The following is a 105738-nucleotide window of genomic DNA, read 5'->3' as shown; positions in this document are numbered from 1 at the left end:
CGATGGAAGAAGGTCTTCGTTTCGCAATCCGTGAAGGTGGTCGTACAGTAGGTGCTGGTGTTGTATCTAAGATCCTAGACTAATCTAGACTTAGCAACACAAGCCAAAAAAGCGCACTTAGGTGCGCTTTTTTTATGCCTTTTGAAAAGTGCGTGAGTGTGGGCAAGAAAAATATTAGTTGGAAAGAAAGTAGGGAAGGTGCTGCTTTTACAACGTAAAGATATCTTACACGTTACAATTATTAACAGTAATTGTTGGCTCTTGTCCTTGATTTGGGTGACGGTAAGTAAGCTTGCATACTCCATTTTCTGCTATTTCAGCATTGCTAAAGTCACTTGTTTGTTTTTCTAGGGTAAAGGTAACTTCAGGGGCCGAACCGGTTAGCTTCCAGTCTTCTTCGGTGAACTCTGCTACTAGTTTTAAGTTCGTTTGCGTGGCATAAGGATAGCCATAGCGCACACGAATACCCGAGGTCAACGTAGTATCAGCGCTACCTTCAACACCTTCAAGAAGTGATTTAGCATAAACTATATCTGAAGATGCGGTGAGAGCCGACTTCAAGCCTTGTAGAGCGCCTATTTGCGCATCTTTTTGAATACCTAATAGCTTTGGTGCAGCTGTCACAGTAATTATGCCAATAATGACAATTACTATGATTAACTCAATGAGAGTGAAGCCTTTCGTTTTACTCTGCATACCTTATCGCGCTATTTGCCCTAAATCATTACTCGTCTAATTTAAGTGTATATTATTGAAAACGCGTTTAAAAATAGACTTAAGCCTAAGGCCTTATTGATAGATGCATAGGTATAAAAAAGCGAGGGCTCTACGTAGGGCCTGTTATACTTTGTCACAATCCTTGAGCTTGGCTCATAAGGTTTGTATGGCGTTATCGCGATAAAAGGCTTCCATTTGGGGCACAATTCGCATATCAAAGATCAACAGGCCTTAGCTAAAATTTGCAGCATTCGAACTAAAGGAAACTACAATTGCTCTACTGTGTAACCTTTAGCTTTCAATAAAGCGAAAACACTGTCTTCACCTACTAAATGTCCTGCACCTACTAACACAAATTCTTGGTCTTCGTCACCAAACATGGCCTCAATTTGCGGTAGCCAGTTTTGATTGCGTTTGGTAAATACATCGTCGTAAGAAGCGGGAGATTCGCGTTTGAACGTGCCTACTACTAATTCATCGATTTCCTGCGTGTCGCCTTCTCTCCATGCTTTGATCGTGCTTGTAAGCATGTCTTTTAACTCTGGTAGTGTTTCTAGCGTTTCAGAGATAAGACGGTCTTCTTCACCTGCGCCCATGCTTGCTAGCATATTTATTTGAAAATCCAGCGATTCCAAGTATTCACTGGTTTTTTCATCACGCTTTGCTAACTGCATAAAGTAGGCATCTACACCTTGTCCTGCCATCTGAGAACGCTGCGCTTCCATTGCAACTAGCATTGAAGCAACCATGCCAGGCTTAAAGCGAGCTAGCTGATCTGCCGTAGCGCCGAATTTACTTAAGTAATCGTTAAGCGCCTGATAGGTTTCTTCAGATACGTCATCTTTTAGAGATTTCCCTTCCGCGTATGCCAGTCCAGCCATCATTTTTTTCTGGCCTTCGATATCAGTTGGTTCAGGCATTTTCACTTCAAAAACTAATGTGTCGGCTTTCTCATATATTTCAGTAAATGCGCTAGGCAAAGGGAATTCCGAGATGGGTAAAATATGGATTGTGCCGCCAACATAAACCACATCTTCGCCGTTAGACACTTTCCAAACTGACGTTGTTTCTTGGCTAGCGTTTTCGGCAAAGGCACTTGTTAACGAACATACAGCCAGGCCTAATGTAAAAAGTAGCTTGCGTGCAGAAAAGTTTTTCATCTTAATCCCTATAGTTATTTACTTAATGGTAATTTAAGCGCGCGATGCAATATCCCTTCGCTTGTGATTTCATCAAAACAGCAACCATTCATGCAGTAGCGTCTAAATTATAATCTAGGTTAGCAAAATGCAATGCAGATCTGACCTGTACTCAGGATGGGAATTTACAAGAGTGCAAGATAACCACCATTTAGGTCTATTGAGGAAGCTAATAATGGTAATTGCAACCACCATCTTAAACCAAGCTTTACATCTACTGCGGCCTTCACGTAACTTCTTAATAACAAACTATATTTACCAATGCCAGGAGCGCCACCGCTATGAAGTATATATACTTGCTAATGTACGTCCTTTTATTTTTGTTTGCTCCCACTATATTTGCTACTGAAAGTCTTATGCCCGATAAAAAACCACCATTACCTAAAGCAGCCAGTGAAGCGTTGGCAAATAGTATCTCAACGTTTCCTCAATTCACTAAAGAACAGGTTAAAGAGAGTACCCCGCGCACAAGTGAAGAGTGGAGAAACTACGTTCACAGTAGAAACGCTGAGCAAAAGAAAAAAATTAAAAAGATGAAAAAAGAGCTCAATGTAGATGTTGAACTAATCAAGTTGAACGGTGTTGTTACGCGAAAATTGACGCCAAAAGTTATTACGCCAGAATTCAGCGATAAAGTGTATATTGATATTCATGGCGGCGCTTTTGTTTTATTCGGTGGTTTGCCAAGCATTGAAGAAGGATTACTCGTAGCGGAAAGGTTAGGCATCGTCGTGTATAGCGTCGACTATAGAATGCCGCCAACGTTTCCTTTTCCTGCTGCACTGAATGACGTAGTGACAGTTTATAATGATTTACTACAGCAGTTTGGCGAAGGAAATATATTCGTTGGAGGGACATCTGCAGGAGGTGGCTTAGTACTTTCACTTGTTCAATCAATCTTAGCAAATGAAACGGCGTTGCCAATTGCAGTATATGCAGGAACGCCGTGGGCTGACCTTTCTAAAACCAGTGACAGCCTTTATGTAAACGAGGAAATAGACAATGTGCTTGTAACGTACGACGGCTTTTTGCAAAGTGCTGCAGAACTATATGCAGGCAAAAAAGCGCTGACTGACCCCGCTGTTTCACCACTTTATGGCACGTTCAAAGCATTCCCGCCTACATTACTAGTGACAGGGACGCGAGACATGTTTTTAAGCGATACGGTGAGAGTGAGTCGGGCCATACGCGACAGTGGAGGTATGGCGCAGATAGACATTTTTGAGGGGCTATCTCATGCTGAATATTTGATTTTCTATAAAACGCCAGAGTCAGAAACCACGTACAGAACGATGAAGACTTTCTTCTTATCTCACATCTATTAATTGGCTTGGTACGCCTATTAATACTTGGGCGTACCAACCATGTTTCAGCGCAATTAATTACGAACCAAATACGACGGTTAATACGGCTACGATTGCACCGATACCCGCTATTTTAAGGCCGTTTTTGTACATCGGTAATTTAGGGATGAACATAAGAAATGCCGAGATAACGAAAAACAATAAGCCCAAACCAAAGCTGATGTTAAGCCAAAAAAGAGGACTGTTATTTGTCGCTTTGTGTAGTTTCACCATTTTCGCTAGCACGATAGGGTAGTCTTTTTTGCTAACTGTGGCTTCGCCAGTAGCCTTGTCATACTTGCCCACATTGAGCACAATTTCGTCTGCATTTTCGCTAGTTACTTTACTGCCTCTCATTTTTAATAAAGGCAACAATTCCTCACCTGAAAGGTTGGCTTCGAGTTGCTTAGTTTGGACTTGGTCGTACTTCAATATATCGGTAGGTCGAAATATTAAAAGAATACCGCTGATAGCGTATACACCCATTATGCCCGCGAGAAAAAAACCTAGCCATCGATGATATTTACGAAAAGCCATGTGAAATTTAGGTGATGCCATATTTTTATCCGCACAAAAAAGAGCGTATTTATAAACGAGAATGCATCTTATTTAAAGCGGTTCTTCTCTTATTTGTCCAAAATTTACGCCAAGTTACCGTTTTGTCCTAAGCTTGTGCGTGTAAGTGTCGTAAAAAGTTAGCTAAGTGGTATGAAGAGTCGTAATAATCTACGCCATAGTTAGACTTTAGTCTTACAATGACGCTAAACCATAGTGACAAATGGTTTAATGTTACAAGACGGGCTTTAGGTCTTTTGCGTAAGTGCACGACAAAATATAAAAGACCTCAGAAAAACAATATTAGGATAATAAAATGCAGTCTATTGCCATAGTAATACTGGGCATCATCGGAATGTTGCTCGGTTGGTTCGTATATTCGAAATTTATTGCGAGCCGCATATTCAAATTGGATGATAGTTTTGTAACCCCTGCTCATACGATGCAAGACGGGGTCGATTTTGTTCCCACCAATAAAGTTGTCTTATGGGGGCATCACTTTACCTCTGTAGCAGGCGCTGCACCCATAGTGGGCCCAGCCATTGCTGTTTATTGGGGATGGGTTCCTGCGGTACTTTGGGTTGTCTTTGGTACGATCTTGTTTGCCGGCGTCCACGATATGGGCGCGCTATGGGCCAGTGCCCGACATAAGGGTAAATCGATGGGGGCACTTTCTGAAAGTGTGATCGGTAAACGCTCCCGTTCGCTCTTTATGATTGTAATTTTCCTCGTTCTATTGATGGTTAATGCGGTGTTCGGCGTAGTTATCGCAAACTCTTTTGTTTCTCAGCCTAACGCGGTTTTTCCTGCATGGATGGCTATTGCCGTTGCATTAGTTATTGGTCAGCTACTAAAGCGCAATTTCAGTCTTATTCCTTTGTGTATTGTTGGCATTATTGTGCTTTACGCGTCCGTATATGCAGGTAGCTACATTCCACTGAGCCTGCCTGAAACCATGTTTGGCTTGGCCGACAAAGCAAACTGGATAATCATTCTGTTTGTTTACGCTGCTATTGCCTCGCTACTGCCAGTGTGGATGTTGTTACAGCCTCGAGACTTTATTAACGGCATGCAGTTGCTTGTTGGTTTATTCCTACTTTATGGCGCGGTTTTCTTTGCCATGCCAGACATCACAGCGCCAGCGTTTAATACTCAAACTGCAGTCGATTCGCCGAGCCTTATTCCGCTGCTCTTTGTAACCATTGCATGTGGAGCGGTTTCTGGTTTCCATGGCATTGTTTCTTCGGGTACTAGTTCTAAACAGCTAGATAAAGAGACCGACGCGCGCTTCGTGGGTTACTTAGGTGCGGTAGGTGAAGGCTCACTTGCACTTATTACTATTGTCGCGGTAAGTGGCGTTGCCTTTGCAGCTTCACCCGAAGAGTGGCACGAAGTTTATAGCCACTTAGGCGCTGGCAGCGTTGGCGCGTTTATCACTGGAGGCGCGAATCTTATTCAGCAAGGCTGGGGTCTGCCAGTAGACTTCTCATCCACAATCCTCGCGGTAATGGTCGTATTGTTCGCAGGGACCACCATGGACTCTGGCGTGCGTCTTCAACGCTACATCATTCAGGAATGGGGCGACATTTATTCAATTGGTGCGCTCAAAAATGGTGTAATAGCGACGCTTGTTGCGGTGGGCTGTTGTCTATTATTAGCATTTGGTGCGGGTGGCGCGTCCGGTAGTGGCGGAATGATCATATGGCCGCTGTTTGGTTCTACTAACCAAATTCTTGCAAGCCTAACCCTGCTAGTTATATCAGTTATGTTAATAAAGTTAGGGCGACCAGCGAAGTACACGCTTATACCAATGGTATTTGTACTCATCATGGCTTTCTTCGCGGGGCTTATAAAGCTTAAAGAATACTATGTTGAAGGAAACTACTTGCTGGTGTTCTTAGATGCAGTCGTGCTGGTTGTTTCGGTACTTGTAATGCTAGAGGCTTTCTCTGTGGTGTCTAAGCTCAAGAAAGAAACGCAGCATAACAAAGGGCAGGCCAACAGCTAAATGGCTGTCGATACTTTTTTTCATGGTTGACCTCTGAGTTTAAAAAGCACACTCACGAGACCGTCAACGTTTGGCCAGTACATTTGTACTGGCCTTTTTTACACTTCCACAATCGTTCTAATCTGTTTTGTCGATTTTCTGTCACACTTTATCTTTGATATTATCTATGTTGTTTCAAACATGGTAATTTTAGCTTTAGGCGGTGCAGCCTTTGGCCAAATTACAAGAGAGGCTTCGTGTCAGATATCATTTTACTAGGGCAAAATTTTCTAGCGTTATTCATGGAGTCAGCGCCATGGCTGTTATTGGGCTTATTGGTCGCTGGGGTTATGCATGAGTTAGTGCCTGTTTCTTTCCTAGAGAAGCATATGGGCAGTGCGTCATTTGGCTCTATCAGTAAAGCTGCGATTATCGGCGCGCCTCTTCCTCTTTGCTCTTGTGGCGTTATCCCGGCCGCACTTGGGTTGCGCCGAAGTGGTGCCTCTAAGTCCTCCACTATCTCTTTTTTAGTTTCTACGCCGGAAACTGGTGTAGATAGTGTGTCGGTGTCTTATGCGCTATTAGGGCCACTATATGCCATTGTAAGACCTGTTGCTGCTGTTGTAAGTGCAATTTATGCAGGTCTTATGGTTCGTTTTTTCGCAGAACGTTACGAATTCTCTGAGCAAAATCACCCAGTATCCAAAGTAGCCCCTTCATCGTGTTGTAGTACTAAGTCAGAGCCAGAAATTGCGAATAAGCCAGAGGCCGATACGCAATGCTGTGGCAGTGAGTCTTCCCATCAACATGAACACAAAGCATCACGTAGCGGGTCAAAGACGGCTAAGGTATTGTCTTATGCAAGCGGAAAGCTTCTTGAAGATATTGTGGTATGGCTACTTATTGGTTTAGCGCTTGCCGCCGCTATTAAAACCTGGGTGCCTACTGACTTTCTTACACAGTGGGGTGATGGTGTGGTTGCCATGCTTGTCATGGCCCTTATAGGTATCCCGATGTATATATGCGCCACCGCCTCTACACCGCTTGCGGTTGGTTTTCTGGCTGCGGGACTATCACCGGGTGCCGTACTGGTCTTTTTAATGGCGGGCCCTGCCACCAACGTATCGACCATGGGTATGATTAAACAGGAAATGGGATCGCGAACTTTATTGCTCTACCTGTTTAGCGTTATATCGGCAAGTATCGGATTTGGCTATGCATTAAACTATTTTGTATCCTCGTTTAATTTATCTTCAATGATCAAGACAGCAAGCCACGTCCATGAGCACGGTGCTGGTATACAGGTAATCTACGGATTATGTACAATTTTGTTAGCCGGATTAATGTTGAGACTGGGTGTGAAAAAACTGCAGCAATCTCGCCATAATCATGAGCAGCACTCAACATGTTGTGAATAACAGTAACGCGATTGTTGATTCTCCTCAAACAAGCGCTCAAATGATATTTACAGAGCGCTTGTATATCCCGCGCTATTATCCATAATAGTCGCTCAACTTATTTAAATTAAAACGCGTTTAAACCTACAAGGACGCTTGGAATAATTACATGCTTTTACTTATTGTGTACGTCTTCATTGCACTGGGCTTTTCTTTTTTGTGCTCCATTGCAGAGGCTGTAATTCTAAGTGTTTCGTCCGCGTATATCTCTGTGCTGGAAAAAGAAGGTAAAGCGAGTGGTGCGCTCCTGCGTAAACAAACCGATAATATTAATACGCCCCTTTCTGCCATACTCACGCTTAATACAATAGCTCATACCATGGGCGCAGCCGGTGCAGGTGCACAAGCTGCTGCCGTATTTGGCGATGCCTACTTAGGCGTAATTTCGGCAGTGCTTACGCTGCTTATTCTTATTTTCTCAGAAATTATTCCAAAGACACTCGGCGCTACTTATTGGCGAACACTAGCGCCTATAACAGCATACTTTCTTAAATACCTTTCGATTGTGCTTATGCCGTTTGTAAAAATGTCAGAGTTAATGACGAAAGGTTTTAAAGAAGATAGCCCACTTCGTGGGTTAAGCCGCAGTGAACTGCATGCTATGGCTGAATTATCGGGGCAAGAGGGCCAGTTAGCTAATCATGAAGCGGCTTTTTTGCAAAGCTTGTTGAGTCTGCACGAACTTAGAGTGAAAGATGCAATTACTCATCGCACGGCACTGTTTAAAGTATCAGAGTCGATGACGGTGGAGGCTTTTTTCCATAAACACGCCAACATTGAGTTCTCTCGTATTCCCGTATTTGAAGATAGCGATTCAGAAAATATTACGGGGTTTGTTATGCGTTCTGATTTATTAATTGCTCAAGCAAGAGGTAACACTGATAAATCGCTTTCTGAATACGCCAAAGATATGGTAACAGTGCTAAATACCATGCCTTTATCGGTGACGTTTGAGCACTTTATAAACAAGCGTGTGCATATGTTGTTGGTAGTTGATGAGTATGGTGGTTTAGAAGGTGTTTTAACGCTAGAAGACTTGCTTGAACGCTTGTTAGGCGTAGATATTGTCGATGAAAAAGACACAACAGTAAGTATGCGAAGGCTAGCTAAAATGATGACAAAGCGCAAAGAGCAGATGATGATCAAAAACGTGCCCGATGCTTCACTTGAAAAATCAGCGAACAAGAAATAACCTTAAAACTGTTGTGCGTTAACCGCTTACTCAATTATTAAGGATGATAGACATGTTCAAGGCCGTATTGACAAAACTTTCGATTTCTACCGGCGCTATTGAGCAACTTTCTTTGCGAGACCACGCGGCAAAGCAAAAGTCGATTGCTTTAGCGGCGTTGCTTCTTTCGGTAGGTATCACAAGCGCCACTGCACAAGAACTTAGTATTCCCTGCGATGAAGTTGAAGAGAAAGCACTAGCAGCAGCGAAACTTAATGAAGTTGAGCGCATAAGTGCATTTAAACCCGCGTCCCCGTTAGAGCGCGTTGATCCTAGATATCCTTCTTCTGCAGCGAGGAAAGGCCGTGAAGGCTGGGTTAGGCTGAGCTATGTTATTGATGAAGAAGGCAGAGTGAAAGATCCTGTGGTCGAAGATTTCTTCGGAAGTCCTGCTTTTAAGCGAAGTGCACTATCAGCCGTTAAGAAGTGGCAGTATGAGCCAGCGATAAAAGATGGCGAGCCTACTCAACAGTGTCACCAAGCTGTTCAAATGGATTTCGCATTGGTCGGAAAAACGGGCGCCACTCGTAAATTTATTAAAGCCTATAAAAACGTAGATGAAATATTCAACGCGGGAGACGTAGAAGCGGCAGAGGAAGCTCTAAACGAGCTACTAGGCTGGGACACGTTAAACCGATACGAGAATGCGTGGTTGCTGAGTCTGGACGCACAGATTGCAGGTGCTAAAGGCGACATCGAAAGAGAAGCGAGAAGCCTAACGCGGTTGCTTGCTAGCAATGGACAAAAGCGCTTCGACAATGCCGTGTTCGATGACGACTACGTAGCTTATGTGCTTCAAAGAAAAATCCTTCTAGATACGCAGCGCGGATATTTTGCAGATGCCATGAAGTCTTACAGCGCACTTCAAGAAATGGATGAGCAACAATCACGTATCGACGAGTCTGCTGCAATTATAAATCAGATCGAAACTTTCATTGCGTCTGGGAAAAACCTGCAGGTACCTGTGAGCATGGGAGACAACGGACGATGGTTCCACACCCTGGTAAGAAACAAGTTTGCTTTTAATAACATACAAGGTGAGCTTGATACTGTAGAAGTTCGCTGCGACTCCCACCGAGAAAAGTTCACCGTTGCCGAGGCTCATGTTTGGCATATTCCACAAAGTTGGGGGCAATGCCAGGTGATGGTTAAAGGAGACAGTGAGACGAAATTTGACTTAATCGAGGTTGCCGAAAGTTAGATTTCGCCAGACTGAGCTTTAAAAAGCTATAGTTCAGAGTGTTGCGGTTAACGCCACTTGAAAGAGGTGTTCTGTGAAATTCTCACTAGGCTGAAAGAAGCGCAAATTTTCTTGATCGCCTGAGTTTAATTGCCATTCTGTCGTTACTGAAAAGCGAGAGGTAATGTCGTACTTTACGCTAATTGTATAGGCGTTACCTCGACTACCGTTTGGGTCGTACATTGTGTTGTCATTATCAATGACGCGATACCAGTCCATACGAACTGCCGCGGTTAAGTCTTTAAGTCCCACCGTATTTAAATCTAACGCTGCGGCAACATAAGCACTTGCGAAGTCATTATCAACGATTTTTTCTCCCATTAGGGTGTCGCCATAGAGAACCTGGGAGAACAGTGTTAATTCGGAGCGGGGCATATAGCGAAGCGTTATCGAATGAAAGCGTGTATGCCATGCATAAATGCGGTCAGGGTCAACAACATTGGCATCTGCATTGTTATTGTAATAGTAATAGCGCATTTCGGCGCTGCGCTTGTACGCCACGTGTGCCCCGAAATAATAGCCAAAGCGATTGTCTATTTCTCTAAAGGGTTCGGTCCATGCAGGAGCATCCAGCCTTTCTTCATCGATTACACCTGGAATGGGCAAAAAATTCACCCTATCGTTGTAAAGCGATTGTCTGTCGTGAAGTGCGAAGCCTCGCCAAGAGAGCAGTGTTCCAGTGCTATCGTTACCTTTAAAAACGCTGCCCAATACTTTCCACGACCAGTTGCTTCGTACTTGTCTGCCATTTTGCCGAAGACTTATCTCAAGCCCACCTGTTCTTAGTTCTTCACCTATCCAACTGTTTATGGCTGAGTTAGTCAGGAAGTGAGGTGACAGCCACCCAAAGTCAGTATTTTCAGCAGAAATGGCCGGATAGAATGCTCCAACTTTTACTTCAGGCTTTATCGAAGACGCACTAAGCGGCCGATATTTCAAATATAGCTGAGAAAAGTTGAGTCGTTCTTCACCGTCACTGTAAGCGTTTAAAACACCAGATAAAGTCCAATCATTAGTCAAACGCTGATCTGTTGATATAACGGCTTGAGAGAGGCGCACACCGTTACCGTCATACCGTTGGTGGTTCCTGCCAAAGTTTTGGAAGCTTTGCGTATTCTCTTGTAATGTCCATGTTCCACGAAATAGAAAATCTGTGTCTGCGTAACTAGCTATAGAAAACGCCAATGAAAATAGCGTTAATAGTTGAGTGGTAAACCGCATTAATAATCGCCAAAGCCAGAATCAAAGCCATCATCACTAACAATGGTTGTACCAAGTGCCCATGTTACTTCAGTGTCGGCATTCACAGCGATGGATTGTGATGGGAACGCTTTTTCACCTTCTACTTGCGGATGCCAAAAGCGTACAGTGTATTCACCATGGGGAAGTGAAATAAAAGACTGGCCCTTGCTATCAGTTTTTCCAAAATAAGGAGAATCCGAAACAACGATATACCCCAGCATCCAGTCGTGGATATTGCAGCCAATATCAACGACACCGGCAGTGTCGAAGCGCAAAGGCTCTGCAGTAAACTCTTTATAAAGCTTAAGTTCGAATTGCTTTGTGGGAGAAAAAGAATAGACGTGGTGAAACAAGTTATCTGCATTAGGGAAGGTTACTTCTGTGCCAGCTTTTACTACAAGCACGTGAGGTTCAAACTGTTTATCTATTTGATTCATTATGGCTGGTTCTTGTTGCGGCATCTGATGCGCCTCTACCTCGAACTGAGGCTCAAAAAGAAACACGCCGTTATCGACGGGGACGCCATCGCTATCGTTCAGCGTTATAGAAAACGTTGCGGTTTGCTCATCTTGTCCCAATGCCATACTTGAACAAGCCATAAGAAGAAGGGCGCTAAAAATTGTTTTGTATTTCATTCAAGTACCACGGCACAAAGCATTTAAAGAAGACGTCAGTTGACTTAACCATAGAATAAACCCAGTAATATACAACTGCGTTACATCTTTAGTATAAGACCTTGTCGACTTCGACTTTATTTCAACCCCAGACAAATGTCGCGCTTGTACTTGTGTCAGATTGTGCTTGTGGTGAATAGTAGTTAAAGCTGAGAGAACTTTCTTACTAGGTTGTGGTAAACATGATGAAGTCCATCAAGCTGCTCTCGCTCAGCGGTGCCTGCGTTAACCAGTGACTGAATGCTTTGGTCTAGCTGGAAAAGCGTTTCACGCATTTGCTGGTCGCTCACCATACTTTGCAGCCAAGTGATAGCGGCAATACGCTCGCCTTTGGTGACAGGCGTCACTTTGTGAAGACTTGATGACGGATAAAGTATGGCGCTTCCCGCATCGCATTTAACTTTTTGCTCGCCAAATCCTGTTTGTATAACAAGCTCTCCGCCTTCGTACTGGTCTTTGTCAGTAAGAAAGATAGTCATCGACATATCGCTGCGTAAAACATCGGGCGTATTAGGGATACGCATGATGGCGGCGTCTACATGATAGCCGTAGGTTTGTGACTTACTGTAGCGATTAAAGCAAGGTGGAAAAATGCGTTGGGGCAGGGCAGCAGAGATAACTTTGGGATGATTGCCCAACTTACTCAACAATAGGTTAGCAAGCTGTTGAACACGCTTGTCTTGTGCGTCCGCTTGGCCATTATTTTTGACGCCTGCAGCCATGCCCATCGCTGTGTTCTTGCCATCAACAAAAGGAACGTTAGAAAGCTGCTGACGAAACTGAGCAACTTCATTCTTTGTCAATAAGTCATCAATAATAATCATGTTTTCAACGCTTGTAAGAGTGTTTTTAATATAAAAAGACCTAGGCAGTTGTCTGCCTAGGTCATGCTAGCATTAAAATTCGTAGCTAACGGTACCTGTAATGTTGCGACCATCACCGATATACATGAAGGCGCCAGAACGGTAGGCTGCCGTCCAGTATTCTTCGTCAAATAAGTTTCCAATGTTAACACGGAAAGTCAGTGACTCTGAGTGGTAGTAGTTAGCGAATAGGTTAACCACTTGATAGTCAGGAACTACGATGGAGTACTCACCGGTTTCAGCGTTATAGCCCGCTGCAGTATCTGGTTGACCACCATACATTTCTGATTGATAGCTGTAGTCTCCACCAAAGGCGAACTTCTCATTAGGCTGGTAGCGCATTTGAACGTAGAAGCTTTCGTCTGCGAAGTTACTTAGCGCTAGGCCGATATTATCTTCGCTGTAAGATTCAAGAATCTCAGAATCCATCAATGCAGCAGACGCCTGAATGCTAAGCTTATCCGTAATATCACCGCTTAAACCGAACTCAATACCTTCTACACGGTTTTCACCAGTATTTAACGTACCTAGCGTTGAATAAGCATCACCTACACTCTCGTGTACATCACTTTTAGTAATGCGAAATAGTGCCGCGTTTGCCACAAGCTTCTCGTCAAACAGTGACCACTTAGTACCAATTTCGATGTTTTCTACCTGCTCTGGATCAGCTTGAGAAGCTTGCTCTGGCGTACCGCAGATGCCACCGTAACCACAGTTTGCGCCAAGGTCAGACTCACCGCCGTTTATATTGGTCGCCGTGCTGTAAGAAGCATAAATGTTGCCGTTTTCAGTTACATCGTAAACCAACCCTAAATGGCCGTTGTACAACTCGTCTGAGAACTCGTAAAGGTCACTAGAAGTTTGGTTGCTATAGTCGTAGCTATCTACGCGAAGACCGGCGAAAACATTAAAGTTATCGGTAAGCTCAAAAGTGTCCATTACGTACAGTGAGTAAGTTTCAATGTCGAATAGCGCATCAGCATCACCGCGGGTATAAGCTTTACCCATTAGCGAGTTGATGTTATCAACCATGTTGCCTTCGCCATCTAATAAGCAATAGCTTTCAGATACGCCACGACGCCCGCTGGTTAAGCAATTCGATGGGTTAGTGTAATCCATATTGAACACACCGTTGTCTACTGACTCGTCTGTATATTCAAAACCGAATACAAAGCGGTGATCAACGCCTGCAAAGGCAGTATCCCAGAAAAGGTTAAACTGTGTAGTTACGTAATCAACTTCCTGCCAACCTTGGTGGTTGCTTAACGATAGTGTGTATGCACCTGGGGCAGTAGGGTCTGTCGCATCACGGTTTGTACCACGCATACCCGTTGTAATGTATTCGTTTTCCGTTTTACCTACACGGGTTGCGTTGTAAAAACGCACGTTATCACTGATGTCGTACTCAGTACGCAAGGTGAATGTGGTCACTTCCGAGTTTTGGAAGTCTTCGTCTTGTGCGTATACAGGGATATCTTCTAGCGGATAACCAGCTTCGCTGTCGTAGTAGCTACCTAAATCAGGAATATCTTCAGCGTTCAGGTAATAAATATCGCCAGTAAAAGACAAGCGGTCAGTAGGCTGATTGACATATGAAAGCTGCACACCTTCGCGGTCGCGCTCGATACCCTCACGGCCTGGCTTATCTTCTGACGAGTAAAGTCCGTTTAAGCGCACCGCGCTGGTTTCAGTTAAGGTTTTGTTTAAATCGACGGTTAAACGGGTGTGCTCATCGGTACCAACAGCAGCATCAACACGGCCAAAGTTATAAGCGGTAGAGGCTTTTTTGGTGATAGAGTTAACAGCACCACCTGAAGAGCCACGGCCAGCAAAGGTTGAGCTTGGACCTTTTGTAATTTCAACACGCTCGGTTGCGAAACTTTCGCGAGTTGTCATGCCAGGGTCGCGCAGGCCATCAACAAACACATCACTACGCGCTTCGTGACCACGAATAATATAGCGGTCACCAAAAGCATTACCATTCTCACCCGTACCTAAAGTTACGCCTGCCTGTGCTTGCAGTATGTCTTTTAAGTCTGTTCTACCGCTTTCTTGAATTTGGTCTTGAGTAAGAACACTAATGGTTTGTGGTGTATCAACCAGGTCGGCTAAGCGACGAGGATCGCCAGATTTATTATAACGGTAGATAGATTGCTGTACGCCGTGAATTTTAATCAGTTCTATGGCTTCGTCAGATGCCGCTTTGCATTCAGCTGACGTTACGTCGCTGCACGTTTCTACTTCTTCCTGTGCCATTACTGCGCCACTACCAAATGCCAAAGCTGCGGCAATGGTTTGTGCGCCCATAGTTAGTTTAGTGTTTTTCATCCTGTTTCCCTTGAGTGTGTAAGGATGACGAAGTGTATGAGATTAGTAAATTTTTGTAAATGTTAATAATAAACATTCTCATTTAATATTTTTAAGGGAGATTTTAGTAAAGCTTAATTAAATTTTTCTTTATATTTCTGAGGCTTGCTGTTTTGGATAGGTTGTGTTGCGGAAAAATTCATTATGAAAAATCATCACAAACCGTATATTTAGGTGTTGCTCTTACTAATTTTTCTTGTTGGAACTTAAAGTGGCAGACTCACGGTAACGATAACGCCCGTACCATCTTCCCTGTCGTTTAATAAAAGCTGTCCTTTATGAAAAGTAGCTATGATATTTGCGATATAAAGCCCAAGTCCTAAATGAGGAGAGTGCCCGGCGTTTTGTACATCGTTTTCTTTTCTTACTGACACCATGGACTGGGTAAGCTGGTTCTTCATTCCTTTAGGAAGCAAAGGCCCTGGATTGCTTACAGATAGCAACGCGGATTTGTCGTGCTTTTCTAGTTTCACAATAATCTCATCATTGTCTTTGCTAAAGTCGACCGCGTTTGAAACAATCTTGTCGAACAGTTGAGCGATAAGTTCAGGGGAGCCGTTGATTAGTAAGCTGTTGTCAGTAGAGATAAAGGTCCACTTCCTTTGTGCATAAGCGTGCTGATAACCCTCAACACATCCATCAATCACTTTAATAATATTAAAGGTTTCTAAGTCTTCCTGTTCAATGGCCTGCTCTAATCGTGTCGCTTCACTCATACTGTTTAATATTGTGCTTAGGCGGTTCACCCCTGATTGCGCCCTCTCAACAAAAACGGATTGTTGGTCGGCGTCATTCACCTGAGTCAGCATATCCAGCGACGATTTTACCACGGCAATGGGCGTTCTAAGTTCGTGAGACAAGCGAGATGCCATGTTTTCTAAATAGGAGTTGTACTGCTGTAACCGTGAAAGCACATCCGCAAATGAACGGGATAAATCACCAATTTCATCACGCTGACTTGATACCGGCAGGGTTCCAATGATTTTGCCATTATCATCTATCACCGCTTCGGTGTTATCGCGAAGGGAGCGAATGCGGTTTGAAATTCGCGTAGCGAACAGCAGTAACCCTAATGTACCTATGGTCATCACTGCTAAAATCACGTGAAAGAGCTGTTCTAACGCCCGGTTCCGCAACGTACGAATACCGTTAGTGGTTTGCTCTACAATAACCGCACCCATAACGTTTCCTTCAATAAAAATTGGGTAGGCAGCGGAGAGTACTATGGCTTTGTTATCGGGTGACAAACGCCATAGTGAATCGGGTTGGCCATTCAGCGCCGTGCCTAAATCCTGCCCTACCAAAGCATAAGCATCGTCTAGCTCGTCAATAAAGTCGGCAGGTGGTTGGGTTAGAATTTGATAATATAGCGGAAGTAACCACTCACTTTCTATCCAATTCCAAACAGCATTGGAAGACGTTTCTTTTTCATCTACTTCAATGCCTGTGGCCGATTGAATGTCACCAGCGCGGGCGAGTACCCGCTTGTGCTTATCTACAACCCAAACCCTTGAATCTGCATATTTTAAACCTGCCAGAATACGCTCGATTTCAGGAGAAGGGGTGATAACAGTGCCTAGTTCAGCAAGTTCTTTTGTGTTCGCCGTACCTAAGGCGTACTGCTTCAATCGACTTGCCCTGTCGTCTACATCGACAATGGAAAATGCGAGGCCACCTGTGGTCATAGATAGCGGAAAGCGCAGTTCAATGTTGTAGCCCGTAGCTGTCTCTTGCCAGCGACCTTGAATAGAAAGGGCATTCTCTACTGCCCTTGTTGTCGGTGTGTTATCTGCGAGCTTGTACGCGTTTACCCAGCCACTTTCGTACGGTGCAACAACATATCTTGCTAATTCACCCTGTGGGGTTTCCATGCCCACAAGTAAGTGGTCGCCTGTCTCCACACTTAAACTATTGGGTTGCCGCCAAAGCAGCACGTCATCGCTCACTTCAAACATGGCATATAGAAATTGACCATAGCGCCCCACCATATGCTTAAACGACAAGCTGGTGGGTTCTCCCGCATAGTCATTGTAATACTCAATAACTTCGCCACTGCCATACTCACTCATTAACTCGCTGACTTGCTGCCAGTCGTTAAGTTCGCCATCAAGTCGAATGGGGGACGGGATAGGCGGCGCGTATAGATCTGTTCCTGGGCGTACGTCTTGAAGATATGCCGATTGGCGATCAAATAAAGCGGGACGCTCGTGAAGTGCAGTGGCAACAGCTCGCGCTGTGCCAATCATGGTTTGTTCTTGACCGTTTCGCAGATACTGCTCAAGCTCCCACACATAGTTATAACCCAAGTAGGGAATGGTGAATAAGAACAGCGACAGCACCATAAGCTGCAAACGAATAGAAAAGCGAAATCCCATGTTTTTAGTCGGTTGCCCTTATCATTTAATCAGACGAAACGCTGTCTTTGTCGAAAGCCAGCTACAGCTGCCAGCGATACCCCATGCCGTACACGGTGTCGATATGATCGAAGTTTGGGTCAAGCTGAACAAACTTCTTACGCATACGTTTAATATGTGAAGTAATAGTGGTGTCGTCCACTACCATTCTAGACTCATCCATGAGCTGTTGGCGACTTTTCACATGACCAGGGCGCTTAATGAGCGCATGCAGCATCCAAAACTCTGTGACCGTTAATAAAACGGGCTGGTTCTGCCAGCTTACCGTCATTCTCGACACGTCTACTTTTAAGTCGCCTACTTTTAGCTCATCTTTTTGCTCTGAGGGAGCAGCAAGTAAGTCTGTACGCCTGAACAAGGCCGCAATGCGTGCTAGCAGGTGAGCCATGCTGATATCTTTAGTCAGGTAGTCGTCCGCGCCCATTCTAAGGCCGCTGATAGTGTCTACATCGTTATCTCGTGCAGTAAAAAAGATGATAGGTAGGGTTTGTGACAGGCCTCGCAGTTGCTGGCACAGCATAAAGCCCCCCTCAATTTCATCTTTCAAACCAATATCGATAATGGCTAAGTCGGGTAAGGTGTGGTTAAACGCTTCAGCAGCAGAAGGCCTGTCCTCATAGGCATTCACGCTATAGCCTTGCGCTTTAAGCGCCATAATGTAATTTTCGCGAATGGCCGCGTCATCTTCCACTAATGCAATTGTCTTTGGCATACATTAACCCGCAAATATTATTCTGATAGAACGCACACTATACCTATGATTGGCAGCTATTGCCTAAGTTCGGCATAAAATCCTCAAGCCTGCCTCATTTACGCCATATTTGAGGAGCGCATCGTGAACTTTAACCTTGAGACAGACCCCCACAACGTCCCGAAGCGCGGATTAATATAAAGCTCGGCGAGCAGCTTAACGTGCTAAATCTAAGGGCACGCTAAATCACCACCACATTTCCACAATTACGCGCTTTTTCTGCCATGAATAACGGGTTTAATAGCATTTGTCCGTCGAGTTTAGCGCACGGCTTTTTTTAAGTGCTAAACAAGTGAGGCGGATTGCTCTGTAGAGCCATTTCTGCATTCCCACGCTTTGCTAGGTAACTTGCCAGCGCCTTCTAAGCGGGCAATTATCTATGCAGACCGGTATTAAGCTACCCTTTGCGCTGCGTGCTACCCCAACGGTACGCGGCGCTTTTTTGTTGGGGTTGAAAAACGGTGTTTCCGCTCTCATTTAGAAGACGAAAGTTTAAACTGTTTAAAGTAACCACTAAACGCGAGTGTATTCATTTAATAGCATGAACTAGGTTACACTTCGTTGGTTGTACGTTGTTAGCGACAGCTAACTGCATCTCACTAAAGTTAATTAGGGCGTGCTGACCTTTGGTTTGCATCAAAGGTCAATACGTCTTAGCGATCACACTCTCACTACGGGCAAATCATGAAAGCGTTGGACATTAAAGGGTTAACCAAAACCTACAAAGGTGGCGTACAGGCACTAAAAGGCGTCGACCTTACAGTACAAGAAGGAGACTTCTTTGCATTACTTGGCCCAAATGGGGCGGGTAAATCTACCACCATTGGTATTATCAGTTCACTCGTTAATCAAACTACGGGCAGTGTTTCGGTGTTTGGTTACGACCTTACAACGCAAAAAGAGCAAGCTAAAGCCTGCATTGGTCTGGTGCCACAAGAGTTCAACTTCAACCAGTTTGAAACTGTACTTCAAATTGTATTGAATCAGGCAGGTTACTACGGCGTACCTCGCAGTATCGCGAAAGAGCGCGCTAAAAAATACCTTGCTCAGCTTGACCTGTGGGAAAAACGCGATGCCCGCGCGCGTGAGCTATCGGGTGGTATGAAGCGAAGACTGATGATTGCTCGAGCACTCATGCATGAGCCGAAATTGCTTATTTTAGATGAGCCAACCGCGGGCGTAGATATTGAGATTCGCCGCTCAATGTGGGGTTTTTTGGAAGAAATTAATCGTCAGGGAATTACCATCATCCTCACTACCCACTATCTTGAAGAAGCAGAGATGCTGTGTCGCAATATAGCCATTATTAACAAGGGCACCATTGTCGAGAACACCAGCATGAAAGCTTTATTGTCTAAATTAAGTCTAGAAACCTTTGTATTGGATATCAAAATTCCAGATGGTGTGTCGAATACGGATAACCTGCTAACGGGCTTTGAACACCGTGTGATTGACGACCACACCCTTGAAGTTGATGTTGAGAAAACGGAAGGGTTGAACCCGGTTTTCACACAGCTAAGTGAAAAGGGTATTCAAGTAATGAGCATGCGCAATAAATCAAATCGCCTTGAAGAGCTATTTGTGCGTTTAGTTGAATCAGCGAAGCAAGCTGGCTAAACCCATAGCAGGTGAAGAACATGAAAACTGAAAGTACACAAATGAACACAGAAGAAAATGTGGGTTGGTTTAAGCAAAACTATGTGGCGCTAACCACTATTTGGATAAAAGAATGCACGCGCTTTTTGCGCATATGGGTACAAACCCTTGTGCCGCCGGCTATTACAATGAGTTTGTACTTCGTCATATTCGGTAGCCTCATCGGCAACCGAATTGGCGAAATGGGCGGCTTTACTTACATGGAGTTTATTGTGCCCGGCCTTATTATGATGTCGGTGATCACAAACTCCTACGCCAACGTGTCTTCTTCATTTTTTAGTGCTAAGTTTCAGCGCAACATTGAAGAGCTGTTGGTATCACCAGTACCCACTTCGGTCATCATTCTTGGGTATGTGGGCGGCGGCGTGGCCCGCGCCATACTTATAGGTATTATCGTTACCTTGGTGTCGCTGTTTTTCGTTGATGTACAAATACATAACTTGGGTATTATTGCGCTAACGTTGTTACTAACTTCTACCCTGTTTGCAACTGCAGGCTTGATCAATGCGGTATTTGCGAAAACCTTTGATGATATTAGCGTGGTGCCAACGTTTGTATTAACACCGTTAACTTACTTAGGTGGCGTGTTTTATTCCTTATCGCTACTGCCTGAATTTTGGCAATGGGTAAGTAAAGCAAACCCTGTTGTGTATATGGTTAACGGGTTTCGTTATGGCTTCTTGGGGGTCTCTGACGTAAACGTAACCTTATCGCTTACTTTATTAGTAGGCTTTAACGCGCTGCTATTCAGTGTTGCCTACTATTTGCTTAAAACCGGTAAAGGTATTCGTAGCTAATGGCCAGCGGTAATTCTAGAGAAATCACAACATCACAGGTAGGTATTCACGATAAGTTAGACGACTTAGTGAAAAAGTACCAAGCGAGTGAAAATAAGCGACCTATTAGCGACCATACACAAGCCGCGTTTGATGATGTCAGCGCGTGGCTTGATGGCTTTAGCGGCGAGATCATTTTAGATTCATGCTGCGGCGTTGGCGAAAGTACGGCGAATATTGCAAGAGCAAACCCTAATGCGCGCGTTATCGGTGTCGATAAGTCGGCGCTGCGGGTGGATAAACATGATCATTACAGTGCACAGCAAGACAACTATCGGGTTATTCGTGCCGATGTGAACGACTTTTGGCGCTTAGTAAAGCAGTCTAATTGGAACGTGACTCAGCACTTTTTGCTGTATCCCAATCCGTACCCTAAAAAGACCCAAGTTCAAAAGCGCTGGCATGGTAGTGCAGCCATGGTAGACCTGATGGCCATCACCCCCAATATTGAGGTGCGTAGTAACTGGCTTATTTATCTAATGGAATTTGCACAAGCGGCTAAACATTACGGCATGGTGTCAGATTTATCTGAAGTCACCGGCGATGATCACATGACGCCGTTTGAGCGAAAGTACCGAGGGAGTGGTCAATCGTGCTGGCAGCTTAACTGCCGTAGTGAAGAAAGCTGAGCTTTCTATAACACCAAGGACTGCAGGAAATTGATAATAGCGGGGCGAGATAAAGATCTCGCTCCGTATCTTTTGAACTCATTGTAGTTAGCCCATTAATGGCGTGCCGTGGCAGGTCGCACATTCGCCATGGGCGGGCTAAACACATACCCCTGTGCGTAACGAATGGGCAGGCGTTTTACGCGTTCTAAATGCGCCTCATCTTCAACATGTTCTGCAATTGTGCTTACACCGTGGCGTTCACACAGCGAAAGCAAATAATCTACATATTCTCTCACTGCTTCTTGCTCGTCGTAGTGTTTAATTAACCCGCCGGCCAGCTTTATTCCGCGAACTGGTAGGTTCATCAACGCACGTATGTTTCCAGGGCAAGAGCCAACGTTGTCAATGAATACGCCAAGGCCAGCGTGCATACTTTTTTCAATAAACGCAGTAAGGTTTTTGGGGTTAGACAAAGCAGTAGATGCGCTGACTTCAATGCTTACTCGCTCGGGGGTAGGGTAACTTGCTAAGTGGGTGATGAGCGTATTAGTCAACTCCTGGTTATACAAATCTTTAGCAGTAACATTGATATTCCAAGGGATATTTACATCGTGAAAGTAACTGGCACATTGCACAAACATACTCGCCGCAAGCGTGTTTACATGCTGCTCTCGCTCAATAAGATAAAGAAACTCGCTGGGAAGAAAAGTTTTATCCCCTCGAGTAATAAGACGCGCCAAGCACTCGTACCGCCATACACCGTGACTGTTTAAATCTACAATGGGTTGAAAGTACGGAACAATATCTTCTATGGAGAAATCCTCGGATATTTCGCGTATGGGCATAAACCGACCTCCTTGCAATTGTGTATCTAATAGTGACCGAAACGCTTTCTGCACCTACACTTGATAGGTATAGAAGGGGACACATCGACACTATTCATAAATTAAATATAGTTGAGAGTGCAAAATTTTGCGGTACTAATTCAAAAGAAGTATGGTTTGGTGTTAATGCTTGTGACACAGAGTAAATAGGCTTTTTGCATAACCCCATTATTCTTAAAAATTGACTAACTAGTCTGAATGTTTTGCACAAGTCACTGAATTGGCTGTTTCTGCCTCTTGGCGAGCATTACAATCTGATGTAAAGTGCGACACCCTGAAAGTATTGTGATAAGTTTTCAGGTTTGGCAACGAATGGACCGCGTCAACGCGCAATAGCCCTGCCGATATATCGTTAACTAATATTAGGTATATCGGTCAAACAGCCCCACTCAATATCGTAAGATAGATGTGTTGCATGCTAATTGGCTAAAAGGAAAAGTAAGTGTCAGGCCGGTGTCCTACTAAACCGCCTGTTGATTTCGCCCAATAAACGTAAGCGAAATGTGTGATTGTTTTAAGTATGAGGTGTGTTGAGTGGGTGAAGCGCAAGTTAGTTTAGAGCACCTGTTTAGGGTCTTTACCAAACCTGAACACAAAGACTCAAAGCTGGCTCAAATAGAGCAGCATTTATCTGACAATATCTTAGATTTTTTGTCGCAGCATGTTGTGACAAAGAAGACGTCGTTAGAAGAAATTGAAAAAGACTTTTCAGACTCCAAAGTGCCTGAGTCACCTGAGTTTGTTTCTACTCATGCTGAAAGCTTGCTCGATAAGCTCGTTGCGCACTCTGTAAATACTTACTCGCCAACGTTTATCGGTCACATGACCTCTGCGCTGCCTTATTTTCACCTGCCGCTTTCTAAGTTGATGGTAGGCCTTAATCAAAACCTGGTTAAGATTGAAACATCTAAAGCTTTCACGCCACTAGAACGTCAAGTACTGGGAATGATGCACAACCTTGTGTACGACCAGCCTCAGGGGTTTTATGACAATCATCTACACAGTGCGGCCCATTCATTAGGGGCATTTTGCTCTGGTGGTACCATTGCCAATATTACCGCGTTATGGGTGGCTCGCAATAAACTACTTGGTCCACAAAAAGGGTTTTCTGGCGTGGCTAAAGCCGGTCTTGCTGCTGCCTATCGCCACTACGGCATTAATAATTTAGGGGTGATGTGTAGCAAGCGCGGCCATTACTCGCTTTCAAAGGCTGTGGATGTATTGGGATTAGGTCGCGAGCAACTGTTAACTGTGCCTGCACCGAAACAAACCCTCGACCCAGCGAAAGCCCTTCGCATTGGTAAACGCTATCAAGAGGAAGGCAATAAGCTTCTTGCTATCGTTGGCGTGGGCGGCACCACCGAAACAGGGCACGTAGACCCGCTAGACGAGCTTGCTGACGTAGCCGAAGAGTTGGGGTGCTGGTTCCATGTGGATGCAGCTTGGGGCGGCGCAACGCTATTCTCAGCGCGTTATCGCGACAGACTAAAAGGTATTGAGCGAGCTGACTCTGTCACCATTGATGCACACAAACAAATGTATGTGCCCATGGGCGCGGGTATGGCGCTTTTCAAAGACCCACAAAATGCCAATGCGGTAAGGCATCACGCCCAGTATATACTGCGTGCGGGCTCTAAAGATTTAGGTGCTACCACGCTGGAAGGCTCTCGTAACGGTATGGCCATGATGGTGTATTCGGCGCTGCATATATTCGGTCGAAAAGGGTATGAACTGCTTATTGATCGCAGCATTGATAAAGCCAAAGACTTTGCGCAGATGATTGATAAAGCCCAAGACTTTGAATTGACGACCACACCCATTCTATCACTGTTGACCTATCGCGTTTGTCCCGCTGAGGTGCAGGAAAAGCTGAAGCATGTGAATGCTAAAACCCGCAATGCCATTAATGAGAAAATTGATGCCCTTGTTGTTGCGGTACAAAAGCAGCAGCGTGAGGCAGGTAAGTCTTTTGTGTCTCGTACTCGCCTAGAAGCTCCTGATTACCCTTCCCAGTGTATTACTGTATTTCGCGTAGTGTTAGCGAATCCGCTGACTAGCCATAACGACCTGGCAGCAATTTTGGCTGAGCAACACTTAATTGCGAAAGAGACGCAGGCATGGAAAGAGCTAATGGATTTTGTTCGCGAAACAGAAACCGTTGCGTCTTAACAGCGGACTCTAAAAGCTGACGTTAACAGCAACACACAAAAAAACGCCCGATACAGGCTCTGTTTAGGAGCATTGCATCGGGCGTTTTCTTTTGTAGTTCGAAATTATCCACAAGGATTGGTATTACGCTTAATCTCGCGTAATTTGCATATTATCAATTAAGCGCGTCTTGCCCATAAACATAGCAACAAGCAGAACTAATTCTTTGTCGCTGTCGCTAGCCGGTTCAAAGGTGGCGGCGTTAACTACCTGACAGTAGTCCTTCTTAAAGCCTTTCGCTTCAAGGTTACTGACCATAATGTTTTCAAGCTCAACAAAGTTGGTGTTACCACTTTCTATACCCGCTTTTAAGCGCTGCATTTCTGCAAAAATAGCACTCGCCGTCGCTTTTTCTGCGTCTGTCAGGTAGCCATTTCTAGAGCTCATTGCCAGGCCTGACGTTTCGCGCTCAGTAGGCACCCCGTGAACTTTCACTGCCATTGATAAATCGCGAGCCAAAGCGCGAATAACTTGTAGCTGTTGGAAGTCTTTTTCACCAAAAAACGCATCGTCTGGCTGTACCATGTTGAAAAGCTTGGTGACTACGGTAGCGACACCGCGAAAATGGCCTGGACGACTTGCCCCACAATGAGAGTCGGAAATACCGGGTACTTCAACGAATGTCTGCGCATCCAGACCTGCTGGATACATTTCTGCAACGCTAGGAAGAAACACGGCATCTGCACCCACAGAAATAAGCTTAGCTTTGTCTTCTTCAATGGTACGTGGATAAGCGTCTAAATCTTCATTCGCACCAAACTGCATGGGGTTAACAAAAATGCTAACTACCACTTTGTCGTTGTGCGCTTTCGCTTTTTTTACTAGTTTAAGATGACCATCGTGCAGGTTGCCCATAGTCGGTACAAAACCCACGGTTTCACCATTACGTCGCCACGTATTTACGGTGTCGCGCAATGCCGAAATACTATCAATCACCTTCATAATTTACCTCGTTACTCGAAGCTATGCTCTGCCGATGGAAACGCACCGCTTTGCACATCTTCAATATATTTTGATACGGCTTTGCGCATATCGCCAGTTTCCACTAGGTAGTTCTTTGAAAACTTCGGCATGTAGTTCGCGCTGATGCCGAACATGTCGTGCATCACCAAAATTTGACCGTCGGTATCTTTGCCTGCTCCAATACCGATTACCGGTATGGTTAGCGCTTCGCTAACCGCTTTGCCTAGCGATGAAGGCACGCACTCAAGCACCAATAACTGAATACCCGCTTCTTCCAGCGCTTTCGCTTCACTTAACAGTTTTTCAGCTTGGCTCGCTTCGCGGCCTTGCACTTTAAACCCACCGAATACGTGCACTGACTGAGGCGTTAAGCCTAAATGGCCACACACAGGTACGCCGCGCAGGTTCAAGCCTTTTATGGTGTCGCATAACCAGCTTCCGCCTTCCATCTTAACCATGCTTGCACCTGCAGCCATGAGTTTTGCTGCATTGGCGTAGGTTTGCTCCGGTGTGGCATAAGACATAAACGGCATATCGGCCAACACGAAGGCGCGTTCAGTGCCGCGACGCACACTTTTCGTGTGGTAGGCTATGTCATCGATGGTTACCGGTAGGGTGTCGTCTTCACCTTGAAGAACCATGCCTAAAGAGTCGCCAATAAGAAGGGCGTCAACGCCTTGTTCGTCGAACATTTTGGCGAAGCTGGCGTCGTAAGCGGTTAAAGAGGTGATCTTTTCCCCGGCCTGCTTTTTCTTAAGCAAGCCCGATACAGTTACTTTCTTCATGACATGTCTCAGATTGATATTGTTGATATCGTGTGGCGAACTATACGGATTTTGCCGCTAATTGGAAGAGCGCAGACGACGAAGTCCGTCTAAGGAGCAGTTAGCGACCCACGCTGATATGGGTTTGCCGTCGTGCATAACCATATTGGGCGCAATTTCAAACAACGGCACCATAACGAACTCACGCTCTGCCATGCCGTAATGGGGAATGATTAAGTCTGCGGTGTCGATGGTTTCGCTGCCGTACAACAAAATATCCAAATCCAACGTGCGCGGTCCCCAGCGCTCACCTTTGCGCTCGCGACCTTCTTCCAGCTCAATGCGTTGCAGCTGCTTCAATAAGCCGTGTGGCTTTAACGAGGTCTCTATTAAGCATACCGCGTTAATATAGTCAGGTTGGTCTTGCGGCCCCATCGGTTTACTAGAATAAAGTGAAGAGGTTTTAAGTACGCGGGTGTCTTCTATTTGGCGAATAGCATCAAACGCGCGCTGTGCTTTTCCTTGGCTATCGCCAAGGTTGCTACCTACACCAATGTACACATGCTCTTTATGCATCAGGACCTCGTTTCGCTGGTTTACGCTTGCGCTTACGCGGGGCACCTTTTGCGCCGCCTTCGCTTTTGCGAAGGGCGTTAAGCATACCTTTCTGCTTACCGTTGTCAGCGTGCTGGAAGTGAGTCCACCACTGAGCTAGCTCTAATAGATCGCCACCTTCAATTTGGCCACGGGCAAGCAAAAAGTCATAGCCAGCTCTAAATTTAGGGTGCGTAAGTAATTGAAAGGCGCGACGACCAAAGCGTTTTGGTAGACGCTGCTGTAAAATCCAGATGTCTCGTACCACGGTAGAAAAGCGTTTCGGGATCATAATACGCTGCGTCTGACGTGCGATTACCTCGCCTGATGCAATATTAAATGCATCGTGAGCGTTTAAGCCAGACTCGCTTTGTAAGCGTTGTGACTGCTCTTCAACCGGGTACCACAGTAGCGCGGCGTAGAGGAACGCTGGTGTCACACGCTGATCGTTATTAATACGCTCATCGGTATTAGAAAGTACGCGACGTACAAACTGCATTTCTCGGCTGTTTTCATCTTTTAAAAACGGCGTTAGCTGAGGGAATAATGGCTCTATTAAGCCGTATTCGTGCAGCATTAAGAAAGTTTCTTCACCCTTACCCGACAAAAACAGTTTAAGGGTTTCTTCAAACAAGCGCGCAGGTGGAATGTTCTGTAAAAGGTTGGCCAAAGATTTAATTGGCGCAGCGGTTTTCGCTTCTATGCGCATGCCAAGCTTAACGGCAAAGCGCACTGCACGCAGCATGCGTACTGGATCTTCACGGTAGCGTGTTTCCGGGTCGCCAATAAGCTCAACTTCTCGTTTTTCTATAGCGGCTAAGCCATTCGCGAAGTCTTTTACCGTAAAGTCGGCCACACTGTAATACATGGCGTTAAAGGTAAAATCACGGCGCTCAGCATCTTCTTCAATGGTGCCAAATACGTTGTCGCGAACTAATTGTCCGTGAGCATCACGCTTTGCAACCGCTTTGCCTTTAGGAAGGTTTTCGTCTTCGTCTGACTCTTGGTGATGCCCGCGGAACGTGGCTACTTCAATGATTTCGCGGCCAAATACAATATGGGCTAAGCGAAAGCGCCTGCCTATAAGGCGGCAATTTCTGAACAAGCCTTTAATCTGTTCAGGTGTGGCGTTCGTCACCACATCGAAATCTTTTGGTTCGTGACCCATCAAAATGTCGCGTACACAGCCCCCTACCAAATAGGATTCGAAGCCAGCTCCATTAAGGCGATACATTACTTTCAATGCATTTGCGCTTACGTCTTCGCGAGATATACCGTGTTCTCCACGGGTCATAGTCCTTGGCTTCAAAGCGTTAGGAGACGAACTCTCTTTTGAAAAAGCGCGCTTAACAGATTTAAAAACACGATGAATGATGATGGTATCTCCGCAGACTATAAAGGTTCGCTATAATAAGTGGATTCATGCTGTGGAACAATAATTTCGGGTGTTTTCACTACTTTTTTCCTATCCCACATTGAAATAGCCGTCTTAAGCGCTGAATCAATATCATCAAATTCTGACGCACTTGGAAAGGAAAAACCCAAAAAGTGCATCACACGCACAATATTGCAAAGCGCTATTTCGTTTTTAACCGGCGCTGCACGGTTTTGTTTACTTAGTTTTCTGCCAGGTGCCACAGCCGCTACCGGCACGTGACCGTATTCAGGGGGAGTGTAACCCAGCGTGCGGTATACTGCGCTCTGTAATGGCGTCACGTCAATTAAATCGCAGCCTCTAATAACATGGTTAACCTGTTGAAATACGTCATCTAAAATGACCACAAGGTTATATGAAAACAAGCCATCTCGTCGTTTCAGCACCACGTCTTCGGCTATTAAATCAGCGTTTGAACTAAAGGGCATAACTTTGCCCATAAGCACGTCATTAAAGGCTTCAAGTTGCGTATCTACTTTTAAGCGAACGGCACAGTCCTGTGTAGCTGAGTGCGCTGGCTCAGTCCGACAGTGGCCGTTATAAACACCGCCCATGGCCTTAATTTGTTTACGTGTGCAGGTACAAAAATAGGCTTTTTCTTGTGTAAGCAAGTCATCGAGAACCGCTTGATAGCGGGCATGTTGTTGGCTTTGATAGATGACGTCGCCGTCCCATTGCAGGCCGTGGGCTTCTAACGTGGTGAGTATGTCTTTATCGACACCTTTAATACAGCGAGGCTCGTCTATATCTTCCATGCGAAGCAGCCATTTTCCGCTATGGCTCTTAGCATCCAGGTAGCTGGCAACAGCGGTAACTAACGAACCGAAATGGAGTTGGCCTGATGGAGAGGGAGCAAAACGCCCTACATAGTGATTATGCATAATAAAGGCTTAACAAAAAGCCCCATCTTTTCGGGATGAGGCTTTCTATATCAACTAATCGAGGTGTGTAACTTAACCTTGAAGTTGCTTTTCTTTAATTTCAGCCATGGTCTTACAGTCGATACACAAATCTGCTGTAGGACGCGCTTCTAAGCGACGAATACCAATTTCGATACCGCATGAATCGCAGAAGCCGAAATCATCTTCTTCAATTCGCTTAAGCGTTTTTTCAATTTTCTTTATTAGCTTACGCTCACGATCACGTGTACGTAACTCAAGGCTGAACTCTTCTTCTTGAGCTGCACGGTCTACAGGATCAGGGAAGTTTGCTGCTTCATCCTTCATGTGCGTTACCGTACGATCAACTTCTTCACGAAGCTGGTTGCGCCATGCTTTAAGCAATAGACGGAAGTGCTCCATTTGGGGCTCGCCCATGTACTCTTCGTCAGCTTTAGGCTCATACGGCTGTAAACCTGCCAGCGCTAATAGTCCTAGGGATTTTGTTTCTTTTCCTGTTGGCATCTGCCACATCTCCTACACTACGACATCCATCTTGTCCTGATTGGACCGATATCTATATCAGACTCGACAACTTCAGGCAATCAATCGTGTCTATGTAATTATTATGCTGGTGTATTGCATTCATAAATTAGCCAGGTGTTTGTCATTTAACTTGCTGGCTACCAGCAAACGCATTAGTGCGTTCTCCCACTAAAACAAGGCGCAAATATGAAGACGAATTGAAAAAAATCAACCTATTTTTTACGAAATCAAAGGGAGTGTTTGATTTAATAGGATTTTTTGTTCGTCTATTATACAGCTTGCCGCTAAAACCCTTACACCAGCGTTAGCGGCAATCTTTACGCTTTCTGCATAAGTTGGATCAATATGTTCAGCCACTTGAACGCTTTCTATTGCGGTATGCTGAACGCAAAATAACAAGCTTGTTTTTATGCCGCTTTGCGCTAACCGAGCAAGCTCCAAGCAGTGCTTCGCGCCGCGTTGAGTGACTGCATCGGGAAAGAACCCTTTATTCTTGTCAGCTAAGGTGACGGATTTAACTTCCATATACTCAGTAACACTCTGATGTTCTTCATTTTTACGTGTTAACGCAAAGTCGAATCGGCTATTGGCGGTTGGAGGTGTTACTTCTGCTTTCCAATTGGTTATATCTGAAAATTCACTCAGCACCTTGTTATCTAGCGCTTCCGCCACCAGTTTATTAGCATTGTGCGTATTAATGCCGATGAAGTGACCGTCGAAGGTTTGGGCTAGCTCCCATGTATACTTAAGCTTTCGATTAGGGTTGGTAGACTCACTTAAAAAAACGGTGTAACCCGGTTCAGCACAGCCAGTCATAGCACCGGTATTAGGGCAGTGTGCGGTTACAATGGTACCGTCGTCTAACTCAACATCGGCAAGAAATCGCTTGTACCTTTTTATTAGGGTGCCGCGTAATAAGGAAGGTGAAAACTTCATGTGTCGCCTTTTTTCTGAATGTAGGTGAAAACACACTGGTGTATTTCACATGAATTATATATGTGCTTATGAACGAGCACTTATAGCGTATGCGCTTAGCGAACAAAGCGTATGCAGTGAGCGTACTACAAGCGCATTAAATAAAGCGCCAAAGAGTAACAAACATTTGTGCAAGCGCAAAAAGCGCTTAGCAATAATATAACGATGTAATAAGGGATAAAACGCGATGGCAGAATTTACCGTTAGCCTTTCTAGAAACAGTGCTGAAGCAGTGTGGGGCGAGAGTGCTAAGCTTTCTTTCACTGAATCAGGTGCAATTATTCACCTGCCTGACGACAAGCTTAATGAGCGTTTAATCCAGCAAGCGGCAAGAAAGCTAGATGGCTTAAGCCTGCCAGCAGTCACGCTAAGCGGTGATTGGCACAAAGAACAGCAGTGGGCCTTTGCACTTAGCTTCACGCGCGCACGCAAACCAGCATCAATAAAATGGGCCGAAACGGCTGACAAAGAAGCGCTAGAGCAAGAATATTCGGCGTTATTATTTACCCGTCAGTTGGTAAACGAAACGCCGGAAGACTTAAGCCCAGAAACCTTGGCAACCCGCGCGGCACAGTGGCTTAAGTCACTAGGTGGTGACAAGGTCACTTACTCAATGACGGTAGGTGAAGACCTTAAAGAGCAGGGCTGGATTGGCATTTACAATGTAGGCCGAGGAAGTGAACGTCCGCCTGCAATGCTGGTACTTGATTACAACCCAACAGGTAATGCAGATGCGCCCGTTGATGCTGTGCTAGTTGGAAAAGGCATCACGTTCGACAGCGGTGGCTACAGCATTAAATCAAGCGAAGGCATGTTAGATATGAAATGTGACATGGGCGGCGCAGCGACGGTAACTGGCGCATTAGGGTTATCTATTTCTCAAGGCAGTGAAAAGCGTATTCAGCTTATTTTGTGCTGTGCAGAAAACCTCATTAGCGGTCACGCATATAAGCTGGGTGATGTACTTACTTACAAAAACGGGGTAACCGTTGAAGTGGTTAACACCGATGCCGAAGGACGTTTAGTACTAGCTGATGGGCTGATGGCGGCAACTGAGACGGGCGCACCGCTAATTATTGATGCGGCAACGTTAACCGGTGCTGCAGTAGTTGCACTGGGTTCTGACTACCACGGCGTATTCTCGTTAGATGATAATGCCCGCGAACAAATGCTTAAAGCAGCAAAAGCAGAGAACGAACGTTTCTGGCCACTACCTCTTGAAGATTTTCACGCAGAGCGCTGCCCGTCGGCATTCGCTGACACAGCAAATAGTCGCCCGATGAAAGGTGGCGGCGGTGGCGGTGCGTCAAACGCTGCGGGCTTCTTGTCTCGCTTTGTTAAGCCAGAAGGCTGGGTACATTTAGATTTAGCTGCGGCCTACCATGGCGGGGCAACATCAGAAATGCCGGTAGGGGCTACAGCGAAAGGCATTCGCTCAATTGCGAGAATGCTAAAAGACTTTAGTGCATAAAAAAGCAGCCCTTGGTGGTGTAAATGGCCGTCGAACGCTGCTTGTTTTTTACTTCAACTTTTACGACATTCCCCAATCGCGTTTTATACAACGTGATTGCGCAGCTTAATAGCGAGTAGCGTTACTGGAACTCACGTAGTTCTGCGCTAAGGATAAAAAGGCGTGATTTTGCAAAAAAATCACGCCTTTCTTATGTGAATTAGATGCCGCCTAAGCGCTCGGCCAAGGTTTTATAGCGTTCAACATCGCCGCTATCGAAAAGTGGATTACCGTCGGTGTCTTTATCTTTCGAAACCAAAAGGCTTTCGCGCTCAAGACGCTCTACGCGTACCTCTTGAACCCCTAAAAATGCAGCCACTTCTTTAACTGTCATCAAACTCATTGCAATTTTTCCTATTCTGATTGTTATAGTTATTGTTTTGTATTAACAAGGCCTCTGCTTTGGAGAAAGCTGAACTTCTTTTATCATTACACCAGAAGCGCTGTTCCTATGACATTACCTAAAAGGCGAACAAAATTCCAAGCAACTGGTTAAGTTAGATAGTTGCGCCTGGTGTAACCTCTACAAGAAACATCGTATATGTTACTGTTTCCTGCAACTACCTAATGCTGCTCTCTACTGTTTTAGTTAAGCTTATTTTTTCTTTTTTTCGAGTATTTTTAGCGATTCTTTTGTTTTGCCACCTAGATATGGCGCCACTATAGCTGCGGTAACACGCCACAATCATGAATATCTAAAGTCTCGCTGAGTGGGTAACCATTTATACAGACTGGTATAACCGAGATAAAGAATAGCCACAGAATGTTAAAAGGTGTTTTTAACTCTCATCGCTTGGTTTACCATTGCGCGCCAAAACCATCTTTCAGCATGCATCTTGAGTTATACTCTTGGGTTTATGCTTAAACTGAGTTCACGCTCTTCATCGGAGACAGATAATAAATGGATACTTGGTCCGCTGCCGTCATGCTTTTTCTGATCATGGATCCTCTCGGTAATCTGCCGGTTTTCATGTCGGTGCTTAAATCGATTGAGCCGAAACGACGCCAATTTATTCTCATCCGTGAGCTGTTATTCGCTCTTGGTATTTTATTTTTATTTCTATTTAGCGGCCAATCAGTGCTCAACTTTTTAAATGTGGAGCAGGAAACCGTAAGCATTGCCGGAGGAATAATTTTATTTCTTATCGCGCTTAAGATGATATTTCCATCGTCTGGTAATCCAAGTGGACTCGCGGTGGGGGAAGAGCCTTTCTTAGTGCCCCTTGCTATTCCTATGATAGCTGGCCCTTCAACGCTAGCAGCATTAATTCTGCTAGCTAATCAAGCACCAGACAGAATGGTGGACTGGTCGATTGCGCTTGCTGCGTCGTGGTCTATTAGCGCAGTGATCTTATTATTCTCAAATGTATTCCATAAAATTTTAGGGGAACGTGGCCTAGTTGCGATGGAGCGATTAATGGGTATGATCCTTGTTATGATCGCCATCCAAATGCTTCTTGATGGCGTTACCAAATATTTCATGCATGCCACTGGAGCCCTTTAAATGGCAAAGCAAAAACTTAATACCTTTGGGCGTGTTCGCGCCTTGGAAGGCTGGAAAGCCGTTGCATTCGGTGCGGCGTTATTAGAACGAATGTTGCCCAACTACACGCTTTTTTGCGAATTGACAGAAAGCGGCGACGCAAGTGCACTGCGCAACTGTTTAAACTTAGTGTGGGAAACGCTGAAGTCTCCTAAAAGTAAATTTAATATTGCTGTACAGCTAGAGAAAGTGGAAGTTGCTACGCCCGACACCAGCGAACACGACAATTACGGCGTTTATCCGGCCATTGATGCGGCGATTGGGTTAGCCGGGCTTCTTAACTTGATGGCTGGAGATGATCCACAAGGTGCGGTGGTGATCAGTAAATTGTCTCAAGGCAGTGTTGAAGCCTATTTACTAGAAAGTGAAGAGGCGGACGACGAGACCGTAAAAGAGCACCCATTGATGGCGTTTGAAGTTGAGGTACAAAACGAACTGCTTGATTATGTTGAGCAAGCTAAGTACCCAGCGAAAGCGGCAGATGAGATGAAAGCCCTTGCCTTGGAAGCTGGTATCTCAAATATTGGTCTTGAACTTCAATAAATTTACGATGTGAGATTAGCCTAGCTAGAACCATTGCTAGGCTTCGTGCATGTACGTGTAGTTCATGCGCTTTTTCTTCTGGCGCTTTTTGTTTTGCATACCGTTTGTTTAGTCAAAACTCACAGCGAATTCAAGCTCAACTGCGCTACTTCAATTAGCTTACCTCAATTAACATATAGCGCAGCGCACTCGTTTGCTTGTCTTTAATAATCTGCCAATGGTCGGGAAGAGCGGGTGTTGCCAGCGTACTCTCGTGCTCTATGTATACCACGCTACCGTTTTGAACAAGTTTGTTGTCTTCTAACGCAGCTAGCGTAGGCGCGACTAATGATTTTGCAAATGGCGGGTCGACGAAGACAATGTCGTAAGGTGTTGTGCTAATACCGCTTAGAATACCGAGTGCATCACCTTGATGGACAGCAGCCGATGCCTGGTCGTTTGCTTTTAGCAACGTAAGATTGCTTTTAAGTTGACTTGCCGCTTGTTTATCGAGTTCTATAAAATCGCAATGTGCGGCATAGCGAGACAATGCTTCTAAGCCCAAACCACCAGAACCCGCAAATACATCTAAGCAGCGTGCATCGTTGATAAAAGGCATCAACCAGTTAAATAAGGTTTCTTTATTTCTATCTGTGGTTGGGCGCAATCCTTCTGCATTAAGTACGGGTAACTTTCTACCACGCCATTGACCACCAATAATGCGTATTTGCCCAGGGCTATTTGCGCCCTTTATTTTCCCATTTTTTGGTGAAAGACGTTTTTTTGCAGAAGATGGTGCCCGAGTAGGGCGAGAAACTCGCTTCATAGTGGCTGACAATGGTATCATGCGTTCATACATTAGGCGGCAAGTGTAGCCGAATTTGCTAAGAATTTATAAGGATTTGTCCTAACGATGTCGAAACTTTTTGGCTGGTTCAATAAGAACAAGAAAGCAGAGAAACAAAAAGCCCAAGCGGAAGAAGAAGCCCGCTTAAAGGCAGAGGCTGAAGCTAAGGCGAAAGCACAAGCCGAAGAAGAGGCTCGCGCTAAGGCAGAGGCTGAAGCACAGGCGAAAGCGCAAGCGGAAGAAGAAGCCCGATTAAAGGCAGAGGCTGAAGCTAAGGCGAAAGCACAAGAGGAAGCAGAAGCTCGTGCTAAGGCAGAGGCTGAAGCACAGGCGAAAACCCAAGCGGAAGAAGAAGCCCGCGCTAAGGTAGAAGCTGAAGCCCAAGCAAAAGCGCAAGCGGAAGAAGAAGCTCGTGCTAAGGCAGAGGCTGAAGCTAAGGCGAAAGCGCAAGCGGAAGAAGAGGCACGCGCTAAGGCAGAGGCTGAAGCTAAGGCGAAAGCCCAAGCAAAAGCCCAAGTGGAAGAAGAAGCCCGCGCTAAGGCAAAGGCTGAAGAAAAGCCGAAAGAGAAAAAGTCGCTATTTGCGCGTTTGAAAGAAAGCCTATCTCGTACAAAAGAGAACCTAGGCAGTGGTATTGTTAGCCTATTTAAAGGTAAAACCATTGATGACGAGCTGTATGAAGACCTTGAAACACAGCTTTTAGTCGCTGATGTGGGCATGGATACCACGCAAAAAATTATCGATCACCTAACTGATAGTGCTTCTCGTAAAGACCTTAAAGATGCAGAGGCCTTGCTGGACATCATGAAGCAGCAAATGTCGGGTATGTTGTCTCAAGTGAATCAGCCTCTTTCAGAAGTGATGCAGGCGCATGATTCAAGTGAAGGCCCGTTCGTTATCTTAATGGTTGGCGTAAATGGTGTAGGTAAAACCACGACTATTGGTAAGCTTGCAAAGCAGTTCCAGCAGGAAGGCAAGAAAGTGATGCTTGCTGCGGGTGATACATTTAGAGCTGCAGCAGTTGAACAGCTTCAAGTGTGGGGCGAGCGCAACGATATTCCAGTTATCGCTCAGCACACGGGTGCTGACAGTGCGTCGGTTCTTTATGATGCGCTAGAAGCCGCTAAATCGCGCGGCACCGATATCCTTATTGCCGACACGGCAGGGCGCTTGCAGAACAAGAACAACTTGATGGAAGAGCTTAAGAAAGTGGTTCGCGTAATGAAGAAGATTAATCCAAACGCGCCTCACGAAGTTATGCTTACACTAGACGCTGGGACTGGGCAAAACGCTATCAGTCAAGCCAAGCTGTTTAATGAAGCCGTGGGCCTAACAGGCATTACGCTCACCAAACTAGACGGCACAGCAAAAGGCGGTGTTATATTCTCTATTGCCGATAAGTTTAAAATTCCTATAAGGTATATAGGTGTTGGCGAAAGCATCGATGACTTACGCCAGTTCGACGGACAAGAATTTATTGATGCGTTGTTTAGCGAAATGGACACACCTGAAAGCTAAAACCAGTAAAGCGGTAGGGAAAAATAATGATAAAGTTTGAGCAGGTAAGCAAAACCTATCCGGGCGGGCAACGCGCGCTTAGCAAGGTGAATTTTCACATTGCACCGGGCGAAATGGCCTTTTTAACAGGGCATTCTGGTGCTGGGAAAAGTACCCTGCTTAAACTTATCAGTATTATGGAGCGCCCAACCGTGGGGCGGGTTCTGATTAACGGTCACGACCTTAATACTATTACACGTCGAGATATTGCCTACATTCGTCGCGATATCGGTATGATATTTCAAAGTCATCAGCTGTTAATGGATAAATCGGTTTTTGACAATGTGGCTTTACCTCTTGTCATCGAAGGGTACACCCATAAAGAAATTCGCAAACGGGTAGAAGCCGCCCTTGAAATGGTCGGCCTTAGAGACAAAGCTCGTTGCCTGCCTATTACGCTCTCTGGTGGGGAACAACAACGAGTGGGTATTGCGCGAGCGGTCGTGAATAAACCACCGTTACTTCTAGCGGACGAGCCAACGGGTAACCTCGACCCCAAACTTTCTATGGAAATTATTCGTCTATTTGAAGACTTCAATCAAGCGGGCGTGTCGGTGCTCATCGCGACCCACGATTTAGGGCTAATTGCTCGTATGCGTTATCGCACACTTACCCTTAAAAATGGTCAAATGATCACAGATGGCCTTACCGACGATCTTGACGGCGCAAGTTCGGGTAACCGTGAAGGAGCGTGGTCATGAGTATTTTGTTCAAAGGTCGTGCACAGGGTGCGTCATCAGCGAAAGTTGGCGTTGTTCAAACCATTCTCATGTTTTTCGTCAGCCATGTCCGACAAGCCTTATCTAGTCTAGGTGAATTGTGGCGACAACCACTAGCGTCGCTAATGACCATTGGTGTACTGGGGCTAAGTATTACCTTGCCCAGTACTTTGTATATTATGGTTAAGAATACCGAGAAAATTACTGCTGGTTGGGATCAGGCATCGGAGATTTCCCTTTTTTTAAAGCCGAATATTAATGCAGCAAGCTCACAGCAGCTGGTTGCCAGATTGAATACCTGGTCTGAAATAGACAGTGTAGTTTACATTCCTGCCGACGATGCGCTTAAAGAGTTTCAGCATTTGTCTGGACTTGGAGATGCCATTGCGTATTTAGAGAAAAATCCGCTACCAGATGTTGTACTTGTTACGCCGAATGAAAGGCATGCGTCACCCACAGCGGCCAAGGCACTGTTAGACAAGCTACGTCAGCAACGAGAGGTAGACATAGGCAAGCTTGATATTGAGTGGTTAGAGCGTTTGTATGCGGTTATTGATATCGCGAGGGATCTAGTCACCTTAATTGGCCTACTATTGTTTATTGCTGTGGTACTCATCATCGGAAACACTATCCGTTTAAACATTCTCAATAAGTACGATGAAATTGTGGTAATGAAGCTTGTAGGGGCTACCGATGCATTTATTCATCGTCCTTTCCTATATACAGGTTTCTGGTATGGCTTGTTGGGCGGTTTAATGGCGTGGCTTGCCGTAATCATTATTCTTTGGTGGATGGACAGCAGCATAACGACGTTTGCCGCTATGTATCAAAAAGAGTTCAACATTACAGGTCTAACAGGTTCAGCGTTGCTAACAATGCTAGGGCTTTCTGTTTTGCTTGGGCTACTCGGTTCACTTATCTCTGTACAGCGACATGTGAGAGAAATAGAACCTAAATAAGTGTCGCAGACCTTGGGTTTACTATACGCGTGTTGGCGCTTAGGCGGTAGCACGCGGGTAATGTGATGAAATAGCACTGCGTACGCCGTTCCCCCAGGTAATAGCCTGATTATAAAGCATATGCAGTTGCTTTTGATCAATATTCAGCATCTTGGCTTGTTTTATCACATTCATCCACAGCGCACTTTCGAACGCCCGAACCAAGGTCATATAGTTGTTCATTTCTAGGTTTTTGCCTAGTAATGCGTCATTAACTTCATCGGACAGCGGCAGTTGTTTCACGATGTCAGTCATAGATTGGTCAAGTAACCCTTCAAGTAACGAGAACAGCCCTACTAAAAATGATATTGGCGGGTTGTTTTTGATGCCTCTTCGCTCGGCAAGTAAATCAAAGAACTTAGCGCGTACAAGCGACATATGAATGATTTCAAGAGGTTTCTCGTCGCCTAAGTTGGTTAAACTCAACAACGCGATAAATTTCTTAATCTCTACTTCACCCATGTAATTGAGTGCGTGCTTAAGTGAGGTGATCTTGTAGCGTTTATTGATTGTGGGGTTGTTTATGAATTTTAATAACAAGAAGCTCAGCGTAGCATCGCGTTCGATAATTTGGCTAATGCGCTCAATGTTAAAATCACTGCTAGAGCTTTCACCCATCAAATCTACGATATTCATTTTAGAAGCAGGGAGCTGCTTCAGTATTCGCGCTTCAGGCTGTGAAAAGAAATAACCTTGGAAGAAGTCAAAGCCTAAGTCTACACAAGTAGTGAAGTTGTCTTGTGTATCAACTTGCTCGGCAACTAGCTGGACATTTGCATCGTGATAGCGAGGAATATGTTTTTCGATAGTTTCAAAGCGTGTTTTGGTGACGTCTACTTTTACGATATCGATAAGCGGGAATATATCGTGCGCGGCACCTACCATCATAGGGTCGTCGATGGCTAGCTTAAAGCCAAGTTGTTTAATGTGTTGGCACGCTTCAAATAGGCCACTTGTGTTATCGGTTGGGTCAGCCAGCTCAACAACAACTGACTCAGGGTTAAGCGACGTCGGAAAACGGGAAATAATGGTGTCTGATGAAAAAGTAATAAATGACGTTTTCTCACCACTGATGTCATCTAGCCCTAACGGGTGGAAGTGCTCAGAAATATATTTGGCTTTTTCTTCACTGTGCTCAGGGTAGGCGCCAGACTTACCGTCCCTAAATAATAGTTCATAGGCAAATACACTTTTGCTTTTGTCTAAAATAGGCTGGCGAGCTATGAACGCGAACATAATCTATTCCTGAGGCAACATGGTTTGACGACGTTTTTATTGGTATTAGATGGGTTTAGGTAATAATCAACCCAAACCCTAGTCTATGATATGTAGGCGTTATCTAACAACAATTCAATGATAAATTTACCAATGTGCTGTGTTGATGCATTGGCTATTCATCTTTTAATGCCGAGCTATGGATGTGTTTTGCCCACTTAATTGCTTCATTATAATAACTGTGCAATAAATTTTGTTTTATCTCATATTTATTAGCAAACTGTTGAATACCCCCCCATTTTGCTCGTTCAAAGTACTGAACAAGCGTCAGGCAATTACGCAGCATGCCGGGTGTACCACAAAGCGCATTCTTTACATCATCGCTGATAGGCACTTTACTCACAAGATCGTCAATGCGCTGCTCCATCATCGCATCTAGCAAAGACAACAGCCCGGTGAGGAAGCCTTTTAGCGGATTATCCGAGCCCTTAAGCTGAGTAAATACTAGTTCACAAAACTTTGCACGAACCAGAGCCATGTGCATGAGTTCACTTGGCTGACCATCGCTTAGGTTGGCAAGAGCAAGTAAAGAAATAAATTTCTTCACCTCTACTTCACCCATGAAAGTTAATGCGTGTTTAAGTGACGTTATCTTATGGCGTTTATTAATCATAGGGTTGTTAATAAAGCGCAATAGCAGATAGGTGAGGGAAGGGTCTCTCTCAATAATTTTATTAACGTCATCGAAATTCAGTTTTGCTTGGCTACTTAAAGTAAGTAGCTCCATCATAGTTAAGCTACTCGGTCCTAACTTCCTGTGCTTAACAATTTCCGGTTTAGCAAGAAAATAACCTTGAAAATAATCGAACCCCATTTCTTTGAATTTATTAAATTCTTCATAGGTCTCAATTTTTTCAGCTACCAGTTTGATTTTATGCGATTTGAATCGCTCGACCAAAGCGGGGATCTTATCGTGAGAAATTTCGGTGATATCAATTTTTACAACGCTGGTAAACGGGATAAATGCTTCCCATTTTCCTTTCATGTCGTAATCATCTAGGGCAATAGGATACCCAAGGCCGCGTATATGCTTGCATGCTGCAACCAAAGCTTCGTCAACTTCTACGGTTTCAACAATTTCGATAACCACTTTGTCAGCATCTAATGATGTAGGAAAGCGGAACATCAGCGTATCGCGATGGAAATTGATAAAGGCTTTTTTATCCCCGGTAATTTCCTCAATACCCAAGCTTAAATGGGTAGAGGTCAGTATTTTTGACGTTGCCTCATCAGGAGGAATGTTAGGGAAACAGTTCTCCTCTCCAACGCGAAAAAGTAATTCGTAAGCGTAAACTTCTCGGTTTACATCAAATATGGGCTGTCTAGCGACGTAAGCAAACATGTAATTCCTCTTTGCTTTACTTGCCTTACTCCTTTCCTTAAGTATTTCCCTTCCAGCTTTTTATTGTATTTGTCTGGAAAATGCTATGCAGCGGTCGTAGTGCAAAATCGATTGATACAATCTAATATTTTCAATTTCCAGCCAGAAAAGCAAGGTATAAACTGGCACTTCCTTTTATAAGCAGTAATGGCCGATGGAATTTGACGTAGCGTTCATACGCAAAAGTCGCTATTTTCTCCATTAGTGAATTGTAGCGATTATTCAATATTCGTTAGAATTCATACCAGTGAGATTAGCTTTCCCACTCAGGCATGTAATTAAAGTATAATAATTTCGTGATTAGATGACCGACCGCAAGCCTATAAAAACTATTAGGCGCAGTGATGTATCGCGGGGTGGTAAGCAATGCGAAAAGCACAAGAATTCGTTTTAGCTAGCCTAATGCATCATCTAACAAACTTAAACGACGCTTAATTCGTGAAGTTGAACTTTTTTTCTTATTCTAGGTCTTGATATTGTAGAAATAGTCACTATACCTACATATTGGTTAGACTTCATATCTTAATTAGGTCTCGCGCAGCTTCAGTTACTTTGCTAATATGAAGCGGCAATAAATGAGGTGAACAATGAGCAACAATTTGCAATCTATGGCCCTGTCAGTGCCACACAGCGGTAGCATTGAAGGCTACATTCAAGCTGTAAGCAGCATTGATATGCTTAGCGCTGAGGAAGAGCGCGAGTTGGCAGTGCGCCTTCGCGAAGACGAAGACTTACAAGCCGCTCGTAAGCTAGTAATGTCACACCTTCGTTTTGTAGTGCACATTGCAAAATCTTACTCAGGTTATGGCTTACCACAAGCCGACTTAATTCAAGAAGGTAATATCGGTCTGATGAAAGCCGTTAAGCGTTTCGACCCAACCGTGGGCGTGCGTTTGGTTTCTTTCGCGGTACATTGGATCAAAGCTGAAATTCATGAGTTTGTACTTAAAAACTGGAGAATAGTGAAAGTTGCGACTACCAAAGCGCAGCGCAAACTGTTCTTTAACCTACGTAAGGCGAAAAAGCGCCTTGGTTGGTTCACGCACGACGAAGTACAAACTGTAGCGAACGAACTGGGCGTGAGTACAAAAGAAGTGCTTCAAATGGAAGCGCGCATGAGCTCTCAAGACCAGGCGTTTGATTTAACTGCAGACGAAGATGAAACAGGCAATTTTGCGCCAGTTCAGTATCTGGAAGACAAATCTTCAGACGTTGAAACTGACGTAATTAATAATGACTGGGATACCGCTGCTAGCAAGCGCTTATACTCAGCGATTAAAACGCTAGACGAGCGTAGCCAAGATATCATCGAAACCCGTTGGTTAGCAGATAACAAGATCACGCTGCAAGACTTAGCTGATAAGTATCAAGTATCTGCTGAACGTGTTCGTCAAATTGAAAAGAACGCGATGAAAAAGCTCCAAGCAGCTATGGTCGCGTAGTACATAGCTTATAAATAGCTTAAATCTGAAAAAAGCGCCTTAAAGGCGCTTTTTTTATGAGTAGTTTTTTGTACTTAGTGACGACTTGTACAAAATGGTGGTGAACATTCCTCAATTCACCGATAAACGGTTATGTATTTGTCAAAATAACTCGATTATCTATGCGGGCTGGTAGAATACCCGTTCGGGTGAGGCGTTAACTCGAAGTGCTACTCTTCTTCGTTTTTAGAAGGGGGAAGCACGTAGAATACACCTTCAAATTCCGCTACTGGTGTGTCGCCATCTAAAATTGCTACGCTTAATTCAAAACGTGCTTTGTTGTCATTTTCCAGCGGTTTAAATTTACCAGACAAGGTCTCAATATTGCAGATTGCTCTGGGTTTCATAGTAATGGGCTTATGGTAATGAATATCGCCGTCGCCCAATACAATGTCACCGTCTAATCCACGCTCTTTAAGCTGCAAGTAAATCATGCCCCAGCCGGTAAGCGTAGCTAAAGAGAAAATACTCCCCGCAAACATAGTGCCGTGAATATTTATGTTCTTGTTTAATGACGCGCGAGTTTCAAGTGTGCGGCCTGTATACTGGTAAAGCTTAATTCCCATGTGCTCTGTAATGGGTATAGTCTCAGACCAAGTCTCTTGCAACGATTTACACCATTTAGGGTGCAGCACTAAGGTATTGCTCTCAGTAAACTTCTTAACCATTTGCTGACGCTTGAGCATACCAAGTTCGTTAGGGGCTTCACGCTCAATTTCAAAGCCACATGCGCTGAAAAAGTCTATAGATATTTCGCGGCTGTTGGTCACTGCTCGCTCAGCGCCCAAGTCTTTGGCTACGTTTTCAAGTGCAGCCATAATCATTTGGCCTAAGCCCTTACGTTGGTGGCCTGAGTGAACTGCAATATGGCGAATTTGTGCCTCTTCAGCGGTGTTCAAATGTACGCGGCCGCAAGCTACAATTTCGCCATTTCTATTAGTGATAATACGGTGCTCTGCGACTTGCTCATATTCGTCTTTTTCAGAGCCTGGAGGGAAATTCCATGGCTGGCGTAAGTGTTCCCACCGAAAATGAAAATAGGCTTCAAACTCGGCATCGCTTTTTGGTGTGACTACCTTGTACACAATAAACCGGCCTTCTTAATTGAATGAACGAGTATTTAAACGTAAGAATACATGAGGTACAAGCTTAATTATGTAAGCATATATGGGCTGATGAATAAGTGAGCCTTAATCGCTTGTTCCGCGGTCACTTCACGCTTATTTAAACCAAATGGGTTTAGGTACCTATAAACTCAAATGGTGTGTGATGAACCAAGCTATAAAGTGCGGGTACCCTCAATGTAGTACCTTTAAACGTGAAAGTGAAACGTTACAGGGCCATCGTTTATAAGGCCAACTTGCATGTCGGCACCAAACTCGCCTGTGGCTACTTTCATGCCTTTATTTTCAAGTGCTTGAACAAACTTTTCATAAATAGCTCGACCGTGTTCTGGCGTTGCGCCGCGTGAAAATCCGGGGCGATTACCTTTCTGGGTGTCTGCAACTAAAGTGAACTGGGAAACGACCAGTATCTCCCCGTCTATTTGCTCAATATTTAAATTCATCTTTCCGTCGTCGTCACTAAACATGCGATATCGACAGAGCTTATTTGCTAGTTTCTCTATCTCGGCGTCACCGTCTTCTTTCTCAACACCTAATAGCACCAGCATGCCTTTACCAATTTCGCCAATAATATTACCGTCAACGGTGACATTAGCTTCTGATACACGTTGAATTAGTCCTATCACTTCGACTCCTGAATAAAGCGTGACATGTCGCGAGTAGCACGGCACAGCGCATAGCCTATACTGGGCTCGGAGGTACTGTGCCCCGCGTCGGGGATAATTTGTAACTGACTTTGAGGCCAAGCTTTGTGAAGCGCCTCTGCCGCTTCAGTTTTACAGATCATGTCGTACCGACCATGAACGATTGTTCCAGGAATATGGCTTATTTTGTTAATGTTTTCAAGAATATAGTTTTCATCTAAAAAGCATTGATTAGAGAGGAAATGACATTCTAATGTGGCTAAACAGGTAACTAACTGCATAGGGTAATTGGTTGTCGAGTCACCCACTCCAGGTGGTAAAGTGATGCGCGAAAGGCGCTCTTCCCATTGGTACCACCGTTTAAGCGCAGAATGCCGCAGTACATCATTGCTAGAACGTACCATCGCACTATAGAAATCACACACTGAGCTTGAGGTCACAGGCTCTGGCACATCTTTCGTAAATTTCCGGTAGTACTCCGGAAACAACTGGGCTGCGCACCCATTTGGCGATAAAAACCAATCCCTGTCTTCTTGCCTAGCCAGAAATACGCCGCGCAGAATGAGGCCTGTCACTCGCGGTGTGTACTTTAACGCGTAAAGCAGTGCGAGTGTCGAGCCCCAAGAACCGCCAAACAATAGAAATTTAGGAATTGAAAGGTGTGTACGTAATGCTTCTATATCTTCAACATTTGACCAAGTATCATTGTTTAGGGTGTCTGCTATTGGTTTAGAGCGGCCGCAACCCCGTTGTTCATAGCCGATAATGCGATACTTATTGCTATCGAAAAAGCATTTGTAATTAGGGGGTAAGCCTGCCCCAGGGCCTCCGTGGATAAAGAGCACGGGGATACCGTTTGGATTACCACTTTGCTCGAAGTAAAGCGAATGCCCACTTCCCACTTCGATAAATCCATTTTCATAGTAGGTCACATCGGGGTAAAGTCGTTTCATTTTGTTTCTGCGCGTTGTGTGAGTGCCTGTTTTAGTTTAGTTTATTGTTATACAAACGTTTGCGTGCTGACTGCTTTAAACGCTGTTTTTGCTTTCTAAATAAGCGATAACTACTAACTCTATACTATAGAACAAGTGTCATTACGTGCTAGCTAATCATATTATAGTCATAAATGCGAGGATGTTGATATGGCAGGTCAAGGATCAGGCGGTAACGTAATCGCCGCAATTTGTAACTTCTTTATTCCTGGGTTAGGACACCTAGTCCAAGGAAGAATTTTAGGCGCATTGTTCTTTTTTATCACGGTAGGCGTGTGTTATGCCTTAGCTGCAACTGTGGTGCTTGCCATTGTCTTTTGGCCGTTAGGGGCTCTTCTGCATTTAATTTGTATTATAAGTGCAGCACGTTTTAGAGGTGGAGTAACCGCATGAAGTTAATTGCATCAGCATTTGTTGCTATGCTTGCCCTGAGTGGGTGCCAGTCTGCATATTATGCAGCATGGGAAAAAGTGGGCGTTGAGAAGCGCGATATCTTAGTTGACCGTGTTGAAAACGCTAAAGAGTCACAAGAAGACGCACAAGAGCAGTTTAACTCTGCATTAGAGGCATTTAGTGCAGCAGTTGCGTTCGATGGCGGAGAGCTAGAAGACGTTTACAACCGCTTAAATGGTCAGTACGAAGACAGCGTTGCTGCTTCAGAAGAAGTAAGTTCACGTATTGATAAGGTAGAAAGTGTAGCTGAAGCCTTGTTTGATGAGTGGGCCGAAGAGTTGGAAAAATACGAAAATGCGTCGCTTAAGCGCGATAGCGCGGCCAAGCTTCGCGAAACCAAGCGTCGTTACGCTTCACTAATGACGGCTATGCGTAAAGCGGAAAGCAAAATGCCGCCGGTATTGAGCGCGCTTCAAGATAACGTGTTGTATCTTAAGCACAACCTAAATGCTAGCGCTATTGGTGCACTGCAGGGCGAGCTTTCTACGATTGAAAACAACGTTGCCCAGCTTATAAGACAAATGAATTCAGCGATTGCTGAGTCTGACGCTTTTATTTCTTCAATGAAAAACTAGCTTTTTGACAGTAATAAACACAAAGGGAGCCAGCGGCTCCCTTTTTTATTTTAAACATGTGGGCTAATTATTCTTGAGGTACTTTGCGCGGTTCGTTTTCTGCTTTACGGTTTTCGAAAGCTTCGCCTAGACTGCACGTAAACTCTGCACCAAACAGCACAATTATCCACGACAAGTACACCCATAAAAACAGAATAGGCACCACTGCAAGCGCGCCATAAATAAGTTCGTACGAAGGGAAGTTTGTTACATAAAGCGCAAAACCTGACTTAGTAATTTCAAAAGCGATAGTGGCTACAATGGCACCTACGAAAGCATGACGAGCAAACACTCGTCTATTCGGCACCACCATGTATAAAATGGTAAATGCAAGCATGGCTGCACCGCTGGGTACAAGGCTGAGTAAGAAAGTACCAAGACCTGGCGTGTATTCTTCAGTGAATGCCGCTAATCCAGTCAAATAAGAACTGACCACTACACTAGAGCCAATCAACATAGGGCCAAGCGTGATTACCATCCAGTAAATAGCAAAGGTATACACAATGGGTCTGTCACTTTGCGTACGCCAAATTCTATTTAAGGTTTTATCTACGTTTGATATTAGCATTAGCGCTACGACCAGCAGTGACAAAATACCAATAGCGCTCATTTGCGAGGCATTGCCCACGAAATCAGTCATGTATTTGTGTACCACATCACTGGCGGTAGGAACAAAGTTGCTAAAAACAAAATGCTCTAGCTTACTTCTTACAGACGCGAAGGCAGGAAAAGCCGACATTATGGTGAAAGTAACCATAATAAAGGGAACTAAAGATAACAAAGTTACATAGGCTAAGTGCCCAGCAGAGATAGTAATATTGTCTTCTCGACAGCGCTTTATGAAGATGCTAAATAGATCTCTCACTTGAGGCGTAACGTTGTTATATAAGGTTTTAACCTTGTCTAAATCCACTCAATTTCTCCTGACGATACCGTGTAAATGATAAATAGCGCGGTCTTATCTATGCGGACTGGTATAAGGTATCGATAGTTCATTACTTGTTATATTAAATGGTAACTGCGGGCGGCCTTGGTGGCAAAGTTTAATGCAGGTTTAAAACAACAAAGGCGCATTGATTGCGCCTTTGGTGGAGTGAATCATGCAAAAATGACAACACTCTTGTGATAATTGTTATTTCTTAATCGCCTGAACGCACACCTAGCATGTGACAGATAGCATAGCTCAACTCACTGCGGTTTAAGGTATAGAAGTGGAAGTGTTTTACTCCTTCTTTAGCCAGCACTTTAACTTGGTCCATGGCAATGTTAGCGCCTATTAGATTACGGGTTGCCTGGTCATCGGCATCAAGGCCGTCGAACATTTTGTGCAACCATCCAGGAACATGAACATTTGTGAAACCCGCAAATTTAACCAGTGTTTGGTAGTTGGTTACTGGCAATATACCCGGAACAATATCTAAGTCGACACCTGCTGCGGCAGCGCGGTCTCTAAATCGAAGGTAAACACTCGTATCAAAGAAGAATTGAGTTATTGCTTCTGTGGCACCAGCTTCTGCTTTGCGTTTTAGGTTTAGTAAATCAAACTGCGCATTTGGAGCTTCAGGGTGCTTTTCTGGGTATGCAGCGACAGAAATATCAAAATCGGCAACGTCTTTTAGTAAGGCAACAAGGTCAGAGGCATACATTTCTGTTTTTTCTACTCCTGACGGTAAATCGCCGCGAAGTGCAACAATACGGCGAATGCCCGAATCCCAGTAGTCTTTAGCAATTTGTTTAAGTTCATCTCGACTAGCATCAACACAGGTCAAGTGAGGAACAGCTGCTACACCGGTTTGCTGCTGAATACGCTTAACTACGTCGTGGGTTCTGTCACGCTCACCACTATTGGCACCGTAGGTCACCGACATATAGCTTGGCTTTAGTGGCGCTAAGCGCTCAACCGACTTCCATAAAGTCTGCTCCATGGCTTCCGTTTTAGGCGGAAAAAATTCAAAAGATACATCAATATCACGCAGTTCCGACAGGGACTGGTTCAATGCATCGATACCTTGTGCGTAAGAAACCATGGCTTATTCTCTCAAAAATGTATTCTTATAGACGTTTAGACGTCTAAATTAAAGAATATATGTCTAGACGTCAAGAGGTTTACACTGCTCAATTGACCTTTTCGTGAACTTGTTTAGAATTTCTCTTCATAACATAAAAAAGAGTAGACCGAGTTAGTATAATGGCAGAATGGAACGGTAAATATATTCACCCCTACGCAGAGCATGGTAAAAAGAGCGAACAAGTAAAGAAAGTCACTGTCTCTATACCTATTAATGTGCTTAAAGCACTTACTGATGAGCGTACTCGCCGCCAAATCAATAATTTACGTCACGCCACTAATTCGGAGCTGTTGTGTGAAGCGTTTTTACATGCGTTTACCGGCCAGCCATTGCCTAACGATGATGACCTGCGCAAAGACAACCCTAATCGGGTGCCGGCTGAAGCAAGACGTATTATGGAAGAAATGGGTATCGATCCAAGTTTCGAAAATGATGTGTCTGAAGACGACTGATATCTAGCATTAAAGAGAAACGGCCCTGTATTGTATGTTAGCGGATGTAAGTCATTACCTACAACACAGCGCCGTTTTATGTACTTATATTCTTTAAGCGCACTTTTTAGCGAATAAAGGTTGAGCGTTAACCCAACCGACATAGTCTTGAACTCACTAATAAGGTCTTGAACCCACTAATAAGGTCTTGAACTCAACTAATAAAGTCTTATGCTCCAGAACTTTATTCTTCTGGGCTTTCAGGCACGCGGGCAACACCAGACTCAATTGCCGCCTTAGACACAGCGGTAGCAATGCGCTCACACAGACGGGGGTCCATAGGTTTAGGAATAATATACTCCTTACCAAATGTCAGGCTGTCACTTTTGCTTGCTGCCAATACTTCCTCTGGTACAGGCTCTTTTGTGATAGCGCGCAGAGCTTCTACCGCAGCTACTTTCATTTCATCATTAATAGCCGTTGCACGAACATCTAATGCCCCACGGAAAATAAATGGGAAACACAGTACGTTGTTAACTTGGTTTGGATAGTCAGAGCGTCCAGTAGCCATGATAAGATCTTTACGTACTTCGTGAGCAAGTTCAGGTTTTATCTCAGGGTCAGGGTTAGAACATGCAAATACAATTGGGTTTTCAGCCATTAAGGCCAGTGTTTCTGGTGGTAAAACATCTGGGCCAGACACACCAACAAAAATATCCGCACCTTCCATTACGTCTTCAAGGGTGCGCTTATCCGTATTGTTAGCAAATAGCTTTTTATGCTCAGTTAAGTCTTCGCGACGAGTATGGATAACGCCTTTTCTGTCTAGCATATAAATACGCTCGCGCTGGGCACCACATTTAATAAGCAATTCCATACAGGCCACCGCTGCTGCGCCGGCACCCATACACACGATTTTAGCGTTTTCTATATTTTTTCCCTGAATCTCTAGAGCGTTAAGCATACCCGCTGCAGTTACAATAGCGGTGCCGTGCTGATCATCATGAAATACTGGAATCTTACAGCGCTTAATAAGCTCTTGTTCAATTTCAAAACATTCAGGTGCTTTAATATCTTCTAAGTTAATACCGCCAAATGTGTCGGCAATATTTGCCACGGTATTAATAAATTCCTCGGTGGTACGATGCTTCACTTCAATATCAATTGCATCTAGACCAGCGAAGCGTTTAAACAACAGCGCCTTACCTTCCATTACAGGCTTCGACGCCAGCGGGCCTAAGTTCCCCAGCCCTAAAATAGCGGTTCCGTTACTGATAACAGCAACTAAGTTACCTTTACCCGTATATTTGTATGCGTTATCTGCATCTTCGGCAATTTCTCTGACTGGCTCGGCAACGCCAGGGCTATAGGCAAGAGCAAGGTCGTCCACGCTATCGGCAGGTTTAGATAGCTCTACGCGGATTTTCCCAGGTGTGGGTTTGGCGTGATAATCGAGTGCGCGTTGTCTAAAATCTGACATGTAAAAAAGTATCCTTAGGTGTAGGGTTCATCGGTGTTTTCGTTCACGCTCTGTAGCTATTTTATTATCGTTATAGTTATAGGTAGATAAACGTAAGTGCGTTACAACCCGGTAATGACAAAAGTGATTATAAATAGTTGTTAGCACTAGGGTATGTTGAAAAGAGCAGGCTAGGTGTTACCCTTTGCTGATTTTGCTCGCATACCTAAATGGGTACAAAACCTTAGGTTTACACTTAAAATCTGTACCTAAAAGCGCCACAAGCCTTGTTAGTTAAGCATTATTCACAGCATTAATGCTCACTATCAAAGTGCCGATCGCAACTCTAACACAGCCAATCACTGTGTACATATCTGATCAGAATTCTCAAATACCAATGTAGGTTAGGCATACTAATTAGACCAGTAAAATAGGGCTATAATTGACATTCATATTATTTATTTTTGATGAAAGCTTCATTCTGCTTGTCTATTGTGGGATGGGGGGAATCATAATATCTAAAAGATCTATATTCTCAATAATGACAAGAACATTAATCCAAATCGAGAAAGTGGAACGCAGGTGATTGGCTTGTAAATTCTCTACACTACATTTCTGATAAAATGTTATGGAAGCCTATTTTAAATTTGGGCTAGAGGCGAGGAAATGACAGAAAGAAAACTAATAGCAGTGCTGACCGATGTATGCGAAAACGTAAAATCTAACAACAATGGATTTGTTTGGCTAACTCACATAGGACATTGGAGAGCGCCGCAGGTAATTGCTGTGTTTAATAATGAACAGGAAAAACAGCGGGCATTAACTAACGGATGGGATATAGACTTCATAAACCAGGTGAATATTGCTTTGGCGTCAATTAAGTCAACGCCCGTTGGTATTTATTTTGATAGCGAAGAACAATGTAATAAAGTTAGTGGCGGCAATTGGGACAAGCATTTATCTAATGTTAAAAACCTTCACTGAGTTTAGGTTACGTTGAATGTTGCAAAGCTAGCTAAAAAAGCTTTTTTAATAGGTGAGTTACTGGCCTGATTTACAATATCGGCGGTAAAGCGCTGTTTAGCATATCTTGTTTGTGTGAAGTGCGAATTTTAAGCAATAAAAAAGCGCCATAAAGGCGCTTTTTTCGAACTCGATATCAGGCTTACTTTTTGCCCAATGCACCGAAACGCTTCTTGAAGCGATCAACACGACCACCAGTGTCAACGTTACGTTGCTTACCAGTGTAGAATGGGTGACATGAAGAACATACGTCTAGGTTGATGTCTTTACCAAGCGTAGAGCGGATGTTCATTACGTTACCACATGAGCAAGTTGCTGTGATTTCTTCGTATTTTGGGTGGATATCTTGTTTCATTGGGTTACCTCACATAACAAGGCCGTATCGCTATACAACCCGAAGTCGCACACCATACGTTACTTAATTCAAATGATAAGTCGTTCAAAGAACAGCCTATCGCAAAAGAGCGGCGCATAATAAAGGATGGAAGGGGCTTGATCAAGCTGTTTTTGGCCAAATGCTAAACAAGAGAGCTAGGCAAGGTAGCCGATAAAAAGGCCAAACAAAAAACATTCCTTTTATGCTTACCGATAAAGTATGTTTAAATATTTGTCTTTCAAGGCTAGGCCAAATGCTTTAGTGGAAAAATCATGCTCTAGTAGCAAAATCATGCGCTAATAGCAAAATGTGTAGCTAGCTGTTAGAAGCGCAAAATGCTCTAACGTATAAGTCTGCAAGAAGCCTCAGTATAATTAGTTTCAACATAAGCAGCTTATAAGCGCATAGCGCGCTGTAAATGTCACTCAATAAGGTAGAACGTTCGCAATGGCCTTTATTCAAGTTGCCGTGCCAGTGCCACTGCGCCAGCTTTTCACATATACCCACACCAATGCAATCAGAGCAGGTGTAAGGGTGGTTGTGCCTTTCGGTCCGCGCAAACTTGTGGGCGTAGTCGTTGAAACTCTACAAAAACCTGAAAGTGAGATTGAAAACTCTGACAAGCTAAAAGCTATTGAGTCGGTACTGGACGATAGCCCTGTTATAGATGGGGTGTTGTTGAAAATGGCCCAATGGCTGTGGCAGTACTATCATCATGCGCCGGGTGAAGTGCTGCACGCTATGCTGCCTGTTTTATTGCGCAAAGGCGAGTCGGCGGCCCCCACGCCACAAGACATGCTAATGCTTACCGAAGAAGGTAAACAAACGACTGCAGACACGTTATCGCGGGCGCGTAAACAACAAGCCTGTTTTTCTGCAATGGCTGGTGGAGCCTTATTAGCCTCGCAAGCTCGCAAGCAGTATGGCGCACCTGCGGTCAAAGCGCTTGTCGAAAAGTCACTGGCAAGCATTGAAGAAGTCGCACCTGAATTTAAGTCAGGCAGTTGGCTTGCCTCGTTATCGGTGTCTGAAAAGCCAGTTCCAGATACTGAGCAGTCGGTTGCCATTGCCGCGTTAAACCGTCAGCAAAGTAACTTCGCGGTAAGCTTGCTTGAAGGGGTTACCGGTAGCGGTAAAACGGAAGTGTATCTTCAAGCCATTGAACCCTTGCTGCGTGATGGAAAGCAAGTGCTTATCCTTGTGCCAGAAATAGGGCTTACGCCGCAAACAGTATCTCGCTTTGAGAAGCGCTTTAGTATTGTAGTGGGCGTTTTACACTCTCAGCTTTCTGATAAAGAACGGCTACAGGTGTGGCAGCGAGCAAAAGCCGGTGAGCTCGGTATTATCATTGGTACCCGCTCGGCTATTTTCACCCCGCTGCACAACCCCGGTATGTTGATTGTGGATGAAGAACACGACGAGTCTTTTAAACAACAAGATGGGCTTCGCTATCACGCCCGTGACCTAGCAGCCATGCGGGCTAAGCAGCACAATATTCCTCTTTTATTAGGCAGCGCCACGCCCGCGCTAGAGACACTTAATAATGCGTTAAGCGGTCGCTATGCCCATTTGCAGCTTACCAAGCGAGCGGGAGGGGCGAAAAGCACGCATCAGCATGTGTTAGACGCACGCGACCAACCCATTCACTACGGTATTTCGCAAGGCTTGCTGACGATAATGCGCCAGCACATCAATGCGGGAAATCAGGTATTGGTGTTTGTAAATCGCAGAGGCTATGCGCCAGCGCTGCTGTGCCATCACTGTGGTGAGACCGTAATGTGTAAGCGCTGTGACCGTCCTTATACAGTGCATAAAGCGCAGAACCGACTACAGTGTCATCACTGCGGCGGCATGCGCTCAATGCCATCAAACTGCGAAGCGTGTCATCACAATGAATTAGTGACTGCGGGTACGGGCACCGAGCAAGTCGAGCAAGGGCTTGCAAGTTTATTTCCCGGTGTTAAACAGGTACGAATAGACAGCGATACCGTTCGGGGCAAAGATAAACTGCACCAAACGCTTGATGCCATAAACCGCCAAGAGTACCAGCTGCTAGTTGGTACTCAGATACTATCAAAAGGTCACCATTTCCCGCATGTAACCTTAGTGGCGGTGCTAGATTGTGATGGGGCACTTTTTAGTGCCGATTTTAGAGCGCCAGAAAAGCTTGCCCAGCTTGTGACACAGCTTGCTGGAAGAGCAGGGCGCGCAAGTAAACCCGGTGAAATGTGGCTTCAAACTCACAACCCCCATCACCCTCTGCTACAGGATTTAGTGCACAATGGCTATGGGCATTTTGCCCGGCACGCATTAATGGAGCGCAAAGCGGCGGGGTTGCCCCCTTTTATTAGTCAATTTGTGATTCGTGCTGAAGCGACTGACAGCAGTTTGGCCTATCGCTTTTTACAAGATAGTAAGCAAGTCTTTCTCCAGCAGCATGCCATTGAGTTGAATGGCCCGTTTCCTTGTTTGATAGAAAAGCGGCAAGGCAGGTTCAGATTTATGCTGGTATGCAGTCATGAAAAGCGTGCGCCGCTTCACAATGCGCTACGTTTGGCGCTGCCATTTTTACAGGCGTTGCCACAGGCAATGAAAGTACGGTGGTCAATAGATATTGATCCTACCGATTTCAGTTAGCTTGTTGAGTGGCAATACGTTAAAATTTTGGCAGGATTGAAGTTGCAGGAAAGCTGCTTCTTCATAAAGATTTGGTATATGACGTTTTCTTACGCATACAAACAACGATAACAAGTAGGAATATTGCCGACTATGGCTCAACGCGATTATGTCTCTCGTGGACGCTCTCCTCAAAAAAAGAAGCCTGCTGGTAAAGGAAGAAAACCAGCGGGGAATGCACAAATAAATGCGTCGGTTGTTGGCAAACTTCCTATTGTGCGCCTTATCGGTGTATTCGCATTGGTAATTGGTTTTGGTATCTTTTTGTGGTCGATAAAAGACAATGTAGAAGATAACGTAGATACCCAAGCTTCACGGCCTGTTGCTCCTACAGAAGAATCTTTACCTGAATTGCCCGAGGAAGAATGGGAGTATATTAAGACTCTTCCCGGATACGAAGTAGAAGTTGATGTTAAAGAGCAAGAAAAGTCTGACAAGCGCTATTTGATGCAGTGCGCTTCGTTTAGAACCCGCGCCCAGGCTGAAGAGATGAAAGCCAAAATAGCATTCCAAGGCTTAGAGGCGCTTATTAGACACAGCACTGGCAGCAACGGCGACTGGTTCCGCGTAATTCTGGGCCCATATGAGTCTAAGCGAGATGCAGAAAAAGCTAAGCACAGCCTGCGTAAAGTGAACATTGCCACATGCCAAATTTGGTACTGGAATTTGTAGCAGTTTATTGTCGGTAACATTTAATGCGATGCATACGGCGCATTGATAGCGCGTAGAGAAAGGATGCGTTTACAAGGAAGTATCAATGCGTATTGCCATCACTGAACAACCAGATTACGCTGCTTACAGCATAGAAGAGCTTGAGGACGTTCTGGAAAATATTGATAAGCAGGCCTTTCCGGAGCGCTACCAGGCAGCAAAGAATGAGCTCGCTGTTAAGCGGGCAGCGCTGCCATTTGAAGATGATACGGATAGCGCCCATCAAGATGAGCATTTTACTCGACCTAAATGGTCTGAGCTTCATCCAATAACACGTATCAGTAACGGTACTTTTTTAGTACTTATTGGCGCAATGTTCGTAAGTGTTTTAACCGATTTTATTGTGATCAATGCTTGGCTAGACAATTCGAATTGGGCCATCGTATTTCTCACTTTTGCCTACAGCGCCTTTTATTACCTCGCCATTTTTATCGATAAGCGGCACGCGCAGTTTGTGACTAAAGATTTACGTGGAAAAATGACGTTATTTGGCATGCCGCTATTAGCCTTTTTCTTGTGGTTTAGTTTTGTTGATACGGCATTGCCCTACACGCTCCACTTAGCGTCCGATAAACAAGAAACAGAAAGAAAATTTGCTTATGAAAAAGGAAGCGGCTCTAAGCACTGTCGACATCCACTTTTGCTAAAAGAGAACGGTCCCCTGTCTGATGGGCGCTTATGCTTAAGGGAAAGTGAGCACAAACGCCTACCGAATAAAGGATGGGTGTATGTTAAGGGCTACGAAAGTGGTTTTGGTTTTGACATTGAAGGGTATCGATTTCGCTAAATTTCAACCATGAATGCCTGCGTATTAATCACTTCAAATGCAATTAGCCCAAGCAAAATGAGATTAACCAAAACCGTTACCCAATAAACTCTCATAAATGACGATTTACTACGCTTATGTTTAAAAATTTGTTGGGCTAGCAACGCACCAGGCCAACCTCCCAATAAGCTTAATATATGCAGTTTTGCTTCTGAAATTCGCCACATGTTGTTTTTAGCTGCCCATTTATCAATACCGTAGCACAGTAGGGCAAGCATACTTACCGCGCCATAAATGATAGGCATTATAAACGGTAACCGACCTGACAGTGTAAATAACGCAAGTGCACCGGAGAAAATACTCAGTACGATAATATTACGTTTTCTTTGCGAGGTTGGCTTATTGGCGCGTAAACGTTTAGCTTTGTGATCCTTGAGTAAGCTGATGTTGCAGGCGCGGTGATTGCCTTTTCTATCCTGTTCAACTTCATAAACAATAATATCGCCATTAATAGGTCGCCTAGAGCGCTGTTTAAACGCTTTAATATGAGCAAAGGCCCGTATTCCGCCACCGTTGGGCTCCACAAAGCCAAAACCTTTAGCATCGTCCCACTGTTGTATTCTTCCTTGATACTTCATTCTTACTCCTTTAATACCATTATGTAGCGACTTCAGTGTTGCTACTTTATCTGTGCTCTATCAATTAGGCATTATTTCAACTGGCCATAGGGCTTCATTGGCGAGAGTATGCACTCTATAAATGGGGTATTCAATAAGCGCCGTATGCGCTAAGCCCATATAGTAGGCAGGTTTGAGCGCACATTCTTTTGTCTTACCCTTGAAATTAAAAAGCCTTCCCCCACTTATTTGTTATTGAATTTGAACGCTGCTGCCTTTGTAACATGAAAAAACGCAGCTGCGCCCAGCGAAACGGGGAATGAAACGTGACAACGATTGTATCTGTACGACGTGGGAATCAAGTGGTAATGGCCGGTGACGGACAGGTATCACTGGGTAACACCGTAATGAAAGGTAATGCGCGCAAAGTGCGCCGTTTATACAACGACAAGATTTTAGCGGGCTTTGCTGGTGGCACGGCCGACGCATTTACGCTGTTTGAGCGCTTTGAAGCAAAGCTTGAAGCTCACCAAGGCCATTTGACTAAAGCGGCGGTAGAGCTTGCCAAAGACTGGCGAACTGACAGGGCGCTTCGCAAACTAGAGGCATTGCTTGCCGTAGCCGACGAAACCGCATCGTTTATCATTACCGGTAACGGTGATGTGGTGCAGCCAGAACAAGATCTTATCGCGATTGGTTCTGGTGGTAACTACGCGCAAGCCGCAGCTACTGCACTACTTGAAAATACAGAGCTAAGCGCAAAAGAAATTGCTGAAAAAGCGTTGACCATAGCGGGTGATATTTGCGTATTCACTAACCATAGCCAAACGGTTGATGTACTAGATTACTAAGTAATAGCTGAATGCTGTTATCGGCTTGCTGTCGCTCGTATGAATTCGAGTACAGCAAGCGCTGTTAGAAAAGGGTTTATTCATGTCTGAAATGACACCAAGAGAAATTGTTCACGAGTTAGACCGTCATATTATCGGTCAACAAGATGCCAAGCGCGCTGTATCTATTGCACTTCGAAATCGCTGGCGTCGGATGCAGCTTGAACCTGAGCTGCGCCAAGAAGTTACGCCAAAAAATATTTTGATGATTGGCCCTACAGGTGTGGGTAAAACTGAAATCGCCCGCCGTTTAGCAAAACTTGCTAACGCGCCGTTCATTAAAGTTGAAGCGACTAAGTTCACCGAAGTGGGCTATGTAGGTAAAGAAGTTGAAACCATCATTCGTGATCTTGCCGACATTGCGGTAAAGATGACGAAAGAAAATGAAATGAAAAAGGTGAAATTCCGCGCAGAAGAAGCAGCGGAAGAACGCATTCTAGACGTTTTGCTTCCTCCACCAGAAGATGCATGGGGTAATAAGGAAAACGTTGAAGATCGCGGTACGCGCCAAGCATTTCGTAAAAAGCTTCGTCAGGGCGACTTAGATGACAAAGAAATTGAAATTGATGTGGCACTTCCGCAGGTTGGCGTAGAAATTATGGCGCCTCCAGGTATGGAAGAAATGACCAATCAGCTTCAAGGCATGTTCCAAAACTTGTCGGGTTCGCAAAAGAAAAAGAAGAAGCTGAAAATTAAAGAAGCGTTCAAACTACTTATTGAAGAAGAGGCTGCACGCCTTGTGAATCAAGAAGATTTGAAAGAAAAAGCCATTGAGTCGGTAGAGCAGCACGGTATTGTGTTTATCGACGAAATTGACAAAATTTGTAAGCGCGAGGGTAACTCATCGGCTGATGTATCTCGCGAAGGTGTTCAGCGTGACTTGCTTCCACTTGTGGAAGGTTCAACGGTATCGACAAAACATGGCATGGTTAAAACTGACCATATCTTGTTTATCGCTTCGGGCGCATTCCAAATGAGCAAGCCGTCGGACCTTATTCCTGAGCTTCAGGGTCGTCTTCCAATTCGCGTTGAGCTATCTGCCCTTAAAGTGGGTGACTTTAAACGTATTCTTACCGAGCCAAATGCGTCTTTAACGCACCAGTACATTGCGCTAATGAAGACAGAAGGCGTGGATATCAAGTTCGACGATTCTGGTATTCAGCGCATTGCTGAAGCGGCATGGCAGGTGAATGAGCGCACTGAAAACATTGGTGCCCGCCGTTTGCACACGGTTCTTGAACGCCTAATGGAAGATATCTCGTTTGACGCCTCTGAAAAGAGCGGTGAGTCATTCGTGATTGATGCTGATTACGTTAACAGCCATCTAGAAACCTTGGTAGATAACGAAGATCTTTCGCGCTTTATCTTGTAATTTAGCGCTAAGTAGAAGTTTCCCCGTTAGTTAATTTGTTCAACTAGCCCTTCTACATGAATAAGAACTAAAAAGCCGACGTTAAGTCGGCTTTTTTACCTTTCTACTTTTTCCCAATGGTCTTCGACTTCTTCAAGACGAATTATTTTTGCAGCTTCTTCCGCTTGAGTATTTGCTAGTAAATCAAGAAAGTAACTTACGGGATTATTCTTCTGTTGGCTTTCCATGTATAAGGCTCTTAAGGCTGCATCTGTTGTCCGTGGAATTTTTGTTTGACCTTTCTCATAACGCGCAATGGTCTGTTCATCAACACCAAAACGATTCGCCAGCATTTTTTGAGAAACATTTAGTTCTATACGTAAGAATTTAAACTCATCATGAGCAAGAGGCTTGTTGGTGTTAACAATTGTCTGTGCTATCGCACTATGAAGACCGTTCATATCGTCAATGCTTGTATACTCTTCACCGTCTACAACTTCAACGGTAACACCGTTTTTCAGGTATACATTTGATAACCCGCTTTCAGTGTAATGGTACATTTTACCCTCTCAACTTATCCATACAGTAATTAGAAATGACATTGGACTATCATGATGATTTTTAAGTGCAACAGTGAGTTCGATAACTTTGCCCGCAGCTAAATCTTTCAAATTAAATTTCCAGTCTCCAGAAATATCAAGATATGGCCCCTCTCTAAATACTGAGTGCTTACTTTTTAATAAAGTGATCACCTGACCTGTAGTGATTCCTCGCTCATGCATGCGCTGTTTAACATGTTTAGTCCACCGAATCCGGTGAGTATAGTTTTCTGCGAGGTCATTCATTATTTTTCTGGCAGTTTCCTCTGTAAGAGGGAATTCATTAATTCCTTGGGGATTGTGATTAGCCATGAATGCCTTCTGAAATTCATCCTATCATATTGATAGGTTGTTGGGGTGTTGTCAATGATTGCTTAAAGGCTTCTAAACAATCGCAAATTCGTTGTGGAAACCCAATTAGCCTCTAAACGTCCTGCTTGTTACTACGAAGTCTTCACCATCAGCGCCACCAGCTTTTCTGTGATATCCAGGCCGGTTTCGTTCTCTACTTTTAGGAAATAAGGGCTGGGATTTGCCTCTAGAAAAAAGTACTTTCCTTTTGCACTCTTACGCCAGTCGATTGCGCACCAATGCATGCCTAATGCATGGCAAATTCTGACAGCTAACTGCTGAATGTCGCTAGGGACTGCGGTCACTGATACGCTCGCATTGTCGTCGTTCCTGTAATCTAATTCACTTGAGTCAATTTGTACGCTTAGCACGTCATTGCCCAGCACATAGCTTCGTACATTTACGCCAGCAATATACTTTTGAAAGGTAACAGGGCGCTCACCTAACAGCGTGTTTAGTAGTGGGCGCATGTTAGGTTGTTTATTCACAAACTGTGCGGTTCGACCGCCGCGTACGGGCTTGTAAATAACGTCTCGCATATTGCTACAAAACTGAGAAGCGACTTCAGGCGCATTGCCTATAAAGGTGTAGGGGATATGTGCACCTAGTTTGCCAGCAACGCGTGATTGATAAGGCTTACACTGGTGGCTTCGAACAGCGTCGATAGAGTTCACCCATTTTATGTTGGTGTAGCTAAACCAACAAAGTAAAGTACTTGCTCGCTCTTGCTCGACCCATCCCGCGCTTTCTAACACACGAGACGCTTTGTCATCACGTTTATTACGATTTGCTTGAGGATCTGCGTTGCTATCGTTACTAGAATTCTCGCTTGGGGCTTTTAGCGGTAAACCCGGCAAATACTCATGCCAATAAGCAGCTTTAGTGTTTGAAAAAGTGACTCTAGGTTGGTCGCACAAAGAGGGGGAGCTGAAATGGATTAGCCCATCATCAAAATCAGGATCATAGCTTATGGCCCACGTTGAACCGAAATGTTGCGTATTGGCAAAGTAAAATGGCGTAGCCGTTTGACATAGGGCTTTCGCAATATGTTGAATTTGCGGGTCTTGCTCATTTCCCAATAAAGCTACGTGCATTTGCGTTCCTTGCTAGAAGGTTAAGTGTTGGAAGAATCTATTGGTTGTAAAGCAACACACGGACATCACAAAGCGATGCTTAATCCGCGTGTTGGCTTAAGTCGTTTCTAAGCGAAAGCTAAGACAAAATATCCGGGAGTTTGCCGCCGCCCTCACCAATAGCCATGGTGATATAAACGGGCTCTTTAGGTGTTGGGCCGACTACCGGTACGGTATCGCTTAAACGAACGCGCAGACCGCCAGATACTTCAAACAGCTGTGCTTCGACTAAAGCAACGGGCTCGGTGCTTGCTGGTTGGTTTAGATTTGGGTGGTTGTGATTCAATTGATGGTTTTTCATAAAGTACGCTCCTTGTAATGGCGTGTTGAGTGATGAAGTGGAAGCGCTTATAGCGAAACCACTTCCCGGTAAAGGGTTCTAAAGCAGCAGGCGATAAGTGCTGAGCGGCTACTGATATTGAGTTTTTTGTAGATGTTGGCGCAATGAAATTTCACGGTTCGTTCGCTAATAAACAGTTCAGAGGCGATCACCTTGTTAGAGCGGCCTTCCATTATTTTGTGTACGACCTGTAGCTCACGTTTTGATAAGCAGTCCATGGGAATGACGCTATCGCTAGCTGTTAGTCCACTTGCATCTATTTGCATGCGTTCAGCTGCTGTTATCAATACTGCGGGTTCTCTTATTTCATGGTTTTTCATCGTGTTTCTCCGTGTTTAGCTGATGTTGTGCTTCCTCTTACTTCAATGGGTGAGCATGGGTGTAATGTGCCGTGTTCAAGACGATAAACTTTGTCTGCCATGGCAATAGATTGGGGGCGATGCGCCACAATAATTCGGGTCATATTCAAAGATTTGAGGTGGTGATTTATTTGTGCCTCATTGGCCATGTCTAAATGGCTGCTTGCTTCGTCTAAAAATAAAATGTCGGGTTCTTGATATAGCGCTCTTGCTAAAAGCAGGCGCTGTTTTTGTCCACCGCTTAAACTACTGCCCATATCACCCACTAGGGAGTGGTATTGCATGGGTAAGTGCATGATGTCTTGATGAATACAGGCAAGCTGAGCAACGTAAACCATTTTCTTAAGGTCCGGCACTTCTTCAAAACAACAGATGTTTTGGGCGATGGTGCCGCTTAAACAGGCATCTTCTTGAAGCACTGAAGCGATAACTGGTTTTGCTATTCCGGGGTGCTTAATACGGCCCTCTGTTATGGGATAAAGCGCCATCAGGCATTTGAGCAATGTGCTTTTTCCACAGCCACTGTCACCTATGATCGCTACGATTTCGCCGCGATTAACACACAGCGTTAGGTTTCTAAATACCCATGCATTGTTGTCACTGTAGCGATAGCTTAGCGCAGTAGCTTCAAGCGCTATCGCGTCAGCTTCATCTCCAAGACACGGTGCTGTGTTTGCACTGCCAGGCGCTAAAACCTTGGGTGAAAGGGTGGCGGACCTATTTGAGTCAGGTAAGTCTAAATCAGCAACGCGCGCGTTTTGCGCATTAAATGAATCGTCACTGAGATTTTGCCAGTGGAGTTTTTGTTGTACCGGCGTAAGCAAAATATCGCTTAAACGGTTAAAGTGAACACCCAGCATGTTGAGCTCAATCAGCTTATTCACCACACCATCTAATGCATTAACAAAGCGCGTTTTGTAAGCCATAAAGGCAAGCAACATTCCTATGGATAGCGCACCATCCATTACTAGACTCGCTCCAACATAGACCACCACTAAGTTTTCCACCCCGAATAAAAACTGGTTGGTGAGCGCGCTGCCTATATTGATTTTGCCTAGCGTGATGTCTTTATTTAGTGTGGCGACAAGCTTGTTTTGCCACTGACTGTGACGTTGTATTTCTTGGCCGTAAACGCGAATGGGTAAAATAGCACGCACGCTTTCCATGAAGTGGCTTTGTTCAGACGCGGCTAGGGCAATGCGCTCAGTTGTTAAGCGTTTAATAAACGGCAGCAGCCCTAAGCGAACGGCAAGGTAGATTAGCATGATTGCAGTAACAACCAGGGCTAGTTTAAAGGAATATAAAAGCATTACCGCCAGGGTAATTAGAGCCATTATTCCGTCCAGTATTGCAGTTACAACACCTGTAGTTAAAAACTCGCGAATACTGGCCAGTGAACCAAAACGGGATACCACATCACCAATATGACGCTTGTCAAAATAGTCCAACGAAAGAGATAAAAGATGTTTAAAGACTGATGCCGACATCTGAAGTTGAAGGCGAGAAGACACCGATAAAATTACCAACTTTCTAATTCCGCTCGTGAAGGTTTCTATAACGAGCAGTAGAGCAAAACCGATGGCGAGAGCTTTAAGCAAGGCATCGTTGTTGTAAATCAATACGTCGTCTACTACTGTCTGCATGTAGTAAGGTGCTGCAAGGGCGAAAAGTTGCAGCGCTATGGAAAGTGCGAAAAGAGTAAGTAAATTGCGTTTAAAGCCTACCGTGCGTGAGAAAAATTGAGTAAGACCAAGGCGCGGCGCGGACTTTTTTGGGCTAAATGTGTCGCTTGGTGAGACTTCTAGTGCAATACCCGTTATGCACTTTGAAGCTTCTTCAAACTGCAGTTTCCGTTGCCCCAGAGCTGGATCATGAATAGTGAGGGTTTTTCCTTTTACTTTGGTCAGTACCACAAAGTGATTCATATTCCAGTGCAAAATGGCAGGGCAGGAGAGTTGTTCAAGGTGCTCCATTTCTATCTTGATAGCACGGGTTTGAAAACCCAAGTCGCTGGCAAATCGCATCACGTCTTTCAATGTTGTGCCCCTAAGCGAGACGGACATGGACTGACGCAATAAACTGAGGTCTCGTTTGTCGCCATAGTACTGTGCAATCATAGCTACGCATGCAAGTCCGCATTCAGCCGCTTCGCTTTGCAATATCACGGGTACCCGCCTTGCTGTTTGGAATATATGCGTGGAAAGAGGTTGTGCTATGCTCAGCATGATCAAAGCTTCCCTGTGATACTGTAGAGCGGCTCCATTAACCACTCCAAAAGGCTACGCTGGCTCAAATCCACATCGGCGGAAAATGTCATTCCAGCTTTCAGAGAAATACGGTTTCCATAGGCCAATATTTCGTTCGCACTCAGGCTTGCAGTAACAAGGTAAGTTGGCTCGCTAATTGAAATTGGTACATCTTTTAGCTCGCCAGGCAGAATGAGCGAGGGAGAAATCTTTACTATTTCGCCAGACTGCACACCGAATTTTTGATAGGGAAATGCGTCATATCGGATATGCAATGCCTGTCCTTCTTGAATAAAACCAGCAGAGCTTACGGGAACGGCGATACGAGCTTGTATGTCAGCATCTTCTGGGAGCAGAGTTAGAAGCGGACGAGAGCTATCAACGGTATATCCTGTTCTAACTTGAAGGCCAGATATTACACCGCTATGAGGGGCGTATACTGTCTCTTCTGCGCTGCTTTTATGACTTACAATTTGGTGAGTGAGATCGCTGTAGGTATTCTCTATATTTGCCATTTCGTTGGCTTGTTGCTGTGGCAATGTGGCAAGTTCATGATTTAATGCGGTAATGTTAGCTTGTTCGTTGCTCAAATCCTTTTTGACTAACGTAAGTTGCTGCTCTGCATTCAAACGATCGAGAGTCTGCTTTTCAAAGTCGGCACGACTAATGTGACCCTGTTCAAACAAGGTTTTACCTTTTTCCCATTGCTTTGTAGATAAAAGCAACTGCGATTGGGATAATTCAACAATGGCGTTTAGGGCCGATAAGGTTTGTTGGGCTTGAATGCGCTGTTCATCTAAACGTTGTTGCTGTGCCAGGTGCAAAATACGAAGCCGCTGAATACTTTGAAGCGTCCGGCGTTGTTTAGCTTCAAGCTCAGCAAGTAACTTTGTGCTTACTGTATTACCTAGTGCATCCTTATTGCTATAACTTATGGTTATCAGTGGTGCGCCTTTTTCTACCAACTGTCCCTCACTTACTAGAACCTTGAGGACTTTTCCTCGTTTTGTGTCGGAATACAGTTTAAATAAACCATGGCTAGGCTCCAGCCATCCAGTGACCGAGGCCTTACGTGCATAACTTTCAGTATTTAAATATACGGCTACAGCCACAATCCAAACAATAAGCAGGCCTGCAATTACAGAGTAGACAGGTTTAGGCGTCATCAAAAAACTCCCCTCTGCAGCATTAGTTTGCTCCTCAACGACTTCTTTTCTAAACAGCCCTGTTCTCATCTTCATTCCTTTCTACCTGGCTCCTTCACTTCCGAGTGTTGGTGCTTGAGTTAAAACCAGTCCGCTTTACTTGCTTTTCATCACATAAAAAGTATCTGGCTGCCGCTTCCATGCAGGCTATTAATCCTTGGCGTCGTAATCCTTGATACCTCCGTTTTATTACTGCCAGATACCTCGTGGTCAACATAACTGCGATGACAGGATTACTTTAGGTGAAGTGAAAATTTGAAAAATATTGTCTAAGGTCTATTTTTAGGTAGCACTTACCCTTATTGGGCTTGACGCATTTTTGAAAGTACTTGGCCTAAATTTGAAAGTTGATATTGCGCAAGAAAAAGGCGAAGAAATATAAAGAAGTCATAGAACTGTATAAAGAATGTGCTATAAAAAACAAAGGAATATGAAAACAAAACGGTAAGAATCCACAGAAGGAAGCCTCATGTTTGTGCCCAGCATACTTTTAAAGCAACTTTACACCCGCGCAAGTTTAACCAAAACTGATAAAGGCTTATCTTTTTCTCTGAAAAATAGATTAAAAGACGCAACCATCAAAGAAGTGAAATGGATATCCCTTGATGGCGAAAAAATTCCCGAAGAAAAAATTTCACTCCAGCTTACCCCCGATTCCTGTATTCCTGTAAAGGTGCTCAATAACTCAGACGGAGAGCCGTTTGCTTTACGCCAAACTATTACCGTGCACTTGGATATTGATGAAGCGCCTTGCCCTGAAAAACGAAAGCTGGGTATCTGTTTTTCTGCTTCACCATTTGGAAAGCTTAAATTTGAAGTTGAAGACAATATCACTGCGCCAGGACAACGCAGTGCGTTTATTCCACGTGACGACATGGACGACTACGGCGAGAGTATTATAAAAACACGCCAAGAATATTTTGAAAGCGCTACGGGCAAGAAAATTGACCACGTAGGTAAGTACTCAATTGACCCGCAAGCGCTTAAAGGCAACATCGAGCATTTTATTGGCGTAGCGCAGGTTCCTATTGGTATTGCTGGGCCGCTTAAGATAAATGGAGAGCATGCGCAGGGAGAGTTTGTGGTGCCGTTAGCGACCACTGAAGGTACATTGGTAGCTTCGTACAATCGCGGTATGAAATTACTCAACATGAGTGGTGGGGTAACGGCAACAGTAGTTGACGACGCCATGCAGCGCGCGCCGGTGTTTATCTTTGAGAATGCACGGGGTGCAAGGGACTTCGTAAAGTGGATAAAAGAGAATTTTGAAAAGATTAAAGAAGAAGCAGAAGCGACTTCAAGCGTTGCCAAATTGACGTATATCGACCACTTTCTATCGAATAAATTTGCGTTCTTACGATTTAACTTTAGGACCGGCGATGCCGCAGGCCAGAACATGGTGGGCCGTGCTACGTTCGCGGCATGCGGGTGGATACTCGATCACTATAAAGGCATAGAGAATTTCTATCTTGAATCAAACTTTGCCACCGACAAGAAAGCCTCTCAGATAAATATTATGCGTACCCGTGGTAAACGGGTGACAGCTGAAGCCACTATTAAACGCGAACATTTGCTAGAAGTAATGCGTGTTGACCCTAAACAAATTGACTACCACGGCCGTGTGGCTGGTGTAGGCTCTTTCTTATCTGGCGTGAATAACACGGGTCTGCACTCACCAAACGGAATTACGGCCATGTTTATCGCCACAGGGCAAGATGTCGCAAACGTATCTGAGTCGTCGGCGGCAATGATGTATTCAGAGCTAACTGATGACGGTGACCTGTACATATCTATTACTATTCCATCGCTTATTGTGGCTACTTATGGCGGCGGTACCGGTATTGGTACACAGAGAGAGTGCTTAGAATTGCTCGACTGCTACGGGCGCGACCGGGTGTATAAATTTGCAGAAATCGTGGCGTCGGTTGTATTGGCCGGAGAGATATCGCTAGCGTCAGCCATTAGTTCGTCAGACTGGGTTTCGTCACACGAACAGTATGGGCGAAACAGATAAAAAGAATAGATTTACTGACTGAAATTAAAAGGGGCTTCACATAACGTGAAGCCCCTTTTATTTAACGCTAGTTGGATTAATGCTCCCAATGATAGTGGTGCGCTTTCGCTTCCACTTCATCTGCCGTTTGTTGCGGCATAAAGGTGGCATTGTCTTGCTCAAAGAAAAACGGTTTACGTTTTTTCTTACTGCCCACTTCGTTCATGGTGGCAGACTCGTATACGCGTCCATTTAGTACAGTGTATTCTACGAATTCACTCTTTCTAATGTCGCTTAGTACATCGCCATCAATCACCACGAGGTCAGCAAGTTTACCTTTTTCGATACTGCCCAAATCTTTGCCCATGCCTAGGTGTTTCGCGCCATCAATAGTACCACCGCGTAGCGCTTCCCAAGGCGTAAAGCCACCTTGTTCCATGATCCACAGTTCCCAGTGAGCAGCTAAGCCTTCGCGTTGTCCGTGAGCGCCAATATGTACACTGACCCCATTATCTCGAAGCGCTTTGGCGTAGCTTGCTACGTTTTGGTGGTTGTACTGATTTTCTGGCGCAGTAGGTCTGCGGATAGCGCGTCTATCTAAAATGGTTGACGGGGTATAGCGAAGAAGACGCGGGTTCTTCCACACTTCGGTTTTATCGTACCAGTACTCTTCACCCATCATGCCGCCGTACGACACAACAAAGGTCGGCGTATAGCCGAACTCTGTGGCTTTCCACAGTTGAGTGACATCGCTGTAGCCTTTTTCCACAGGAATGCTGTGCTCAAGACCCGTATGGCCATCTACCAACATAGTCAGGTTCTGTTGAAGCTTACCGCCTCCTTCAGGCACTACCATCATCTCTTGATTTTTTGCTGCCCACAGCACTTGCTGACGCTGGTCACGACGGGGCTGGTTGTAGCTTTTCACTGAAATAGCACCAGCTTCTTTTAAGCGCTCAACATGGAAATAGGCATCTTCATAATTATTAATAATCGCTTTGTAACCTAGTCCTTCTGCACCGTATAAAATCGTGCCGGTGGAGTAGATACGCGGCGCAACGATATCGCCCTTACGCTGTAATTCTGCCGCAGCAAAAATTTCCGTCGTGTCGTTTGAAGGGTCATGAATGGTCGTTACGCCGAACGACACATTCGAGTACTGACTCCAGTTTTGCTGAGGAATAATCTCATTGCGGCCCTGCGAGCCGTGAGCGTGCGCATCAACAAGCCCTGGGATAATGGTTTTACCCGTTGTGTCTATTTGCATGGCATCATCAGGAATGGTCACATCGCCACGTTTACCCACTGCTTCAATGCGGTTGTCTTTAATCAGCACAACGCCATCTTCAATCACCTCTTGAGTGTTGTCGGCATCGCGCATGGTTACCACTTTACCGCCAACCAAAGCTTTGTAACCAGATGGCTTGTCAGCTTTGGTGGTAAACGACAAATCCATACCTTCAGCTACTGGCTCAGGTAAGGTTTCCGCTGCGCCATCAACAAAGGCAAAGGCTTCATCAAGTGAACGGCTAAATAGCGTAGGGCCGTTAAACCAGCTTAGGGTTTTGTTGTCAGGTGACCATGTTAAGTATTCACCCGCACGGCTTGAAAGCTGCGTTACCGGCAGTGAGGTCATGTTCGGGCCTATGGTAACGCGCTTTCCATTTTCAACAAACGGTGCCACGTACGTTTTGAACTGGTAAACAAACGCAACCCATTTCTTATCGTATGAAAGTTTGTACTCACTTACCTTATCTGCACCGTAAAGGTGAGTTCGCTTGTCGTTACCCTTAAGGTTAACGCTTGAAAGCTGGGTTTCGTAGTAAGCTTCGCCGCCCGCTGATTCGGTGAAATACACTCGGTCGTCGTTACCCGCGAAATGCGCGTTGTAGCCGCCCTCAGATACTTTTTCTACGGTGTCTTCTTCAAGGTCTGCTACGTAAATACCTGGCTCAACCGAGTATTTGGGGTCTAGTAAGTAGCCGCCGGTAAATTTGCGGAAAACCACTTTCTCGCCATCGGCAGAGAACGACGGCTCAATGTAGTGACCTGGCTGCTGGGTAATAACCTTTCCTTTCCCGCCACGAGCAGAAACCACGCGAACGGTGCCCAAATCTTGGTCATTCCAAGTGGTATAAACAATTGACTTTCCGTCGTTGGAAAAGCGCGGATAGTATTCGTCATGGTCGTTTTGTTTCGTTAAACGCTTAATTTTGCCAGATTTAACGTCGCGCACATAAAGTTTACCTAACGCTTGGAAGAGTACGGTTTTTCCGTTGGGCGACATTTGAGACCAGCGGATCATGCGAACATCAAATTCATCAGGGGCTACATCAACGTCAAAACGTAACGCATCAGCAAATTTCACCGTGCCTTCAACGGTTACGTCCATGGTGCTGGTGGTTTTATCTTTCACGTTGATAGTGTGGAACTTGCCACCTGTCCAATATACGATTTTGCTGCTGTCTGGCATCCAGTCGAAGTAGGCAAAGTAACCTTCCGAACCAAAGCCTTCCTGCATATCTCGCTCTAGTTCCAACGTCAGCGGGGTTTCTACCCCTGTCTTAATGTCTTTAATGAAAAGCGCGGTTCTATCTTTAACGCGACGCACAAATGCTATGTATTTACCGTCAGGTGAAGGGGTAGGGACTACCGCGCCGCCCGTACCGCTAATATAGCGACTCTCTTCGCCGGTTTCGCGGTCGTAGCGAGTGATAGCAAAAATGCCCTCTAATGGGTCGCGGTTATATTCAAAGCGGGCGCCCGGAACGGTATTTTCGGTAAAGTAAATATACTTGCCGTCATGAGAGAATACAGGGTCAGCAATGTTTTGCTGGTCGCGCTTTCCGCTGTTACGAGCTTTAATTTGTAGGCCGTCACCACCTGATTTGTGATACATCCAAATCTCGCCTGCAGGGATACTGCGGCTAGACATAATGCCTTTTGTTACCACTAGGTATTCGCCGTCTGGGCTCCATTTAGGAGAGTGGATAAGATTGCTTTTTTCTTTGGTTACCTGACGAAGGTTACTACCGTCAATGTCCATAACCCACACGTTGCTTAAGCCGTCTTTATCCGAGATAAATGCGATTTGCTTGCCGTCTGGAGAAATCGACGGATGAATATTCCAAGCAAAATCTTGCGTAAGCGGCGTTGCATCGCCACCACTCATGCTCACTTTGTACAAGTCGCCCAGCATGTCAAAAACCATAAACTTGCCGTTTGGAGCAACGTCTAAGCTAGACCAGGTGGTTTCGTTTGTTTTAATGGTGACTTCGTTTAGTGCATAAGGTGGGTTGCTGACTTCCCACTTTTCAAGTTCGGATTCTGTTTTTTCTTCACTGTCGTTTTGGGCGTACAAAGTTGGTGCAACGCCTAAGCCTAGGGCGCCTACTAGCGTGACGGCCAGTAAACGTTTCTTTGTCGTTATCATAATTATGTTTCCAAGTGCTTGTTATTTATTTTCTGTCTACATCAGAGTACATGATTAAACATGAAACACCGTACTCTTGGGTTGTAAAACTAACGTTAATATTACTGCAAAATAATCGAATTTCATTCAGCTAATGCGATCATGGGTACAAATTTAACGTTCAACGATTGCATCATCACTTTCAGTGATGCTTGTCTATTACAGCAATAATCGCTAATTTCATAACAAATCATTAACAATGAATTGTGTAGGAATTACCGTGAGCAACGCTGAACAACAATTGCATTACTCTACTTGTACATTATGTGAAGCAATGTGTGGTATTGAAGTAGCGACGAGAGGCCGTCAAATACTGTCAATAAAAGGTGATAAAGATAACCCCTTTAGCCAAGGCCATATTTGCCCCAAAGCCAGTGCGCTAAAAGATTTGTACGACGACCCTGATCGCTTGAAGCGCCCAATTAAAAGAGTAAAAATCGACGGAGAAGACAGCGCACGGGAAGACAGCGCATGGGAAGAAATCGGGTGGGATGAAGCCTTTGATTTGGTTGCAAACAAGCTACACCACATTCAACAGGCGCACGGTAACGATGCGGTAGGCGTGTATTTAGGGAATCCTAATGCACACAATATGGGGTCTATATTGTTCGGGCCTTATTTCTATCGAGCCCTTAAGTCTCATAACCGTTATTCAGCTACATCTGTTGACCAGTTGCCACATCACATTGTTAGTAGACGGCTGTTTGGTCATATCTCTCAAATTCCCATTCCAGATATCGACCATACCCAGCATTTTATGATCATCGGCGGGAATCCGCTGGCATCCAACGGCAGCATTATGACGGTGCCAAACGTGAAAAAGCGTTTGAAAGGTATTCAAAAACGCGGTGGGAAGGTCGTCGTTATCGACCCTAAACGCAGTGAAACCGCTGATATCAGCTGTGAACATCACTTTATTCGCCCAGGCAGTGATGCGCTTTTGCTACTGGCTATGCTGCATGTATTGTTTGAAAAGCAATTGTACAAAGTGGATGAAATTTTACCTTATGCAGAAGATATAAAAGAGGTCGAAAAATACATTCGCGATTACTCGCCACAAAAAGTCAGCGAGCTTACCGGTATATCGGCGTCACAAATAACTCAGCTTGTTTTGGATTTCTGCAATGCCGGGTCTGCAGTTTGTTATGGAAGGATGGGGGCTAGCGTACAAAGGTTTGGCACGCTCACCCAGTATCTTATTATGCTGTTTAACATGCTTACCGGAAACTTAGATAAGCGAGGTGGCATGATGTTCACCCAGCCGGCCGCTGACGTACTGCCAGTTTCAGGTAGGGGCAGTATGGGCGGGTTTAGCTCTCGCGTAAGGGGGCTTCCAGCCTTTGCTGGTGAGTACCCGGTAGCGTGTTTAGCCGAGGAAATCTTAACCCCCGGAGACGGGCAAATTAAAGCTATGGTAATTGGTGCTGGCAATCCCGTGGTTACTACGCCCAATGCAGAGCAGCTTGATAAGGCGTTTTCTCAACTCGATTTTATGGTTGCGTTGGATTTTTATGTTACCGAAACCTCCCGTCATGCTGATGTAATCCTTCCTCCAGTAACAGCACTTGAGCGCGACCATTACGACATTGTTTTTCACAACTTCGCTGTGCGAAATTTCGCTAAGTATTCTGAAGCGGTAGTGGACATTGACGAAGATCAGCTTACCGATTGGCAAATTTATTTATCTTTGGCGGAAAGGCTCGATGCGCTAAATGGGAAAAGCACGGCTCACTATGCTGCGCTTTGGGACAAGCAACCTAAAGGTGTGGTTGATGACTTATTGCAAGCAGGTCTTTATGGTCGAGCAGCAAGCAAAAGTGAAGGTGCTGATACAAATTTAAGTGAAAGTTCAACTGCTGTTCCGAAAGGCGGGCTGTCGATTGATATACTTAAAGCACACCCACACGGAATAGATTTAGGGCCGTTACAATCGTCCTTGTCTCATGCCTTGTTTCACGAAGATAAGAAAATCCACTTAGATTTTGATTACTTCATGGCTGATTTGGGCAGGCTAAACACGCATTTCTTTGGAAAAGCGAGCCATGTTACAGCTCAAAATCAGCCCCTCGTTTTGATAGGGCGTCGGCATATTAAAACCAATAATTCTTGGCTGCACAACAGCCCCCGTATGGTAAAAGGCAACAACCGCTGTACGCTACAGATTCATCCTGATGACGGGGCAAAATACGGCATTGCAGATGGCGATGAGGTATGCGTGAAATCACGGGTCGGCCAACTAACCATAGAGGCTGAAATCACAGATGCAATTATGCCTGGCGTAGTGTCTATCCCACATGGATGGGGGCACAATAAAAAAGGTATTAAACTGTCTGTGGCTAGTCAGCGCCCTGGGGTTAACACCAACATTCTTACTGACGATTTACAGGTAGACGAACTATCGGGCAATGCGGTGCTAAACGGCGTGCCTGTTGAAATGGAAAAAGTAAGTTAAGCATAAAAAAAACCGGCATTTACCTGTAAGCTAATGCCGGTTTTCGTGAGAAAGCGTTCAATTAAGCGCGTCTACTTAGGTCATCGTAACAAACTCTTCCGCGCTGGTAGGGTGAATGGCTACACAGGCATCAAAGTCAGCTTTCGTAGCGCCCATTTTTATGGCAACGGCGAAGCCTTGCAGAATTTCATCCATGCCGTGGCCAATACCGTGTAGGCCTACCACTTTTTCGTCTTTACCCGCGCATACTAGTTTCATCTTTGTCATTTGACGGTGACGGGTTACCGCCGTGTACATCGACGCAAAGCTAGAGGTGTATACTTTAATATTGTCCTCGCCATATTCTTCTATAGCTTCTGGCTCAGTTAAGCCGATAGTGCCAATAGGTGGGTGACTAAATACCACGGTTGGAATCATCGAGTAATCCATGTGAGCGTCTTTTTGACCGTTAAACAAACGCTCGCTAAGCAAACGACCTGCTTTAACTGCCACCGGAGTAAGCTCTGCTTCACCGGTAATATCACCTACCGCGTACACATTTTTGGCTGTAGTGTTTTGGTACTTATCTACTTTAACTGTACCGTCATCACTCAACTCAACATCGGTATTTTCAATATCAATTTTGTCGGTTGAAGGCTTGCGGCCAATCGCCCAAATTAGGCAGTCAGCTTTTAGCACTTCACCATTGGTTAGATGCACTGATAGCTCACCATCGTCAGCCTTTTCCACTTTTTCTACGCTGGCATGATTGTGTAGTTTACAGCCTTCAGCGTGGATCATGTCCACTAAGGTTTCATGAATAATAGGGTCGAAATTTCTAAGCGGCGCGTGTTTACGAACCACCAAATGTGACTCTGTCCCTAGCGCATGAAGCACACCCGCTAACTCAACGCCAATGTATCCAGCACCAACCACAACAGCACGCTTAGGCTGTTCTTTCAACGCAAAGAAACCATCAGAATCAATGCCGTATTCGGCACCTTCGATATCTGGGATGATTGGGTGACCGCCAACGGCAATTGTAATATGGTCGGCCGTATACTTTTCGCCGTTTACTTCTACCGTGTTGTTATCAATGAACTTTGCAAAACCGCGAATTAAGGTAACGTCGTTCGCAGTAAGCACGCGGTCGTAAGACGCATGGATACGCTCAATATAGGCCTGACGACTGGCAATAAGGCTATCCCAACTGAAATGATTTACCGACAAGTCGAATCCATATTCAGGTGCGTAACGGTGAATAGCTTCAGCTACCTGTGCTCCGTACCACATGGCTTTTTTAGGTACACAGCCTACGTTAACGCAAGTGCCGCCAATATCTTTCGCTTCAATGATAGCTGCCTTCTTTCCGTGCTTGGCCGCGCGGTTCGCAGATGCGATCCCGCCGCTGCCACCACCAATACAAATATAATCAAAATGTGTCATTCAAAAAGCCTTCTTTGTCGGTTAGACGAACGTAGGCGATAAGCGTAAATGCTATCGGTAGGTTCGCACAGCAAATCATTATCTAGCGGTTTCGTCTTAAAGAGTTAGCACAAGACCGAGATTTGCTTTAGGGAATTTCATTTAGTTTATCAATGGGGGTGGTGCAGCCCAATTAAAAGGTCAAGACAAAGCGAGACAGATTTATGTAACGCCCGTCCTGTTTTCAGCACGTCACCTTCAGAACTTATTCACTTATAGTAGCAGAAAGCTCTTCTGGTTCTATTTGAATACTAAACGCTTTTCCTCGCTCTTCTTCAAAATGCACAAGTTTTTGAATAGTAGCGTCACTAAATACGTGACCTTCAGGAAGGATTAGAATATGACTATCGTTATATAAATTTTGGGCAAGGACCATGCCCGCCTTAAGTTGCGAGGCTTTCAGTGATGTCGAGAGCAATTTAGACGTTGTCACATCTTCTGCTTCGAGTAAAAGATCTAAAAACTCGCCGTCGTAGCGCGTGTTTCTGTGCTTTTTCATTTCAAGTTTGGCGTCTCGAGGGCTCATTTCAACGCCGCTCATTCTGCCGGTTACTAAGCGCCAGTAATCTCGGGCTATAGCTAAAATACGCGCGCCTGCGGGAATTTCTTTGGCAACTTTGTTATACAAGCCAGAGCCATTGTAGTGTTCGAATTGAAACTCTATGATATCTGAAACTTGATGAAGCTCATGCGCCGGAGCAAGGATAAGTGCCGCCTGTTTGGTTTGCGATAGGTAATTTTGTTGCTGTTGATATTTGAGTTTCGAAAATGGCGCTTTAAAATCTTCCGTCTCAAGCCCTAATAGGCCCAGTTCACAGATAAGGCCGGCATAGCGCACCTGTTTTATTTCATCTTTTTCTAAACGAGCAATACGCGCGAGTTTCGACGCTAACTCACTCACCTCAATAGCGAATTTACCATTGATGTTAGGGTTAATACTTATCACATTAAAAAGCACTTGCTCCATGGCAATATTGTGCTTTTCTATTTTGTTAAGCGCCGCTTTTATCTGGCGAGTACGCTTTTGAACTACTTGTTCTAGCGAGGCATTGACGTCTCTCAACTTTTTATTTTGAAGACGAGTCAGTTTTTGCAGACGCGTATTTTCCGCCTTCAATTTAACCCGCTCTAAACCTTCTTCAACCACAGATATTAACTCTTGGTTATCCCATGGCTTTTGAAGATAGCGGTGAATTTTACCCTGGTTAACAGCTTTAATCGTTGATTCGATATCGGCATAACCTGTAAGTACCACTCTAAATGTATCAGGATAATTAATGGCCACTTGCTCAAGAAGTTCAGCGCCCGACATTTGTGGCATCTTCATGTCCGAAATTACAACGTGGACTTCGTTATTGCTCATCAGTTCCAGTGCCTTTGCCCCGCTATCAGCAAGCAGCAGTGTAATATCCATGGTGAAGAGCGCACGTTTAATGGCACGAAGGATATTAGGCTCGTCGTCGACAAATAGCACGGTATAGGTTGTAGCTTGTTCAGTAGGCTCTGTCATAAAAAATTATCCTTATTCGCGACGTAACTAATATCGCATGCAATGGCGCTTTTGGACACTGTAACGTTATGCATCATTAGTCTCACCGGTATGTTGTGAGTCTTTAGAGACGGGGTTAATTGGAAGAGCTAGCGTAAATGTACTACCGTCTCCTTCGCGGCTTGTTGCTGAAAGCATTCCACCGTGTTCTTGCGCGATACCAAATGAAATCGAAAGGCCTAACCCTGTTCCTTGCCCCTCTGGCTTTGTAGTGAAAAAAGGATTAAACAATTTATCTAGGTGGCTGGGCGGTATTCCACAGCCTGAATCTTCTACTCGTAATTCAACAAATTCGCCAACAGTGCACGTTGTAATAATGATTTTTCCATTTTTATTGGTCGCTTCTATAGCTTGTCCAGCATTGATGAGCAGATTGGTAATAACTTGAGATATTTTACCAACATTCATGTCTACATCCGGGATCCTTCCTAAATGTGTTTCTACCGTACAGATATATTTCAGCTGGTTATTGACCATGGCCAGTGTGGTACGCACACAATCATTAATATTGTGCTTTTGCATTTGGTCGCTATCAACGCGAGAAAATAATTTAAGGCCTTTCACTATTTCCGCAACGCGCTGTAAGCCTTCGCGAGAATCACTTAACAAGTCTGAAATATCTTCATTGATAAAGCCCATATCTTGATTGCCCAACATTTTTTCTAGCTCAACAAGGGCCAGTGCTCGTTTAGGCTCATCTTTCTCGTCTAAAACAACCTGAATTTGTGAAAAAATCATTTGGTAAGTTGCAACGTATTCACTGAGTGTAGAAATGTTACTGCTAACAAAACCTACAGGGTTGTTAATTTCGTGGGCAACGCCAGCGGCGAGCTGACCCACAGATGCCATTTTTTCGGCTTGCAGAAGCTGCACTTGGGTTTCTTTTAAATCTTTGTTCGTTTCTTCTAACTGATAGTTTTTCTGATTTAGTAACGCCGTTCTGTCTTGCACTTTTTCTTCAAGCAGCGTATTCAACTCTTTAAGCTCGTCCTGTGCACGCTGACGTTGCTCGTACTCTTCCTTTAGTCGCTCAACCAGTTGGTTGAATGCTTCAGCGAGTTCGCTCAGTTCGTCTTTTCCTCTAACGGGTATAAATACTTCTTTATAGTCATTGTTTCTAACCGCCTCACCTAAATGTTTTGCACCCTGCAAAAGCTGATGAAGCTGAGACATTAAAAAAGAGCCAAGCAAATACGAACATAACCCAACCAGAACGAACTCCATCAGACCAAGGGTAACTGTCCAGTTTCTAACCCTTGACACCGACTCTGTAACAGAGGCGATGTTTAAGCCAATTTCAACATAACCATATAAAGTATTGTCGACCATAATAGGAGCACGTGTATCGTAAACGCCATCATCTGCTTCTGACACCGCCAAATCCGCCTCAAAAGGGCGGCTCAGTGCAGTTTCATCGCCTTTCTCAACAAACACGTTGCCAAGTTTATCTTTTACCTTAACGTAAGAAATATTAGGGTTAGTTAAAATCTCTGATACATCTGCATCGAGTGACGCTAAGTCATAACTTAAAAACGCGTTCTTTGTGGTAGAGACGAAAAGCGCAACCGTAGTGTCTGCAGACTTTTTGATGTTGCTGTCGACAAGATCGTTTAACAATTGAAATACGGTCACAATAAGTACCAGCAGCAAAAGTGCAGCGATACTTGCAATGCCCGTTATTGTCTTGAATCGTAGCGACAGCTTCATATGCTCATTTCTCATAGGTGTGGTCTTGAAAGTGACGCAATACCTAGTTCTCTAACGTCGTCCCAATCGCTGTCGTTAGATGCAATAAATCCGCTTAACCCGATTTTGCTCAAAATGAAGGACTTACTGCTGTCATTAGATAATGCAATCAATGCATTAAGAATAGCTTGTCTATCGTCTTCTGCCATTTTGGGGTGTGTCGCTATGGGATGAGGCGTATAGCCCTTGCTTTCCCACAGTACACGAAGGTCGTTTTTCATTGTTTCTGGAGCAATATTAAGCGTGCGAAATATACCGCCGCCGGCATTAAAGAAATTACGCTGTACAGATAAATACACCGAATCGTGAGATTTAACGTACCGTGGAATGAAAGCAACGTTATTTTTGCGTAGGTGAGCACTGGTAATGATAGTCGCTGCAAATGCAGCGGGCGCCGGAAAGGCAATTTCAGCCCCGTTCAAATCTGAAAGCGTTTGGATTGGGCTGTCTTGATGAACCACAATGAGCCCACGTATTTTCTTGTCTCGCTCATGAGCGAGAGCGCGATAACCCACTGAATCGTTAAAAACCACAAAATGATAGGGGTTCATGTACGCGATATCATACATCCCAGCAGTAAGGTTATCTTCAAAGCTTGGAATGTCTTTAGCCGTTCTAAATTCAATGTTAAGACCAGTGTAACTGCTCAAGTAATCAATGAGAGGTTGCCACTTTTCGGCCATTTTCTTTGCAGATTGCTGTGGAACTACCGCAAAAGTCAGCGTTTTTGCGGTAGATGGAAGCGGGATAAAAGTAAGCCATAGGACTGTCAAAACACACTTTGCTGACCAAGACATAGTAAAACCTTACCTGTTGACGTTACATTGACATGAATTGCTCAAGCACATTTGTTAGATCGTGGTTTGAGAAAGGTTTTTGAAGAGTAGCATCTGCACCTATTTCTAGTGCACGTTCAAGGCTTATATCATCTAGAGCAGAGATAACAATAATCTTTAGATCTTTGTGCTTACTTTGTTCTCGGGTGAATTCGATAACACTGTAACCATCCATGCCAGGCATGCTCAAATCAAGGGTCATTACTTTAGGCTCGTACTGGCTTAGCATGATTCCGGCTTGAAAACCCCCAGTTGCAATATACGAATCGAAGCCTGCACGTCTAGCTACGCGCTGTATCGATTTCGCTACCGGCATTTCATCGTCTACTATTAGAATAGAGGGCGATGCGACTCCCTTGAGCGCGTCTGGAATAGGCATATCATGGCGTTCAAGAAATTCTATGAAGTCCTCAACAAGGATACGATTGTTACCACGTCCAGGAAGCTTAAATCCCTTAAGTTTCCCACTTTCAATCCATCGAATTACAGTGCGAAGGTTTACATCGCAGTACGAAGCTATTTCGCCTGAGGTTAACGTTTTCATATCTATGCCTTGTAGATTTATTAACCAGAATTATAGCCGCTATACAACTTGGAGACAAAGTAGACAAAAGGATGAAATGCGACATTTGCGACAGGGGTTGTCTCAGATCATACAGAACTAATTTGCCCGTACAGTTTTAAGAGAGATACCGCTAGCTTAACGCGCTGATGCGCTGTTTCGTGATCCGTACTCTTAAACTAGAAGTAACTTCAAGATAGGTCAACAGAAGCGTAAACAATAACTTGCTTTTAGTCAGCGAAGCCCCATCATTATTCTATCAACGTGTTAAGAGTGAAAAAGATTATGACAACCCCTGCAATTGAAATGGTAGATGGTCTACCAATTTTTTCTGCTATTGAACCTGCCTCTATTAAGCCTGCAATTGAGAAAGCCATTGCGGCGTGCAAAAGCGAAATAGAAGAGGTCGTGGCGTCGAAAGATTACTCTTACAAAAATCTAGTGCTGCGCCTTGAAGAGGTCGATGATCGTTTAAGCAAAATGTTCTCGCCGGTGTCTCATATGAATAGCGTGGTGAGTAGCGATGAATTGCGTGATGCCCACGATGCGTGTTTGCCACTATTATCTGAATACGGAACTTGGGTAGGCCAGCACGAAGGCCTTTACAATGCTTACGCTTCCCTTAAAGAGTCTGACGAATTTGCGACTCTAAGCGAAGAACAACAAAAAGTAATCGAAAACGCCGTTCGCGATTTCACCTTGTCAGGTGTAGCGCTTCCCGCAGAGCAAAAGAAGCGTTTTGCAGAGATTCAGGCAAAGCTTAGCGAGCTATCATCAACCTTTTCCAACAATGTGATGGACGCCACTATGGGCTGGACTAAACACATTACCGATGAAGCTGAACTTGCCGGTATGCCAGAGTCAGCCCTTGAAGCGGCGGCACAAGCTGCGCACCAGAAAGACTTGCAGGGCTGGTTGTTTACGTTAGACATTCCGTCTTATTTACCTGTAATGCTTTACGCGGATAATCGCGAACTTCGCGAAGAAATGTATCGCGCCTATGCCACAAAAGCATCTGATCAAGGTCCGAATGCGGGTAAGTGGGACAACACCGACATTATTAAAGAGACTTTAACGCTGCGTACTGAACTGGCTGAATTGCTTGGCTTTTCAAGTTATGCAGAGCGTTCATTAGCAACCAAAATGGCAGACTCTACCGATCAGGTCATCGGTTTCTTACGTGATTTAGCAGCTAAGTCTAAGCCTCAGGCAGAAAAAGAGCTTGAAGAAGTAAAAGCGTACGCGAAAGACAAGCACGGTGTTACTGAGCTAGCTTCATGGGATTTACCGTATTACAGCGAGAAGCTGAAGCAGGAAAAGTACACGATTTCTGATGAAATGCTGCGCCCTTATTTCCCTGAAGATAAAGTGTTATCTGGCTTGTTTGAGGTGGTACATCGCCTGTACGGCTTAAAAATTATTGAGCAGCCTGGTATTGACACGTGGCATAAGGATGTACGCTACTTCACCATTACTGACGATGCCGATGTAATGCGCGGCAGTTTTTACCTAGACTTGTATGCACGCGCGAAAAAACGTGGCGGCGCTTGGATGGATGAATGTCGAGTTCGTCGTGAAAAAATGGATGGCGAATTACAGCTGCCCGTGGCGTACCTTACCTGTAACTTCAATGCACCTGTAGGCGATAAGCCAGCGTTATTTACCCACGATGAAGTGGTAACTATGTTCCATGAGTTTGGCCATGGTATTCACCACATGCTTACTAAAATGCGCGTAGCCGGTGTGTCGGGTATTAACGGTGTACCGTGGGATGCGGTTGAATTGCCAAGCCAGTTTTTAGAAAACTGGTGCTGGGAAGAGGACGCACTTAACTTTATCTCTGGTCACTATGAAACCGGTGAGCCACTCCCTGCTGATTTACTGGACCGTATGCTTGCTGCACGGGATTACCAGTCTGCTATGCAGATGGTACGCCAGCTTGAATTTAGTCTTTTTGATTTCTTACTGCATAGCGAAAAAGGCAGCGAGGTAGACGTACAGGGCACATTGGATAAAGTGCGTGAAGAAGTGGCGGTAGTTATTCCTCCATCGTTTAACCGTTTCCAAAACGGCTTTGGTCACATATTTGCTGGTGGCTACGCAGCGGGTTACTACAGCTATAAGTGGGCTGAGGTACTTTCTGCCGACGCGTACAGCAAGTTTGAGGAAGATGGCATCTTTAATCGCGACACGGGCAAAGCGTTTTTAGAAAACATTTTAGAAATGGGCGGCAGTAAACCTCCTATGGACTTGTTTGTGGCTTTCAGAGGGCGCGAGCCGCAAGTTGACGCTTTGCTTCGTCACAGCGGGATTAAAGGCTAGGCACTCATGAAAGAGTCTAAGTTAGAGTCTTTCCAATCTATCTACCGCCGAGCGTGTGAACGCAAAGGCGGTGAAAAGGTGCTTGAGGCTATGCTCCAAGCACCGCTTTCTAAAGCACAGATTGAAACCATTCCTGACGATCGCTTTCTAGCTGCGATGACCAAAAAGGTGTTTCAGTCGGGTTTTGTGTGGCGAGTTATAGAGCAAAAATGGCCCGATTTTGAAACCGTATTTTTCGGTTTCGATGTGGATAAAGTATTGCTGATGCCCGATGAAATGCTAGAGCAAAAAGCGTCAGACAAGCGCATTGTTCGCAACTATAAAAAAGTGATGACAGTGCGCGACAATGCCATGATGATCAAAGACGTGGCGCTGGAGCACGGTAGCTTTGGTAAATTCGTAGCAGGCTTTGAAAAAGGCAATATTACTGAACTTTGGGCGTTTTTGAAAAAACGCGGTGCGCGATTAGGTGGCAACACTGGCCCCTACATGCTTCGAGCACTAGGCATAGACACGTTTTTACTCTCTCGTGACGTAGAAGATTACTTGCGCAAGAATGAAATTATTGACGGTGGCTTAACCTCGAAAAAGTCGCTGTCGGCGGCTAATGCCGCGTTTGCGCAATGGCATGAGGAAAGCGGTCGTTCTTTGCAAGAGATAAGTGCCATTGTTGCCTTTAGTTGGGGTACAAACAGTAGGGTAGTCTAAAGCAAATTCTAAACTGGCGAGCCTGTACCTTACAGGTTCTGCTTTTTTACAGGGAAGGAGCTTGATTTACATAAGCAGACGGGCAGGCATAAAGCTTTTGCTTGAGCACACAATCCTATACACTTCGGCATTAATAAAAATATTCAAATTACAGGACTGTCATGAGCGACAATCAAACTCCCGCTACGCAAGCAGACTCTGCAATCGACAATGCTACTGAGCATACAACGCACTTTGGTTTCAAACAGGTAGATAAAGGGCAAAAAGCTTCTTTAGTTGCTAATGTTTTTGACTCTGTAGCAGCAAAGTACGACGTAATGAACGACCTTATGTCGATGGGAGTGCATCGTTTATGGAAGCGTTTTACTATTGATTGCAGCGGTGTTCGCGCTGGCAATAAGGTATTGGATATTGCCGGTGGTACTGGTGATTTAACCGCTAAGTTTTCTCGCTTGGTGGGCCCAACAGGGCGCGTAACCCTTGCCGATATCAATTTGTCTATGCTGAAAGTGGGCCGTGACAAGCTTCGCGACCGCGGCTTGGTAAGCAACATCGATTATGTGCAAGCTGACGCGGAAGCTCTGCCTTTCCCCGACAACCATTTTGATGTGGTAACCATGGCATTCGGCCTTAGAAACGTAACGGAAAAGCAAAACGCGCTTAATTCTATTTTTCGCGTGTTAAAACCTGGCGGCCGTTTACTGGTATTAGAATTTTCTAAGCCTACGTCAGAGCAGCTTAGCAAACTTTACGATATGTACTCGTTCCACATTTTGCCAAAAATGGGGCAACTGGTGGCGAACGATGCAGAAAGCTACCAATACCTAGCGGAAAGTATTCGCATGCACCCTGATCAAGAAACCTTGAAGGATATGTTTGAGCAGGCTGGCTTTGAGCAATGTGATTACCAAAACCTGACTGGCGGTATTGTAGCGCTGCACAGAGGTTATAAGTTTTAATGCCTACTTCTGCGCTGGTTACCGCAACGGCTGAATCGATTATAAACAAGTTGCTGTCTTTAGACGAAGACAGCGAAACAAGGCTAAAAGCGCTTGCTGGCGCCAGGCTTACCGCGTTTATCTCGCCGCTTCCCTATGGGATCACGCTGTCGTTTTCTGATCGAGTCGACGTGCTTAGTGAACAAGGCTCGTTTGAAGATGCTGTCGCGGCCCTTGGGCCAAAAGACTGTTGTATTAAAACGTCACTACAAACCTTGCCAGAGTTAAAAGAAACCAGCCAGTTGACTCGACTTATTCAGCAAAAAGCCCTCTTTTTGGAAGGAGAGCTAAATGTTGCTCAGCAAGTCAGTGCCTTATTTCAGCAGCTCGACATAGACATTGAAGAATTGTTGGCACAAAAGACTAACGATGTTATTGCCCATCAGACCGTGAAAACGGTGAAAACCGTGCATGAAAAATCCATGTCAGCGCTGGCGTCCATGGCGAAAGTATTCGGCAACGCCGTAGTAGAAGAAAAGCAGCTTGCTGCACACAAGCTGGCGGTTATGCACTTTAGCGACGAAGTAAATGCGCTTCGAGATAGAGCAGACAGTGCAGATGCGAGACTGCGCCGCTTAGAAGAAAAACTAAAGTAAAGTTGAGAGAAACAGGCTCATAAATGCGTATTGTTAGGTTATACCGAATTAACAAGGTATTGTTGGAACACGGCTTAGACGAACTTATTCCAGCAAAGTGGTTACCCTGGTACGCGCGGGCTATGCGTCATACCATTTTCTGGGTGCGAAACAAACATAAGGGCAAGTCAGCTGGCGAGCGTATTACCCTTGCACTACAAAACCTTGGGCCTGTTTTTATTAAATTCGGCCAGATGCTATCTACTCGCCGAGACTTGCTTCCCCCTGCTATTGCCAACGAACTTGCTCGTTTGCAAGACAAAGTTCCACCGTTTTCATCAGACGCAGCACAAGACATTATCAAGCAAGCGCTGGGGCTTTCTGATTTAAGCGACTTGTTTAGCGAATTTGAAAAAGCGCCGCTGGCGTCAGCGTCTATTGCTCAAGTTCATGCCGCAAAACTAAAACACAACAACGAAGATGTTGTAGTGAAAGTATTGCGCCCCGATATTCGCGATACCATTGTAGCGGACATGGAGCTGTTATTTAGCTTGGCTAACGTCCTTCAACGCTGGCTGCCTGACGGCAAACGGCTGCGTCCTGTCGAAGTGGTTGTGGAATATCGCAAGACCATTGTTGATGAACTTGATTTACTGCGTGAATCTGCAAACGGTATTCAGTTAGGGCGTAACTTTGAAGGTTCTGACGCGCTGTATGTACCTAAAATTTACAGTGACTACTGTCGCGGTAATGTGCTGGTTATGGAGCGTATTTACGGTCTGCCAATCTCAAATATCGACGCGTTACTTACCCAAAATACCAATATGAAAAAATTGGCTGAGCGCGGCGTGGAAGTATTCTTCACTCAGGTATTTCGCGACAGTTTTTTCCATGCAGACATGCACCCTGGCAACATTTTTGTATCCACCGAACACCCTGAAAACCCTAAATATATTGCCATCGATTTTGGCATTGTGGGTACGCTTAATCGTGAAGATAAGCGCTATTTGGCTGAAAACTTTATCGCCTTCTTCAATCGCGACTATCGCAAAGTTGCTCAGCTTCACGCTGACTCAGGTTGGGTGCCGCAAGACACCAACATCGATGAGTTTGAGATGGCCATTCGCACGGTATGCGAGCCTATTTTTCAAAAGCCACTAGCAGAAATATCCTTTGGTAACGTACTGCTTCAGCTATTTAATACGGCACGACGTTTCAATATGGTTGTGCAGCCTCAGCTTGTGCTACTGCAAAAAACATTGCTGTATATCGAAGGCTTAGGCCGCCAGTTGTATCCTCAGCTCGACCTATGGAAAACCGCTAAACCGTTTCTTGAAAATTGGATGAAAGAGCAGATTGGCTTTACCGCCATGATGGGAAAAGTGAAAGACAACTTACCTTTCTGGTCTGAAAAACTACCTGAAATGCCAGACCTGCTGTACGACAGTTTACAACAGATGAAACGCCTGCCTTTGCAACAACAAAGGGCCCATTTGGCACTGCTGCAAGAGCAAAAGAAAACAACTCAGACCACTCATTTAAGCGTAGTGGGTGCCACCTTTGTGTTAATGACTGCAATACTGCCAATGTACGATTTATCTTGGTATTTCCCTGCAAGTACAGGCGTAATTGGCGCAATTTGCTGGTATTTGGCCTGGCGGAAAGGGCATTAATTTTTGTTACGCTGCGGTGAAATATTTATGAAATCCGTAGTTTATCAATTAATTTGTATATTAATCGTCCCGAAGAGTGTTATAGTGGCTTTGGCTTTTAGCCAAAGTCTTTAAAGAGACGCGATTTTGTATTATTTGCTATATGTTAAACCACTCGAGTTACCCGGTAATTTGTTGTAAGTTGTTTGTCCATTCGTAAGTAAGACCCAATACTCCGCCAATTTAAAGACTCTAAAGAACTTAGTTACACGCGCTTATGCGCAATTTAATACGATATTTGAGGTCTATACGACATGTCTAAAGTTACAGGCACAGTTAAGTGGTTCAACGCTGATAAAGGTTACGGTTTTCTAACTCAAGATAACGGCGGCAAGGACGTTTTCGTTCATTTCCGTGCGATCATCTCTGACGGTTACAAAACGCTTCCAGAAGGTCAGCGAGTAGAATTTGAAGTTGAAGAAGGTCAAAAAGGTCTTCAAGCTGCTAACGTGCAAGCTATCTAAGAATTCAAAAACGGCGGTCAATTGACCGCCGTTTTTCTTTCTCTGGTTTACATTCCTCACGCTTACTCTGAACGAGCGTACAAGCGTCTAGATACTGGCGCGTCTCTTAAAAACCACGTCTAGCGAATTACCCCCCTAACTCATAGCCACAGCTACTTTCTCTCCCATTTACAACACCCCCCATGTGATAACCCCAATATGTTTGATACTCCTAGCTTATTCTTAATATCAGCTTGCCTCGGTATTGCGTAGTCATAGCGTTTAATGCTTTACTCATTACAACGACCATTTAGGTGATACCAGTCCACACAGTTAATTAGCCAATCAGCGAGACTTAAAATTTTCGCAATCGCGGCGTGTTACCGCAGGTATAATTACGTCTACAGGGAGTGCTTAATGCGCATGACATCAACTATTCGATCTTCATTGGCCACCGCGCTACTTATTCTTTTTTCAAACCTTGCTCATGCTGCTCAGGCAGATGGACAAGTCGATAAACAGAATGTTTTGGCAAGGGTACTTAATACCGAAATCCTTATGGCAGACGTCGTGCCTAGCGAAGACGAGCTGAAAAAATTAAAGCAGCAAGCGAAAGACAACTACGCAGATATGCTTGATTATGTTACCCGTGTAAATGCGTCTACCAGAATTTATGAACTTGTAATAGAGGACTACGCAAAGCAAAAAGGCATAACGGTTAATCAAACACTGGTAGGCAAGTTTATCGAGAAGTTTGAAGGTCAGGTTTCAAGTGAAACTGCAACTAAACCCATTAAAGATATAGCCGCTAAGCAGGTTCTACAGTTTCAAGCAGAAAAAGCGATGTATGAAGAGTTTGGAGGGCGGGTTATCTTTCGCCAGTCTAACCCGCAAATGCCGATTGACGCATACAAAACGTTGCTATCTCGCTATCGCGATGCAGGCAAACTTAGCATAATAGATGAAGACTTGCGTGATGCATTTTGGGATGTTTTTACGCCTCCCTTTCAATACGAAATAGCACCGACAAATGTGGACTTTAATCAGCCTTGGTGGCTGTAAATGGTGGCTTCCTTTTGTGGCATTAAAAAGAGGCTTCAAACAACACCCTTAAAAGTAAAGTGCCTAACGTAATGCGTTGAACAACTAAGAACATTGAAAATAAAGGGCAACATCTCACTATGTCTAGTGAAAAAGCACGTGGTATAGACTTAATAGATAAAGCCATTTTGGCCATGCTACAGAATAATGCTGACACGCCTGTTGCAGAAATTGCCGAGCAAGTCGGGCTCACCGTAACGCCCTGCTGGCGGCGTATTCAAAAGCTAGAAGAGAAGGGTATAATTTCTAGACGAGTAGCGCTGTTGCAAGCAAAGCAGTTAGACCTTGCAATGACGGTTTTTGTTCAGGTGAAAGCAGGAAGGCACGATGGTAAGTGGCTGGCAAGTTTTGCTAAGCACGCCGCGTCATTTGATGAAGTTGTTGAATGTTATCGTATGTCTGGCGAATACGATTACCTGCTAAAAGTTCTCGTTACCGATATGGATTGCTTTGATCATTTTTACAAGAGATTGGTTAACGGTATAGAATTTTCCGACGTCACTTCAAGCTTTGCAATGGAGCAGATTAAGTACACAACCTCGGTACCGCTAAATCATATTTGATAAAAAATGGGGCCGGTTTGACGGGCCCCATATAAATTAATGATTTTGGTCTTCAACGTGCTGGTCGGCAAATATCTTGGATTTCTTTTTGATTTTACATCCTAAGATACGCTGCGCATTTTTACGGCCGATATAGTGAGCGACTGTATAGGGGTGCGCGCGTTTGAAGAACCGTGAGAACGAATGGAATACATTTTCCATGGTATTGGCTCCTTCTATTAAAAATTGCCCCAAATAAAATATAGTAATATTGCAGTTTGATGTCAACAAAATATTTAGCATCAATTTGTGTCTAAATATTGTTCACATATAAAGAGTAGACTAACTAAAGTTAACCAACCTCTATTCATTGGTATACATTTCTTGTATTAATGGATCATATTTTGATCGCAGATCTTCATCTTTAGTCTAAGAATTACTGACTTTAGAAAGGTGTTGTGAACAGCACTACTTTCGCAACATGTAAGTGTTTAAAGTATAACGGTGACTAGAAAGTGAACACCATTGACTTTCAATGATGTTCACTATTGTTTCGAGTAATTGGGCGCCGCAGCGAACCCATTAATGAATGTTAGTAATAAGAAAGCTTCTCTGACTTTCCAGCGAAAATCTTATAAACCATGGCGGTATAAGCCAGAATAATGGGTACAACAATAACTACGCCAACAAGCAAAAAGCGTAGGGAGTTAGCGTCGCTGAGTGCATCCATCACAGTCATTTGCCCTGGAATGATAAACGGGTAGTAGCTTATGCCGAATGCGGTGAAGCAAAGCAAAAATACAAGTAGGGCAATAAAGAACGGAAGCCATTCGCCTTTACCTTGAGTATTTGGCAGTTTCTTAAGTAACACTGCACAAAGTGCTAAAAGCGCAAAACACACAACTGGAATGGCAAAAAGTACATACCCCCAAGGCGCAGAAAGCCATAAGTCTCGCACGTCATCATGTAGGGTTAGGTTCGCAATACTTACCGCGATAATGCCTACAGCCAGTACCCCTAAACCTCTTCTAGCCCAGTAGTACGCTTTTTGTTGAAGCTCACCTTCGCTTTTAAGTATTAACCAGCATGAGCCAATAAACGCATAGGCTGCCGTTACACCAAATGCAGCAAGTAGTGCAAAGCCTTGTGCCCAAATATCCGTGCGAAGCCCTGTAACATAGATACCTAACATGTAACCTTGAGCTAATGTGGTTAAAAGCGAACCGTACTTAAATACCATGTCCCACTTACGCTTTTTCACCTGCACAACTTTGGCGCGAAAATCGAACGCTACGCCGCGCAAAATAAGCCCCAATAACATAAAGGTGGCAGGCAAGTACAAGGTTTGTAAAAACTCGCTATGGGCTTCAGGGAAAGCAATAAGCAGTAGACCTATGGCAAGCACAAGCCACGTTTCATTAGCATCCCAGTAAGGCCCAATAGAGGCTATCATGTCATCGCGAAACGCTTCTGTTCTTGGCGGAATAAGTACACCCACACCCAAGTCGTAGCCATCTAAAATGGCGTACAGCAATACAGATAGACCGAGTAAACCCACATAAATATTGCCGAGCATCTCTGCTGATACATTTTCAAACATGTTTACTCTCCTTAAACCGTGCTTGGGTCTGGGTCAGTAGGCTGCATCTTTGCCTTTGCAACTTCCCGCTCTTCTGTGGTTATTTCTTCAATTTCAACCGCTCTTCTGCACATCAACATAAGCGTTCCCATGTAGGCGATTAGAAGCACCGTATAGATAACAAGGTAAAGCGTGAACGACAGAGCAATATTAGCCGGTGGCAATTGGGTAACAGCGTCAGCCGTTCGCAATACACCGCTTACTAGATAGGGTTGACGGCCTATTTCTGTTACATACCAGCCTGCTAATGTTGCAATCCAGCCGCTAAATGCCATGCCCGCAAACGTGCGTTTTAGCCAAACGGGAAGGTCTTTGTTGCGCATAAGATAAAGACTGCCAAGCCATGATACGGCCAGCATCAACATGCCCATGCCCACCATAACTCTAAAACCGAAGAAAACAGGGGCGACGGGCGGGTGCTCACCTTCGAACTCATTTAACCCTTTAATCTCTCCCTTAAGCTCGTGGGTAAGAATTACACTTGCACCATAAGGAATAGGAATTTCAAAATGGTTCTCTTTATTTTCTTCGTCTGGAATTGCAAAGAGCAATAAAGGCGCGCCTTCAGTGGTTTCCCATAAACCTTCCATCGCTGCTACTTTCTGAGGCTGATGCTCAAGGGTATTTAGGCCATGCATGTCGCCAGCAAAAATTTGTAGCGGGATTAACACTGCCGCCGTATAGGTGGCGGTTTTAAGCGCGAGTTTGGGCGCAAGCTTATCGTCGCCTTTAAGCATACGGTAGGCTGAAAGCCCAGCTATCAGGAAGCTGGCCGTCAGCCCAGACGCTAGCATCATATGCACAAAGCGGTAAGGGAAAGAAGGGTTAAAAATAATTTCTTTCCAGTTTGTGGCGTACACCACACCGTCGACCACTTCAAAGCCCTGTGGGGTTTGCATCCAGCTATTAAGTGCTAATATCCAGAATGCTGAGGTTGTAGTGCCAAGCGCAACAATAAGAGTCGAAGCCGTATGCAGCCAGTTAGGAACGCGGCGGATGCCAAACAGCATGATGCCTAAAAACGTGGCTTCTAAGAAAAAGGCAGTGAGTACCTCGTAACCTAACAGCGGTCCTGCCACATTACCTACTTTTTCCATGAAGCCTGGCCAGTTAGTGCCAAACTGAAATGACATGGTGACGCCGCTTACTACACCCAAGGCGAAGCTTAGGGCGAATACACGTACCCAAAAACGATACATGCGCATCCACACGGGGTGGCCTGAAGTATTAGAGCGCAGCTTAAAATAGAATAGAAACCAGCCCATCGCCATGGTGATGGTTGGAAATAAAATATGGAAACTAATATTTAACGCAAATTGTAAACGAGACAGCAAGAATGCATCCACAGAAGGCCCCCTTAGTTAACGCTGTTTTTCCCCGGAAGTAGCTTATCCTTAAGCTCAAGCATACGGCCCACGCCAGAACCTAACTTCATCAACGTGTTTAACTTTTCAGGTCCAAGATTTTGAAGCTCTTCAGACCATGCCGTAATTGATTCGAGTAAATCGTGAATTTCGTTCAGTTTATGTTGAGCGTTTGCTTCCTTTTCATTCGCAGGTGCATCGAGCAGCAGATCCCGAAGTAGGCTCATTGTTGGGTCTATCTCGCGCTTTCTGCGCTCTTCAAACACCCGGTTTGCCAGCGTCCAAATATCACCGGCAGGAATAAAGAACTCTTTTCTTTCGCCTGGAACATGATGTTGTTTAACTAGGCGCCATGACTGAAGCTCTTTCAACCCCATACTGGTATTGCCTCTGGAGATATTGAGCGCATCGGCAACCTCTTGTGCCGAAATAGGCTCTTCGTTTAAAACAATAAGTGCAAGAATTTGCCCAACTGTTCTATTAAAACCCCAGCGACTTCCCATTTCGCCAAAGTGCATCACGGCAGAAGTAATTAAAGGCGTCATTTTCATTTTTATTTTCCAGAAGTTTCAGAAATTACTGAAAGTTTATTGTGTAAGATCAAAAAAGGCAACATTAATGTGCTTTTTAAGCAAAATTTTATTGATAATTTAATAAGAGTTAATTAGGAAACTTTCAACGATATTGCATGCTTTGATCACAATTTGTTGTTATCGTGGTTGAGTAATTAGACACTCGCAAGAAAGTTCGCTTTCTAAATTTCTCGGCCAAGGCAATGCAATACATTACAGACAAAAAGATAAAGACGCTTCAGAACTGCGAAGATGAGGCTATTCACCTAATCGAAAGCGTTCAAAGCTTTGGTTATGTTATAGCAGTTGACCCTGAAACTAAAAAAGTTCAGGTGGTTAGTGAAAACATCAATGAGCTATTTAAGGTCAGTATCACTGCGGGTGAAACTCTTATTACTGAACTTATCGATACGCCTTCTGAAGATGCTCCCACCTTTCAAAGTATCTATCAAAGTGTTAAAGGCGGGAATTCCCGCCGTGCTTACCAATGGAAGTTTGCGGAGAACGCACTTTGTTTAGACAATTGGGAAAAAGAGGGCAGCGGTGTTGTGTTCGACTCAAACGGTCTGCTTGTTATCGAGTTAGAGCCCACCCCTCAGCTTAGTTATGAAGCCGCCCAACAATGGGTACCGATGGACGTAGATATTCGCACATTACTACCCGATGTAGATGGGTGCGACTCCATTCACGATGTTGCAGACGCCATTGCGAACGTGTTTAAGGGATACATAGGTTTCGATTCGGTGATGGTTTATCAGTTCGACAAAACCTATAGTGGTGAGGTGATTGGCGAAGTAAAAGCGCCTGGGACTCGCTCTTTCAAAGGTTTGAGATTTCCGGCATCTGATATTCCTAGCCAAGCTCGAGCGCTGTACTTAAAAAATCGCGTACGTTGTGTATTTGACGTAGAACAACCCCCTATTGCTTTAATACCAACTGTGCAAGAAGCGGAGCGACCGCCACTAGACTTATCCATGTCTATGGTTCGTTCAGTGTCGCCGGTTCATATCACTTACCTTAAAAATATGGGCATACGTTCATCGTTTTCCGTGTCCCTTGTGTTTGAAGGTAAACTTTGGGGGTTGCTTGCTTGTCACAATAATGAACCTAAATATATTGAGCAGAAAAAGCGTTTGGTATGTGAGTCTCTTGGTCACCTCTATGCGTGGCAGCTACACACTAAAGCCCTACACGAAAAGAAAGAGCAGTTTCAAATTCGGCAGCGCAAGCTGAATAGTATTATTCACCAGCTTACTAGCTATGCTAATCCCCTAGAGGCGATAACCCAAAAAGAAAAAGGCCTTTTGGATGTAGCCAGTGCATGCGGTATGGCGGTTATTACCCCTGTAGATAAATACTTAGTAGGTAGAACCCCGTCTGAACAAACATTAACTCGCCTTCTCGATAAGTTCGTTATTACCAACTCTGAAGAGTCAATTGCTATTAGCAAGTTGGCGGGAGAAGTGTCGGAACAATGTAACCTTAACGGCATTCGCGGCATGTATATATCCTGTGTATCAGCGAAGCTTGGTTATTACACCGTTTGGTTTAGAGAGCAAAAAGACAAAACTATCAGATGGGCAGGTCGTGAAGCTGCGAACAAAGATATTGGTAAGGTTTTAACGCCTCGTAATTCCTTTGATATGTATCTTCAAAGTGTAGCCGATGAGTCAGTAGAGTGGACCCAGGATGATCAGCTCATAATAGAGGGGTTTGACCACCTATTTATACCTTACGCACTAAGCTTAAAGGCGTCGCTTGATAAGCAAATTAGTAAATTAGAAGAGTTAGACAAAGCTAAAGATCAGTTTCTTGCCAGTATTTCTCACGAGCTTCGTTCACCTCTTAATTCTATTGTAGGTTGGACCGACTTAGCGCTTATGGATGTGACGAATGTCGATAGAATGTCCGATGCATTGGGGGTTATCAAACGCGCTGCGTCTACACAGGCCGCGTTAATTAACGATATCTTAGACTTATCGCGCATTATCTCCGGCACAATGAAATTGAGTACGCATTCATTAAATATCGCTGGGTCTATATCTGAAGTCGCTAAATCATTCGAAGCGGGTTTCGCCAGTAAAAATATTCAACTTTCAATTAATTGCGAAGACGAGCACACACAAATTCTTGGTGATAATTTGCGTATTAAGCAGGTGATCAACAATTTGCTCAGTAATGCCCTTAAATTTACAGCAAAGGGTGGAACCGTACACGTGCGTGGGCGAAGGGAACATTCTAACTACTTGTTCCGTGTAAAAGACAACGGTAAGGGAATGACCCAAGATCAGATAGCTCGGGTTTTTGAACGTTTTTATCAAGGAAAGGATTCTCATAACAAACATGGCTTGGGGCTGGGTTTATCTATCGTAAAGAGCTTGGTTGAAATGCACGGCGGCGAAATTTACGCCGAAAGTGATGGACCAAATTCTGGGACTACATTTTTCGTATCATTGCCTATAGCACCACTTAGCTTGCATGACGATATTATCGAAACCAAGAACTCAGAAATTAGCGATTTAACTGAGTCACTTCGCTTGAACGGCTTACGTATTTTAGTCGCAGAAGACGAGCGAGACGCCCGCGATTTCATCAAGTTGTTTTTAGAATCTAACGGCGCTCGTGTAAATGTCGTGAAAAACGGCTTAATGGCATGGAAGGAAATCAACGACATGCCTGAAGCTTTCGATCTTCTGCTATCGGACATAGGTATGCCGGAAATGGATGGGTTAGGTCTAGTATTGAAAATTAGGGCAAGCGAAATCCCAGAAATTGCAAAACTTAATGCCGTAGCACTTACTGCTTATGCCTATACATCTGATCGCGTGAAAGCACTTAAAGCGGGCTTTAACAACTATGTGTCAAAACCGGTCGATGGCGAAGAATTGCTGACAATTCTGGAGATGTACTTACCAGAAACGTCGCATTAACAGCGCTATCTATACGTCGTTATTGCAGCTTTCACATGCGGTATTGTCTAAATATATCGTCTATAAGCATGTAAAGGGCGCTGATAGTGCGTTAGCTAGGTAAAACCAGACTTATTGTCGGGTGCTTAGTCTCATACCGGCAGTCATGAAAATAATGAGGTCACGGCGCGGTCACGATTAAACTGCGCTTTACACCTTATCTACCAGCGGCGAAGCAATTGCTGGTAGGTGGTTTTATCTAACAGCGACTCACGAGGAGATGTATTCTCTTTAGCGGGAAGCGCAGCGCGGGCTTCCTCTAACGTTGCATACCTATCCCCATCAATATAAAACACACTTACGTCAGAGGTGGGCTTACCATCAAGGGAATAGGCTGTATCTAATACGTCAGAGGCGGTAGTTATACTGCTGTGCCCAATAAAGTCAGCAATACCATCACCGTTCACATCTTTAGAGAGCCATGCTAAAGCAAGCGGTTTGTTTAACTCTCCCTTATCCTGCATTAACGACACGGTTTGATTAAACTGCGCAACAATACTTTTGGCGTTAGCAACATTTTTACTGATTGCTATTTGAAACCCCGTTTTTGCTAAAGGTTTTGCGGAAAAGTGCAGGGTTTCTTCGTTATCGTTAGCCAGCAGGGTGTTTAGTTCACGCGCGAGAAGCTGAGAGGTAATTAAGTAAGGGGCTCTATCGTCGGCAAGCTGGCGAAATGCGTCAAAAGTGGTGGGGTTGCGCGACCACTTTATATTTTTAAGTAACCTGAATGAAGGCGTATTTGCAAAGCGATTTTCAATAGCAACGCGGTTGTCCTTTAAATGAGGGAAGAGCTTTACGGCCTCAACATCTGCGTCTTTGCTTACCGCGTAAAGGTATATGGGTAAGTAGACATCGGAAAGTACATAGTTGCTAGTGTCCTCACCTAAGTTGATGTAGGCAAATTCACCGTCTAATTTGCCCGTTAAGACAGAGCTGCCCAGAAAAGCTTGTCGCATAACCTGAAGCTGAATATTCAACTCTGCTTTTTTAAACACCTTTTCAAGTAATGCGTTAATCCGAGCAGGCTCCCCATCATCGCTGATATAGGTCTCGAAGGAAGCTGCACCCAACTTAGTAGGGGCGGCATGTAATTGCGAAACACTAAAGCAACAAAGGGCTAGACTTATACCTAATAAAGAAAGGCGTTGAGTGAAAATAGAGAGTGAGAACGCGCTTAATCTTACCAAAGGTGAACTCCGAACTGCCGTCATGCATTTACTACACTGTAATGCAGTTAGTCACTTAATTCCAATAAACACGTACAGGCTTAAATTAACAAAATGTAAGCGACATCAATATATTGAGTGTAGTGTCCCAGTTTAAACTGGCTCTTGTTGAGTAAAGTCATTCATGACGATAAGCCGGTTTCACTACCAGCTTAACGTCACGAACGTGACTTGGTACGTAATTGAGTCCCTACTTGGATGAGTATGTGTAGAAATGTGCTTAATTTAAGCGCTCAGTTTAAGCGCTCAGTTTAAGCGCTTATTGTCCAAAGCTTCCCGCAGGACCTGGATAAACCACTACGCTTTCAACACCGTCCTTGTTAACGCTGGCAACGCCAAAAAAGTAATTGTCGATAACTACATTCTCAAGCATGGCTTCGGTAACGTTACCCACATACTTACTGTATTCCCACTGCGGAGCATCAGTATGACGCCAATATACTTTATACCCTTTAAGCTGAGGGTTCTCTTCAGGGTCTAGTGCATCCCACTTTAAAAATGTTGAAGGTTGAACTGCACCGGCAATTTCTACATTTGCAGGTGGGTTCGGTGCCCACGCCATAGCAGCAAGAGAAACAGCATTAAGGCCAGTAAGTTTTGCAGCGTAATCAAAGTCGACGCCATCCAAGGTATCACCATAGGCAATACCGTCTTCTACGCGAAGATCTTGATGCTGGCGGGTGTAGTTTTCGTTAGTTTCCATAATACGAATACCCGGGTAGCCCAAGTCGTTAAACGGGCGGTGGTGGCCGCCACGACCAAAGCGGTCCAAGCGATAAATCACCATAGTGTCTAAGTTCTCAATATACTGATCGGCAATTTTATCGATATAGCGGGCAAGGTTTCGGCTTGGCGAGTCTACTTCACCTCCGGTGAAACGTCGCATGCGCGCTTCTTTTTCCGTTTCGGTTACGCGAGTGCCTTCAGCAAACAAACGAGCGGTGGTGTTGTTAATCACACCGTTTACCCCTTCGATATTGCCTATCATGTCATTATTGAGCACGGCTTTAATTCGCCAGCCGTCTTTCTTGGCTTGGTTTGCCATAATACGCCCGCCGAAAAGCCCTTGCTCTTCGCCAGATAGCGCGGCATATACAATACTGCCGTTAAACTTGTATTTGGATAGTACTCGCGCAGCTTCAAGGGTACCGGCGACACCAGAGGCGTTGTCGTTTGCACCTGGCGAATCAGAGGTGAAGTCCATTACATCAGACACCCGTGAATCAATGTCACCAGACATGATCACGTAACGATCAGGGTCAGTACTACCGCGCTGAATAGCGATAACACTAACCACTTCTACCGGCTCGGGAATACGCTTTTCTCCGCTGATAACTTCCGATTGGTAGTACACTTCTAAACAGCCACCACACTCGGCTGAAATTTTATCAAATTCAGATTTAATCCAACGTCGCGCAGCACCAATACCACGGGTATCAGACTCGGTTTCAGAAAGGGTATGGCGTGTACCAAAATTGACCAACTTGGTAATGTCTTTTTCAATGTTTTCAGCAGAGACATTTTTGGCAATATCGTAAAGTGCTTGCTTCTGTTCGGTATCAGCAAATGCTGTAGCAGATAATGTTAGTGCAATTGCGGGAGCAATTTTTCTTAATACAAGGTTGGTAAGATAACAGGGCTGTGATTTATTCATTGTTTTCTCCATGTTCTGCAAAGACCATACTGAATGCGTCGAAAATGGACAATGAATATCGATGTAATTAACTTTATTTAAGAGGAATACAATATATCGGCACGTAGCACTACATGCCGATACATATTTACAATTTAAAAGTCGAAGTAAACCATACCGTAGGCGGTAACATCATCATTTTTAAGCGACTCAAGATAATCATTCGTGCTTTGCACATCATAAGCTTCCAATCCTATATAACCCGACGCTGGCTCTTCATCGAAGTTAAAGTTTGCCGATAGGGGAAAGTCGACACCCTCTATGTCTAAGTTATCTAAAATAGCAAGAGAACCCTGACTTGGTGTGGTTAGTTGGAAGAAATAGAGACGATCATCAAAAGAATCATTTCCAGACAAGGTAACGGTTACAGAGTCCGCTCCCACTGAAGACAAGTTATAACTTTCATCATCAAAGAATGTTAAAACTTGTTGGGAAAATAAGTCGTAAGACATCAATGATAAGTCTAAGGACTCAGTGTGGGTTGATGGTAGCGTTACCTCAGCACCCGTATAAATGGATACTTGAACATCTGTGCCTTCGGAGCTGAAGCTGTCGAACTCGAAATTGTAAGCATTGATATAGGTTTCAGGTGTGTCAAAGATAGGAACTGAAGGTGAAAGTTCCGCAACATCCCAAGCTCGCACATTATCAGCGTAATGCATCCAGCCATCTTTTAGGCCGCGTAGTGAAACGCGCAGACTTGAGTTACTGTTAACGTTATTATTGAGCACCGAAAAAGGTACTTTTCTTACAAGCTCTGCATTACTTACTACATATGTTTCATCAAAACTGTAGTCACTAAGAACAGCAGTGTAATAGGTTTCTGCTGGTTCTTCCTGGGCACTGGTTAACGTAAGAGCTATGTCGGGCCACTCGCCGCCAATAGGGCGACAAACATTAGCTTCAGCCAACCAATCTGTGTCATTGACATCGAAAATATTAGACGATGTTGTGGTAGAGACAACGACGCTGGCCATAGGCGAGGCAACAGGAACTTGACTAATATCGAATGTTACGTTGTTACATTCGCACGAGTCTTCATTGGCGAAGCCTTCAGCGATAATGCGCGTGTCTTTTATTTTATCGGCGGTAATGTCTACGTAAGTATGAACGCGAGGGTAGGCTGTTTCTCCCCAATAACCTACACTCAGCATCGTATACGTTGCTACATCGGCATAATCGATAGCGATATTTCCGTCATTATCAGCTTTATACACAGCAGCTACTGCACCGCTGTTGTCATGGCGAACGACCAAGGCTTCAGTTTGAGGTATTATCTCACCGCATGAACTAAAGTAACTTGCACTAACCACATGCTCATAGTTTGAAGTAGGCGGTGTGCTTCCATTATCGTTAATAGGAGGTTGTGAAGAGCTACCACCGCCACATCCGGCAATAGCGGCCGCTAAGCCTGTTATTAGCAGTTGTTTGTTGTACTTCATATATTTTTCTGAAAGCCGTAATAGTAGGCTGACGCATGTCTAAGCAGCGCGGAGTGCCGAAATCAAACTGGTAACCCTACCAATGCTTCCAATTCCTTTTGTTTTACTATTTGATTTGTTTGGTGAGTTTTGATGTTAGCAGTTTTTGAGAAATGAAAATAGACGGCGCTTATCAGATTTAATTTATGTAAGAAGATAAGGTTAATGCATGAAATGCCATGTTGACCAGATGTAGTTCTGTATGGTCAACATGACGGGCTAGAGGTAGGTTTAATGCTCTCGACATGAGCATGCTTTGCTACTACTTACCTTGCACATTTAAATAAACGCAAACGCGTCGCCAAACAGGTTCTCAACTTTTAAGCCGCGCTGAGTAAAATCATCGCGTACCACTTTGGCCATTTCAAAGCGACCTGCTACGTACACCTGAATATTTGCAAAATCAGCATGATCTGCCATTACCGCATGGTGTACCCAGCCCGTTCTGCCTTTCCATTCGTCGCATGCAAATTCTACAACCGGCACAAAAGTGAAGTGGTCGTTCGCTTCAGCAAGCGCCGTCAACTCGTCGGCAAGATACAAGTCAGCCGCGTGTTTTCCACCCCAATAAAGGGTAAGTGGTGTCTTATCACCGCTGTTAAGATGCTCTTGCAGAATAGAGTAGGTATATGAGAAGCCAGTACCACCAGCAATAAGCACCATAGGCAGGCCATTACTTTGCAAAAAGGCATTGCCATTACCTACGTTTACGATAATTTCACCATCAGCACGCATGCGCTCTAGCACTTCACCAGCGTAGCTGTTACTAGGCTCTGCACCAATGTGTAACTCAATGCGGCGGTTATCAAAGGCGGCATTAGCAATAGAAAATGGACGCATATCTTTTTCGCCCATTACCACCATAGCATACTGACCCGCCTTAAATTCAACAGGGCTTTCTGGCGTTAATTCAACTTTTTGAACCACTTCGGTTAAAGGCGTGATGCTTGCAACCTTACACTTAATTTCTGACATGTATTCTCTTTAAACCTTCTTGCTTAGCGTGTCGCCTTTTCATGCGCTTTAAGACAAGCGCATGCTTAATTCAAAATAAATAGCGCTAAAAATAGTTGCTACATAATACCAAGACTGTCCCAAATATCATCAACCCGTTTTTTAACGTCTTCGTCCATTACAATGGGTACGCCCCATTCTCGGTCAGTCTCGCCCGGCATCTTGTTGGTGGCATCCATTCCCATTTTAGAGCCGAGTCCTGAAACTGGTGACGCAAAATCCAAGTAATCGATAGGCGTATTTTCTATCATTACCGTGTCGCGAGCTGGGTCCATACGGGTAGTGATGGCCCAAATAACATCGTTCCAGTCACGGGCATTAACGTCATCATCGCACACTATCACAAATTTGGTGTACATGAACTGGCGCAAGAATGACCATACCCCCATCATCACCCGTTTTGCGTGGCCAGGGTATTGCTTCTTCATGGTAACTATCGCCATACGATAAGAGCATCCTTCAGGAGGCAAGTAGAAGTCGACAATTTCAGGGAATTGCTTTTGCAAAATAGGCACAAACACTTCGTTTAGCGCAACACCTAAGATAGCTGGCTCATCTGGTGGACGGCCCGTATAGGTTGAATGGTAGATTGGGTCTTTGCGGTGGGTAATATGGGTAACGGTAAATACAGGGAAATCATCGACTTCATTGTAATAGCCGGTATGATCGCCGTATGGACCTTCAGGCGCTGTTTCATCTTGTGCAATATAGCCTTCAAGCACAATCTCGGCACTGGCAGGTACTTGTAAGTCGTTACTAATAGACTTAACTACTTCGGTTTTATCACCACGTAGTAAACCTGCAAAAGCATACTCGGAAAGGGTGTCTGGTACAGGAGTAACCGCACCTAATATAGTAGCGGGGTCTGCGCCAAGTGCCACAGAGACAGGGTAAGGCTCGCCCGGATGGGTTTGACACCACTCGCGAAAATCAAGTGCGCCGCCACGATGTGACAACCAGCGCATAATAAGTTTGTTTTTGCCGATAACCTGCTGACGGTAAATGCCCAGATTCTGACGCTTCTTATGCGGCCCTTTAGTAACACTCAAACCCCATGTTACTAAAGGCGCTGCGTCACCCGGCCAGCAGCGCTGTACCGGAATTTTTGACAAGTCTACATCGTCACCGGTAAGCACCACTTCCTGACAAGGGGCTTTCTTGAGTACTTTGGCAGGCATGTTAAGCACCTGCTTAAATACTGGTAGCTTCTCCCAAAGGTCTTTCAGCCCTTTTGGGGGCTCTGGCTCTTTCAGATAAGCCAATAGCTTGCCTACTTCGCGAAGTGCTTCTACAGACTCTTGACCCATTCCCATAGCTACGCGCTCTGGCGTACCAAACAAATTAGCCAATACGGGCATGTCGTGGTTTTTAGGGTTTTCAAACAACAGCGCAGGGCCGCCGGCACGCAACGTCCTGTCGGCAATTTCTGTCATTTCAAGGTCGGTATCAATGGGCTGGGTAATGCGTACCAATTCACCTTTAGCTTCTAGCTGGCGAATAAAGTCGCGTAAATCTTTGTACTTCATCAGTGCAGGTGCATCCACAAACTCAATTTATGGCAAGAATATACTATTTAGCGCCAAAGTCCGATCAGTAAGCGCTGTGTTTACACGATTAAACGTTTTACAGAAAAATTACGCTTTACAGAGGTGCCATTTGGGTGTGATATAAGAAAGCGTTAAAAAAATTAACAAATTTAGGGCGAAAAGTACGTTAGCGGATGCACTTTTTTACAGGTTTTTTGGTCGAAGCGTGTTGAAAGAAAACGCTTTACAGAAGGGCCTTGCAACTGCCAGTGTGCTACACCCTATCAACCTTTTTTGCCTAAGGTGGTTACATGAGCTCATTCGATCAGGACATGCTAGACGAATTAAATTTGTTACTGAAGTTTCCCACAGACAGCCTACTTCAAGGTTTAAAAATTCACCATGACGCGAGCCAAAGCATGGTGAACGCTGCATCTAGACTATATTCCAAAGGCCTGATCACCCAGCCTGATGGTGGTTATTTAACAGATTTAGGTATTGATCTAGCCGATCACGCCCGCCATATCCAATCGGCCATGTGCCCACGAAAAAGCAGCCACTAAAAGCAAGGGGCTAGGGTGTGGTTATATGCAGGTGGTCAGCGCTACAGCTGCCAAAGATAGTAGCTGACCGCAGTTGTCTATTCATCTATTCGTAAAGAAAAATATGTCTTGGTTAAGATAATCTATAATTAGCCGATACCTTAACCAAGACACAGTAATCATCACATACTCTTTTGCTATGAAACGTATTCTAACCACAGCCTTATTTTTCTGTGCCTCTGTGACGGGCTTTTCCGCTCATGCTCTTGAAGGGGAAACTATTGAAGAGCTTCGCGCTGTTCAGCTTTATAGCCAAGACGCCTTAATCGAAATGATTAACGCTAATACCCATTTAGACAAAGTTGTGGCCGACCGATGCCAGTTAGTACAGGATATCGAAGCGCGTGCAAACGTGTTGAAAGTGCCGGCCTACCAGTTTTTATGGGGAGACATGCTAGCGTGGGGCGTGTGCGTAGATGCTGAACCTGCTCGTGGGATTGGCTATATGGAGGACGCCGCGAATCAAGGTTTGCCAGCAGCACTAGAGCAACTCGGGCGATACTACGCAAAAGGTACGCTTGTGCAGCAAGATAAATCTCGCGCCGTGGTGTATTTGCGAGAAGCGGCTGCGCTTAAAAACCTTAAAGCGCAAATTCATTTGGTAGAGTTATTTTTGGAAGGTTACGGCAGCCCTTATGACTATGAAGATGCCTACCACTGGCTGTATAACTCTGTAACCAACGATAAAAAGCAGCATCAGAAAATAGCGTCATATCTTGCTCGCTTAGAAAAGCTTATGCATCCCAAGGCGGTGCGTGAAGCAAAGCGTCCTTTAGATAGCTAAATATTACCAGTACGTAATAGATAGCAAACGCCTAAATGATTAAGATAGTTTGCGGGGGCTTAGCGCTTCCGCCAGCCTGTGAGCATAGGGCGAACTAACTGAATATTTCCCATATATTGCACAGCAAACACTGCAGCGACATGCACTAGCACACATGCGTAAAGCACATCGGCCATAATGCTGTGTATCCATTCCAGCGTACTATTGCCAAACATGGCATCTATTTCTTCCATCATAAAACCGGTAACACCTAAACCCAGCAGTAACGTGATAACGGCCATTATCATTAGCCAGCCGAAAGGGTTGTGGCCATGGTGAGTGGGAATTTTATTTTGTTTTACGTGCTGAATATGTTCAGCGAAGGCTTGTTGACGTAATGATACTTTAGAAAAGCTTGCGTATGCAGTAGCAACCCTTCTAATTCCTTCGAATTTGGTGGATAAAATGCCCCAGCCAATCCTTATAGATATTAGCGCTACTGCCATATAACCAGCTATTTCATGGTAAAGGCGACCTGGCTCCACAATAAAATAATTGGTCACAAAGGTAGCAACAAGGCCCCAGTGGCACACGCGCACAATCCAATCCCAAATATAAATATCCGAAGGCGTATCAGTAGGTCTGTACATTAAATAACTATCTCAGAATAAAACAAAAACGCTGCAATAGTTTGCAGCGTTTTTATCAAGTGTTAAAGCAAACGAACGATGAATCGTTCGTTAAAACACACTTAGTGCATTTCTTTCTTAACAATGCTGCCATCAACAGGGTTAAAGTAAATTTCTACTTTGTTTTCTTCTTTGTCGAAGCCGTAGATTTCGTAACAGTTGCCGCCGGTTACTTTAAACTCGTTAATTTTGTAACCTTGCGCTAATAGCTGAGCCTGAAACGCATCTTGGTTCTGCCATTCAGCTTCAGGTGCAGTAGTACACTGCGTAGTGCCATGCTCTGCACTACAAGCACTTAATAGGGTCGCAGCACCAATAGCCGTAGCCATCATTAATTTCTTCATTGCAGTCTCCATTTCGCTTTTTAGTTAAAAGTTATTTTTGTCCTACGTGGAATGAGTGTACTTAGTTTGCTCTATGATTCAAAGGGGGGATTTTTGTTATGCCATTTATCGCGGCGTAGACTTTTCTTATTGTCGATAAATGAAGTCATCAGGATCTATTTTTAAAAATTAGCGCGGTAAAGAACAATCGTTAGCGCGAGATGTGGCTTTCTTTTTTATGAAGGGTAAGCGAAAGTTCGAACCCACAGACATTCGCATATTTGAGTAGAGTCTTCCAACTAGGGTTGCTATTCTCTTTTTCCAATCGGCTTATATTACTCTTGTGTGTTTGCATTTTTTGCGCAAGCTGTTCTTGAGTTAGCCCTGCCTCTTTCCTCATAGCTATCAGCTGCTCTATAAGTGTGAACTCGCTCTCTAGGCGATCATACTCCTGTTTTACATCTTCATTCTTCAATGCTTCATGCTTAAGGCTTTGTAAAGTCATGGCTAGTTAACCTCTTTTATTCTCAATCTGGCGATCTGTATTATTTCTTTCGGCGTTTTCTGAGACTTTTTCATGAATGCATATAAAATATGTATCTGCTTTACTTTTGTATAGCAGAATAGCGCCCTACCGATTCCTTCTTTTGCTTTAGCTCTGACCTCGAACAACCCATTACTCATGGGTTTAGTATGAGGAGCCCCTAAGTTCGGGCCATGCTTTTCCATAAGTTCTAATAACCGTATAAACCGTGCCTGCACTTTAGGTGGCATAGCCAATATTTGCTCTTTAACGCCTCTGTGAAACTTGATCTCCCAATTCATCATTATTCCTATTGGGGTTATCATTAATGATAACTTTTGTTGTGTGTTTATTCAACAAAAGTTACATAGAGCTTTACTTAATGACAACTGAGCTCTGGTACAGAGCTAATTAGGGAAAAAGAAAGGGAAGGTCGTCTGTCACAAAATTGCCTTTCATTTGTAACCTATACTTCATCGAACCGTCTCAAAAGCGCTCTACATTCTTGTGCTTCGATAATTCTAAAAGGTAAGCAATGTCGCCAATCTATCGGCGAAATGCTTATAAAAATACATAAACACCCTATAAGCACACGAAAGGAATGATTTAATGCGCCCTCTGTATCCACGTCCGGTTTGTTCACGCTCTTTGCTTGCCACAATAATTGCGTTTGCTTTATCAAGCGCAGCAATTGCACAAGAAGTAGCACCCGACACTGAGAATGAAAATGACTATATAGAAGAGATTACGGTAACCGCTCAGATGCGAGAGCAGTCCGTAATGGATGTGCCCGTTACTATGGATGTTATAGGCAGCGAGTTTCTAGAGCGCACCAATATTATGGAGCTTGATGAGCTATCTCGTATTTTGCCTAACGTTCAAATTCAGGAACAGGCCGTAAGCTTACCGTCTTTCAACATTCGCGGCGTCACCGATGATGTGTCGTCAGTGTCGGCAACACCTCGCATATCGGTATATCAAGATGGCTTTGATATTAGTAAGAAAACTGTAGCCAGTGTTGCGCTTTACGATATTGCCCGCGTAGAGGTTTTAAAAGGCCCACAGCCAACCCTATTTGGTGTAGCGGCAGCCAATGGCGCGGTAAGCATTCACTCTAATCTTCCTACCTTTGAGCAAGAGGGCAAAGTGCAGGTTGGCTATAATTCAGAACAGGGCCAAGAAGTAGAGTTTATGTATAACCAGCCTATTAATGATAATCACAGTTTTCGAATTGCCGGGCTTTACCGAGAAATGGACGGCATTGTAGAGAACAATGCGTGCAGTGCTGACTCTTACTATGGTAATGCAAATATGTACAACCACCTGGGTGAAGAGGTACCGTGCAATAGCGAAGACCTTCAGGGGGTATCGGTTCAAGCGCTACGGGCAACATGGCTTGCGAATTACGAGCAACTTGAAATCATTGCGCGTGCAGCAATGGAATACAACGACCAGCCGGGCATCGCTTTCAAATCTGGCTCTATTGCTCCAAACGGTGGAGATACTAGCCCTTTTACCGATGCTGAGTTCAGCTTGGGTGGTGAATTAGGTATTGAGCGTACGCTTCAAGCCTATGACTTAACCGTAAACTACGATTTCAACCAGATGCTTAGCCTACACGCCGATGTCTACTATAAAGATGTAGAAGTAAGCGAAGGATTTGATGCTGATGGTTCAGCGTTGCGTATTCAAGATGCTTATTTCGATAACGACGCCACGCTTCAAGGCGCTTCGATGCGTTTAGTGTATGACTCGGGTGATAAGTTGGCCGCGTTTGTAGGCGCGTCTATTACTCAAGACGATTCTATTTTGCCTTACTATGTGATGGTAGACCCATTTATACGCGGTACGTTTGATGCAGTAAAAGCACAGTTAGAGGCTAGTTCTAATATTCCGCTTAATCAGAATATAGCGACCAATGCATCGCTAGAGGAAATAGAAGCCCTGCGCGCAATATTGGTGTCTCAGCTATTTAATGCAGATGGTTCGCCTATTTCTAACCCTGCGCTGCCGCCTATATTGACACAAGGGCCGTTTATTTTTGAAGCTGAGTTAGACATTGCATCCTATGTTGCTGAAGTGTCTTATTACGTGACTGACAATATTAATGTAACGGCGGGTATACGCTATATCGATGAAACCCGTTATACGCGAAATACCTTTACCACTGCAGACGGTGCTTTTACTTTCGATGCCGAGCGCGACTTTGACGATACTTTGCCACGCT

Annotated in this window: 95 protein-coding genes (1 of these 95 running past the window's edge); 40 read left to right on the top strand and 55 right to left on the bottom strand. The window is 44.6% G+C overall.

The features are described 5' to 3' along the window. Positions 1-83: EF-Tu C-terminal domain-related protein (locus tag E5672_RS17700; RefSeq protein ID WP_136783439.1), on the top strand; the 83-nt coding region annotated here is incomplete at its 5' end. A 142-nt stretch (positions 84-225) separates the two neighbouring features. Here E5672_RS17700 and E5672_RS17695 read toward each other — a convergent pair. Both E5672_RS17695 and E5672_RS17690 read right to left on the bottom strand, forming a co-directional pair. Then, positions 226-696, bottom strand: coding sequence for a prepilin-type N-terminal cleavage/methylation domain-containing protein (locus tag E5672_RS17695; RefSeq protein ID WP_136783436.1), 471 nt, complete (start codon positions 694-696; stop codon positions 226-228). A gap of 287 nt (positions 697-983) precedes the next feature. After that, the gene (locus E5672_RS17690; RefSeq protein WP_136783435.1) at positions 984-1877 is read right to left on the bottom strand and encodes a TraB/GumN family protein; all 894 of its coding nucleotides are present in this window, start codon (positions 1875-1877) and stop codon (positions 984-986) included. Positions 1878-2197: 320 nt separating this feature from the next. On the opposite strand from E5672_RS17690, the gene E5672_RS17685 reads away from it, so the two are divergent. Beyond that, positions 2198-3241, top strand: coding sequence for an alpha/beta hydrolase fold domain-containing protein (locus tag E5672_RS17685; protein ID WP_136783434.1), 1044 nt, complete (start codon positions 2198-2200; stop codon positions 3239-3241). Between the two features lie 57 nt (positions 3242-3298). On the opposite strand, the gene E5672_RS17680 is transcribed toward E5672_RS17685, so the two are convergent. Beyond that, positions 3299-3817 carry a hypothetical protein gene (locus tag E5672_RS17680; protein WP_136783433.1) on the bottom strand — a complete coding sequence of 173 codons (519 nt, stop codon included), beginning with the start codon at positions 3815-3817 and terminating at the stop codon, positions 3299-3301. 313 nt (positions 3818-4130) lie between these two features. On the opposite strand from E5672_RS17680, the gene E5672_RS17675 reads away from it, so the two are divergent. From E5672_RS17675 to E5672_RS17660, 4 genes are all read left to right on the top strand, one after another. Next, positions 4131-5822: a carbon starvation CstA family protein gene (locus tag E5672_RS17675; protein WP_136783432.1), complete on the top strand. Its 1692-nt coding sequence runs from the start codon at positions 4131-4133 to the stop codon at positions 5820-5822. 236 nt (positions 5823-6058) lie between these two features. Continuing rightward, positions 6059-7219 carry an SO_0444 family Cu/Zn efflux transporter gene (locus tag E5672_RS17670; RefSeq protein ID WP_136783431.1) on the top strand — a complete coding sequence of 387 codons (1161 nt, stop codon included), beginning with the start codon at positions 6059-6061 and terminating at the stop codon, positions 7217-7219. A 148-nt stretch (positions 7220-7367) separates the two neighbouring features. Then, positions 7368-8450: a CNNM domain-containing protein gene (locus tag E5672_RS17665; RefSeq protein WP_136783430.1), complete on the top strand. Its 1083-nt coding sequence runs from the start codon at positions 7368-7370 to the stop codon at positions 8448-8450. Positions 8451-8502: 52 nt separating this feature from the next. Beyond that, the gene (locus E5672_RS17660) at positions 8503-9690 is read left to right on the top strand and encodes an energy transducer TonB (RefSeq protein WP_136783429.1); all 1188 of its coding nucleotides are present in this window, start codon (positions 8503-8505) and stop codon (positions 9688-9690) included. Between the two features lie 33 nt (positions 9691-9723). On the opposite strand, the gene E5672_RS17655 is transcribed toward E5672_RS17660, so the two are convergent. From E5672_RS17655 to pdsR, 6 genes are all read right to left on the bottom strand, one after another. After that, positions 9724-10950 carry a porin family protein gene (locus tag E5672_RS17655; RefSeq protein WP_136783428.1) on the bottom strand — a complete coding sequence of 409 codons (1227 nt, stop codon included), beginning with the start codon at positions 10948-10950 and terminating at the stop codon, positions 9724-9726. Further along, entirely contained in the window at positions 10950-11606 is a 657-nt protein-coding gene (locus E5672_RS17650) for a methylamine utilization protein (RefSeq protein ID WP_136783427.1), read from the bottom strand. Before E5672_RS17650 ends, E5672_RS17655 begins: the two co-directional genes overlap by 1 nt. 182 nt (positions 11607-11788) lie before the next feature. Continuing rightward, positions 11789-12469, bottom strand: a complete 681-nt coding sequence (locus E5672_RS17645; RefSeq protein ID WP_136783426.1) for a Fe2+-dependent dioxygenase — start codon at positions 12467-12469, stop codon at positions 11789-11791. Between the two features lie 72 nt (positions 12470-12541). Next, positions 12542-14836 (bottom strand): TonB-dependent receptor, encoded by a 2295-nt coding sequence (locus tag E5672_RS17640; RefSeq protein ID WP_136783425.1) that lies wholly within the window; start codon positions 14834-14836, stop codon positions 12542-12544. A gap of 245 nt (positions 14837-15081) precedes the next feature. Beyond that, entirely contained in the window at positions 15082-17250 is a 2169-nt protein-coding gene (gene pdsS, locus E5672_RS17635) for a proteobacterial dedicated sortase system histidine kinase (RefSeq protein WP_136783424.1), read from the bottom strand. Positions 17251-17311: 61 nt separating this feature from the next. Further along, complete coding sequence (gene pdsR / locus E5672_RS17630; protein WP_049588993.1) at positions 17312-18001, bottom strand: proteobacterial dedicated sortase system response regulator; 690 nt, start codon at positions 17999-18001, stop codon at positions 17312-17314. Positions 18002-18724: 723 nt separating this feature from the next. Between pdsR and E5672_RS17625 the strand changes: the two genes are divergently transcribed. Genes E5672_RS17625 through trmB form a run of 3 tightly spaced genes read left to right on the top strand, consistent with a single transcriptional unit; the run spans position 18725 to position 21161 of the window. Beyond that, positions 18725-19657 carry an ABC transporter ATP-binding protein gene (locus E5672_RS17625; protein WP_136783423.1) on the top strand — a complete coding sequence of 311 codons (933 nt, stop codon included), beginning with the start codon at positions 18725-18727 and terminating at the stop codon, positions 19655-19657. Positions 19658-19677: 20 nt separating this feature from the next. Then, positions 19678-20493 carry an ABC transporter permease gene (locus E5672_RS17620; protein ID WP_205676508.1) on the top strand — a complete coding sequence of 272 codons (816 nt, stop codon included), beginning with the start codon at positions 19678-19680 and terminating at the stop codon, positions 20491-20493. After that, the gene (gene trmB / locus E5672_RS17615; protein WP_136783422.1) at positions 20493-21161 is read left to right on the top strand and encodes a tRNA (guanine(46)-N(7))-methyltransferase TrmB; all 669 of its coding nucleotides are present in this window, start codon (positions 20493-20495) and stop codon (positions 21159-21161) included. The genes E5672_RS17620 and trmB overlap by 1 nt, the downstream gene beginning before the upstream one ends. A gap of 95 nt (positions 21162-21256) precedes the next feature. Here trmB and E5672_RS17610 read toward each other — a convergent pair whose 3' ends face one another. After that, positions 21257-21988: an EAL domain-containing protein gene (locus E5672_RS17610; RefSeq protein ID WP_136783421.1), complete on the bottom strand. Its 732-nt coding sequence runs from the start codon at positions 21986-21988 to the stop codon at positions 21257-21259. 573 nt (positions 21989-22561) lie between these two features. On the opposite strand from E5672_RS17610, the gene panP reads away from it, so the two are divergent. Further along, the gene (gene panP / locus E5672_RS17605) at positions 22562-24196 is read left to right on the top strand and encodes a pyridoxal-dependent aspartate 1-decarboxylase PanP (protein ID WP_136783420.1); all 1635 of its coding nucleotides are present in this window, start codon (positions 22562-22564) and stop codon (positions 24194-24196) included. 129 nt (positions 24197-24325) lie between these two features. On the opposite strand, the gene panC is transcribed toward panP, so the two are convergent. The 7 genes from panC to sfsA all read right to left on the bottom strand — a co-directional run bounded on the left by panC (position 24326) and on the right by sfsA (position 30351). Next, the gene (gene panC / locus E5672_RS17600) at positions 24326-25177 is read right to left on the bottom strand and encodes a pantoate--beta-alanine ligase (protein WP_136783419.1); all 852 of its coding nucleotides are present in this window, start codon (positions 25175-25177) and stop codon (positions 24326-24328) included. Between the two features lie 11 nt (positions 25178-25188). Next, positions 25189-25983 carry a 3-methyl-2-oxobutanoate hydroxymethyltransferase gene (gene panB / locus E5672_RS17595; protein WP_014977593.1) on the bottom strand — a complete coding sequence of 265 codons (795 nt, stop codon included), beginning with the start codon at positions 25981-25983 and terminating at the stop codon, positions 25189-25191. Positions 25984-26040: 57 nt separating this feature from the next. Next, entirely contained in the window at positions 26041-26538 is a 498-nt protein-coding gene (gene folK, locus E5672_RS17590; protein WP_136783418.1) for a 2-amino-4-hydroxy-6-hydroxymethyldihydropteridine diphosphokinase, read from the bottom strand. Then, positions 26531-27850: a polynucleotide adenylyltransferase PcnB gene (pcnB, locus tag E5672_RS17585; protein WP_136783417.1), complete on the bottom strand. Its 1320-nt coding sequence runs from the start codon at positions 27848-27850 to the stop codon at positions 26531-26533. The genes folK and pcnB overlap by 8 nt, the downstream gene beginning before the upstream one ends. Before the next feature lie 98 nt (positions 27851-27948). Next, positions 27949-28872 (bottom strand): tRNA glutamyl-Q(34) synthetase GluQRS, encoded by a 924-nt coding sequence (gluQRS, locus tag E5672_RS17580; RefSeq protein WP_136783416.1) that lies wholly within the window; start codon positions 28870-28872, stop codon positions 27949-27951. Between the two features lie 72 nt (positions 28873-28944). Then, complete coding sequence (dksA, locus tag E5672_RS17575) at positions 28945-29394, bottom strand: RNA polymerase-binding protein DksA (protein ID WP_025257553.1); 450 nt, start codon at positions 29392-29394, stop codon at positions 28945-28947. 240 nt (positions 29395-29634) lie between these two features. Next, positions 29635-30351: a DNA/RNA nuclease SfsA gene (gene sfsA, locus E5672_RS17570; RefSeq protein ID WP_136783415.1), complete on the bottom strand. Its 717-nt coding sequence runs from the start codon at positions 30349-30351 to the stop codon at positions 29635-29637. Positions 30352-30577: 226 nt separating this feature from the next. Here sfsA and pepB point away from each other — a divergent pair, with 226 nt between their 5' ends. Continuing rightward, a complete protein-coding gene (gene pepB / locus E5672_RS17565; RefSeq protein WP_136783414.1) occupies positions 30578-31861 on the top strand; it encodes an aminopeptidase PepB in 1284 nt (427 codons plus the stop codon). Between the two features lie 199 nt (positions 31862-32060). Here pepB and E5672_RS17560 read toward each other — a convergent pair whose 3' ends face one another. Continuing rightward, a complete protein-coding gene (locus tag E5672_RS17560; protein WP_014950994.1) occupies positions 32061-32243 on the bottom strand; it encodes a hypothetical protein in 183 nt (60 codons plus the stop codon). Positions 32244-32801: 558 nt separating this feature from the next. Here E5672_RS17560 and E5672_RS17555 point away from each other — a divergent pair. Together E5672_RS17555 and E5672_RS17550 are read left to right on the top strand one after the other, a co-directional pair. Beyond that, positions 32802-33404, top strand: coding sequence for a YhgN family NAAT transporter (locus tag E5672_RS17555; protein ID WP_025257557.1), 603 nt, complete (start codon positions 32802-32804; stop codon positions 33402-33404). Continuing rightward, complete coding sequence (locus tag E5672_RS17550; protein WP_039217981.1) at positions 33405-33986, top strand: YjaG family protein; 582 nt, start codon at positions 33405-33407, stop codon at positions 33984-33986. 154 nt (positions 33987-34140) lie between these two features. On the opposite strand, the gene rsmD is transcribed toward E5672_RS17550, so the two are convergent. After that, a complete protein-coding gene (rsmD, locus tag E5672_RS17545; RefSeq protein WP_136783413.1) occupies positions 34141-34812 on the bottom strand; it encodes a 16S rRNA (guanine(966)-N(2))-methyltransferase RsmD in 672 nt (223 codons plus the stop codon). Positions 34813-34878: 66 nt separating this feature from the next. Between rsmD and ftsY the strand changes: the two genes are divergently transcribed. Genes ftsY through ftsX form a run of 3 tightly spaced genes read left to right on the top strand, consistent with a single transcriptional unit; the run spans position 34879 to position 38047 of the window. Then, positions 34879-36330: a signal recognition particle-docking protein FtsY gene (ftsY, locus tag E5672_RS17540; protein ID WP_136783412.1), complete on the top strand. Its 1452-nt coding sequence runs from the start codon at positions 34879-34881 to the stop codon at positions 36328-36330. 26 nt (positions 36331-36356) lie between these two features. Beyond that, positions 36357-37070, top strand: a complete 714-nt coding sequence (gene ftsE / locus E5672_RS17535) for a cell division ATP-binding protein FtsE (RefSeq protein WP_136783411.1) — start codon at positions 36357-36359, stop codon at positions 37068-37070. Then, positions 37067-38047, top strand: coding sequence for a permease-like cell division protein FtsX (gene ftsX / locus E5672_RS17530; RefSeq protein WP_136783410.1), 981 nt, complete (start codon positions 37067-37069; stop codon positions 38045-38047). Before ftsE ends, ftsX begins: the two co-directional genes overlap by 4 nt. Positions 38048-38086: 39 nt before the next feature. Here ftsX and E5672_RS17525 read toward each other — a convergent pair whose 3' ends face one another. After that, positions 38087-39322: an EAL and HDOD domain-containing protein gene (locus E5672_RS17525; protein ID WP_136783409.1), complete on the bottom strand. Its 1236-nt coding sequence runs from the start codon at positions 39320-39322 to the stop codon at positions 38087-38089. A gap of 154 nt (positions 39323-39476) precedes the next feature. Then, positions 39477-40703: an EAL and HDOD domain-containing protein gene (locus tag E5672_RS17520; RefSeq protein ID WP_136783408.1), complete on the bottom strand. Its 1227-nt coding sequence runs from the start codon at positions 40701-40703 to the stop codon at positions 39477-39479. A gap of 626 nt (positions 40704-41329) precedes the next feature. On the opposite strand from E5672_RS17520, the gene rpoH reads away from it, so the two are divergent. Further along, a complete protein-coding gene (rpoH, locus tag E5672_RS17515; RefSeq protein WP_014950987.1) occupies positions 41330-42184 on the top strand; it encodes an RNA polymerase sigma factor RpoH in 855 nt (284 codons plus the stop codon). 209 nt (positions 42185-42393) lie between these two features. Here the strand turns inward: rpoH and E5672_RS17510 are convergent, their stop codons facing one another. The 3 genes from E5672_RS17510 to pip form a co-directional block, all read right to left on the bottom strand. Beyond that, entirely contained in the window at positions 42394-43308 is a 915-nt protein-coding gene (locus E5672_RS17510; protein ID WP_136783407.1) for a bifunctional GNAT family N-acetyltransferase/hotdog fold thioesterase, read from the bottom strand. 227 nt (positions 43309-43535) lie between these two features. Further along, on the bottom strand, positions 43536-43973 hold the full coding sequence (dtd, locus tag E5672_RS17505; protein WP_136783406.1) for a D-aminoacyl-tRNA deacylase: 438 nt from the start codon (positions 43971-43973) through the stop codon (positions 43536-43538). Then, positions 43970-44944: a prolyl aminopeptidase gene (pip, locus tag E5672_RS17500; RefSeq protein WP_136783405.1), complete on the bottom strand. Its 975-nt coding sequence runs from the start codon at positions 44942-44944 to the stop codon at positions 43970-43972. Before pip ends, dtd begins: the two co-directional genes overlap by 4 nt. Before the next feature lie 189 nt (positions 44945-45133). On the opposite strand from pip, the gene E5672_RS17495 reads away from it, so the two are divergent. Next, complete coding sequence (locus tag E5672_RS17495; protein ID WP_025257569.1) at positions 45134-45376, top strand: hypothetical protein; 243 nt, start codon at positions 45134-45136, stop codon at positions 45374-45376. Beyond that, positions 45373-46011 (top strand): DUF2959 domain-containing protein, encoded by a 639-nt coding sequence (locus E5672_RS17490; RefSeq protein ID WP_136783404.1) that lies wholly within the window; start codon positions 45373-45375, stop codon positions 46009-46011. The genes E5672_RS17495 and E5672_RS17490 overlap by 4 nt, the downstream gene beginning before the upstream one ends. Before the next feature lie 67 nt (positions 46012-46078). Here E5672_RS17490 and E5672_RS17485 read toward each other — a convergent pair whose 3' ends face one another. Together E5672_RS17485 and metF are read right to left on the bottom strand one after the other, a co-directional pair. Then, a complete protein-coding gene (locus E5672_RS17485; RefSeq protein ID WP_136783403.1) occupies positions 46079-46963 on the bottom strand; it encodes a virulence factor BrkB family protein in 885 nt (294 codons plus the stop codon). Positions 46964-47189: 226 nt separating this feature from the next. Beyond that, entirely contained in the window at positions 47190-48077 is an 888-nt protein-coding gene (gene metF, locus E5672_RS17480) for a methylenetetrahydrofolate reductase (protein ID WP_136783402.1), read from the bottom strand. 161 nt (positions 48078-48238) lie between these two features. Between metF and metJ the strand changes: the two genes are divergently transcribed. Further along, positions 48239-48571 carry a met regulon transcriptional regulator MetJ gene (gene metJ / locus E5672_RS17475; protein WP_014950979.1) on the top strand — a complete coding sequence of 111 codons (333 nt, stop codon included), beginning with the start codon at positions 48239-48241 and terminating at the stop codon, positions 48569-48571. Positions 48572-48794: 223 nt separating this feature from the next. Here metJ and E5672_RS17470 read toward each other — a convergent pair whose 3' ends face one another. Beyond that, on the bottom strand, positions 48795-50030 hold the full coding sequence (locus E5672_RS17470; RefSeq protein WP_136783401.1) for a malic enzyme-like NAD(P)-binding protein: 1236 nt from the start codon (positions 50028-50030) through the stop codon (positions 48795-48797). Positions 50031-50675: 645 nt separating this feature from the next. Here E5672_RS17470 and E5672_RS17465 point away from each other — a divergent pair. Continuing rightward, on the top strand, positions 50676-50993 hold the full coding sequence (locus E5672_RS17465; protein WP_136783400.1) for a hypothetical protein: 318 nt from the start codon (positions 50676-50678) through the stop codon (positions 50991-50993). 181 nt (positions 50994-51174) lie between these two features. On the opposite strand, the gene rpmE is transcribed toward E5672_RS17465, so the two are convergent. Continuing rightward, on the bottom strand, positions 51175-51387 hold the full coding sequence (rpmE, locus tag E5672_RS17460; RefSeq protein ID WP_014950975.1) for a 50S ribosomal protein L31: 213 nt from the start codon (positions 51385-51387) through the stop codon (positions 51175-51177). Between the two features lie 468 nt (positions 51388-51855). On the opposite strand from rpmE, the gene priA reads away from it, so the two are divergent. From priA to E5672_RS17445, 3 genes are all read left to right on the top strand, one after another. Next, entirely contained in the window at positions 51856-54045 is a 2190-nt protein-coding gene (gene priA / locus E5672_RS17455; RefSeq protein WP_136783399.1) for a primosomal protein N', read from the top strand. Positions 54046-54177: 132 nt separating this feature from the next. Further along, a complete protein-coding gene (locus E5672_RS17450; protein ID WP_136783398.1) occupies positions 54178-54756 on the top strand; it encodes an SPOR domain-containing protein in 579 nt (192 codons plus the stop codon). 85 nt (positions 54757-54841) lie between these two features. Then, positions 54842-55582, top strand: coding sequence for a hypothetical protein (locus E5672_RS17445; protein WP_136783397.1), 741 nt, complete (start codon positions 54842-54844; stop codon positions 55580-55582). Here the strand turns inward: E5672_RS17445 and E5672_RS17440 are convergent. After that, positions 55579-56199: a DUF1294 domain-containing protein gene (locus E5672_RS17440; RefSeq protein WP_240692275.1), complete on the bottom strand. Its 621-nt coding sequence runs from the start codon at positions 56197-56199 to the stop codon at positions 55579-55581. The two genes, E5672_RS17445 and E5672_RS17440, sit on opposite strands and share 4 nt — an antisense overlap. Positions 56200-56504: 305 nt before the next feature. On the opposite strand from E5672_RS17440, the gene hslV reads away from it, so the two are divergent. Next, positions 56505-57029, top strand: a complete 525-nt coding sequence (gene hslV, locus E5672_RS17435) for an ATP-dependent protease subunit HslV (RefSeq protein WP_136783396.1) — start codon at positions 56505-56507, stop codon at positions 57027-57029. Positions 57030-57111: 82 nt separating this feature from the next. Next, positions 57112-58440 (top strand): HslU--HslV peptidase ATPase subunit, encoded by a 1329-nt coding sequence (gene hslU / locus E5672_RS17430; RefSeq protein WP_014999752.1) that lies wholly within the window; start codon positions 57112-57114, stop codon positions 58438-58440. A 95-nt stretch (positions 58441-58535) separates the two neighbouring features. Here the strand turns inward: hslU and E5672_RS17425 are convergent, their stop codons facing one another. The 7 genes from E5672_RS17425 to E5672_RS17395 form a co-directional block, all read right to left on the bottom strand. Then, a complete protein-coding gene (locus E5672_RS17425) occupies positions 58536-58979 on the bottom strand; it encodes a helix-turn-helix domain-containing protein (RefSeq protein WP_136783395.1) in 444 nt (147 codons plus the stop codon). 9 nt (positions 58980-58988) lie between these two features. Next, positions 58989-59330 (bottom strand): DUF4258 domain-containing protein, encoded by a 342-nt coding sequence (locus tag E5672_RS17420; RefSeq protein WP_136783394.1) that lies wholly within the window; start codon positions 59328-59330, stop codon positions 58989-58991. Between the two features lie 131 nt (positions 59331-59461). Then, positions 59462-60463, bottom strand: a complete 1002-nt coding sequence (locus tag E5672_RS17415) for an ATP-grasp domain-containing protein (RefSeq protein ID WP_136783393.1) — start codon at positions 60461-60463, stop codon at positions 59462-59464. Between the two features lie 118 nt (positions 60464-60581). Further along, entirely contained in the window at positions 60582-60803 is a 222-nt protein-coding gene (locus E5672_RS17410; RefSeq protein WP_136783392.1) for a hypothetical protein, read from the bottom strand. Between the two features lie 47 nt (positions 60804-60850). Next, the gene (locus E5672_RS17405; protein ID WP_039217926.1) at positions 60851-61162 is read right to left on the bottom strand and encodes a helix-turn-helix domain-containing protein; all 312 of its coding nucleotides are present in this window, start codon (positions 61160-61162) and stop codon (positions 60851-60853) included. After that, the gene (locus E5672_RS17400; protein WP_136783391.1) at positions 61159-63426 is read right to left on the bottom strand and encodes a peptidase domain-containing ABC transporter; all 2268 of its coding nucleotides are present in this window, start codon (positions 63424-63426) and stop codon (positions 61159-61161) included. The genes E5672_RS17405 and E5672_RS17400 overlap by 4 nt, the downstream gene beginning before the upstream one ends. A 2-nt stretch (positions 63427-63428) precedes the next feature. Then, positions 63429-64688 (bottom strand): HlyD family secretion protein, encoded by a 1260-nt coding sequence (locus E5672_RS17395; RefSeq protein WP_240692274.1) that lies wholly within the window; start codon positions 64686-64688, stop codon positions 63429-63431. A gap of 433 nt (positions 64689-65121) precedes the next feature. On the opposite strand from E5672_RS17395, the gene E5672_RS17390 reads away from it, so the two are divergent. Continuing rightward, positions 65122-66666: a hydroxymethylglutaryl-CoA reductase gene (locus E5672_RS17390; RefSeq protein ID WP_136783390.1), complete on the top strand. Its 1545-nt coding sequence runs from the start codon at positions 65122-65124 to the stop codon at positions 66664-66666. A 76-nt stretch (positions 66667-66742) separates the two neighbouring features. Here E5672_RS17390 and E5672_RS17385 read toward each other — a convergent pair whose 3' ends face one another. Continuing rightward, a complete protein-coding gene (locus E5672_RS17385) occupies positions 66743-70078 on the bottom strand; it encodes an amidohydrolase family protein (protein ID WP_136783389.1) in 3336 nt (1111 codons plus the stop codon). Positions 70079-70337: 259 nt separating this feature from the next. Here E5672_RS17385 and E5672_RS17380 point away from each other — a divergent pair, with 259 nt between their 5' ends. Beyond that, positions 70338-72569 carry a molybdopterin oxidoreductase family protein gene (locus E5672_RS17380; protein ID WP_205676507.1) on the top strand — a complete coding sequence of 744 codons (2232 nt, stop codon included), beginning with the start codon at positions 70338-70340 and terminating at the stop codon, positions 72567-72569. Between the two features lie 75 nt (positions 72570-72644). Here the strand turns inward: E5672_RS17380 and gorA are convergent, their stop codons facing one another. From gorA to E5672_RS17355, 5 genes are all read right to left on the bottom strand, one after another. Then, positions 72645-73994, bottom strand: coding sequence for a glutathione-disulfide reductase (gorA, locus tag E5672_RS17375; protein WP_136783387.1), 1350 nt, complete (start codon positions 73992-73994; stop codon positions 72645-72647). A 244-nt stretch (positions 73995-74238) separates the two neighbouring features. Further along, positions 74239-75543 (bottom strand): response regulator c-di-GMP phosphodiesterase, NosR family, encoded by a 1305-nt coding sequence (gene nosR / locus E5672_RS17370; protein WP_136783386.1) that lies wholly within the window; start codon positions 75541-75543, stop codon positions 74239-74241. Between the two features lie 66 nt (positions 75544-75609). Next, the gene (locus E5672_RS17365; protein ID WP_136783437.1) at positions 75610-77289 is read right to left on the bottom strand and encodes an ATP-binding protein; all 1680 of its coding nucleotides are present in this window, start codon (positions 77287-77289) and stop codon (positions 75610-75612) included. Between the two features lie 11 nt (positions 77290-77300). Next, positions 77301-78125 carry a phosphate/phosphite/phosphonate ABC transporter substrate-binding protein gene (locus E5672_RS17360; RefSeq protein ID WP_136783385.1) on the bottom strand — a complete coding sequence of 275 codons (825 nt, stop codon included), beginning with the start codon at positions 78123-78125 and terminating at the stop codon, positions 77301-77303. A gap of 22 nt (positions 78126-78147) precedes the next feature. Further along, positions 78148-78708, bottom strand: coding sequence for a response regulator (locus E5672_RS17355; protein ID WP_136783384.1), 561 nt, complete (start codon positions 78706-78708; stop codon positions 78148-78150). A gap of 303 nt (positions 78709-79011) precedes the next feature. Here E5672_RS17355 and prlC point away from each other — a divergent pair, with 303 nt between their 5' ends. The 8 genes from prlC to E5672_RS17315 all read left to right on the top strand — a co-directional run bounded on the left by prlC (position 79012) and on the right by E5672_RS17315 (position 87148). After that, positions 79012-81048, top strand: coding sequence for an oligopeptidase A (prlC, locus tag E5672_RS17350; RefSeq protein WP_136783383.1), 2037 nt, complete (start codon positions 79012-79014; stop codon positions 81046-81048). 6 nt (positions 81049-81054) lie between these two features. Further along, positions 81055-81756 carry a DNA-3-methyladenine glycosylase I gene (locus tag E5672_RS17345; protein ID WP_136783382.1) on the top strand — a complete coding sequence of 234 codons (702 nt, stop codon included), beginning with the start codon at positions 81055-81057 and terminating at the stop codon, positions 81754-81756. 161 nt (positions 81757-81917) lie between these two features. Continuing rightward, positions 81918-82715 (top strand): bifunctional demethylmenaquinone methyltransferase/2-methoxy-6-polyprenyl-1,4-benzoquinol methylase UbiE, encoded by a 798-nt coding sequence (gene ubiE, locus E5672_RS17340; protein WP_136783381.1) that lies wholly within the window; start codon positions 81918-81920, stop codon positions 82713-82715. Next, positions 82715-83350 carry a ubiquinone biosynthesis accessory factor UbiJ gene (locus E5672_RS17335; protein WP_136783380.1) on the top strand — a complete coding sequence of 212 codons (636 nt, stop codon included), beginning with the start codon at positions 82715-82717 and terminating at the stop codon, positions 83348-83350. The genes ubiE and E5672_RS17335 overlap by 1 nt, the downstream gene beginning before the upstream one ends. Before the next feature lie 23 nt (positions 83351-83373). Further along, complete coding sequence (ubiB, locus tag E5672_RS17330; protein ID WP_136783379.1) at positions 83374-85002, top strand: ubiquinone biosynthesis regulatory protein kinase UbiB; 1629 nt, start codon at positions 83374-83376, stop codon at positions 85000-85002. Between the two features lie 293 nt (positions 85003-85295). After that, a complete protein-coding gene (cspE, locus tag E5672_RS17325; protein ID WP_012519905.1) occupies positions 85296-85505 on the top strand; it encodes a transcription antiterminator/RNA stability regulator CspE in 210 nt (69 codons plus the stop codon). 396 nt (positions 85506-85901) lie between these two features. Next, on the top strand, positions 85902-86546 hold the full coding sequence (locus E5672_RS17320) for a hypothetical protein (RefSeq protein WP_136783378.1): 645 nt from the start codon (positions 85902-85904) through the stop codon (positions 86544-86546). Positions 86547-86665: 119 nt separating this feature from the next. Further along, positions 86666-87148: an Lrp/AsnC family transcriptional regulator gene (locus E5672_RS17315; protein WP_136783377.1), complete on the top strand. Its 483-nt coding sequence runs from the start codon at positions 86666-86668 to the stop codon at positions 87146-87148. A 36-nt stretch (positions 87149-87184) separates the two neighbouring features. Here E5672_RS17315 and E5672_RS19905 read toward each other — a convergent pair whose 3' ends face one another. From E5672_RS19905 to E5672_RS17300, 4 genes are all read right to left on the bottom strand, one after another. Beyond that, the gene (locus tag E5672_RS19905; protein WP_014950935.1) at positions 87185-87349 is read right to left on the bottom strand and encodes a hypothetical protein; all 165 of its coding nucleotides are present in this window, start codon (positions 87347-87349) and stop codon (positions 87185-87187) included. Between the two features lie 370 nt (positions 87350-87719). Beyond that, on the bottom strand, positions 87720-88727 hold the full coding sequence (locus E5672_RS17310) for a cytochrome d ubiquinol oxidase subunit II (RefSeq protein WP_136783376.1): 1008 nt from the start codon (positions 88725-88727) through the stop codon (positions 87720-87722). Positions 88728-88738: 11 nt separating this feature from the next. Then, positions 88739-90112, bottom strand: a complete 1374-nt coding sequence (locus tag E5672_RS17305) for a cytochrome ubiquinol oxidase subunit I (RefSeq protein ID WP_136783375.1) — start codon at positions 90110-90112, stop codon at positions 88739-88741. A gap of 11 nt (positions 90113-90123) precedes the next feature. After that, positions 90124-90681 (bottom strand): GbsR/MarR family transcriptional regulator, encoded by a 558-nt coding sequence (locus E5672_RS17300; protein WP_136783374.1) that lies wholly within the window; start codon positions 90679-90681, stop codon positions 90124-90126. A 224-nt stretch (positions 90682-90905) separates the two neighbouring features. Between E5672_RS17300 and E5672_RS17295 the strand changes: the two genes are divergently transcribed. Then, positions 90906-93632: an ATP-binding protein gene (locus E5672_RS17295; protein ID WP_136783373.1), complete on the top strand. Its 2727-nt coding sequence runs from the start codon at positions 90906-90908 to the stop codon at positions 93630-93632. 200 nt (positions 93633-93832) lie between these two features. Here E5672_RS17295 and E5672_RS17290 read toward each other — a convergent pair whose 3' ends face one another. The 5 genes from E5672_RS17290 to ubiD form a co-directional block, all read right to left on the bottom strand. Next, a complete protein-coding gene (locus E5672_RS17290; protein WP_136783372.1) occupies positions 93833-94858 on the bottom strand; it encodes a substrate-binding periplasmic protein in 1026 nt (341 codons plus the stop codon). A gap of 298 nt (positions 94859-95156) precedes the next feature. Next, on the bottom strand, positions 95157-96551 hold the full coding sequence (locus E5672_RS17285) for a M28 family metallopeptidase (protein ID WP_136783371.1): 1395 nt from the start codon (positions 96549-96551) through the stop codon (positions 95157-95159). Positions 96552-96685: 134 nt separating this feature from the next. Next, positions 96686-98032, bottom strand: coding sequence for a hypothetical protein (locus tag E5672_RS17280; protein WP_136783370.1), 1347 nt, complete (start codon positions 98030-98032; stop codon positions 96686-96688). A 318-nt stretch (positions 98033-98350) separates the two neighbouring features. Beyond that, positions 98351-99046 (bottom strand): NAD(P)H-flavin reductase, encoded by a 696-nt coding sequence (gene fre / locus E5672_RS17275; RefSeq protein WP_136783369.1) that lies wholly within the window; start codon positions 99044-99046, stop codon positions 98351-98353. Between the two features lie 98 nt (positions 99047-99144). After that, complete coding sequence (gene ubiD / locus E5672_RS17270) at positions 99145-100611, bottom strand: 4-hydroxy-3-polyprenylbenzoate decarboxylase (RefSeq protein ID WP_071817633.1); 1467 nt, start codon at positions 100609-100611, stop codon at positions 99145-99147. 311 nt (positions 100612-100922) lie between these two features. Between ubiD and E5672_RS17265 the strand changes: the two genes are divergently transcribed. Then, positions 100923-101174, top strand: coding sequence for a TIGR02647 family protein (locus E5672_RS17265; RefSeq protein WP_014950925.1), 252 nt, complete (start codon positions 100923-100925; stop codon positions 101172-101174). Between the two features lie 178 nt (positions 101175-101352). Further along, positions 101353-101997 (top strand): tetratricopeptide repeat protein, encoded by a 645-nt coding sequence (locus tag E5672_RS17260; protein ID WP_136783368.1) that lies wholly within the window; start codon positions 101353-101355, stop codon positions 101995-101997. A gap of 59 nt (positions 101998-102056) precedes the next feature. Here E5672_RS17260 and E5672_RS17255 read toward each other — a convergent pair whose 3' ends face one another. The 4 genes from E5672_RS17255 to E5672_RS17240 form a co-directional block, all read right to left on the bottom strand. Then, entirely contained in the window at positions 102057-102626 is a 570-nt protein-coding gene (locus tag E5672_RS17255; RefSeq protein WP_136783367.1) for a cytochrome b/b6 domain-containing protein, read from the bottom strand. A gap of 101 nt (positions 102627-102727) precedes the next feature. Further along, on the bottom strand, positions 102728-103009 hold the full coding sequence (locus tag E5672_RS17250; protein ID WP_014950922.1) for a PepSY domain-containing protein: 282 nt from the start codon (positions 103007-103009) through the stop codon (positions 102728-102730). Positions 103010-103199: 190 nt separating this feature from the next. After that, positions 103200-103493 carry a helix-turn-helix domain-containing protein gene (locus tag E5672_RS17245; RefSeq protein WP_136783366.1) on the bottom strand — a complete coding sequence of 98 codons (294 nt, stop codon included), beginning with the start codon at positions 103491-103493 and terminating at the stop codon, positions 103200-103202. 2 nt (positions 103494-103495) lie between these two features. Then, positions 103496-103813: a type II toxin-antitoxin system RelE/ParE family toxin gene (locus tag E5672_RS17240; protein WP_136783365.1), complete on the bottom strand. Its 318-nt coding sequence runs from the start codon at positions 103811-103813 to the stop codon at positions 103496-103498. Between the two features lie 307 nt (positions 103814-104120). Between E5672_RS17240 and E5672_RS17235 the strand changes: the two genes are divergently transcribed. Continuing rightward, positions 104121-105738, top strand: the 5' portion of a protein-coding gene (locus E5672_RS17235; RefSeq protein ID WP_136783364.1) for a TonB-dependent receptor. 746 nt of this gene lie beyond the right edge of the window; the window shows 1618 of its 2364 coding nt (coding positions 1-1618); the start codon lies at positions 104121-104123; its stop codon lies off the right edge, out of view.

This window comes from Alteromonas portus (genome assembly GCF_005117025.1).
GTDB lineage: Bacteria > Pseudomonadota > Gammaproteobacteria > Enterobacterales > Alteromonadaceae > Alteromonas > Alteromonas portus.
This window is presented reverse-complemented; position numbering and strand designations above follow the sequence as displayed.

Excerpts from the sequence above, each read along its gene's own strand:
- E5672_RS17690 (WP_136783435.1), bottom strand. The coding sequence starts at position 1,877 with ATGAAAAACTTTTCTGCACGCAAGCTACTTTTTACATTAGGCCTGGCT.
- ubiD (WP_071817633.1), bottom strand. The coding sequence starts at position 100,611 with ATGAAGTACAAAGATTTACGCGACTTTATTCGCCAGCTAGAAGCTAAA.
- panB (WP_014977593.1), bottom strand. The coding sequence starts at position 25,983 with ATGAAGAAAGTAACTGTATCGGGCTTGCTTAAGAAAAAGCAGGCCGGG.
- priA (WP_136783399.1), top strand. The coding sequence starts at position 51,856 with ATGGCCTTTATTCAAGTTGCCGTGCCAGTGCCACTGCGCCAGCTTTTC.
- E5672_RS17520 (WP_136783408.1), bottom strand. The coding sequence starts at position 40,703 with ATGTTTGCTTACGTCGCTAGACAGCCCATATTTGATGTAAACCGAGAA.
- E5672_RS17420 (WP_136783394.1), bottom strand. The coding sequence starts at position 59,330 with ATGGCTAATCACAATCCCCAAGGAATTAATGAATTCCCTCTTACAGAG.
- ftsY (WP_136783412.1), top strand. The coding sequence starts at position 34,879 with ATGTCGAAACTTTTTGGCTGGTTCAATAAGAACAAGAAAGCAGAGAAA.
- E5672_RS17490 (WP_136783404.1), top strand. The coding sequence starts at position 45,373 with ATGAAGTTAATTGCATCAGCATTTGTTGCTATGCTTGCCCTGAGTGGG.
- E5672_RS17640 (WP_136783425.1), bottom strand. The coding sequence starts at position 14,836 with ATGAAAAACACTAAACTAACTATGGGCGCACAAACCATTGCCGCAGCT.
- E5672_RS17390 (WP_136783390.1), top strand. The coding sequence starts at position 65,122 with ATGTTTGTGCCCAGCATACTTTTAAAGCAACTTTACACCCGCGCAAGT.
- cspE (WP_012519905.1), top strand. The coding sequence starts at position 85,296 with ATGTCTAAAGTTACAGGCACAGTTAAGTGGTTCAACGCTGATAAAGGT.
- E5672_RS17550 (WP_039217981.1), top strand. The coding sequence starts at position 33,405 with ATGGCAAAGCAAAAACTTAATACCTTTGGGCGTGTTCGCGCCTTGGAA.
- E5672_RS17620 (WP_205676508.1), top strand. The coding sequence starts at position 19,678 with ATGAAAACTGAAAGTACACAAATGAACACAGAAGAAAATGTGGGTTGG.
- sfsA (WP_136783415.1), bottom strand. The coding sequence starts at position 30,351 with ATGAAGTTTTCACCTTCCTTATTACGCGGCACCCTAATAAAAAGGTAC.
- E5672_RS17385 (WP_136783389.1), bottom strand. The coding sequence starts at position 70,078 with ATGATAACGACAAAGAAACGTTTACTGGCCGTCACGCTAGTAGGCGCC.
- E5672_RS17610 (WP_136783421.1), bottom strand. The coding sequence starts at position 21,988 with ATGCCCATACGCGAAATATCCGAGGATTTCTCCATAGAAGATATTGTT.
- E5672_RS17680 (WP_136783433.1), bottom strand. The coding sequence starts at position 3,817 with ATGGCATCACCTAAATTTCACATGGCTTTTCGTAAATATCATCGATGG.
- E5672_RS17645 (WP_136783426.1), bottom strand. The coding sequence starts at position 12,469 with ATGATTATTATTGATGACTTATTGACAAAGAATGAAGTTGCTCAGTTT.
- ubiE (WP_136783381.1), top strand. The coding sequence starts at position 81,918 with ATGAGCGACAATCAAACTCCCGCTACGCAAGCAGACTCTGCAATCGAC.
- metJ (WP_014950979.1), top strand. The coding sequence starts at position 48,239 with ATGGCAGAATGGAACGGTAAATATATTCACCCCTACGCAGAGCATGGT.
- nosR (WP_136783386.1), bottom strand. The coding sequence starts at position 75,543 with ATGACAGAGCCTACTGAACAAGCTACAACCTATACCGTGCTATTTGTC.
- E5672_RS17360 (WP_136783385.1), bottom strand. The coding sequence starts at position 78,125 with ATGTCTTGGTCAGCAAAGTGTGTTTTGACAGTCCTATGGCTTACTTTT.
- E5672_RS17415 (WP_136783393.1), bottom strand. The coding sequence starts at position 60,463 with ATGCACGTAGCTTTATTGGGAAATGAGCAAGACCCGCAAATTCAACAT.
- E5672_RS17675 (WP_136783432.1), top strand. The coding sequence starts at position 4,131 with ATGCAGTCTATTGCCATAGTAATACTGGGCATCATCGGAATGTTGCTC.
- pip (WP_136783405.1), bottom strand. The coding sequence starts at position 44,944 with ATGAAACGACTTTACCCCGATGTGACCTACTATGAAAATGGATTTATC.
- E5672_RS17255 (WP_136783367.1), bottom strand. The coding sequence starts at position 102,626 with ATGTACAGACCTACTGATACGCCTTCGGATATTTATATTTGGGATTGG.
- rpmE (WP_014950975.1), bottom strand. The coding sequence starts at position 51,387 with ATGAAACAAGATATCCACCCAAAATACGAAGAAATCACAGCAACTTGC.
- E5672_RS17525 (WP_136783409.1), bottom strand. The coding sequence starts at position 39,322 with ATGTTCGCGTTCATAGCTCGCCAGCCTATTTTAGACAAAAGCAAAAGT.
- E5672_RS17440 (WP_240692275.1), bottom strand. The coding sequence starts at position 56,199 with ATGAAGTATCAAGGAAGAATACAACAGTGGGACGATGCTAAAGGTTTT.
- E5672_RS17410 (WP_136783392.1), bottom strand. The coding sequence starts at position 60,803 with ATGAAAAACCATCAATTGAATCACAACCACCCAAATCTAAACCAACCA.
- E5672_RS17260 (WP_136783368.1), top strand. The coding sequence starts at position 101,353 with ATGAAACGTATTCTAACCACAGCCTTATTTTTCTGTGCCTCTGTGACG.
- E5672_RS17660 (WP_136783429.1), top strand. The coding sequence starts at position 8,503 with ATGTTCAAGGCCGTATTGACAAAACTTTCGATTTCTACCGGCGCTATT.
- E5672_RS17560 (WP_014950994.1), bottom strand. The coding sequence starts at position 32,243 with ATGAGTTTGATGACAGTTAAAGAAGTGGCTGCATTTTTAGGGGTTCAA.
- E5672_RS17655 (WP_136783428.1), bottom strand. The coding sequence starts at position 10,950 with ATGCGGTTTACCACTCAACTATTAACGCTATTTTCATTGGCGTTTTCT.
- E5672_RS17405 (WP_039217926.1), bottom strand. The coding sequence starts at position 61,162 with ATGAAAAACCATGAAATAAGAGAACCCGCAGTATTGATAACAGCAGCT.
- fre (WP_136783369.1), bottom strand. The coding sequence starts at position 99,046 with ATGTCAGAAATTAAGTGTAAGGTTGCAAGCATCACGCCTTTAACCGAA.
- panC (WP_136783419.1), bottom strand. The coding sequence starts at position 25,177 with ATGAAGGTGATTGATAGTATTTCGGCATTGCGCGACACCGTAAATACG.
- pepB (WP_136783414.1), top strand. The coding sequence starts at position 30,578 with ATGGCAGAATTTACCGTTAGCCTTTCTAGAAACAGTGCTGAAGCAGTG.
- pdsR (WP_049588993.1), bottom strand. The coding sequence starts at position 18,001 with ATGCCAAAGACAATTGCATTAGTGGAAGATGACGCGGCCATTCGCGAA.
- pcnB (WP_136783417.1), bottom strand. The coding sequence starts at position 27,850 with ATGACCCGTGGAGAACACGGTATATCTCGCGAAGACGTAAGCGCAAAT.
- E5672_RS17310 (WP_136783376.1), bottom strand. The coding sequence starts at position 88,727 with ATGTTTGAAAATGTATCAGCAGAGATGCTCGGCAATATTTATGTGGGT.
- E5672_RS17395 (WP_240692274.1), bottom strand. The coding sequence starts at position 64,688 with ATGAAGATGAGAACAGGGCTGTTTAGAAAAGAAGTCGTTGAGGAGCAA.
- E5672_RS17465 (WP_136783400.1), top strand. The coding sequence starts at position 50,676 with ATGACAGAAAGAAAACTAATAGCAGTGCTGACCGATGTATGCGAAAAC.
- E5672_RS17495 (WP_025257569.1), top strand. The coding sequence starts at position 45,134 with ATGGCAGGTCAAGGATCAGGCGGTAACGTAATCGCCGCAATTTGTAAC.
- E5672_RS17625 (WP_136783423.1), top strand. The coding sequence starts at position 18,725 with ATGAAAGCGTTGGACATTAAAGGGTTAACCAAAACCTACAAAGGTGGC.
- E5672_RS17285 (WP_136783371.1), bottom strand. The coding sequence starts at position 96,551 with ATGAATAAATCACAGCCCTGTTATCTTACCAACCTTGTATTAAGAAAA.
- E5672_RS17280 (WP_136783370.1), bottom strand. The coding sequence starts at position 98,032 with ATGAAGTACAACAAACAACTGCTAATAACAGGCTTAGCGGCCGCTATT.
- pdsS (WP_136783424.1), bottom strand. The coding sequence starts at position 17,250 with ATGGGATTTCGCTTTTCTATTCGTTTGCAGCTTATGGTGCTGTCGCTG.
- gluQRS (WP_136783416.1), bottom strand. The coding sequence starts at position 28,872 with ATGCATAATCACTATGTAGGGCGTTTTGCTCCCTCTCCATCAGGCCAA.
- prlC (WP_136783383.1), top strand. The coding sequence starts at position 79,012 with ATGACAACCCCTGCAATTGAAATGGTAGATGGTCTACCAATTTTTTCT.
- E5672_RS17685 (WP_136783434.1), top strand. The coding sequence starts at position 2,198 with ATGAAGTATATATACTTGCTAATGTACGTCCTTTTATTTTTGTTTGCT.
- E5672_RS17470 (WP_136783401.1), bottom strand. The coding sequence starts at position 50,030 with ATGTCAGATTTTAGACAACGCGCACTCGATTATCACGCCAAACCCACA.
- dksA (WP_025257553.1), bottom strand. The coding sequence starts at position 29,394 with ATGCCAACAGGAAAAGAAACAAAATCCCTAGGACTATTAGCGCTGGCA.
- gorA (WP_136783387.1), bottom strand. The coding sequence starts at position 73,994 with ATGACACATTTTGATTATATTTGTATTGGTGGTGGCAGCGGCGGGATC.
- E5672_RS17450 (WP_136783398.1), top strand. The coding sequence starts at position 54,178 with ATGGCTCAACGCGATTATGTCTCTCGTGGACGCTCTCCTCAAAAAAAG.
- E5672_RS17300 (WP_136783374.1), bottom strand. The coding sequence starts at position 90,681 with ATGAAAATGACGCCTTTAATTACTTCTGCCGTGATGCACTTTGGCGAA.
- rsmD (WP_136783413.1), bottom strand. The coding sequence starts at position 34,812 with ATGATACCATTGTCAGCCACTATGAAGCGAGTTTCTCGCCCTACTCGG.
- E5672_RS17695 (WP_136783436.1), bottom strand. The coding sequence starts at position 696 with ATGCAGAGTAAAACGAAAGGCTTCACTCTCATTGAGTTAATCATAGTA.
- E5672_RS19905 (WP_014950935.1), bottom strand. The coding sequence starts at position 87,349 with ATGGAAAATGTATTCCATTCGTTCTCACGGTTCTTCAAACGCGCGCAC.
- rpoH (WP_014950987.1), top strand. The coding sequence starts at position 41,330 with ATGAGCAACAATTTGCAATCTATGGCCCTGTCAGTGCCACACAGCGGT.
- hslU (WP_014999752.1), top strand. The coding sequence starts at position 57,112 with ATGTCTGAAATGACACCAAGAGAAATTGTTCACGAGTTAGACCGTCAT.
- E5672_RS17555 (WP_025257557.1), top strand. The coding sequence starts at position 32,802 with ATGGATACTTGGTCCGCTGCCGTCATGCTTTTTCTGATCATGGATCCT.
- E5672_RS17295 (WP_136783373.1), top strand. The coding sequence starts at position 90,906 with ATGCAATACATTACAGACAAAAAGATAAAGACGCTTCAGAACTGCGAA.
- E5672_RS17445 (WP_136783397.1), top strand. The coding sequence starts at position 54,842 with ATGCGTATTGCCATCACTGAACAACCAGATTACGCTGCTTACAGCATA.
- E5672_RS17250 (WP_014950922.1), bottom strand. The coding sequence starts at position 103,009 with ATGAAGAAATTAATGATGGCTACGGCTATTGGTGCTGCGACCCTATTA.
- E5672_RS17400 (WP_136783391.1), bottom strand. The coding sequence starts at position 63,426 with ATGCTGAGCATAGCACAACCTCTTTCCACGCATATATTCCAAACAGCA.
- E5672_RS17365 (WP_136783437.1), bottom strand. The coding sequence starts at position 77,289 with ATGAAGCTGTCGCTACGATTCAAGACAATAACGGGCATTGCAAGTATC.
- E5672_RS17265 (WP_014950925.1), top strand. The coding sequence starts at position 100,923 with ATGAGCTCATTCGATCAGGACATGCTAGACGAATTAAATTTGTTACTG.
- E5672_RS17425 (WP_136783395.1), bottom strand. The coding sequence starts at position 58,979 with ATGTACCATTACACTGAAAGCGGGTTATCAAATGTATACCTGAAAAAC.
- E5672_RS17315 (WP_136783377.1), top strand. The coding sequence starts at position 86,666 with ATGTCTAGTGAAAAAGCACGTGGTATAGACTTAATAGATAAAGCCATT.
- ftsE (WP_136783411.1), top strand. The coding sequence starts at position 36,357 with ATGATAAAGTTTGAGCAGGTAAGCAAAACCTATCCGGGCGGGCAACGC.
- E5672_RS17240 (WP_136783365.1), bottom strand. The coding sequence starts at position 103,813 with ATGAATTGGGAGATCAAGTTTCACAGAGGCGTTAAAGAGCAAATATTG.
- E5672_RS17320 (WP_136783378.1), top strand. The coding sequence starts at position 85,902 with ATGCGCATGACATCAACTATTCGATCTTCATTGGCCACCGCGCTACTT.
- ubiB (WP_136783379.1), top strand. The coding sequence starts at position 83,374 with ATGCGTATTGTTAGGTTATACCGAATTAACAAGGTATTGTTGGAACAC.
- trmB (WP_136783422.1), top strand. The coding sequence starts at position 20,493 with ATGGCCAGCGGTAATTCTAGAGAAATCACAACATCACAGGTAGGTATT.
- E5672_RS17245 (WP_136783366.1), bottom strand. The coding sequence starts at position 103,493 with ATGACTTTACAAAGCCTTAAGCATGAAGCATTGAAGAATGAAGATGTA.
- E5672_RS17355 (WP_136783384.1), bottom strand. The coding sequence starts at position 78,708 with ATGAAAACGTTAACCTCAGGCGAAATAGCTTCGTACTGCGATGTAAAC.
- ftsX (WP_136783410.1), top strand. The coding sequence starts at position 37,067 with ATGAGTATTTTGTTCAAAGGTCGTGCACAGGGTGCGTCATCAGCGAAA.
- metF (WP_136783402.1), bottom strand. The coding sequence starts at position 48,077 with ATGGTTTCTTACGCACAAGGTATCGATGCATTGAACCAGTCCCTGTCG.
- folK (WP_136783418.1), bottom strand. The coding sequence starts at position 26,538 with ATGCATAAAGAGCATGTGTACATTGGTGTAGGTAGCAACCTTGGCGAT.
- E5672_RS17650 (WP_136783427.1), bottom strand. The coding sequence starts at position 11,606 with ATGAAATACAAAACAATTTTTAGCGCCCTTCTTCTTATGGCTTGTTCA.
- E5672_RS17665 (WP_136783430.1), top strand. The coding sequence starts at position 7,368 with ATGCTTTTACTTATTGTGTACGTCTTCATTGCACTGGGCTTTTCTTTT.
- E5672_RS17335 (WP_136783380.1), top strand. The coding sequence starts at position 82,715 with ATGCCTACTTCTGCGCTGGTTACCGCAACGGCTGAATCGATTATAAAC.
- E5672_RS17345 (WP_136783382.1), top strand. The coding sequence starts at position 81,055 with ATGAAAGAGTCTAAGTTAGAGTCTTTCCAATCTATCTACCGCCGAGCG.